At 69.9% G+C, this 84409-nt stretch carries 83 protein-coding genes (1 of these 83 only partly in view); 52 read left to right on the forward strand and 31 right to left on the reverse strand.

From position 1 onward, the window contains the following. From acnA to ACFV9C_RS21795, 4 genes are all read left to right on the forward strand, one after another. On the forward strand, nucleotides 1-1948 hold the 3' portion of the coding sequence (acnA, locus tag ACFV9C_RS21780; RefSeq protein WP_380196115.1) for an aconitate hydratase AcnA. It extends 827 nt beyond the left edge of the window; the window shows 1948 of its 2775 coding nt (coding positions 828-2775); its start codon lies beyond the left edge, outside the window; the stop codon is at nucleotides 1946-1948. A 16-nt stretch (nucleotides 1949-1964) separates the two neighbouring features. Further along, a complete protein-coding gene (locus tag ACFV9C_RS21785) occupies nucleotides 1965-2192 on the forward strand; it encodes a cold shock domain-containing protein (protein ID WP_380196117.1) in 228 nt (75 codons plus the stop codon). A 49-nt stretch (nucleotides 2193-2241) separates the two neighbouring features. Beyond that, nucleotides 2242-2799, forward strand: a complete 558-nt coding sequence (locus ACFV9C_RS21790; protein ID WP_380196118.1) for a HEAT repeat domain-containing protein — start codon at nucleotides 2242-2244, stop codon at nucleotides 2797-2799. A 94-nt stretch (nucleotides 2800-2893) separates the two neighbouring features. Further along, the gene (locus tag ACFV9C_RS21795; RefSeq protein ID WP_380196120.1) at nucleotides 2894-3352 is read left to right on the forward strand and encodes a GNAT family N-acetyltransferase; all 459 of its coding nucleotides are present in this window, start codon (nucleotides 2894-2896) and stop codon (nucleotides 3350-3352) included. Here ACFV9C_RS21795 and ACFV9C_RS21800 read toward each other — a convergent pair. After that, nucleotides 3329-3745 (reverse strand): HIT family protein, encoded by a 417-nt coding sequence (locus ACFV9C_RS21800; RefSeq protein ID WP_380196122.1) that lies wholly within the window; start codon nucleotides 3743-3745, stop codon nucleotides 3329-3331. The two genes, ACFV9C_RS21795 and ACFV9C_RS21800, sit on opposite strands and share 24 nt — an antisense overlap. Then, nucleotides 3745-5652: a Na+/H+ antiporter gene (locus ACFV9C_RS21805; protein ID WP_380196123.1), complete on the reverse strand. Its 1908-nt coding sequence runs from the start codon at nucleotides 5650-5652 to the stop codon at nucleotides 3745-3747. Before ACFV9C_RS21805 ends, ACFV9C_RS21800 begins: the two co-directional genes overlap by 1 nt. Nucleotides 5653-5797: 145 nt before the next feature. On the opposite strand from ACFV9C_RS21805, the gene ACFV9C_RS21810 reads away from it, so the two are divergent. Then, on the forward strand, nucleotides 5798-7309 hold the full coding sequence (locus tag ACFV9C_RS21810; RefSeq protein ID WP_380196125.1) for a CocE/NonD family hydrolase: 1512 nt from the start codon (nucleotides 5798-5800) through the stop codon (nucleotides 7307-7309). Here the strand turns inward: ACFV9C_RS21810 and ACFV9C_RS21815 are convergent. Together ACFV9C_RS21815 and ACFV9C_RS21820 are read right to left on the reverse strand one after the other, a co-directional pair. Continuing rightward, nucleotides 7306-7800: a DUF402 domain-containing protein gene (locus tag ACFV9C_RS21815; RefSeq protein ID WP_380196127.1), complete on the reverse strand. Its 495-nt coding sequence runs from the start codon at nucleotides 7798-7800 to the stop codon at nucleotides 7306-7308. The genes ACFV9C_RS21810 and ACFV9C_RS21815 overlap by 4 nt on opposite strands. 18 nt (nucleotides 7801-7818) lie before the next feature. Beyond that, entirely contained in the window at nucleotides 7819-8325 is a 507-nt protein-coding gene (locus ACFV9C_RS21820) for a DUF402 domain-containing protein (RefSeq protein WP_380196128.1), read from the reverse strand. 103 nt (nucleotides 8326-8428) lie between these two features. On the opposite strand from ACFV9C_RS21820, the gene dxs reads away from it, so the two are divergent. The 4 genes from dxs to ACFV9C_RS21840 all read left to right on the forward strand — a co-directional run bounded on the left by dxs (nucleotide 8429) and on the right by ACFV9C_RS21840 (nucleotide 14515). After that, the gene (gene dxs, locus ACFV9C_RS21825) at nucleotides 8429-10315 is read left to right on the forward strand and encodes a 1-deoxy-D-xylulose-5-phosphate synthase (protein ID WP_380196130.1); all 1887 of its coding nucleotides are present in this window, start codon (nucleotides 8429-8431) and stop codon (nucleotides 10313-10315) included. A gap of 9 nt (nucleotides 10316-10324) precedes the next feature. Beyond that, nucleotides 10325-11662: a hypothetical protein gene (locus tag ACFV9C_RS21830; protein ID WP_380196131.1), complete on the forward strand. Its 1338-nt coding sequence runs from the start codon at nucleotides 10325-10327 to the stop codon at nucleotides 11660-11662. Next, nucleotides 11659-12963, forward strand: coding sequence for a hypothetical protein (locus ACFV9C_RS21835; RefSeq protein WP_380196132.1), 1305 nt, complete (start codon nucleotides 11659-11661; stop codon nucleotides 12961-12963). Before ACFV9C_RS21830 ends, ACFV9C_RS21835 begins: the two co-directional genes overlap by 4 nt. A 70-nt stretch (nucleotides 12964-13033) precedes the next feature. Next, nucleotides 13034-14515 carry an amino acid permease gene (locus ACFV9C_RS21840; RefSeq protein ID WP_380196134.1) on the forward strand — a complete coding sequence of 494 codons (1482 nt, stop codon included), beginning with the start codon at nucleotides 13034-13036 and terminating at the stop codon, nucleotides 14513-14515. A gap of 57 nt (nucleotides 14516-14572) precedes the next feature. Here the strand turns inward: ACFV9C_RS21840 and ACFV9C_RS21845 are convergent, their stop codons facing one another. Further along, nucleotides 14573-16684: a 3-hydroxyacyl-CoA dehydrogenase NAD-binding domain-containing protein gene (locus ACFV9C_RS21845; protein WP_380196135.1), complete on the reverse strand. Its 2112-nt coding sequence runs from the start codon at nucleotides 16682-16684 to the stop codon at nucleotides 14573-14575. Next, nucleotides 16681-17880, reverse strand: coding sequence for a thiolase family protein (locus ACFV9C_RS21850; RefSeq protein WP_380196137.1), 1200 nt, complete (start codon nucleotides 17878-17880; stop codon nucleotides 16681-16683). Before ACFV9C_RS21850 ends, ACFV9C_RS21845 begins: the two co-directional genes overlap by 4 nt. A 169-nt stretch (nucleotides 17881-18049) precedes the next feature. Between ACFV9C_RS21850 and ACFV9C_RS21855 the strand changes: the two genes are divergently transcribed. The 6 genes from ACFV9C_RS21855 to ACFV9C_RS21880 all read left to right on the forward strand — a co-directional run bounded on the left by ACFV9C_RS21855 (nucleotide 18050) and on the right by ACFV9C_RS21880 (nucleotide 22278). Beyond that, on the forward strand, nucleotides 18050-18718 hold the full coding sequence (locus ACFV9C_RS21855; protein ID WP_380196139.1) for a hypothetical protein: 669 nt from the start codon (nucleotides 18050-18052) through the stop codon (nucleotides 18716-18718). Further along, complete coding sequence (locus ACFV9C_RS21860) at nucleotides 18715-19359, forward strand: dienelactone hydrolase family protein (RefSeq protein WP_380196141.1); 645 nt, start codon at nucleotides 18715-18717, stop codon at nucleotides 19357-19359. The genes ACFV9C_RS21855 and ACFV9C_RS21860 overlap by 4 nt, the downstream gene beginning before the upstream one ends. 2 nt (nucleotides 19360-19361) lie before the next feature. Beyond that, nucleotides 19362-19850: a glutathione peroxidase gene (locus ACFV9C_RS21865; protein WP_380196142.1), complete on the forward strand. Its 489-nt coding sequence runs from the start codon at nucleotides 19362-19364 to the stop codon at nucleotides 19848-19850. Between the two features lie 85 nt (nucleotides 19851-19935). Further along, nucleotides 19936-20526 (forward strand): winged helix-turn-helix domain-containing protein, encoded by a 591-nt coding sequence (locus tag ACFV9C_RS21870; RefSeq protein WP_380196144.1) that lies wholly within the window; start codon nucleotides 19936-19938, stop codon nucleotides 20524-20526. Next, entirely contained in the window at nucleotides 20523-21839 is a 1317-nt protein-coding gene (locus tag ACFV9C_RS21875; RefSeq protein WP_380196145.1) for an MFS transporter, read from the forward strand. Before ACFV9C_RS21870 ends, ACFV9C_RS21875 begins: the two co-directional genes overlap by 4 nt. Next, nucleotides 21778-22278, forward strand: a complete 501-nt coding sequence (locus tag ACFV9C_RS21880; RefSeq protein ID WP_380196146.1) for a VOC family protein — start codon at nucleotides 21778-21780, stop codon at nucleotides 22276-22278. The genes ACFV9C_RS21875 and ACFV9C_RS21880 overlap by 62 nt, the downstream gene beginning before the upstream one ends. Before the next feature lie 376 nt (nucleotides 22279-22654). On the opposite strand, the gene ACFV9C_RS21885 is transcribed toward ACFV9C_RS21880, so the two are convergent. Continuing rightward, nucleotides 22655-23914 (reverse strand): ribonuclease D, encoded by a 1260-nt coding sequence (locus tag ACFV9C_RS21885; RefSeq protein ID WP_380196148.1) that lies wholly within the window; start codon nucleotides 23912-23914, stop codon nucleotides 22655-22657. After that, a complete protein-coding gene (locus ACFV9C_RS21890; RefSeq protein WP_380196149.1) occupies nucleotides 23911-24513 on the reverse strand; it encodes a DUF3000 domain-containing protein in 603 nt (200 codons plus the stop codon). Before ACFV9C_RS21890 ends, ACFV9C_RS21885 begins: the two co-directional genes overlap by 4 nt. A 105-nt stretch (nucleotides 24514-24618) precedes the next feature. Here ACFV9C_RS21890 and hemE point away from each other — a divergent pair, with 105 nt between their 5' ends. Genes hemE through ACFV9C_RS21915 form a run of 5 tightly spaced genes read left to right on the forward strand, consistent with a single transcriptional unit; the run spans nucleotide 24619 to nucleotide 28602 of the window. Beyond that, complete coding sequence (gene hemE, locus ACFV9C_RS21895) at nucleotides 24619-25662, forward strand: uroporphyrinogen decarboxylase (protein ID WP_380196151.1); 1044 nt, start codon at nucleotides 24619-24621, stop codon at nucleotides 25660-25662. Next, nucleotides 25649-26146: a GNAT family N-acetyltransferase gene (locus ACFV9C_RS21900; RefSeq protein ID WP_380196153.1), complete on the forward strand. Its 498-nt coding sequence runs from the start codon at nucleotides 25649-25651 to the stop codon at nucleotides 26144-26146. Before hemE ends, ACFV9C_RS21900 begins: the two co-directional genes overlap by 14 nt. Continuing rightward, nucleotides 26143-27543, forward strand: a complete 1401-nt coding sequence (gene hemG, locus ACFV9C_RS21905; RefSeq protein ID WP_380196154.1) for a protoporphyrinogen oxidase — start codon at nucleotides 26143-26145, stop codon at nucleotides 27541-27543. The genes ACFV9C_RS21900 and hemG overlap by 4 nt, the downstream gene beginning before the upstream one ends. Next, nucleotides 27537-28235 carry a hydrogen peroxide-dependent heme synthase gene (gene hemQ / locus ACFV9C_RS21910; RefSeq protein WP_380196255.1) on the forward strand — a complete coding sequence of 233 codons (699 nt, stop codon included), beginning with the start codon at nucleotides 27537-27539 and terminating at the stop codon, nucleotides 28233-28235. The genes hemG and hemQ overlap by 7 nt, the downstream gene beginning before the upstream one ends. Next, a complete protein-coding gene (locus ACFV9C_RS21915) occupies nucleotides 28228-28602 on the forward strand; it encodes a VOC family protein (protein ID WP_380196156.1) in 375 nt (124 codons plus the stop codon). The genes hemQ and ACFV9C_RS21915 overlap by 8 nt, the downstream gene beginning before the upstream one ends. Here ACFV9C_RS21915 and ACFV9C_RS21920 read toward each other — a convergent pair. The 6 genes from ACFV9C_RS21920 to ACFV9C_RS21945 form a co-directional block, all read right to left on the reverse strand. Then, nucleotides 28599-28907, reverse strand: a complete 309-nt coding sequence (locus tag ACFV9C_RS21920) for a hypothetical protein (protein ID WP_380196157.1) — start codon at nucleotides 28905-28907, stop codon at nucleotides 28599-28601. The genes ACFV9C_RS21915 and ACFV9C_RS21920 overlap by 4 nt on opposite strands. An 11-nt stretch (nucleotides 28908-28918) precedes the next feature. After that, nucleotides 28919-29230, reverse strand: coding sequence for an AbrB/MazE/SpoVT family DNA-binding domain-containing protein (locus ACFV9C_RS21925; RefSeq protein ID WP_380196158.1), 312 nt, complete (start codon nucleotides 29228-29230; stop codon nucleotides 28919-28921). 38 nt (nucleotides 29231-29268) lie between these two features. Beyond that, nucleotides 29269-31305 (reverse strand): AAA family ATPase, encoded by a 2037-nt coding sequence (locus ACFV9C_RS21930; protein WP_380196160.1) that lies wholly within the window; start codon nucleotides 31303-31305, stop codon nucleotides 29269-29271. A 36-nt stretch (nucleotides 31306-31341) separates the two neighbouring features. Then, a complete protein-coding gene (gene msrB / locus ACFV9C_RS21935; RefSeq protein ID WP_380196162.1) occupies nucleotides 31342-31758 on the reverse strand; it encodes a peptide-methionine (R)-S-oxide reductase MsrB in 417 nt (138 codons plus the stop codon). A gap of 62 nt (nucleotides 31759-31820) precedes the next feature. Next, on the reverse strand, nucleotides 31821-34205 hold the full coding sequence (locus tag ACFV9C_RS21940) for a lamin tail domain-containing protein (RefSeq protein WP_380196164.1): 2385 nt from the start codon (nucleotides 34203-34205) through the stop codon (nucleotides 31821-31823). Between the two features lie 134 nt (nucleotides 34206-34339). Next, nucleotides 34340-35935, reverse strand: coding sequence for a M4 family metallopeptidase (locus ACFV9C_RS21945; RefSeq protein WP_380196166.1), 1596 nt, complete (start codon nucleotides 35933-35935; stop codon nucleotides 34340-34342). A 158-nt stretch (nucleotides 35936-36093) separates the two neighbouring features. Between ACFV9C_RS21945 and ACFV9C_RS21950 the strand changes: the two genes are divergently transcribed. Beyond that, nucleotides 36094-37182 (forward strand): DNA polymerase domain-containing protein, encoded by a 1089-nt coding sequence (locus ACFV9C_RS21950; RefSeq protein ID WP_380196168.1) that lies wholly within the window; start codon nucleotides 36094-36096, stop codon nucleotides 37180-37182. A gap of 63 nt (nucleotides 37183-37245) precedes the next feature. Further along, entirely contained in the window at nucleotides 37246-37719 is a 474-nt protein-coding gene (locus ACFV9C_RS21955) for a carboxymuconolactone decarboxylase family protein (protein ID WP_380196169.1), read from the forward strand. A gap of 276 nt (nucleotides 37720-37995) precedes the next feature. On the opposite strand, the gene ACFV9C_RS21960 is transcribed toward ACFV9C_RS21955, so the two are convergent. From ACFV9C_RS21960 to ACFV9C_RS21970, 3 genes are read right to left on the reverse strand one after another with little or no spacing between them, the layout of a single operon-like run. Beyond that, on the reverse strand, nucleotides 37996-38760 hold the full coding sequence (locus ACFV9C_RS21960; RefSeq protein WP_380196171.1) for an SDR family oxidoreductase: 765 nt from the start codon (nucleotides 38758-38760) through the stop codon (nucleotides 37996-37998). Nucleotides 38761-38820: 60 nt separating this feature from the next. Then, nucleotides 38821-40683, reverse strand: a complete 1863-nt coding sequence (locus ACFV9C_RS21965; protein ID WP_380196172.1) for a glycoside hydrolase family 15 protein — start codon at nucleotides 40681-40683, stop codon at nucleotides 38821-38823. Then, nucleotides 40592-41401 carry an SURF1 family protein gene (locus ACFV9C_RS21970; RefSeq protein ID WP_380196174.1) on the reverse strand — a complete coding sequence of 270 codons (810 nt, stop codon included), beginning with the start codon at nucleotides 41399-41401 and terminating at the stop codon, nucleotides 40592-40594. Before ACFV9C_RS21970 ends, ACFV9C_RS21965 begins: the two co-directional genes overlap by 92 nt. A gap of 57 nt (nucleotides 41402-41458) precedes the next feature. On the opposite strand from ACFV9C_RS21970, the gene moaA reads away from it, so the two are divergent. Beyond that, nucleotides 41459-42478: a GTP 3',8-cyclase MoaA gene (gene moaA, locus ACFV9C_RS21975; protein ID WP_380196176.1), complete on the forward strand. Its 1020-nt coding sequence runs from the start codon at nucleotides 41459-41461 to the stop codon at nucleotides 42476-42478. Nucleotides 42479-42538: 60 nt separating this feature from the next. On the opposite strand, the gene ACFV9C_RS21980 is transcribed toward moaA, so the two are convergent. Further along, complete coding sequence (locus ACFV9C_RS21980) at nucleotides 42539-42739, reverse strand: hypothetical protein (protein WP_380196178.1); 201 nt, start codon at nucleotides 42737-42739, stop codon at nucleotides 42539-42541. Between the two features lie 176 nt (nucleotides 42740-42915). Further along, nucleotides 42916-43275, reverse strand: coding sequence for a DUF3099 domain-containing protein (locus ACFV9C_RS21985; RefSeq protein WP_380196179.1), 360 nt, complete (start codon nucleotides 43273-43275; stop codon nucleotides 42916-42918). A gap of 74 nt (nucleotides 43276-43349) precedes the next feature. Between ACFV9C_RS21985 and ACFV9C_RS21990 the strand changes: the two genes are divergently transcribed. From ACFV9C_RS21990 to ACFV9C_RS22010, 5 genes are read left to right on the forward strand one after another with little or no spacing between them, the layout of a single operon-like run. Beyond that, nucleotides 43350-43562 carry a dodecin gene (locus ACFV9C_RS21990; RefSeq protein ID WP_380196181.1) on the forward strand — a complete coding sequence of 71 codons (213 nt, stop codon included), beginning with the start codon at nucleotides 43350-43352 and terminating at the stop codon, nucleotides 43560-43562. A gap of 60 nt (nucleotides 43563-43622) precedes the next feature. After that, complete coding sequence (gene fabG, locus ACFV9C_RS21995; RefSeq protein ID WP_380196182.1) at nucleotides 43623-44327, forward strand: 3-oxoacyl-[acyl-carrier-protein] reductase; 705 nt, start codon at nucleotides 43623-43625, stop codon at nucleotides 44325-44327. After that, nucleotides 44327-45097, forward strand: coding sequence for an enoyl-ACP reductase FabI (fabI, locus tag ACFV9C_RS22000; protein ID WP_380196184.1), 771 nt, complete (start codon nucleotides 44327-44329; stop codon nucleotides 45095-45097). Before fabG ends, fabI begins: the two co-directional genes overlap by 1 nt. A gap of 3 nt (nucleotides 45098-45100) precedes the next feature. Next, nucleotides 45101-46786, forward strand: coding sequence for a Mur ligase family protein (locus tag ACFV9C_RS22005; protein ID WP_380196185.1), 1686 nt, complete (start codon nucleotides 45101-45103; stop codon nucleotides 46784-46786). A 38-nt stretch (nucleotides 46787-46824) separates the two neighbouring features. Next, nucleotides 46825-47679, forward strand: coding sequence for a hypothetical protein (locus ACFV9C_RS22010; protein ID WP_380196187.1), 855 nt, complete (start codon nucleotides 46825-46827; stop codon nucleotides 47677-47679). On the opposite strand, the gene cphA is transcribed toward ACFV9C_RS22010, so the two are convergent. Together cphA and ACFV9C_RS22020 are read right to left on the reverse strand one after the other, a co-directional pair. After that, on the reverse strand, nucleotides 47680-50469 hold the full coding sequence (gene cphA, locus ACFV9C_RS22015) for a cyanophycin synthetase (protein ID WP_380196188.1): 2790 nt from the start codon (nucleotides 50467-50469) through the stop codon (nucleotides 47680-47682). Nucleotides 50470-50475: 6 nt separating this feature from the next. Further along, nucleotides 50476-51519, reverse strand: a complete 1044-nt coding sequence (locus ACFV9C_RS22020) for a cyanophycinase (RefSeq protein ID WP_380196190.1) — start codon at nucleotides 51517-51519, stop codon at nucleotides 50476-50478. A gap of 202 nt (nucleotides 51520-51721) precedes the next feature. Here ACFV9C_RS22020 and ACFV9C_RS22025 point away from each other — a divergent pair, with 202 nt between their 5' ends. Further along, on the forward strand, nucleotides 51722-52741 hold the full coding sequence (locus ACFV9C_RS22025; RefSeq protein ID WP_380196191.1) for a hypothetical protein: 1020 nt from the start codon (nucleotides 51722-51724) through the stop codon (nucleotides 52739-52741). 127 nt (nucleotides 52742-52868) lie between these two features. Here the strand turns inward: ACFV9C_RS22025 and ACFV9C_RS22030 are convergent, their stop codons facing one another. The 4 genes from ACFV9C_RS22030 to ACFV9C_RS22045 all read right to left on the reverse strand — a co-directional run bounded on the left by ACFV9C_RS22030 (nucleotide 52869) and on the right by ACFV9C_RS22045 (nucleotide 57187). After that, on the reverse strand, nucleotides 52869-54224 hold the full coding sequence (locus tag ACFV9C_RS22030; RefSeq protein ID WP_380196193.1) for a glycoside hydrolase family 16 protein: 1356 nt from the start codon (nucleotides 54222-54224) through the stop codon (nucleotides 52869-52871). Nucleotides 54225-54290: 66 nt separating this feature from the next. Then, entirely contained in the window at nucleotides 54291-55172 is an 882-nt protein-coding gene (locus ACFV9C_RS22035; protein ID WP_380196194.1) for a GNAT family N-acetyltransferase, read from the reverse strand. 10 nt (nucleotides 55173-55182) lie between these two features. Further along, complete coding sequence (gene serB / locus ACFV9C_RS22040) at nucleotides 55183-56400, reverse strand: phosphoserine phosphatase SerB (RefSeq protein ID WP_380196196.1); 1218 nt, start codon at nucleotides 56398-56400, stop codon at nucleotides 55183-55185. Nucleotides 56401-56452: 52 nt separating this feature from the next. Further along, nucleotides 56453-57187, reverse strand: coding sequence for a hypothetical protein (locus tag ACFV9C_RS22045; RefSeq protein ID WP_380196198.1), 735 nt, complete (start codon nucleotides 57185-57187; stop codon nucleotides 56453-56455). A gap of 61 nt (nucleotides 57188-57248) precedes the next feature. Here ACFV9C_RS22045 and ACFV9C_RS22050 point away from each other — a divergent pair, with 61 nt between their 5' ends. The 4 genes from ACFV9C_RS22050 (at nucleotide 57249) to ACFV9C_RS22065 (ending at nucleotide 60713) form a co-directional block, all read left to right on the forward strand. After that, the gene (locus ACFV9C_RS22050; protein WP_380196200.1) at nucleotides 57249-58031 is read left to right on the forward strand and encodes an ABC transporter ATP-binding protein; all 783 of its coding nucleotides are present in this window, start codon (nucleotides 57249-57251) and stop codon (nucleotides 58029-58031) included. Nucleotides 58032-58101: 70 nt separating this feature from the next. After that, nucleotides 58102-58608, forward strand: coding sequence for an NfeD family protein (locus ACFV9C_RS22055; RefSeq protein WP_380196201.1), 507 nt, complete (start codon nucleotides 58102-58104; stop codon nucleotides 58606-58608). Nucleotides 58609-58689: 81 nt separating this feature from the next. After that, nucleotides 58690-59859 (forward strand): SPFH domain-containing protein, encoded by a 1170-nt coding sequence (locus tag ACFV9C_RS22060; RefSeq protein ID WP_380196202.1) that lies wholly within the window; start codon nucleotides 58690-58692, stop codon nucleotides 59857-59859. A gap of 107 nt (nucleotides 59860-59966) precedes the next feature. After that, nucleotides 59967-60713 (forward strand): sulfite exporter TauE/SafE family protein, encoded by a 747-nt coding sequence (locus tag ACFV9C_RS22065; RefSeq protein ID WP_380196204.1) that lies wholly within the window; start codon nucleotides 59967-59969, stop codon nucleotides 60711-60713. Between the two features lie 28 nt (nucleotides 60714-60741). Here the strand turns inward: ACFV9C_RS22065 and ACFV9C_RS22070 are convergent, their stop codons facing one another. Then, on the reverse strand, nucleotides 60742-61392 hold the full coding sequence (locus ACFV9C_RS22070; protein ID WP_380196206.1) for a TetR/AcrR family transcriptional regulator: 651 nt from the start codon (nucleotides 61390-61392) through the stop codon (nucleotides 60742-60744). Nucleotides 61393-61442: 50 nt separating this feature from the next. On the opposite strand from ACFV9C_RS22070, the gene ACFV9C_RS22075 reads away from it, so the two are divergent. Together ACFV9C_RS22075 and ACFV9C_RS22080 are read left to right on the forward strand one after the other, a co-directional pair. Then, nucleotides 61443-62396, forward strand: a complete 954-nt coding sequence (locus tag ACFV9C_RS22075; protein WP_380196207.1) for a zinc-binding alcohol dehydrogenase family protein — start codon at nucleotides 61443-61445, stop codon at nucleotides 62394-62396. A 15-nt stretch (nucleotides 62397-62411) separates the two neighbouring features. Beyond that, nucleotides 62412-62846: an organic hydroperoxide resistance protein gene (locus ACFV9C_RS22080; protein WP_380196209.1), complete on the forward strand. Its 435-nt coding sequence runs from the start codon at nucleotides 62412-62414 to the stop codon at nucleotides 62844-62846. Here ACFV9C_RS22080 and ACFV9C_RS22085 read toward each other — a convergent pair. Together ACFV9C_RS22085 and ACFV9C_RS22090 are read right to left on the reverse strand one after the other, a co-directional pair. After that, a complete protein-coding gene (locus ACFV9C_RS22085; protein ID WP_380196211.1) occupies nucleotides 62833-63906 on the reverse strand; it encodes a flavin-containing monooxygenase in 1074 nt (357 codons plus the stop codon). The two genes, ACFV9C_RS22080 and ACFV9C_RS22085, sit on opposite strands and share 14 nt — an antisense overlap. A gap of 102 nt (nucleotides 63907-64008) precedes the next feature. Continuing rightward, entirely contained in the window at nucleotides 64009-65562 is a 1554-nt protein-coding gene (locus tag ACFV9C_RS22090; RefSeq protein WP_380196213.1) for a LuxR C-terminal-related transcriptional regulator, read from the reverse strand. Nucleotides 65563-65600: 38 nt separating this feature from the next. On the opposite strand from ACFV9C_RS22090, the gene ACFV9C_RS22095 reads away from it, so the two are divergent. From ACFV9C_RS22095 to ACFV9C_RS22135, 9 genes are read left to right on the forward strand one after another with little or no spacing between them, the layout of a single operon-like run. Then, a complete protein-coding gene (locus ACFV9C_RS22095) occupies nucleotides 65601-65894 on the forward strand; it encodes a GNAT family N-acetyltransferase (protein WP_380196214.1) in 294 nt (97 codons plus the stop codon). Then, nucleotides 65891-66418 (forward strand): YbaK/EbsC family protein, encoded by a 528-nt coding sequence (locus ACFV9C_RS22100; protein WP_380196216.1) that lies wholly within the window; start codon nucleotides 65891-65893, stop codon nucleotides 66416-66418. The genes ACFV9C_RS22095 and ACFV9C_RS22100 overlap by 4 nt, the downstream gene beginning before the upstream one ends. Before the next feature lies 1 nt (nucleotide 66419). Further along, nucleotides 66420-67871 (forward strand): cobyric acid synthase, encoded by a 1452-nt coding sequence (locus ACFV9C_RS22105; protein ID WP_380196217.1) that lies wholly within the window; start codon nucleotides 66420-66422, stop codon nucleotides 67869-67871. Next, nucleotides 67868-68431, forward strand: coding sequence for a DinB family protein (locus tag ACFV9C_RS22110; protein ID WP_380196218.1), 564 nt, complete (start codon nucleotides 67868-67870; stop codon nucleotides 68429-68431). The genes ACFV9C_RS22105 and ACFV9C_RS22110 overlap by 4 nt, the downstream gene beginning before the upstream one ends. After that, nucleotides 68424-69326: an RNA polymerase sigma factor SigJ gene (sigJ, locus tag ACFV9C_RS22115; RefSeq protein ID WP_380196219.1), complete on the forward strand. Its 903-nt coding sequence runs from the start codon at nucleotides 68424-68426 to the stop codon at nucleotides 69324-69326. The genes ACFV9C_RS22110 and sigJ overlap by 8 nt, the downstream gene beginning before the upstream one ends. A gap of 19 nt (nucleotides 69327-69345) precedes the next feature. Continuing rightward, a complete protein-coding gene (locus tag ACFV9C_RS22120; RefSeq protein ID WP_380196220.1) occupies nucleotides 69346-70059 on the forward strand; it encodes an SDR family oxidoreductase in 714 nt (237 codons plus the stop codon). After that, a complete protein-coding gene (locus ACFV9C_RS22125; protein WP_380196221.1) occupies nucleotides 70056-70445 on the forward strand; it encodes a hypothetical protein in 390 nt (129 codons plus the stop codon). The genes ACFV9C_RS22120 and ACFV9C_RS22125 overlap by 4 nt, the downstream gene beginning before the upstream one ends. Nucleotides 70446-70479: 34 nt before the next feature. Continuing rightward, nucleotides 70480-71601: a CaiB/BaiF CoA transferase family protein gene (locus ACFV9C_RS22130; RefSeq protein ID WP_380196222.1), complete on the forward strand. Its 1122-nt coding sequence runs from the start codon at nucleotides 70480-70482 to the stop codon at nucleotides 71599-71601. A gap of 12 nt (nucleotides 71602-71613) precedes the next feature. Further along, on the forward strand, nucleotides 71614-72756 hold the full coding sequence (locus ACFV9C_RS22135; RefSeq protein ID WP_380196223.1) for an acyl-CoA dehydrogenase family protein: 1143 nt from the start codon (nucleotides 71614-71616) through the stop codon (nucleotides 72754-72756). A gap of 177 nt (nucleotides 72757-72933) precedes the next feature. Here ACFV9C_RS22135 and ACFV9C_RS22140 read toward each other — a convergent pair whose 3' ends face one another. Together ACFV9C_RS22140 and ACFV9C_RS22145 are read right to left on the reverse strand one after the other, a co-directional pair. After that, nucleotides 72934-73659, reverse strand: a complete 726-nt coding sequence (locus tag ACFV9C_RS22140) for a GAF and ANTAR domain-containing protein (protein WP_380196224.1) — start codon at nucleotides 73657-73659, stop codon at nucleotides 72934-72936. After that, a complete protein-coding gene (locus tag ACFV9C_RS22145) occupies nucleotides 73656-74420 on the reverse strand; it encodes a GAF and ANTAR domain-containing protein (RefSeq protein ID WP_380196225.1) in 765 nt (254 codons plus the stop codon). Before ACFV9C_RS22145 ends, ACFV9C_RS22140 begins: the two co-directional genes overlap by 4 nt. A gap of 308 nt (nucleotides 74421-74728) precedes the next feature. Between ACFV9C_RS22145 and ACFV9C_RS22150 the strand changes: the two genes are divergently transcribed. Genes ACFV9C_RS22150 through ACFV9C_RS22160 form a run of 3 tightly spaced genes read left to right on the forward strand, consistent with a single transcriptional unit; the run spans nucleotide 74729 to nucleotide 76274 of the window. After that, entirely contained in the window at nucleotides 74729-75325 is a 597-nt protein-coding gene (locus ACFV9C_RS22150; protein ID WP_380196226.1) for a sulfite oxidase-like oxidoreductase, read from the forward strand. After that, nucleotides 75295-76023, forward strand: a complete 729-nt coding sequence (locus ACFV9C_RS22155; RefSeq protein ID WP_380196227.1) for a ferredoxin reductase — start codon at nucleotides 75295-75297, stop codon at nucleotides 76021-76023. Before ACFV9C_RS22150 ends, ACFV9C_RS22155 begins: the two co-directional genes overlap by 31 nt. Further along, nucleotides 76020-76274 carry a DUF6510 family protein gene (locus ACFV9C_RS22160; RefSeq protein ID WP_380196228.1) on the forward strand — a complete coding sequence of 85 codons (255 nt, stop codon included), beginning with the start codon at nucleotides 76020-76022 and terminating at the stop codon, nucleotides 76272-76274. Before ACFV9C_RS22155 ends, ACFV9C_RS22160 begins: the two co-directional genes overlap by 4 nt. On the opposite strand, the gene ACFV9C_RS22165 is transcribed toward ACFV9C_RS22160, so the two are convergent. Continuing rightward, nucleotides 76271-77002 carry a MerR family transcriptional regulator gene (locus tag ACFV9C_RS22165; RefSeq protein ID WP_380196230.1) on the reverse strand — a complete coding sequence of 244 codons (732 nt, stop codon included), beginning with the start codon at nucleotides 77000-77002 and terminating at the stop codon, nucleotides 76271-76273. The two genes, ACFV9C_RS22160 and ACFV9C_RS22165, sit on opposite strands and share 4 nt — an antisense overlap. 62 nt (nucleotides 77003-77064) lie before the next feature. Here ACFV9C_RS22165 and ACFV9C_RS22170 point away from each other — a divergent pair, with 62 nt between their 5' ends. The 5 genes from ACFV9C_RS22170 (at nucleotide 77065) to ACFV9C_RS22190 (ending at nucleotide 83747) form a co-directional block, all read left to right on the forward strand. Continuing rightward, nucleotides 77065-78282: an acetyl-CoA C-acetyltransferase gene (locus ACFV9C_RS22170; RefSeq protein WP_380196232.1), complete on the forward strand. Its 1218-nt coding sequence runs from the start codon at nucleotides 77065-77067 to the stop codon at nucleotides 78280-78282. Beyond that, entirely contained in the window at nucleotides 78279-80414 is a 2136-nt protein-coding gene (locus tag ACFV9C_RS22175) for a 3-hydroxyacyl-CoA dehydrogenase NAD-binding domain-containing protein (RefSeq protein WP_380196234.1), read from the forward strand. Before ACFV9C_RS22170 ends, ACFV9C_RS22175 begins: the two co-directional genes overlap by 4 nt. Before the next feature lie 209 nt (nucleotides 80415-80623). Then, nucleotides 80624-81907, forward strand: coding sequence for an ABC transporter substrate-binding protein (locus tag ACFV9C_RS22180; RefSeq protein WP_380196235.1), 1284 nt, complete (start codon nucleotides 80624-80626; stop codon nucleotides 81905-81907). Next, nucleotides 81904-82863, forward strand: coding sequence for a carbohydrate ABC transporter permease (locus tag ACFV9C_RS22185; RefSeq protein ID WP_380196237.1), 960 nt, complete (start codon nucleotides 81904-81906; stop codon nucleotides 82861-82863). Before ACFV9C_RS22180 ends, ACFV9C_RS22185 begins: the two co-directional genes overlap by 4 nt. Further along, nucleotides 82863-83747, forward strand: coding sequence for a carbohydrate ABC transporter permease (locus tag ACFV9C_RS22190; RefSeq protein ID WP_380196239.1), 885 nt, complete (start codon nucleotides 82863-82865; stop codon nucleotides 83745-83747). The genes ACFV9C_RS22185 and ACFV9C_RS22190 overlap by 1 nt, the downstream gene beginning before the upstream one ends. Nucleotides 83748-84409: the final 662 nt, after the last annotated feature.

Genomic DNA, 84409 nt, shown 5'->3' on the forward strand with positions numbered 1-84409 from the left:
CGTCGAGTTCTACGGCGACGGCGTCGCGGCGGTGCCGCTGGCGAACCGCGCCACCATCGGCAACATGAGCCCGGAGTTCGGCTCGACCTGCGCGATCTTCCCGATCGACGACGTGACGCTGGCCTACCTGCGGCTGACCGGCCGCTCCGACGACGACGTCGCGCTGGTCGAGGCGTACGCCAAGGAGCAGGGCCTCTGGCACAACCCGGCCGTCGAGCCGCGCTTCTCGGAGTACCTCGAGCTGGACCTGTCGACCGTCGTTCCGTCGATCGCCGGGCCGAAGCGGCCGCAGGACCGGATCGAGCTGAGCAAGGCCAAGGAGTCGTTCCGCGGCGTGCTGCCGGACTACGCGGCCGAGGAGAAGGACGTCGACCCGTCGGAGACCGGCAGCTTCCCGGCCAGCGACGCGCCGAACGGCCACGGCCACCCGGACGACAACCCGCACACCGTTGCCGCCGGCAAGGACCGGGTGTCGAAGAAGACCACGGTCAGCCTGAACGGCCAGGATGTCGAGCTCGACCACGGCCACGTCGTGATCGCCAGCATCACCTCCTGCACCAACACCTCGAACCCGTCGGTCATGCTGGCCGCCGCGCTGCTCGCGAAGAACGCCGTCGACAAGGGCCTCGCCTCGAAGCCGTGGGTGAAGACGTCGCTCGCGCCCGGGTCGAAGGTCGTCACCGACTACTACGAGAAGGCCGGCGTCACGCCGTACCTGGACAAGCTGGGATTCCAGCTGGTCGGCTACGGGTGTACGACCTGCATCGGCAACTCAGGCCCGCTGCCCGAGGCGGTGTCCGCCGGTGTGCAGGAGGCGGACCTCGCGGTCGTCAGCGTGCTGTCCGGCAACCGGAACTTCGAGGGCCGGATCAACCCGGACGTGAAGATGAACTACCTGGCGTCGCCGCCGCTGGTGATCGCGTACGCGCTGGCCGGCACCATGGACTTCGACTTCGAGAACGATGCCCTGGGCAAGGACACCGACGGGAACGACGTGTTCCTGAAGGACATCTGGCCGAGCGCGGACGAGGTCGAAGCGACGATCGCGAGCTCGATCAACAAGGAGATGTTCACGAAGGACTACGCGGACGTGTTCGCCGGTGACGAGCGCTGGCAGTCGCTGCCGACGCCCGAGGGCAAGACGTTCGCCTGGGACGCCGAGTCGACGTACGTCCGGAAGCCTCCGTACTTCGACGGGATGGCGAAGGACCCGTCGCCGGTCACCGACATCGCCGGGGCGCGCGTGCTGGCGAAGCTCGGCGACTCGGTCACCACCGACCACATCTCGCCGGCCGGTTCGATCAAGGCCGACAGCCCGGCCGGCAAGTACCTGGCCGAGCACGGGGTGGACCGGAAGGACTTCAACTCGTACGGTTCCCGCCGCGGCAACCACGAGGTGATGATCCGGGGTACGTTCGCGAACATCCGGCTCCGCAACCAGATCGCGCCGGGCACCGAGGGCGGCTTCACCCGCGACTTCACCAAGGCCGACGCGCCGGTGACGACGATCTACGATGCCGCCCAGGCGTACGCCGCGGAGAGCACCCCGCTGGTGATCCTGGCCGGCAAGGAGTACGGCTCCGGGTCGTCCCGTGACTGGGCCGCGAAGGGTACGGCGCTGCTCGGCGCGAAGGCCGTCATCACCGAGTCCTTCGAGCGCATCCACCGGTCGAACCTGATCGGCATGGGCGTCCTGCCGCTGCAGTACCCCGACGGCCAGAACGCGGAGTCCCTCGGCCTGACCGGCGAGGAGACGTTCGACATCACCGGCGTCACCGCGCTGAACGACGGCTCCGTCCCGCGGACGGTGCACGTCAAGGCGACGTCGCCCGACGGCGGCGTGCAGGAGTTCGACGCGGTGGTCCGGATCGACACGCCCGGTGAGGCGGACTACTACCGCAACGGCGGCATCCTGCAGTACGTCCTGCGGTCGCTGATCGCGGGCTGACGCGAGCCGGTCGACGATGAGCAGAAGCACAGGTGCGGACGACGCGGTCGTCCGCACCTGGTTCGAAGAGGAGGGCTGGGGCGTCCTCGACAGCCCCAGCACGCCAGGCGGCTGCTGGACGCACTACTCGGTCATCGAGGCCGAGGGGTACCGCACGCTGACCCCTGGAGCAACGGTCCAGCTTCGCTGGGAACACCCGGGGCAGGACGGCTACGACTACCGCGCCTGCTGGGTGAAGCCCTGAGCCGAAGGCGTTCCTCGCGATTGTCGGCGGGGCACGGTTTACTGGCGGGATGAGTGTGAGGGACTCCCCGCGCGACGTGGTGCGGGCTGCGTGCGCGCGGTACGGCGAGGACACCGTGATCGACTGGTGCGTCGCGTTCCTCAGCGGCCAGGTCGGCGGCGCGGAAGCGTACGGCGCCGCGCTGCCGAAGCTCGTGGCGATCACCGGCGCTGACAACCCGGGTGGGTGGAAACAGCCTGTCGATCCGGTCAACTACTACTGGATCCGGGTGTGGGCGGCTCGCGTGTTCCTGTATGTCTGGCGCGACGATCTCGTGGACGTACTGCGCCAAGCCGCTGGGGACCCGGCGTGGCGGGTGCAGGAGCACGTCGCGAAGATCACTGCGCAGCGGGAGCTCGGCCAACTCGTCGACGTACTGCTGCCGCTGCTCGACCACGAGCTGCCCCGGGTGCGGGCGGCCGCGGTGCGGGCGGTCGGGGCCGCGGGGGAGTACGAACACGCCGACGCGATCCGCCCGCTCGCGGACGACCCCGACCAGACCGTCCGCGCGGCCGTCGAACGTGCGCTCACCAAGCTGGAGGACCGCCTTGACCGACCCGTCCGCTGAACGTCGCCATCCCGCTGTCTCCGGTCCGCCCGCGACCGATCGGGCGAGCGGAGCGATCTCCGCCCGCCCGGCGACGCCGGCGGATGGTGCGGTTGTGGGGGAGATCCACGCTGCTTCGTGGGGCGCGGCGTACGGGCCGATGTTCTCCGCGGAGGTTGCCAGGGAAGGGGTCGAGAGTCGGCTGGGCAGGTGGCACGAGCGGCTGGCGGCCGGGAACGGGCTGGTGATGCTCGGGTTCGTCGACGACCGGCCGTTGGCGATGTCGTGGAGCCTGCCGTCGGAGACGCGCGAGGGCTTCGCGGAGATCTACAGCTTCTACACGCATCCCGACGGGTGGGGAAGTGGCGTCTCCGTCGCGCTGATGGAATCCACCCTCCAGCACCTGGATACCGACCGCGTGCATCTGTGGACACTGAGGGACACCCCGCAGTCCCGGCGGTTCTACACCAAGTGCGGCTTCACCGAGACCGGTGCCACCCAGACCAGAGACTTCGGCGACGGCAACCCGCTCCCGCAGGTGGAGTACGAGCTAATCCGCCAGCGCAGCGCGTAGCTTCCCGGCGTACTCTTCCGCCTCGGCCGTGTCGGCGTACTTCGTCCGCGGCCAGAAGAACCCGCGCAACCCGTCGCCCTTGGTCCGCGGTACGACGTGGACGTGCAGATGCGGCACGGACTGCGACACAACGTTGTTCACGGCAACGAACGAGCCCTGCGCGTCGAACGCCGTCCGCACCGCGGCCGCCACCGAGCGCGCCGCCCCGAACAGCGGCACGGTCAGCTCGTCCGGCAGCTCGACCAGCGTCGGCACGTGCTCCCGCGGCACGAGCAGCGTGTGCCCCTTGAACACCGGCCGTACGTCGAGGAAGCCCACGACCTCGGGGGTGTCGAGGACGATCTGCGCGGGCGTCGTCCCGGCAATGATTGAACAGAACAAGCAGTCAGCCACTAGCCCAGTTTCTCGTCCACGAAGCACCAGCGCCAAGTCTCGCCCGGTTCGAAGCTGCGCATCACCGGGTGCTCGGTCGCGTCGTGGTGCTTGCTGGCGTGTTTCATCACCGACGAGTCGCAGCAGCCGACGTGCCCGCAACCGAGGCACAGCCGCAGGTGCACCCACGAGCCGCCGGTTGCCAGGCACTCCTCGCAGCCGTCCGGTGTGTTCGGCGTGACCACCAGCGGGGCGTCCTCGAGGTGCGAACACGCCCCACCCGGCGGCACCTTCGGCCGCAGGTCCTCGGAGCGCCCGCCGACGTCGTCGTCCTCGTCGCGGTCCAGGATCGACTCCTCGATGTCGAGCACGCTCTGCGCCCGCTGCAGCACCTCGTCCGCGACCAGCCCGGCGTCGCGGACCTTCAGGATGTGCGACCGTTCCGCCTCCAGCATCGCGATCCGCAGCCGCCGGTACGCCTCGCTCGGCGTCTCGTACTCGCTCTCCGGCCGCCCGAGCCGTTCCCAGGCCGCCTGCGCCCGGGCCTCGCCCCGTTGTCGCAGTACGTCGAGTACGGCGGGCGGATCGGACGGCTGGGCGAGCTCGTCGAGCTTGGCGATCGCGGCGCGATGGGCTCCCTGCAGTACGGCGGCCTCCTGCAGCGCGTCCTCCGCCGGGTCCGGCCCGGGCAGGCGCAACCGGCGTACCAGCCAGGGGAGCGTCGAGCCCTGGACGAGCAGCGTGCCCGCGGTGACGGCGAGCGCGATGAACACGAGTACTTCGCGGTGCGGCGTCCGCGGGGGCAGCGTGAAGACCGCCGCGAGCGTGACCACACCGCGCATCCCGGCCCAGGACACCACGATCAGCGCGCGCCGGGACACCGGCCCGGGCCGCGACGGACCGAGGAACCGGCGGGACAGCAGCGTCGTCGGGATCACCCAGATCGGCCGCAGCAGCACGACCGCGAGGAACACTGCGACGGTCGTGGTCGCGATCAGCCAGGCCGGCAACGGGCTCGCAGTCAGGTCGTCGAGGATCCATCGGGTCTGCAGCCCGATCAGCAGGAAGACCGTGTTCTCCAGCAGGAACTGGAAAGTGCGCCAGTTGGTCCGTTCCGACATCCGCGACTTGGCCGACTGGATGATCGGCGCCTTGTGCCCCAGCAGCAGGCCGGTGACCACGACGGCCAGTACGCCGGAGGCGTGGATGTAGTGGTTCTCGGCCGCGATGTAGGCGACGAACGGCGCGGTCAGGCTGAGCGTGGTGTCCAGCACCGGATCGGTGAACCGCCGGCGGATCTTCGCCAGGACGAACGTGACCACGACGCCGACGAGTACGCCGCCACCCGCCGCGCGGAGGAAGTCCAGCCCGACGTGCCACACGGTGGGGGCGACGAGGGCGGCCCCGACCGCCGTACGGAGACAGACGAGCGCTGTCGCGTCGTTCAGCAGGCTCTCGCCCTCGAGGATCGTGACGATCCGGCGCGGCAGGCCGACGCGTTTGGCGATCGCGGTGGCGGCGACCGCGTCCGGCGGCGCGACCACCGCGCCGATCGCGAACGCGGCCCAGAACGGCAGCGGCTGCTGACCGATCGACGTCGCGACCCGGCCGAGCAGCCACCAGGTGACGACGCCGACGCCGAGCGCGGTGAACGCGACCAGGCCGACCGAGAGCAGCCCGATCGACCGCCGGTGCTTGGAGAAGTCGACCAGGCTGGTCTTGATCGCCGCGGAGTACAGCAGCGGCGGCAGGAAACCGACCAGGACGACCTCGGGCGCGAGTTCGACGCGCGGGATGAACGGCAGGTACGACGCTGCGATCCCGATGACCACCAGCAGCAGGGGAGCCGAGAGGCCGATCCGTCGCGCCAGCGCGGCCCCGGCCGCGACGACGGCGACGAGGGCCACGACCTCGATCGCGATATGCACGGGCACAGTGTCGCAGCGGAAACGCGGTTTCCACCCATCGGTTCGCCGAAGGCTGAGCCGGGGATCTGGGCCCGGGATCTGGTCATCGCGCGGCCGGTCCTCTAGCGTGTGCGAAGCGGGATCCGTTGATCACTGGGAGTGACTGATGGTGCGTCGTCGTGTGCTTGCCCTGGTCGGTGTGGTCGCTCTGCTGCTGTCGCCGGTGGTCCCGGCTGCGGCCGACAGTACGGTCACCAACGGCTGTGTCGACTCGGTGCCGGAGCCGGGTACGACGACGCCCGTGAAGATCTGCTACACGCTCTTCAGACCCGCGAACGCGACGAAGCAGCACACCGTGCCGCTGATCTTCCACAGCCACGGCTGGGGCGGCAGCCGGACCACGGACCCGGCCGCGTTCAAGGCGTGGCTGGACGCCGGGTTCGGCGTACTGAGCTTCGATCAGCGGAGCTTCGGGCAGAGCACCGGCGTCGCGCACGTGATGAGCCCGGACTACGAGGGCCGCGACGTGGTCAAGCTCGTCGACCTGGTCGCGGGGCTGGACTGGGTGACGAAGCAACGACCCGGTGACCCGCTGATCGGCGCGATCGGCGGATCGTACGGCGGCGGGTACCAGTTCGCGGGCGCGTTCACCGAGCTGCGGGAGCGTGGCGCGACCCGGTTCGACGCGCTGGCGCCGGAGATCACCTGGTGGGATCTCAAGCAGAGCCTCGCGCCGCAGGAGGCGGCCCGGACGCTGTGGCTGTCGATCCTGTTCGCGGGCGGCGGGACGCACCTGCCGCCGGCGGTGTCGAAGGCGTTCGTCGCCCTGATCGCGACCGGCGCCTGGCCGAGCGGGCAGGCGGGTCGGGACCTGGACGCGTTCTTCGCGCACAACGGCCCGGCGTGGCACGTGGCGCAGGGGCGCAGGCTCGACATCCCGGTGCTGTTCGGTCAGGGCATTTCCGACAACCTGTTCAACCTCAACCAGGGCCTGATGAACTTCGACCACGCGTTGACGGCGAAGGCCCGGGCGCGGTCGATCTTCGTCGGGTACAACGGCGGCCACACGCTGCCGGCCGTCGTACCGCCGGGCTACGCGACGCCCGGCGACCCGTGCTCGATCGCGCTCGGCTCACCGACCTTCTCCAGCCTGTCGATCCGGTTCATGCAGGAGAAGTTGCTGCACAAGAAGGAAGGGCTGACCGGCTTCGGTGCGTACCACCTGTCGACCGCCGATGGTCGTTGCCTCACGCAACGGAGCCTGACCTCGAACAAGCGCTTCCCGCTCGGCAAGATCGTCGTACCGACCGGTGTCGGGCTGCCCGTCAACCTGCCGATCGCGAAGGGCCCGATCACGATCGCCGGTACGCCGGCCGTGACCGCGAACGTCTACACGATCATCCCGCAGTCGGCGGCGTACTTCGCGCTCAGCGTCGGCACGAACCCGCTCACCGCGAAGGTCGTGCAGAACAACACGATGCCGCTCCGCGAACAGCGCGCGGCCCACGGTGTACGCCGTACCTTCGAGCTCCCGGCGATCGCCGTCGACGTTCCCAAAGGCCAGAACCTGTACCTGACCGTGGCCCCGATCGCCGACATGTACGCCGGCCAGCGCGGACCGCTCCCGGGCCTGATGATGCTCAAGAACGGCTCCCTGAGCGTGCACCAGGTGCGTTAGCGGATCTTGTCCAGGTGGGTCTTGTACACGGTCAGGAACGGCTCCTCGGTGGAGACGGCCTGGACGAGCCAGTCGCAGGTCCGCTGGGCGGTGGCGATCACGTCCGGCGGGTACGAGTACTTCACCTGGTGCTCGGCGAACTCGTCCTCGTCGTCGACGAAGACGGTCCCGTCGCGGCGCTTGATCACGTCCAGGTCGAGGTCGATCATCGTCACCACGTCGTCGGAGAACTCCACCGGCGTCGTGATGTCGGCGTAGATCTCGGTGTTCCGCGGGGCGTCGTTGAAGATCGCGGTGAACCACTTGTCCCGCGGGAACAGCTGCACGTGCGCCTGCTCCTGCGTCACCTCGGGCTCGGCCCCGCGTTGCGACACCGACCCGGCCGGCGCGCCCAGCCACACGCCGTACTCGTCCTCGCCGAGATACCGCATCCACTGGTGCCAGTGCAGCTTCTCGTCGTACTTGCGGTACACCACCCGGACATCGCGCATGACCCTCAACCTATCGGCTCAGGGCGTCAGCGAGCGGATCTGCTCCAGGTACGGCCTGTAGGCGGTCATGAACGGTTCCGTGGTGGTGATGGTGGCGGCCAGGCGGTCGCAGACGGCGCGGGCGGTGGCCACGACCTGGGGCGGGTAGTTGTAGCGGATCTGGTGCTCGTGGAACTCGTCCTCGTCCATCACCTTGACCGTGCCGTCGCGGAGCAGGCGGATGTCGAGGTCCAGGTCGACCGCGGTGACCGAGTCGACGCCGAACTCGGCCGGCATCGTGATGTCGCAGTAGATCGCCGTCTGGTGCGGTACGTCGTTGAACAGCGCGCTCCACCACTGCCCGCGCGGGAACAGCCGGACCCGGTGGTGGTCGATGGACTTCCAGCTGCCGTCGGCGCGCTGGCCCTGGCTGCCCGGGAGCGAACCGACCCACAGGCCGTGCTCGTCCTCGCCGAGCCGGATCGCCTCGACCAAGCGGTGCGGCTGCCCGTCGTACTTCCGGAACAGGGTCCTCACCATCTCCATAGCAGTCACCCTAAGTGAGACCCAGCACACCTTCGAACCAGCCACTCCTGGCCGACGTCTTGGAATGTGAGAGCATTCGAGGACTACCTGCGGGAGGAGCTCGATGCGCGTGCTGGAGACGGTAGAGGGTCCGGAAGACCTCAAGAAGCTGACGGATCAGCAGCTGACCGATCTGGCGACCGAGATCCGCGACGTGCTGGTCGACACGGTGACCCGCACCGGCGGCCACCTCGGCCCGAACCTCGGCATGGTCGAGATCACCCTGGCCATGCACCGGGTCTTCGATTCCCCGCGCGACCGCCTGGTGTTCGACATCGGCCACCAGGCGTACGTGCACAAGCTGGTCACCGGCCGGGCGAAGGACTTCGGCACGCTCCGTCAGGAGGGCGGCCTGTCCGGGTATCCGAGCCAGGCCGAGTCCGAGCACGACATCGTCGAGAACTGCCATGCCTCGACCGCCCTGTCGTACGCCGACGGCCTCGCGAAGGCGTACCGGCTGCGCGGCGAGAACCGGCACGTGGTCGCGGTGATCGGCGACGGCGCCCTGACCGGCGGCATGGCCTGGGAGGCGCTGAACAACATCGCCGCCGCCAAGGACCTGAACCTGGTCATCATCGTGAACGACAACGGCCGCTCGTACAGCCCGACCGTCGGCGGCCTCGCGACCCACTTGACGAGCCTGCGCACGAACCCGCGGTACGAGAAGATCCTCGACCTGGTCAAGAAGAACCTCGGCCGGACGCCGTACGTCGGCCCGCCGATGTACGAGGTGCTGCACGGGGTGAAGAAGGGCCTGAAGGACATGCTCGCCCCGCAGGGCATGTTCGAGGACCTCGGCCTCAAGTACGTCGGCCCGGTGGACGGCCACGACCGGCAGGCGCTCGAGGACGCGCTGAGGAACGCGAAGTCCTTCGGCGGCCCGGTGATCGTGCACGCGGTCACCAAGAAGGGCTTCGGCTACCCGGCCGCCGAGGAGGACGAGGAGGACAACCTGCACCAGGTCCGCCCGGCGAACAAGCCGCGCGGCTGGACCGACGTGTTCTCCGACGAGCTGGTGAAGATCGGCCACCGGCGTCCGGACGTGGTCGCGATCACCGCGGCGATGCTGCACCCGACCGGCCTGGCACCGTTCGCGGACGAGTTCCCGGGCCGGACGTTCGACGTCGGGATCGCCGAGCAGCACGCGGTGACCAGCGCCGCCGGTCTCGCGCTCGGCGGCCTGCACCCGGTCGTGTGCCTGTACTCGACGTTCCTCAACCGGGCCTTTGACCAGACCCTGATGGACGTCGCGCTGCACAAGTGCGGCGTCACGTTCATCCTCGACCGTGCCGGCGTCACCGGTGACGACGGCCCGACCCACAACGGCGTGTACGACATGTCGCTGCTGCAGCTCGTCCCGGGCCTGCGGCTGGCGGCGCCGCGGGACGGCAAGCGCCTCCAGGAGTTGCTGAACGAGGCGGTCGACGTGGACGACGCGCCGACCGCGCTGCGGTTCGCGAAGGGCGAGGTGTTCCCGGACATCGAGCAGATCGACCGCGTCGGGTCGGTCGACGTACTGAACCGCTCCGGTCAGGACGTCCTGCTGGTCGGGATCGGTGCGATGGCGGCGACCGCGATGGACGTCGCGCAGCGCCTCGAGGCGCACGGCTTCGGTGTCACCGTCGTCGACCCGCGCTGGGTGAAGCCGGTGCCGGCGGAGCTCGTCGAGCTGGCCGCGGACTTCCAGCTGGTCGTCACGATCGAGGACAACGGCCGGGCCGGCGGGGTCGGCGACATGATCGCGCAGGCGCTCCGGGACGGCGGCGTGCGGACACCGTTCCGCGACTTCGGCGTACCGCAGGTGTTCCTCGAGCACGCGAAGCGGGCCGCCGTACTGCAGGAGATCGGGCTGACCGGCCAGGAGGTCGCGCGGGAGATCACCGAGCAGCTCACGCAGCACGTCGACGCGTCCCTCGACGAGCCGGACCGGGCCGGCGGCCGGAACGCTTAGCCAGGCGCCATGTCTGACGGGGGAGGGCGACACAGCAGGCACGCCGCCGTCCGCCGGCGGTCCCGGGTCTGGCCGATCCTGCTGTCCCTTGCCCTGGTGGCGGCCGCCGTCGGCGGTGGGCTGTACCTGCACTACTCGAGTCAGAGCGCGGACGACGCCGTCGACGCCGGTCCGAGTACGCCGGCGATCGACCTGGCGGCCCGGTCCGCGGCCGTCAACCAGGTGCTGCAGCGGCGCGCGCAGGCGGTACTGACCGGGAACGAGCAGGAGTTCGTCGCGGACGTCGACCCCGCGGACACCAGGCTGGTCGCACGGCAGCACACGCTGTTCGCGAACCTTCGCCAGTTCGGTTTCGCCAAGCTCGCCTACCAGCAGCTCGCCCAGCAGTACGACGACGCGATCGCGCAGAAGTACGGCCCGTCGACGTACCTGGTCGCGGTTGCGATGGAGTACCAGCTCCGCGGCATCGACCTGGTGCCTGTGCGCGCGATGCTCGGGTACACGTTCAGCCGGCGGTCGAACGGCAACTGGATGATGGTGTCCGACTCCGACCTCGACAAGCGCCTGCCGCGGGGCTCGCACGATGAGGCCTGGGACTTCGGGCCGGTGCTGGTGAAGCGCGCGCCGCGGGTCCTCGTGGTCGTCGAGCAGGGCCAGGCCACGCTCGCGGACAAGTTCGTCGCGATGTCGCAGAACGCCGTCCAGGCGGTGTCGAAGAACTGGCCCGGCGGATGGAACGGCTCCGGCGTGGTGATCGCGCTCGACGACAAGGTCGTCCGCGGCGCCGACTACTCGCAGCCGAAGAACGCCGAGGACGCGCTCGCGATGGCGACCTTCGTGTACCGCACGCTGCCCGGCGAAGTCACCGGCGAGGGGGAGCGGACCGACTCGTACGTCGTGGTGAACCCGTACAACCGCACGAAGGTCGACGCGCGGACCCTGGCACACGAGTTCACCCACGTCGCGACCGCGCCGTACGGGCCGTACGCGCCGCGCTGGATGGTCGAGGGCGCCGCGACGTACGTCGAGTTCCTGCCCATGGCCGGGCAGAAGGACCTGGCGATCGCGCAGTACCGGCTGGACGTCCGGACGAAGTACCTCGCGAAGGCGACGGCGCTACCCGCGGACGCGACCTTCTTCGACCAGGCCGACAGCTCGTACCCGCTGTCCTGGCTGGCGCTCGACTACCTGTTCACGCGGTTCGGCGGGACCGAGGTGGGGACGCTGTACCGTGAGCTCGCCTCACTCGGCGTCACGCAGAAGGACCGCGACCGGATCATGCTCGAACACCTCGGAATGACGGAGGCCGGACTCTTCCGTGCCCTGAAAGCAGCCGCAGCAGCATGAGGCGGTGGCTGGGTCTGCTGCTGGCGGTGCTCCTGGTCTCCGGCGGCGTCGTCTACACCGTTGAAGAGCGCAATCAGGAGCTCCGGGCGCGTGCCGTCGCGCCGACCCCGGTGCAGACGACCGCGAAGCCGTCGCGGATCGCCGCGGCCGTCGCGGCCCGGCGGGTGGCGATCGACACGATCCTGGTACGCCGGGCCGGCGCCGTGCAGACCGGCAACGAGCAGCAGTTCCTGGCCGACGTGGATCCGCTGAACACGAAGCTGGTCGCCGCGCAGAAGATCCTGTTCGCGAACCTGATGGAGATCGGCTTCTCCGAGATCGGCTACAGCCAGGCCGAGGAACGCTTCGACCCCGCGCTGCTCAAGGCGCACGGCCGTACGACGTACCTGGTCCGCGTCCTGATGCGGTACCAGATCCGCAAGGTCGACTTCACGCCGGTGACCACCGAGCTCGGCTACACGTTCGTCGCCCGCGACGGCCACTGGCTGCTGACCGCGGACAACGAGCTCGACCCGGACCTCGGCCCGGGCGCGCACCGGGAGGCGTGGGACCTCGGCCGGATCGAGGTGCAGCGCGCGCCGCGAGTGATGGTGATCGTCGAGAAGGGCGACACCAAGCGCGGCCGGGCGATCGTCCGCGCCGCGAACGAGGGCCTCGCCGAGGTGACGGCGTACTGGCCGCTGAAGTGGAACGGCGCGGTGCTGGTGATCGCGCTGGACGAGACCGCCGTCCGCGACGCCCGGTTCGCCGACGAGGACATCGAGTCCGCGGCCAGTACCGGGTCGACGTTCTCCTCACTGCCCGGTCAGGACACGGCCGACGGTACGGTCGCCGGCGGGTACATCGTGATCAACCCGAACCAGCGCGACCAGGTCGACGAGATCCTGCTGTCGCACGAGATCACCCACGTGGTGACCGCGGCGCTCGGCGGCTACGAGCCGCTCTGGCTGGCCGAGGGCGCGGCGGAATACGTGTCCTGGCGGGGGATCGAGGCGATCAGCGGGCCGGGCGAGGTGGTCAAGTGGGAGCAGGAGGTCGTCGACACCGCCGTACCGCAGCTGTCCTCGCTGCCGGGTGACAGCGGCTTCTACCAGAACTCCGCGGACGTGTACGGCGTGAGCTGGCTGGCCGTGCGGTACCTCGTCCACCAGATCGGGCTGCAGAAGGTCGAGGAGCTGTACGAGGACATGGCGCGCAACGGTGTCGACCAGGCGTCCCGCGACCGGATCCTGCAGGACCGCACCGGGTTGACCGAGGCGACGCTGTGGACCGCACTGACAACATACCGGCCACAACGCTGAGTGGCGGTTTGACCTCATCCCGTCAGAGGGGGCAACCTCGAAGGGTTCCGTCCACTTCTAGGAGGCGCTGATGAGTCTTGTGCGGAAGAAGTCGATCGAGCAGTCGATCGCCGACACGGACGAGCCGGAGTACCAGCTCAAGAAACGCCTCACCGCGATCGACCTGACCGTCTTCGGGATCGGTGTCATCATCGGTGCCGGCATCTTCACCCTGACCGGGCGCGCCGCGAAGCTGTACGCCGGACCGGGGATCGCACTGTCCTTCGTGCTGGCCGCGGTCTGCTGCGCGCTGGCCGCGTTGTGCTACGCCGAGTTCTCGTCGACCGTGCCGGTGTCCGGTTCGGCGTACACGTTCTCGTACTTCTCGCTCGGCGAGATCTTCGCCTGGATCATCGGCTGGGACCTGCTGCTCGAGTTGATGCTCGGGGCAAGCGTCGTGTCGCAGGGCTGGTCGACGTACGCGAAACTGTTCCTGGACCAGATCGGGTTGGGCTGGCCGTCGTCGATCGGGCCGGACAGCCATGTGAACGTGCTCGCGATGATCCTGGTCCTGGTGCTGGCGACACTGGCGACCATCGGCATCAAGGAGTCGATGCGGGTCAACCTGGTGCTGGTCGCGATCAAGCTGTTCGTGGTGCTGTTCGTGATCGTCGCCGGCCTGTTCTACATCAAGAGCTCGAACCTGACGCCGTTCGTGCCGCCGAGCGTCCCGGCGCCGGGTGGCGGCGTGCACGTGACCACGCCGCTGTTCCAGGCGATCTTCGGGTTCACGCCGTCGACGTTCGGGATCATGGGCCTGGTGTCCGGCGCGTCGCTGGTGTTCTTCGCGTTCATCGGGTTCGACGTGGTCGCGACCACGGCCGAGGAGGCCAAGAACCCGCAGCGCGACCTGCCGCGCGGCATCATCGGCTCGCTGGCGATCTGCACGGTGCTGTATGTGCTGGTCTGCATCGTGATCACCGGCATGGTGAAGTACACCGACATCAACGGCGAGGCCGCGCTGGCGGAGGCGTTCAAGTCGGTCGGCCGGGGCGGCTTCGCGACGCTGATCTCGGCCGGTGCGGTCGCCGGTCTGACCACCGTCGTACTGACGCTGATGATCGGTGCGGCCCGCGTGGTGTTCGCGATGAGCCGCGACCACCTGATGCCGAAGCAGCTCGGCAAGACGCACCCGAAGTGGGGTACGCCGTACCGCCTGACGATCGGCATCGGCATCGTGGTGGCGATCATCGCCGGGGTCACGCCGATCGGAAAGCTCGAGGAGATGGTGAACATCGGCACGCTGGCCGCGTTCACGCTGGTCTCGATCGCGGTGCCGCTGCTGCGCCGCAGCCGGCCGGACATCAAGCGCTCGTTCACGGTGCCCGGCAACCCGGTGATCCCGATCGTGGCCGCGCTGATCTGCGTCTACCTGATGCTGAACCTGTCGATCGAGACCTGGATCCGGTTCGTGGTCTGGATGGCGATCGGGTTCGTGATCTACGCGCTGTACGGGTACCGCAAGAGCCGCGTCGGCATCGAGCAGAAAACCGGCGAGGTACAGAAGGCCTGACAGCTGCTGGGGGCCGGAGCGGGCTTCCGGCGCCGCACCGACCCCCAGCGGTCTCTGTCAGGCGAGGCTTGCCACGCCCTTCGGGAGGAAACGGGTCCCGTTGACCTTCTCGGCGATGCCGGTGCGGTCCAGGTACGGCGTGATGCCGCCCAGGTGGAACGGCCAGCCGGCGCCGAGCAGGAGGCACAGGTCGATGTCCTGCGCCTCGGCGACCACGCCCTCGTCGAGCATGATCTTGATCTCCTCGGCGAGGGCCGTGAGGACCCGGGTGCGGAGCTCGTCGGCGGTGGACGGCTTGTCGCCGACCGTGACCAGCGCCTCGACCTCCGGGTCGACGACCGGCTTGCCTTCCGGCCAGACGTAGAACGAACTCTTGCCGGCGGCAACGACCTTGGCGAGGTTCTCCGACACTGCGTACCGCTCCGGGTAGGCCCGGTTCATCGTCTCCGCGACGTGCAGCGCGACCGGCAGGCCGACCAGCTGCAGCAGGACGAACGGCGGCATCGGGAGGCCGAGCGCGGAGAGCGCCCGGTCGGCGTCGAGGATCGGCGTACCCTCGTCCACCGCCGCGCTGACCTCGCCGAGGAAGCGGGTCAGCAGCCGGTTCACCACGAACGCCGGCGCGTCCTTCACCAGCACGCAGGACTTCTTCAGCTTCTTGCCGACCGCGAACGCCGTCGCCAGCGAGGCGTCGTCGGTCTTGCCCGCGCGGATGATCTCCAGCAGCGGCAGCACCGCGACCGGGTTGAAGAAGTGGAACCCGACGACCCGCTCCGGGTGCTCCAGGTCCGCGGCCATGTCGGTCACCGACAACGACGACGTGTTGGTCGCCAGGATCGCGTCCGGCCGGACGATCTTCTCCAGGTCGGCGAAGATCGTCTTCTTCAGCTGCAGCTCCTCGAACACGGCCTCGATCACGAAGTCCGCGTCTGCGAAGACGCCCTTGTCCACCGACCCGGTGACGAGCGCCTTCAGCTGGTTCGCCTTGTCCGGGCGGATCCGGCCCTTCGCGAGCAGTTTGTCGATCTCACCGTGCACGTACCCGACGCCCCGGTCCACGCGCTCCTGGTCGAGATCCGTGAGTACGACGGGAACCTCGAGCCGGCGCGCGAACAGCAGCGCCAGTTGACCCGCCATCAGGCCCGCGCCGACAACGCCGACCTTGTTCACCGGCCGCGCCAGCGACTTGTCCGGCGCACCGGCCGGCCGCTTGGCGCGCTTGTTCACCAGGTCGAACGCGTACAGCCCGCTCCGGAGCTCCTCGCTCATGATGAGGTCCGCGAGCGCCTCGTCCTCGGCCGCGAACCCGCGGTCGCGGTCGTTGTCCTTGGCGGCGGCGATCAGGTCCAGCGCCCGGTACGGCGCCGGCGCCGCGCCGCTCACCTTGACGTCCGCAAAAGCCTTGCCCCGGGCAACGGCCGCGTCCCATGCCTCGCCGCGGTCGATCTCCGCCCGGTCGACCGTGAGCTGACCGGTCAGGACCTTCGAGGCCCACAGCAGCGACTGCTCGAGGAAGTCCGCCGACTCCAGCAGTACGTCGCCGATGCCGAGTTTCACGGCCTCCGGACCGCTGAGCATCTTGTTCTGGTTCAGGGCGTTCTCGACGACGACCTTGACCGCGTTGTCCGCGCCGATCAGGTTCGGCAGCAGGAAGTTGCCGCCCCAGCCCGGGAGCAGCCCGAGGAACACCTCGGGCGTCGACAGCATCCCGGCCGCGACCGAGACCGTCCGGTACGTCGCGTGCAGCGCGACCTCGAGCCCGCCGCCGAGCGCGACACCGTTCACGAACCCGAACGACGGCTTGCCGCCGTCCTGCAGCTTCCGCAGCACGCCGTGCCCGATCCGGCCGAGCGCCAGCGCCTGCTCCCGGTCGGTCAGCTTCGGTACGCCGGTCAGGTCCGCGCCCGCGGCCAGGATGAACGGCTTGCCGGTGACGCCGATCGCGACGATCTCGTCACGGGCCAGCGCCGCGTCGATCGCCGCGTTCAGCGAGCCGAGGCCCTTGGGGCCGAACGTGTTCGGCTTGGTGTGGTCGTGGCCGTTGTCCAGCGTGATGAGCGCCATCGTGCCGGCCTTGTTCGGGAGTACGACGTCCCGCGAGTGCGCCAGCGTGACAACCTCGTCGGTCGACAGTGCCGACGCAGAGTCGATCAGTTCCTGCAGGCTCATGCCTTGGCACCTTCCCAGTTCGGGTTCTCCCAGATGACGGTCCCGCCCATGCCGAGGCCGACGCACATCGTGGTGAGGCCGTAGCGGACCTCGGGGCGCTGCTCGAACTGCTTGGCCAGCTGGTTCATCAGCCGGACGCCGGACGACGCGAGCGGGTGCCCGAACGCGATCGCACCGCCGTACGGGTTCACCCGCGGGTCGTCGTCGGCGATGCCGTAGTGCTCCAGGAACGCCAGCACCTGCACGGCGAACGCCTCGTTCACCTCGAAGGCCTGGATGTCGTCGATGGTCAGCCCGGCGAGCCGGAGCGCCTTCTCGGTGGCCGGGATCGGGCCCTCGCCCATCACCTCCGGCTCGACACCGGCGAACGCGTACGACACCAGCTTCATCTTCGGGGTCAGCCCGAGCTCCTCGGCCGCCTCGGCGGACGTCAGCACGCAGGCGGTCGCGCCGTCGTTGATGCCGGCGGAGTTGCCCGCGGTCACCCGGCCGTGCGGGCGGAACGGCGTCTTCAGGCCGGCCAGGTCCTCGGCCGTGGTGCCCGGGCGCATCGGCTCGTCGGTGGTGGCGTAGCCCCAGCCCTGCTCCGCGGAGCGGGTCGCGATCGGTACCAGGTCCGGCTGGATCAGGTCGTTCGCGTAGGCCTTGGCCGCCTTCTCCTGGGACGCGACGGCGTACGCGTCGGCGCGCTCCTTGGTGATGCTCGGGTACCGGTCGTGCAGGTTCTCGGCGGTGGAGCCCATCACCAGCGCGGAGGTGTCGACGAGCTTCTCGCTGATGATCCGCGGATTCGGGTCCACGCCCTCGCCCATCGGGTGCCGGCCCATGTGCTCGACGCCGCCGGCCACGACCACGTCGTACGCACCGAACGCGATCCCGGCCGCGGTGGTGGTGACGGCGGTCATCGCGCCGGCGCACATCCGGTCGATGGCGTAGCCGGGCGTGGTGTTCGGCAGGCCGGCCAGCAGCGCGGCAGTCCGGCCGATGGTCAGGCCCTGGTCGCCGATCTGGGTGGTGGCCGCGATCGCGACCTCGTCCACGCGTTCCGGGGGGAGACCCGGGTTCCGCCGCAGCAGCTCCCGGATGCACTTGATCACCAGATCGTCGGCGCGGGTCTCGGAGTACTGGCCCTTGGCCTTGCCGAACGGGGTGCGAACGCCGTCGACGTACACGACGTCGCGGATCTCACGGGGCACGAGGGCCCTCCTCTGGGGGGTCGGGAAATCTACCCCGATGCTACCCATGAGTAACAGAACTGCCAAAGGCGGCGCGCATGTGGGTCCGCTCACAGGTGAGTTACCCGTGGCAATGCGGCGCGATTGGGCGCATGCTGGTGGTCAAGGTCCGCGTTACTGGAGTTGTTCCATGAACAATCTTGATCTGTCCGTGCCGGTCCTCAGCCGGGGGAAGCACCGCAGCCCGCGCAAGGGCGCGTGCTTCATGGAGTTCGCGTCGTACCTGGCCGGTGAGCCCTGGTCCGACCATCCCGCCTGCACCCACCCGCTGCTGGCCGGCGTCGCCCGTGACGTCAACGACTGCACCAGCGACTCGGGGCGGTCCCGGCTGGCGCCGCTGATCCCGTCCGTGATCGGGCTGACCCCCGACGACCCACACGTCGTACCGCGGGTCACCGCCCACTGCATCCGGCACGCGCTGCCGATCGTCTCGCAGGAGCGCCAGTACATCCTGGCCGTCGCGCTGCTGGTGGGGGAGCGGCAGCTCGCCGCGCTCGACGGGCGGCCGCCGGACGACATCGAGCCGGAGTCGGCCGAGATCCTGCAGGCCGTCCCGCAGGCGACCAAGTGGGCGCGGTCCTTCACCGCCCGCGCGCGCCGCGTGACACCGGACTTCGCCCGCCGTACGGCGCCCCGCGCGGTGTCCTGCGCGGTCGAGGGCATCTCGCAGGCGTGCGTGCCGAACCCGGACGACCGGCTGTACCAGCTGCTGCTGGACGCGATCGCCGAGACGAAGTCGTGGATGCCCGCACCCAAGCCGGTGCCGGTTGAACCGGAGGTCGTACCCTTCACGGTGTGACCTTGGAGATTCCGTTCCACGAGTGGGGGTCCGCGGGCAGTGACGCGCCCGGAGTCCTGCTGTTGCAGGAGATCTTCGGGGTCTCCGACTACATCAAGCAACGCGCCGCGGACCTGCACGCCCTCGGGTACTACGTGATCGCGCCGGAGATGTACTGGCGCCTCGACGACACCGAGCTGGACGAGTCCGCGCCGGACCTGATGCCGCGCGCGATGGGCATCGTCCAGCGGCTCGACTGGGACCAGGCCGTCGCCGACGCTGTCGCCTCTTTGGAGTACCTGAAGTCGCGCGGTAGCGGCACGGCCGTCGTCGGGTTCTGCTTCGGCGGGGGACTGGGCTTCAACGTGTCGGCCGTGTCCTCCCCGGATGTGCTGATCAGCTACTACGGTTCGGCCCTCCCGCGACTGCTCGACCTCCATCCCGACGCCCCGGCGCTGCACCACTTCGGCAACGAGGACACGTTCCTGGACGTGGACGCGATCGTGCCCGCGCTGACCGGTGCGGAGGTGCACCGGTACGACGGTGCCGGGCACGCGTTCGACAACCCGCTGCCGATGTTCCACAACGCCGACGCCTCCGCGCTCGCGTGGCGCCGTACCGAAGACTTTCTCGCCCGGCACTTACCGACAACTCGAGGATGAGCATGAGCCTGTACGACATTCCACTGACCACCCTGTCCGGCGCGCCGACCTCGCTCGGCGAGTACAAGGGCAAGGCCGTCCTGGTCGTGAACGTGGCGTCGAAGTGCGGCCTGACGCCGCAGTACGAGGGCCTGGAGAACCTGCAGAAGAAGTACGCGTCCCGCGGCTTCACCGTGCTCGGGGCGCCGTGCAACCAGTTCGGCGGCCAGGAGCCCGGGTCGGCCGACGAGATCGAGACGTTCTGCTCCACGACGTACGGCGTGACGTTCCCGATGCTGGACAAGCTCGAGGTGAACGGCGAAGGCCGGCACCCGCTGTACGCCGAGCTGACCCAGACCGCCGACGCCGACGGCGAGGCCGGCGACATCCAGTGGAACTTCGAGAAGTTCCTGCTCGCCACCGACGGCACCGTGGCGGCGCGCTTCCGCCCGCGGACGGAGCCGGAGTCGGACGAGGTCGTCGCCGCGATCGAGGCGCAGCTCTCCGCCTGACCGATCGCCCGTCACCTCTCGTGGTGGCGGGCGATTCTTCTGCCCGGCATTGCAACAACTCTTTCGAAAGAGTACTTTCGACGCCATGCCGACCCCGCATCGCCGCCTCAGCGACCCCCGTGAACTCAACGCCCTGGCTCATCCGGTGCGGATGGCGATCGTCGAGATCCTGTCGATCAGCGGACCGTTGACCGCGACCGAGCTCGCCGAGCGGCTGGACGAGACGCCGGCCAACTGCTCGTGGCACCTGCGCAAGCTGGCACAGCACGGATTCGTGGTGGAAGCCGAGGGCGGCAAGGGTCGGCAGCGGCCGTGGCAGGTGCCCGGGCTCGGGTTCCGCTGGGACGACGAGCACGGATCGGCGTCGCTCGAGGAGCGGCGGGCGGCACAGGCGCTCTCCGAGGTGACGATGGGCCGTGCGGTGGACCGGCTGCGGGAGTCCCAGCAGCGCCTGCCGGAGGAGCCGGAGGAATGGCGTGCGGCGCAGGCGAACACCGAGATGGTGGCCTGGCTGACGGCCGACGAGCTCAGGGAGATGAACGACGCGATCAGCGCTGTGCTCGACCGTCACGTGGAGCGGCTGACCGATCCGGCGCAGCGGCCGGCCGGTTCGCGGCTCTGCGAGTTCGTCTCCTGGGGCGTGCCGACGTACTTCCCGGGGGTCGATCCGGCATGAGGAAGCTGTTCGCGCAGCCCGGGTTCGGGCGGCTGTTCGGCGGTCTGAGTACGTCGATGCTCGGCGACTCCGTGATGCTGCTGGTGCTGAGCATGTGGGTGAAGACGCTCACCGGCTCGAACGCACAGGCCGGCCTCACGTTCTTCTTCATGGTGCTGCCCGCGCTCGGCGCGCCGCTGCTCGGCGTCTGGGTGGATCGCCTGCCGCGCAAGCGGATCCTCGTCTGGGGCAACTTCGCCAGCGCGGCCGCCGTACTCCCGCTGGTCCTCGTCCGGGACGCGGGCGACGTCTGGCTGATCTGGGTCGTCGCGTTCCTGTACGGCGTCTCGTTCGTCGTACTGCCCGCGGCCGTGAACGGGCTGCTCAAGGAGTTGCTGCCGGACGACCTGCTCGTCGACGCGAACTCCGGCCTCGCGACGATCAAGGAGGGCTACCGGTTGTTCGGGCCGCTCGTCGGCGCGGCGGTGTTCGCGTCCGCGGGCGGCTGGCTGGTCGCGGTGATCGACGCGATCACGTTCGCGATCGCCGGTCTGCTGATCGCGACGATCAAGGTCAGCGAGACGCCGGCCCCGGCGAAGAGCACGTTCCGGGAGGACCTGCTCGGCGGCGTCCGGTTCCTGGTCGCCGACCGGGTGCTTCGCAACGTACTCCTCGGGCTGGCGATCTCCATCCTGGTGATCGGGTTCTTCGAGTCGTCGATCTATGCACTGATGGACGCCTTCGGCAAACCGCCGACGTTCTCGGGCGTGTTCGTCACCTGTCAGGGCGTCGGTGCCGTGGTCGGCGGCCTGACCGCGAGTCGCGCCGTACGACGCCTGGGGGAGATCGCCACCTGCGTACTCGGACTCGTGACGCTGGCCGCGGCCACGATCGTGTGCGCCGCCGCCCCGACGATCGTCGTGGTGCTGGTGGGTGCCGCGATCTGCGGAGTCGGGCTGCCGTGGACGTTCGTGGCGCTCACGACGCTGATGCAGCGCCGTTCGCCGAGCCACCTGATCGGCCGCGTGTCGACCGCCGTCGAGGTGCTGATCTCCACGCCGCAGGCGATCTCGCTCGCCCTCGGCAGCCTGCTGGTCAGCCTGCTCAGCTACCGCCAGATCTTCGCGGTCATCGCGGCGGTGATCCTGGTCGGTGCGCTGCAGACGGTGCTCAGTCTGCGCGGCGAGATCCGCAAAGACCTGGCGAGTAGCGGTCAAGGCCTGCCCGCTTCGGTTCCTACGGTTGAAGACAACCGAACCGAAGGAGCAGCAGATGACAGTGCACCCGATCCCCGACGGGTATCACACGGTGACGCCGTGGATCATCGGCCGTGACACCGCCGGGTTGATGGACTTCCTCGCGGCCGCCTTCGACGCCGAGGACCTGGGCGGGCGCGTGGTCGACGAGCACGGGCGGATCGGGCACGCCGAGATGCGCATCGGCGACTCGGTCGTGATGATGTTCGACCGCCCGGCCGCGACCGACCAGCCGGAGTGGCCGGCGACCCCTGCGTTCCTCCGCCTGTACGTCCCCGACGTCCACACCACCCTCGAACAAGCAGTCACCGCCGGCGCCACGGTCGTCACCGAGCCGACCCACCTCTTCTGGGGCGACATCGTCGCCCGCGTCCACGACCCGCACGGCAACCTCTACTGGCTCCAAACCCGCATCGAGAACGTGACACCGGAGGAGATGACTCGTCGCCTGACCGACGAGAAGTTCCTCAAGGCAATGGAGTACGTCCAGAGCGCGATCTTCCGCCCCGGTGCCTAGCCGAGGGGCGTGGCTCGACTCCACGACCGCAGGATCCGCCGGGGACGAACTTCGCCACCGCACAAGACCCGCGGGCCCGCGCCGCCCGTCAACCCTCGCATCCTGCTGGACGAGAACAGGTCCCCGCCCCGAGTCCCGCTTCCCGCACAGCGCGCCCCCACGACAGCTTCCACACCCTGCGACAACTACACACCCCACGACCGTTTCCGGGACAGCTTCCACACTCCGCGCCAGCTTCCACACTCCGTGCCAGCTCCCACACCCCGCGCCAGGTTGCACCACCGGGGCAGCTTCCGGACCACGGCGGCAGCACGCCGCCGAAGGCGGCCGGAGAGGAACTGTCGCCGCGGAGCGGTGTCCTGTTGCGGGGTGGTGTTTAGTCGAGGGGTTTGGCGGGGGCTTCTGAGGTCATGGCGTCGGTGAGGACGGTGGCGGTGAGGGCTATTTGCCAGGGGCGGGCGTGGTGGTCGCGGAGGAAGGTGGTGACCACGTCGACGGTTACCTCGGCGGGTGGGGACCAGGCGAGGCGGCGGATGGTGTCGGGGGCCAGGAGGTTTTCGGTCGGGAGGCGGTGGGCCTCGGCGATCTCGGCGACCGCCGTACGGGCTGTCGAGAGGCGGGCGGCGGCGTCCGGGTCGCGGTCGGCCCAGGCGCGGGCCGGCGGGGGGCCGTCGTACCGAGGGCCTTGCTTCGGCAACTGGGACTCGGGGAGTTTGCGGGCGTGGTCGACCGCCTCCCACCAGGTGCGCATGTGCCGGTGCGCGCCGCGGCCCTTGAACGCGGTCAGCTTCTGCAGCGTGTCCCGGTCGGTCGGCATCGCGGACGCCGCCTCGACGATCGCGGCGTCCGGCAGGATCCGGCCGGGGGAGATGTCCGCGGACTCGGCGATCTGGTCGCGGGCCTCCCAGAGCGCCCGGACGACGGCCAGGCTGCGGCGGTTCCGGACCCGGTGCATGCCGGACGTACGGCGCCACGGGTCCGGCTTCGGCTCCCGCGGGGGAGCGTCCAGGATCGCGGTGAACTCCTGGTCGGCCCACTCCCACTTGCCGGCGCGGCGGAGTTCCTGCTCGATCGCGTTCCGCAGTTCGATCAGCATCTCGACGTCGAGCGCGGCGTACACCAGCCAGGGCGCCGGCAGCGGCCGGGTGGACCAGTCGGCGGCGGAGTGCTCCTTGCGCATCCGGTAGCCGAGTACTTCGCTCACGAGCGAGGCGAGCCCGACCTTCGGGTAGCCGAGCAGCCGGCCGGCCAGTTCGGTGTCGAAGACCTTCCGCGGCACCATCCCGACCTCGGCCAGGCAGGCCAGGTCCTGGTTGGCCGCGTGGATGATCCACTCGGCGTCGACGATCGCGTCCCCGAGCGCGGACAGGTCCCCGAACGGGATCGGGTCGACGAGCGCGGAGCCGGAGCCTTCGCGGCGCAGCTGGACCAGGTACGCGCGGTGCGAGTACCGGTAGCCGGACGCCCGTTCGGCGTCGACGGCGACCGGGCCGCTACCGGCCTGGAACGCCTCGACCGCCTCGGTCAGCGCCGGGCCGGTGTCGATCACCTCGGACAGCCCGTCCCTGAGCTCGAGCAGGGGCAGGTCGGCTGTCGGGTCCGCCGCGGTGGACGCCTGTTGGTCGGCTGGGCTCATCGGCCCCGCTGTCCACGCCGGGTCGGCATCGCGACCACCCCCGGCGGCACGGGCGGCAGGCCGGCCGCCGTACAGAGCACCTCGCCCCACGCCTCGGCGTGCCGGGTCACGTCGACCAGGCCGCCCGGCCCGGGCACGGGGCTCCACGACGCGCGGATCTCGATCTCCGCGGTCGCGTCGTCGTCGGCCATCCCGCCGAAGCTTTCCGAAACCACCCTGGTCACGGTACCGCTCGGTGCCAGGAAGTCGGCGCCGCGGTCCGCGAGCGCCTCCATCAGCCAGGTCCAGCCCACGCCGCCGAGCAGCGCGTCGGTCACCATCTCCGGTTCGACGGCGGCGCGCACGTACGCGACACAGCGGAAGGTCGACTGCCAGGCGTCGTTCCCCGCGGGATCGTAGAGGACGACCAGACGGCCGGTGGCGACATCGTCACCGTCGACCGTCACGTCCGCGCTGACCGCGGCCGCATGCGGTGCGATCCGCTGCGGTGCGGGCATCTCCTCGACGAAAACCTCGGGCCGGAACCGGGCACCTCGTAACTGCGAGACTGCCTCGGCGAACTCCGCGGGTGGCGCGTCGACCTGCTTGCGGGCACCCATATCGGCAGCCTACGACTGATTACTCACCGCCGCCTGCTTAGACGCGCCGGTAGCTGTGCGCGACCAGGCCGCCGAGCGCCGATGGCCGCGTGGGATCATCGGACCGTGGCCTCGACGTTACCTCCATCGCCGGATAGTTCCGCCTACCTGCTCGCTGCCCGGGGTGAGCGTCCGCCGCACACCCCGGTGTGGTTCATGCGCCAGGCAGGCCGCGCGCTACCGGAGTACCGCAAGGTCCGTGAGGGCACCACGATGCTCGAGGCGCTCACGCGGCCCGACCTTGTCGTCGAGATAACGCTGCAGCCGGTCCGCCGTTACGGCGTCGACGCGGCGGTCTTCTACTCCGACATCGTGGCCCCGCTGAAGTCGGCCGGTTTCGACGTCGACATCAAGCCGGGCGTCGGCCCGGTGGTGGCGGACCCGATCCGGGACGCCGAGGGCGTCGCACGGGTCCGGCCGGTCACTCCGGCGGATGTGCCGTACACCACAGAGGCCGTCCAGCAGTTGGTGTCGGAGCTCGGCGGTACGCCGCTGATCGGGTTCGCGGGCGCCCCGTTCACGGTGGCGTCGTACCTGGTCGAGGGCGGCCCGAGCAAGGACTTCGCGAAGACCAAGGCGATGATGCACCGCGACCCGGCGTTGTGGCACTCGCTGGCGGAGCGGCTCGCGGACGTCGCGATCGCGTACCTGGCGATCCAGGTCGAGGCGGGCGCGTCGGCGGTCCAGCTGTTCGACTCGTGGGCGGGCGGGCTGTCGCCGCGGGACTACGAGCGGTTCGTGCTGCCGCACACCGCGCGGGTGTTCGAGGCGATCAAGCAGTACGGCGTACCGCGGGTGCACTTCGGCGTGAACACGGGCGAGCTGCTCGGGCTGATGGGCGCGGCCGGCGCGGACGTGGTCGGCGTCGACTGGCGGGTCCCGCTGGACGAGGCGGTACGGCGGATCGGGCCGAAGCCGGTGCAGGGCAACCTCGATCCGGCGCTGCTGTTCGCCGGCTGGGAGGCGATCGAGCCGGAGCTGGACCGGATCCTTGCCGAGGGCAAGGCCGCGCCGGGGCACATCTTCAACCTCGGCCACGGGGTCCCGCCGAACGCGGATCCCGACGTGCTCGAGCGGATCACCAAGTACGTGCAGCATGTATCTGCCTGACCATCGGGTGACACTGGAGCCGCTGCGCGCCGATCACGCCGACGCGGTGCTGGCCTTCGAGCTGGAGAACCGGGCGTACTTCGCCTCCTGGATCTGGGACCGCGGCGACGAGTACTTCGCGGACTTCCCGGCCCGGCACGCGGCGCAGCTGGCCGAGCAGGAGGCGGGCGTCTGCCGCTTCCACGTGCTGGTCGACGAGGACGGCGGGGTGGTCGGCCGGGTGAACCTGATCGACCTGGTGGACGGAGCTGCCGAGCTGGGCTACCGGATCGCGGAGAAGCGGGCGGGCCAGGGGCTGGCGACGGCCGCCGTACGGGCGATCTTCGAGATGGCTCGCGGCTACGGGCTGACCTCGCTGCGGGCGGGTGCGTCGGACCGGAACCCGGCATCGCAGGCGGTGCTGACCCGGACCGGGTTCCGGCAGGTCGGGGTCTCGAGCACCGATCTCGGGCCGGGGAAGAAGTACGTCGTGGAGGCGCTGTGAAGCGGGTTGTGGTCGTCGGTGGCGGGATCAGCGGGCTGGCGGCGGCGCACGCGCTGGCGACCGGGCCGAACCCGCCGCAGGTCACGGTCCTCGAAGGGTCGCCGCGGCTCGGCGGCAAGCTGGCCGGTGCCGACGTCGAGGGCGTGCCGGTGGACCTCGGCGCCGAGTCGGTGCTGGCCCGCCGGCCCGAGGCGGTCGACCTGATCAAGGCGGTCGGGCTTGACCTGGTGCATCCGGCAACCACCTCCGCCGGGCTGTGGGTGGGTGACCGGATCCGGGCGATCCCGCCGACCGTGATGGGCGTCCCGGTGGATCCGTCCGCGACCACCGACGTACTCGGGGAAGCTGCCGCCGAGCAGGTCGCGCACGAGGCGGAGCTGGCCGCGCCCGCGCTGACCGAGGACGTGGCGATCGGGCGGTTCGTGGCCGAGCGGATGGGGTCCGCGGTCACCGACAAGCTGGTCGACCCGCTGCTCGGCGGGGTGTACGCCGGGAAGGCCGAGGAGATCTCGCTCGCCGCCGCCGTACCCGATCTGTACGCGAGGCTGCGGACTGCGCCGAGCCTGCTCGCCGCGACGGCCGAGCTGCGTGAGCTGGGCCAGAAGCGCGCCGGTCAGCCGGTGTTCGCGGGTGTTGCCGGTGGCATCAACCGGCTCGTCACCGCGCTGGAGCAGGACCTCGAGAAGCGCGGCGTTCAGCTCCGGACCAAGCTCGCCGTACGGCGGATCATGCGCACCGCCGAGGGGTTCGAGCTGGAGGCCGGGCCGGTGCCCGCGCCGACGTACCTGACCGCGGACGCGATCGTGGTCGCCGTACCCGCGACGCCGGCTGCGCGGATGCTGGCCGGGTTGGTGCCCGCGGCATCGACCGAGCTGGGCGCGATCGAGTACGCGAGTATGGCGATCGTCACGCTCGCGGTCCGGAAGGCCGACTGGCCCGCCGGGGCGACCGGTTCCGGGTTCCTGGTGCCGTCCGTCGAGGGGCGGACGATCAAGGCGGCGACGTACTCGCACGCGAAGTGGGCCTGGTCCGCGGAGGCCGGGGGAGACCTCGCCGTACTGCGGACCTCGGTCGGGCGGCTCGGTGAGGAATACGTACTGCAGCGCTCCGACGAGGAACTGGTCCAGCTCGCGGTCGCCGATCTGTCGAAGGCGATCGGCCTGGAGAGTGTTGTCGGATCGCTGGTGACCCGGTGGGGCGGCGGGCTTCCGCAGTACGCCGTCGGGCACCTGGACCGGGTCGACCGGGTCGAGGCCGCGGTGGCCGGCGTACCGGGGCTGGCCGTGTGTGGGGCGGCGTACCGGGGTGTCGGGATCGCCGCGTGTGTGGCATCGGGTGGCAAGGCGGCCACCCGGGTGCGGGAGCACCTGGACGCATTGGAGACAATGAGATCGTGACTGGTAAGCCGAAGGCCCGTGAGCTCAACAACGTCATCCGCTACACGCTGTGGTCGGTGTTCAAGGTGGAGACGCCGCTCGGCGACGTGGACCGGGACGAGCTGACCGCGGAGCTGACCGACCTGGTCGGGAAGCTGGCCGCGGACGACGTGGTGATCCGCGGGATCTACGACGTCGAGGGGTTCCGGGCGGACGCCGACTTCATGATCTGGTGGCACGCGCCAAGCTCGGACGCGCTGCAGCAGGCGTACCACGCGCTGCGCCGGTCGCGGCTGGGCCGGCACCTGGTCCCGGTCTGGTCGCAGTTCGCGCTGCACCGGCCGGCCGAGTTCAACAAGAGCCACATCCCGGCGTTCCTGGCCGACGAGGAGCCGCGGCCGTACGTCTGCGTGTACCCGTTCGTCCGGTCCTACGAGTGGTACCTGTTGCCGGACGAGGAGCGCCGGGCGATGCTCGCCGAGCACGGCAAGATGGCCCGCGGCTTCCCCGACGTCCGGGCGAACACCGTGGCGGCGTTCGCGCTCGGGGACTACGAGTGGATGCTGGCCTTCGAGGCGGACGAGCTGCACCGGATCGTCGACCTGATGCGTGAGCTGCGCGCGGCGACGGCGCGGCGGCACACCCGCGAGGAGGTCCCGTTCTACACGGGCAAGCGGACCGAGGTCGCCGACCTGATCGCGAACCTTGTCTAAGGCGTTCCCGGTCCTGTACGTGACCGACGTACGCCGGGCGGTCGAGTTCTACACGCTGCTCGGGTACGAGCCGACGTACCAGTTCCCGCTCGAGGGCGACCCGCACTACGTCGGCCTCGAGCGCGGCGACTCCTCGCTCGGGCTGTCCGACGCCAACTGGCCGGAGGCCCAGCTCGGCATCACCGTCGGCGCGGCGCCCCGCTTCGAGCTGTTCGTGTACGTCGACGACGTCGAAGCCGAGGTAGAACGCTTCCGCGCAGCCGGCCACCCCGTCCTCCAGGAGCCGGCCACCATGCCCTGGGGCGAACGCCAGGCCTACCTCGCCGACCCCGAAGGCAACCCGGTAGCACTCGCGACCCCCGTCTAGGGCCTGTCGTACACGTCGTGAGTGCCGATCCGGCGCCAGACGAGGATCGTCTCGCCGTCATCGGTGCGGTCGAGATGAAACGTGGCGCGCCCATCGGGACCAGTGAAGCTCCACGTGATGGAGTAGATGCCGCCTGCCAATTGGTGGACCCGGAGGCGCTTGGGCCACGGTGGCGCGCCGGTGAAGCTGCCGGCGGCAATCGCGGGGAGGAAGTGTTCTCCCAGGATCTTCAGGAACATCTGCCGGTGATCGCCGGGGAGCCGGGCGAGGTCACGATCGAACGTGCTCGCGGTGCGGTACTTCATCGGCCGGACGCCTACTCGTCCGCGGCGGCGTCGATGTGCTCGAGATGGGCCAGGAACCCCTCGGCCGTGTCGAAGGTCGTCGCGTGGCCGGCGGCCAACTCGGTGTCGGCCTCACGTTCCTTCGCCTGCCACTGTTCGGACCAGAACCACGCCTGCTCGGCCGGTACGGCGACGTGCGGCAGCAGGACGATCTCGCCGTCACGGACGACGATCTCCACCTGGGCACCGGGCTTGTCGAGCCCGAACCGCCGACGGAGCTGCGCCGGAATCGTGATCGTTCCGTTCTTCGGTTGCACCGCAGCGAATCCGATGTGCGTATCCATGAATCCAGGATACCTGGAATCCCGGAATCCTGGTCGGGTCAGGTGCCGGGCTTTTGGAGGAGGTAGTCTTCGGCGCGCATTGAGGTTGGGGGGCGGACGTCGGACGGGATCAGTTCGCGGAGGTCGCGTTCGGTGAGTTTGTCCGGGTCGCTGGCGGACAGGCGGGTTGCCTGGTTGGAGACCGCCTCCTCGAGGACGTTCCGGATGAAACGGCCGTTGCCGAAGCTGTGTCCGCGTGGTGCCGGCGGGATCACGGTGCGGACCTTGTCGAGCACTTCCTCGCCGTAGATCATGCCCTTCTGGCGGGCCTGGAGCTCGAAGATCTGCACCAGCTGGTCGGTGTCGTACTCGCTGAACGACAGCAGCTTCGGGAACCGGGACTGCAGACCGGTGTTCGACTCCATGAAGCGCTGCATCTCCCGGTGGTACCCGGCGACGATCACGATGCAGTCGTTGCGGTGGTCCTCCATCATCTTCAGGATCGTCGCGACCGCTTCCAGGCCGTAGTCGCCGGGCGTGTTCTCCGGCGTCAGGCTGTATGCCTCGTCGATGAACAGCACGCCGCCGAGCGCCTCGCGGAACTTGGCCGCGGTCATCGGCGCGGTCGAACCGAGCCCGGCGCCGACCAGGTCGGAGCGGTCGACCTCGACCACGTGGCCCTTCTCCAGGACGCCGAGCTGGTGGTAGATCCGGCTGAGCAGCCGGGCGATCGTCGTCTTCGCCGTACCTGGCTTGCCGACGAAGACCATGTGCCGGGCCCGCTCGTGGCTGGGCAGGCCGAGCTCGGTACGGCGCAGGTTGGTCTTCACCTCGGCGACCATCCGGCGTACGGCGTCCTTCACCGACTCCAGGCCGATCAGCGAGTCGAGCTCGGCGAGCGGGTTGTCGCTCAGGTCGACCGGCTTCGGCGGCAACGGCTCGTCGTCGAGGCTGCTGCCGGTGGTCTTCTGCTCGTTCTCGGACTCCTTGACGCTGCTCCACGCGGCCGCGAGGGAGTCGTCCTGCTGGGCCGCGGCGGCGGTCTCCAAAGCGCTCCAGCGCTCCCGGTCGAGCATCCGGAACAGCGTGGTCAGGTCGGGGATCTCCGGCTCCGGCCACGGCTGCTTGGTGAGTACGCCGGACAGGTGGACGCCGACCCGCGCCGCGGCGGCGCCCCACGAGCGAGCCAGCGGCGACTGCCCGTTGCGGATCGCGCGGGACATCCACTGGTTCACGTGGCCGTGCCAGGTCTGCAGGTTGAACCGCGGGCGGAGGTCTTCGAGCGCGTGGTGGACGTCGACGGCGGCGTCGCCGAGGATGTTCGCCACCGGCTGCGGGACGCCGCGCAGCCCGGCGGCCAGGATCAGCTCGGACAGCACCTGGGCGAAGTCGCCCGCGTACTCGTCCGGGATCGCCATCAGCATCCGGGCGTGCGTGTCGCGGATCGCGTTCAGCGAGTACTTGAGCGCGGCGGTCGGGCCGGCCAGCTCGGGGAGCCGGGCGCGCTCGTCGGGCTTCAGGGCGTCCGTACGCCAGTACTTCGCGATCTCGTCGTACTCGCCGGTGATGTGCAGGTGGAAGGCGTCGCGGTCCTTCACCACCCGCTCGAACGCGGCGGCCAGCGCCTCGGCGCGGGCCGCCAGCGGGGGCGCGTCGACGAACAGCCGGACGACGTCGCGGGACACCAGCAGCGCGTGCTTGCGGCCGAGCTCGCGGAAGCCGCGGGCGCCGGCGATCGCCTGCAGGTGCCAGTCGGTGGGTGCCGCGTAGATCACGTGACCATTGCCGCCGAGCCGGGACGACGGCCGGTAGAAGTCGTGCGTGAGCTCGGTGGACAGGTCGGCGTACTCGCCGTGCAGGACCGGGATCCACCCGCTCAGCAGCGGCGCCACCTGGTGGGTGAACCAGACCGCGGCCGGCGTCCCCTTCACGAAGTCCGGGAACGCCTCCGGCCGCAGCGGCCGCAACGCCTCCGGATCGTCCGCCCAGAGCTTCAGCTGGGCCCGGACGCGTTCCGTCCACGCCGACGGAACCTCCCACGGCTCGGCCGCGGAGAGCACATCCAGGACCCGCGGTGTACGGACGTCGTCAGCCACCAATTTCCTTCCCCAGGAACACCAGTTGGGGTCAATCTACAGCGGGTCGAGGGTGAGGCTGATGCTGTTGATGCAGTAGCGGAGGTCGGTAGGGGTGCCGTAGCCCTCACCTTCGAAGACATGGCCCAGATGCGAGCCGCAGTTCGCGCAGCGGACCTCGACGCGCTTCATGCCGAGGGTGGAGTCCTCGATGTACTCGACCCGGTCCTCGGCGAGCGGGGCGAAGAAGGACGGCCAGCCGCAGTGCGAGTCGAACTTGGTCTCGCTGCGGAACAGCTCGGCGTCGCAGGCGCGGCACTTGTACACCCCGACCGTCTTGGTATCGGTGTACTCACCGACGAACGGCCGCTCGGTGCCGGCCTGGCGCAGGACGTGGAACTCGGCGGGGGAGAGCTGCACCTTCCACTCCGCGTCGGACTTCTGGACGGCGTACTGCTTGGTGTCATCTGTCACCACACCAGTATCGGCCGCCCGGACGGGAAAACCCCGTCCGGGCGACCGACGTAACACTGCGGTTAGCGCACCCAGGACGGGAGCGGCGTCAGCTTCACCACCTGCGGGTCGTGGTCGGAGATCTGGTCCGGGAACTCCGCGTTCATGTGCACGACGTCGTACTGCGCGGTCGGCCGCAGGTTCTGCGACACCAGGATCTGGTCCAGGATCTGGCTGTTGCCCTCGAACACGTAGCTGTACCGCTCCTTCAGCGGCAGCGTCCGCGGCAGGTCGACCAGCGAGGTCTTGCCCGAGCCGACCAGGATGTCCGCGGTCTGCGACCAGTCGAAGTCGTTCAGGTCACCGAGGACGACGACGTTCGCGCCCTTGTCCTTCGCCAGGATCTGGTCCACGAACCCGCGGACCGCGGCGGCCTGCTCGTGCCGCTTCGGGGCGCTGGACTGCACCGGCGGCTGGAACCGGCCCCACAGCGGGTCGTCGCCGCCCTTGGAGCTGAAGTGGTTCACGACCACGAACACGGTCTGCCCGTGCCACTTGAACTCGCCCGCCAGCGGCACCCGGGTGGAGGCCCAGGCCGGGTTGGCCGGGTCGACGCGGCCCGGCGACGAGCTGAGGTGCGGCCGTCCGGCGTGGTCGGTGACGATCGTGGTCGCGGTGGTCGAGCCGCCGCCCGGCGTGTCGACGAAGGTCAGCGGCTTGTCGGTCCGGTACATGAACGCGACCCGAATGTTGCCGCCCGGCTCGCCGCCCTCGGCGTTGTTCACCGGGTCGATCTGCTTCCAGGCGTACTTCGGTCCGCCCGCCTTCAGGATCGCCGCGGTCAGCAGGTTCAGCGTCTTGTCCGCGGCCGTCGTACCGGAGTTGACCGCGCCGTCGTTGTCCTGGACCTCCTCGAGGCCGAGGATGTCGGGCGAGGCGAGATTGTGGACGACGGCCTGCGCGAGCCCGTCGAACTTGGCGTCACCGTCGGACGGGTCCAGGTTCTCCACGTTGAACGTCGCCACCGACAGCTGGGTCGGCCCCGAGGCCTTGGTGACCTCGCGCTTGACGCCGCCGTCGATCACGGTCGGCGTGGTGGTCGGCAGGAACTTGAAGTTGCCGAACGAGTAGTCGACGACACCGGCCACGGTGCCGGCCAGCTTGTCGCCGGTCTTCGCGTCCGGGATCGGCGTGAGGACGTCGTCGAGGAGGATCCGCTCCGGGTTCGAGTCGGTCTTCTGCAGCAGGATGCCGCCGCGGACGGTACGGACCCCGGACCCGGCCGGTACGACGGACAGCTCGCGGAACGAGCTGGTCGGACCGGTGACCTCCGGCTGATTGATGCCGATCCACATGCCCTCGAGCGACTCCCAGAAGTCGAGCCCGTCGTTGGCCGGGTCGAACGCGGTGCTGGTCTTCTCGACGTCACCGGTGGAGTCGTCGTCGATCACGGTCGACGGCGGCACCCGCCCGCCCGGGCCGACGATCGTCGGAGCCGGTACGGCGGCCGTGCCGGTGACGGTGATCTTGGCGTTGGTCAGCTCGGTCGTGGTCAGGTTCGTCGTACCGCCGGAGCCGCCCGGGCGGAACTCGGCGACCGTGCCCTCGACGTTCAGCGCGTCACCGACCGAGACCGTCGGCGCGGAGCTGGTGAAGACGAAGATGCCCTCGCTGGTGGCCGGGTTGTCGTCCGGCTGGGTGTCCTGGAACCAGAACCCGTTGCTGCTCTTCGCGGTCACCACACCGGTGACGTTGCCGACCCGCTTGCCCTCCAGCGGTGAGCGGTGCGCGGCGCCCTGGATGTCGTGGATCTTCGCGTCCACCGGCGGCTCGGCCGGCCCGCCGGTCAGCGTGCCCGGCGACGGGTTGCCCGCGACGAAGTCCGCGCTGTTGTTGTCGGTGTCCTGCTTCGGGTTCGAGCGGGCCGCGGAGGTCGTGTTCGACAGGCCCGGCGCGGGTGCCGTCTCGGAGTCGTTCGCCGTACCGAAGCCGACGTAGTCGCGGACCGCCGGGTCGGCGTGGCACGCGGAGCCGCAGGCGAGCGCGGTCTGGCTGGTGACCAGCGCGACCTTGCCGGCGGTGGCCGACATCGGGATCGTGCCGGTCACGTCCGGTGTCGGCATCGGCTGGCCGTTGGCGCCGCCGCCTTCCTGGACCAGGTACGCCGCGCCCGGCGCGATGCTGCCGGTCAGCTTCGTCACCTGCCACGACGTACCGGCCGCGGACGCGTACTGGATCGACCAGCCGCTCACGTCGACCGGGGCGGAGCTGTTGTTGGTCAGCTCAACGAAGTCGTTGGTGTACGGCGCACCGCTGTTGCCGCCACCGCCGTACACCTCGGTGATGACCACATCGGTGGAGGCGGCGTCGGCGGGCCGGGCGATCAAGGTCGCGGCACCGGCCACGGCGAGACTCGAGACGACCACGAGAGCGCCGATGCGGCGCCGTGGTCCGTTCAGGGCAGACATGGCCGGATTCTCACATTGCTCTCAGGTCCTTCCAAGGTCCAACACATGAACACCGGGTGCGCTGCGGAAAAGCAGGGGTGATCATTCGCCGGTCCTGTCCGCCCCAGTGGGACAGGACCGGCGAAATCGGGTGATCAGCTGACGCTGACGGCGGTCCAGGCGGCGGCCACCGCGGCCTTCTCCGCGCTGTTCGCGCCGTACAGGTCGGAGGCCGCGTTCAGCGTCGCGGTCCGGGCCTGCGCGTACGTCGTACCGCTGGTCATGTAGGTGGTGAGTGCGCGGAACCAGATCTTGCCGAGCTTGTCGTGCCCGATGCCGGTGAGCGTCGAGCCGTCGCAGGTCGGCGAGTTGTGCGGCAGCCCGCCGATCGTCTTCGCGCCCGAGCCCTCGGCGAGCAGGTACGCGAAGTGGTTGGCGATCCCGGACGAGTAGTGCACGTCCAGGTTGCCCACGCTCGACGAGTAGCAGTCCGGCGACTTGCCGTCCTTGCTCGGTTTGTCCATGAACCGCAATGCGGGGCGGTCCTTCATGATCTTCTCGCCGATGTAGTAGTCGCCCGGGTCGGACGGGTTGTTGGCGTAGAACTCGACCATCGTGCCGAGGATGTCGCTGGTGGCCTCGTTCAGGCCGCCGGACTCACCGGAGTACGTGAGGTTCGCGGTGTGCTCGGTGACGCCGTGGGACATCTCGTGGCCGGCCACGTCCAGCGAGACGAGCGGGCCGGCGGCAACGTTGTCGCCGTCTCCGTACGTCATCTGCTTGCCGTCCCAGAACGCGTTCACGTAGTTCGAGCCGTAGTGCACACGGCTCGGAACGCCCTTGCCGTCGCCGAAGATCCCGTTCCGGCCCTGGACGTTCTTGTAGTAGTCGTACGTCGTCGCGGCGCCGTACGACGCGTCGACGGCCGCACTCGCCCGGTCGGCGTTCGTGCCGTTGCCCCAGTGGTTGTCCGCGTCGGTGAACTTCGTCGGCACCGGGCAGCCCAGCTGGAACAGCTGGCAGAGGATGGAGTCGGTCTTGTTGTTCGCGTCGCCGGTCCAGCCGCCGCCGCGGGTCGCGTCGGTCAGCGTGTACCCACCGGTCGCCGTACTCGTCTCCAGCGGCACTGTCCCGGAGTACAGGCTCTTGCCGTCGCCGGTGGCCGTCTCGATGTGCTGCTCGCTGATCAGCTTCGCGCCGGTCAGGGCGTCGACCGTGGTGGTGATGCGGCTCGGCGTACCGTCCTTCTGCGTGCCGACCGTGGTGACCAGGTAGGCCAGTCGCGGCGCGCCCTTGCGGGCCTCGATGATCAGGCTGGGCTTGCCCTCGGCCTTGAGGCCCCTGGTCAGGGCCTTCGCGGTCGCGGTGGCGACGCTGAGTTTCGGCGTACGGCCGATGTTCGCGCTCTTCGTGAGGGTCAGGCTGGCGCTCTTGAAGGCGCCGTCCTTGGTCTCGTGGACGACGACGTCGCCGCCGAGGACCGGGAGGCCGCCGATCGTACGGTCCATCCGGACATGGCTGCTGCCGTCCTTGTCGACGATCACGTCCTTGACCACGAACGCGTCGGCGGTGGTGGCCCGCAGTGCGGCCAGGTTGCTGCCGATCGCCTCCTTGGCCTTCGCGACGGCCGCGGCGGGGGTGGGGACAGGGCTTGCCGTCGGTGCACCGGTGGCAGTAGATGCGCTGGTCAGTCCGAGGGCGGTGGTGGTCGCCACTGCAGTCGCAGCGGCGAACAGGGCGGATCTGTTCATCCTCGCGCTCCTTGTCAGGTGTCCCGGGGGCCTCACGCCCCAGGAACGAGGTGCTGGAACGTTACCGCCCAGTCACCTACGGTGGCCAGGGGTCGAGAAAAGTTGCCTTTCCCGTGCGGTCCACGGAATTTGTCCGGCCAGGGCGATAGCGTCTGGCCATGGCGAAGAGCACGGCGGTGATGCTCACCGTGGGAGAGCGCGAGGTCCGGGTCTCCAGTCCGGAGCGGGTGGTCTACGAGGCGACCGACTGGGCGCCGGAGGTCACGAAGCTGCAGGTCTGCGAGTACTTCGTCGCCGTGGCGCCGGCCTTCATGCACGCCTCGGGGGACCGGCCGGTCGCGCTGGAGCGCTGGCCCGGCGGGTGGCGCGAGGGGATGACGCTGTCGGTGGACTCGATCGGTCGGCAGACCGGCGACGGGTTCTACTCGAAGCGGCTGCCGAAGGGCGCTCCGGACTGGCTGGAGACCTGCCGGGTGCTGACGCCGAACGGCCGCCCGATCGACGAGCTGTGCCTCTCGGAGCCGGCCGCCGCGATCTGGGCGGCACAGATGGGCACGCTGACCTTCCACCCGTGGGCGGTCCGGAAGACCGACCTCGATCAGCCGGACGAGCTGCGCATCGACCTCGACCCGCAGCCGGGGGCGACCTTCGCCGACGCCCGGCGGGTGGCGGACGTGGCCCGGGAGCTGCTCGAGGAGCTGGGACTCCGCGGGTACGCGAAGACCAGTGGCAACCGGGGGATCCACATCTACGTGCGGATCCGGCCCGAGTGGTCGTTCGACGAGGTCCGGCACGCCGCGATCGGGCTCGGCCGCGAGTTGGAGCGCCGCGACGACGGCGTCACCACCGCCTGGTGGAAGGAGGAGCGCGGCGACGCCTCGATCTTCCTGGACTTCAACCAGAACCTCCGCGACCGCACGGTCGCCGGCGCCTGGTCGCTCCGGCCGCGGCCCGGGGCGCCGGTCAGTACGCCGATGTCGTGGGAACGGCTCGCCGACGTCGACGACCCGCGGGCGTTCAACCTGCACACGGTGCCGGAGTACCTCGCCGACGGTGACCCGTGGGCCGACATGGACGACACGGCGTACGCGCTCGACCCGCTGCTGCGGTTGTGGGAGGAGCTGCCCGGCGGCGAGCTGAACTTCCCGCCCGACTACCCGAAGATGCCGGGCGAGCCGCCGCGGGTGCAGCCGAGCAAGAAGGTCGCCGAGCACTGGGACGAGCAGGGCAACAGAATCCCGGACTGACACTTCCCGCGGCTGTCTCGTCGGGTGGGTATCAACCTGCTCATTCGCAAGGAGACACCTGTTATGAACGCTCGTCTGGACCTGTTCGCCAACCCCGTGCTGGGCAAGTTCATCAAGCACCTGAACACCGCGGCCCGGGGTGCGATGGACGCCGGTGTGCCGCTGTCCACGCTCGAGCTGCTCGAGCTGCGGGTCAGCCAGATCAACGGCTGCTCGGTCTGCGTGGACATGCACTCGAAGGACGCCGCGCACCACGGCGAGACCGCGGTCCGGATCAACCTGGTCGCGGTCTGGCGTGAGGCCACGGTCTACACCGAGGAGGAACGCGCCGCGCTGGCGCTCGCCGAGGCCGGCACCCGGATCGCCGACGCCGCCGGGGGAGTCCCCGACGACGTGTGGCAGAACGCGGCGAAGTACTACACCGAGGAACAGCTCGGCGCCCTGGTCGCCGCCATCGCCGGCATCAACACCTGGAACCGGATCAACATCATCACCCAGCAACCCGCCGGCGACTACGTCCCCGGCCAGTGGGGCTAACCCGCCCCGCCCCACCCGCCCCACCTTCGCCACGCCGTTTGAGTGGTGAACCACTGAAACGGTCCGTTCGCCGCTCGGTGGCGGTGGGTGAAGGGGCCGTTTGAGTGGTGAACCACTGAAACGGTGCGTTCGCCGCTTGGAGGGGGCGTTTTGGGTGGTGAACCGCTGGGACGGTCCCTTCGCCGCTCGGAGGCGGTGGGTGAAGGGGTCGTTTGAGGGGTGAACCACTGAAACGGTGCTGGGGTGGCCGGGGTCAGGGTCCGGGGGTGGTGGGGATCACATGGTGCGGAGGGCTCCGCCGTCGATGGGGATGATGGCGCCGGTGAGGTAGGAGGCGGCGGGGGAGAGGACGAAGGCGGCGACCCGGCCGAACTCGTCGGGCGTGCCGTAGCGGCGCAGCGGGATGGTCTTCTCCGACGCGCGGCGGGCCGCCTCCGGGTCGCCGGACCTGCCGTCCAGCTCCTTCAGCCGGTCGGTGGAGATCCGGCCCGGCATCAGGCCGTTCACCCGGATGCCGTTCGGCCCGAGCTCGTCGGCGAGCGTCTTCGCGACCATCGCCAGCCCGGGGCGGAGACCGTTCGAGATCGCCAGCCCGTTGATCGGGGACTTCACCGACGACGACAGTACGAACGCGATCGACGTACCCTCCGCCCCGGCCCGCGCGACCGCCCGGGCGATCCGCAGGCCGCCGAGGAACACGCTGTCGAACGCGGCCCGCCAGTCCTCCTCGGCGCTGTCCAGCGCGGTCCCGGCGCGCGGGCCGCCGACGCTGATCAGCGCGCCGTGCAGCTCGCCCCACTTGGCGATCGCGGTCGCGGCCAGCCGCTCCGCGCTCTCCGGGTCGGCGTTGTCGACCGGGATCCCGACGACGTTCGCCCCCAGCCCTGACAGTTCTGTGGCGGCCCGGGAGATCGACTCCTCGTTCCGGCTGGAGATCACCAGCCGGGCGCCTTCGGCGGCAAGGGCTTTCGCGGTGGCGAAGCCGAGCCCGGCGCTGGCGCCGGTGACGATGTAGGTGCGATCGCGCAGTCCGAGGTCCACACCACCATCCTGCCGCACCGCACCCCGGCGCGCACCTCGACGGTGGCCGACGGCAAGAAACTAGTACGCCGACCTGCGCAGCGGGGACTCGGCCGTGGTCAGGTGCCACGCGGTGTTCACCAGGCCGAGGTGCGAGAACGCCTGCGGGAAGTTGCCGAGCATCCGCCCGGAGCTCACGTCGTACTCCTCCGCGAGCAGGCCGACGTCGTTGCGCAGGGCAACCAGCTTCTCGTACAGGTCGCGGGCCTCGCCGACCCGGCCGACCATCGCCAGCGCGTCGGCCAGCCAGAACGAGCAGATCAGGAACGTGCCCTCGTCGCCGCTCAGCCCGTCGTCGGTGTGCTCGGTCAGGTACCGCCGGACGAACCCGTCCGCGGTCAGTTCGCGCTGTACGGCGTCCACCGTGCCGACCACCCGCGGATCGTCGGCCGGCAGGAACCCGACCTGCGGGATCAGCAGTACGGCGGCGTCGAGCGCCTTGCTGCCGTACGCCTGCGTGAACGTGTTCCGGTCCGGGTCGTACGCCTGCGCGCAGACCGCCTTGTGGATCTCGTCCGCGCGTGCCCGCCACTCCTTGGCCGGCCCGCTCAGCCCGAACCGCTCAACCGCCCGCGCCGCCCGGTCGAACGCGACCCAGGCCATCACCTTCGAGTACGTGAAGTGCTGCCGCCCGCCGCGGACCTCCCAGATCCCTTCGTCGGGCTGGTTCCACACGTCGTCCAGGTGCCGCATCAGCCCGCGCTGCACCTGCCAGGCCTCCTCGATCGCGCCGATCTGGTGTTCGCGGGCGAGCGCGAGTACGTCCATCACCTCGCCGAACACGTCGATCTGCAGCTGCTCTGCCGCCGCGTTCCCGATCCGCACCGGTGCCGACCCGGCGAACCCGGGCAGCCAGCCGGCCTCGAACTCGGTGAGCCGGCGTTCACCGGTCACGCCGTACATGATCTGCACGTCCTGCGGGGAGCCGGCGATCGCGCGGAGCAGCCAGTTCCGCCAGGCCTCGGCCTCGTCGGTGTACCCGGCGCGGAGCATCGCGGACAGCGTCATCGTTGCGTCGCGCAACCAGCAGTACCGGTAGTCCCAGTTCCGGGAGCCGCCGAGTGTCTCGGGCAGCGAGGTGGTCGGGGCCGCGACGATCCCGCCGGACGGCGCGTACGTCAGCGCCTTCAGCGTCAGGATCGACCGCGTCACCTCCTCGCTGAGCTCCGTGGTGCTGGTGCTGCGGCCGATCCAGTCGGTCCAGAAGTCCTCGGTCGGCTTCAGCGAGGCGATCGCGTCGGTGGCCCGCGGCACCGGGTGGTGCGACGGGTGCCAGGTCAGCAAGAACCAGGCCCGGTCGCCCTTGCCGATGCGGAAATCGCCGTACGTCGTGAGGTCGCGGCCGTACTGGTGGACGTCGGAGCGCAGCGAGACCGCGTCCGGTCCGGCGATCGCGTCGATCTGCCCGTCGGACCGGCGTACCCACGGGACGACGTGACCGTAGTCGAACCGCAGCTTCAGCTCGGACCGCATCTCGACCGTGCCCTGCACGCCCTCGACGATCCGGACCACGTCCGGCGCCGCGTCCCGGGGCGGCATGAAGTCGATCACCCGCACCGTCCCGGTCGGCGTCGACCACTCGGTCTCCAGGACCAGTGTGTCGCCGCGGTAGTGCCGGCTGCTGACCGCGTCCGCATCCCGCGGTGCGATCCGCCAGTGACCGTTGTCGTCGGTGCCGAGCAACGCCGCGAAGCAGGCGGGGGAGTCGAACCGCGGGAAGCACAGCCAGTCGATCGAGCCCTGCTTCGACACCAGTGCGGCGGTCTGCAGGTCACCGATCAGCGCATAGTCCTCAATCCGGCGCTCCGGCGTGGGCCGCGGGCTGCTCGACGTCCTCGGAGCTGTCTGCGGACCCGTCTCCCGTGTCGTCCCGCGACTTGCCACTGCGGCCTCCCGTTTTCGTGAAGTAGACCAGCCCACCGATCGCCAGCAGTGCGAAGAAGAACCACTGCAACGCGTAGAAGAAGTGTGGACCGTCGTCGATCTCGGGGCCGGGGAACCCGCCGAACGCCGGGTCGTTGGCCGGGTCCTGCTTGGTGATCTGGACGTAGCCGTCGTACAGGTTCAGCCCGAGGACCTTCGCGAAGTCGGGACCGTTGATCAGCCGCGCCGTCCCGTCGTCCGGCGTGCCGCCGGTGGTGTGGCCGCCGCGTTCGCTGCGCTGCAGGCGTCCGGTGACGGTCACCTCGCCGCTCGGTACGGCGGGGACGTTCAGCGGCATCAGCTCCGAGCTCTGCCGGGCGATGAAGCCGCGGTCGACCAGCACCGCCTTCCCGTCGGGCAGCATCAGCGGCGTGACGATCTCGAAGCCGGGCTTGTCCTCGACGTTGCGGTACTTGAGGATCACCTGCTTCGACGCGTCGTAGTGCCCGCTGACGATCGCGGTGCGCCAGGCGTGCTGGTCGCCGACGACGCCCTGCGGGCCGACGATCTGGTCCAGGGGCGCGGGCTGGGCGGCCAGGTTCGACCTGGTCACCTCGTTGCGCGCCTTGCGTTCGTCGAGCCGGTGCAGCTGCCAGCGGCCGAGTGCGACGCACACGGCGGCCAGCACCAGAACTCCCAGCGCGGCAGTGATCCAGCGGATGTTCATCACACGACCCACGTCTCGAACTTAAGCCATCCCCTGAAATGCCCGACGCCCGGCACGTACGCTGGGGGGATGACGGCGATCCGGGAAGCGACTCAACTCGGCCTGGCGGACCGCTACGGCCGGGTCGCGACGGACCTGCGGGTCTCGCTCACCGACCGCTGCAACCTCCGCTGTACGTACTGCATGCCAGAGGAAGGCCTGGACTGGCTCGGCAAGCCCGAGCTGCTCACCGACGATGAGATCGTCCGCCTGGTCTCGGTCGCGGTTACCCAGCTCGGCGTACACGAGATCCGCTTCACCGGCGGCGAACCGCTGCTGCGCCGCGGTCTGGTCGGCATCGTCGCCCGTACGGCGGAACTCGCGCCACGCCCGGAGATCTCGCTGACCACGAACGGGATCGGGCTGGCCCGCCAGGCGCAGGCACTGAAGGATGCCGGTCTGGACCGGGTGAACGTCAGCCTCGACACCGTGAACGCCGACACCTTCAAGCAGCTCACCAGGCGGGACCGGCTCAAGGACGTGATCGCCGGACTCGAGGCCGCGCACGACGCCGGCCTCACGCCGGTGAAGGTGAACGCCGTCCTGATGCGCGGCCTCAACGACACCGAAGCGCCGCAACTGCTGGAGTTCTGCCTCGAACGCGGGTACGAACTACGGTTCATCGAGCAGATGCCGCTGGATGCCCAGCACGGCTGGGACCGGGCGACGATGGTGACCGCGGACGACATTCTCGCGATGCTCACCGACCGGTTCCACCTGACCCCGGACGACGCGTCGAAGCGCGGCAGCGCGCCGGCCGAGTCGTTCCTGGTCGACGGCGGGCCGCGGACGGTCGGCATCATCGCGTCGGTGACGCGGCCGTTCTGCGGGGACTGCGACCGGGTCCGGCTGACCGCCGACGGTCAGATCCGCGACTGCCTGTTCGCGCGCACCGAGTCCGATCTGCGGTCCGCGCTGCGCGCCGGTGCCGACGATGCGGAACTGGCCGACCGCTGGCGGCGCGCGATGGCCCGCAAACTGCCGGGCCACGGCATCAACGACCCGAGCTTCCTGCAACCGGCCCGGCCGATGTCCGCGATCGGCGGTTGACCGGCCTAATCCGGAAATGTGCTTTTTCGGTATGTCCCGGGCGTGTGCGCTCGACATTCCTTAGCCGAATGGCTCGACCTCGCGCAGGAATGACCGCCGGTCCAGGAAGTCCGAGAGGCTCTCCTTGTGTTCGTCGCAGGCGAGCCACGTCTTCCGCCGGTCCGGCGTGTGGATCTTCGGGTTGTTCCAGCGCAACGCCCAGGTGGCGGTGTTGCCGCAGCCCCTGGCGGAGCAGGTGGTCGGTGCCGCTTGTTCAGTCACATTCGGAGTATTCCTGATGTCTCAATAATCAATAGTGGCAAAAATGAAGCGACGTCGGACAGCCACGGGGGGAGCCGTCCGACGCCGCATCAAGTCCCTGAATTCCACTGCTGAACTTCAAGGCACGCGGGAGATTCTGACACGAATCAGTCCAAGTTTTCCAGTCCCGGCCCAGATCACTTTTCGGTGTCGGTTCCAGGGTCCTGAACCGGCTCCTCATCGGCCCGTACGACGGTCGTCCGGCCGTCCCCGATCGCGGTCCGGCCGGGGGCGATGAACGGGCTCGCGCCGCCCTGGGTCGCGGACCGGTGCGCGTTCGCCAGCACGACCGCGAAGTACGGCAGTGCGATCGCGCCGACCACGAAGGCCCAGCGCCACGGCGACGGGGTGACCACCGCGAGGACGAAGCACACCACCCGGATCGACATCATCCAGGCGTACCGCACGATCCGGCTGTCCAGATCCTCCGACCGGCCCGGCTGCGCACTGGTCACCGAGATGACCGCCGCGCCGCTCCGCTCATGGCGTCTCGACATCTATCCTCCTCACCAGGAACAACGGTACGCCGCGCTGTCCGCCCAAGCGCAGCCAGGCTGGAGAGAGGCATCTAATGACCGATCGCACGTACCGCGTCACCGAGATCGTCGGCACCTCGAAAGAGGGCCTGAACCAGGCGATCACCAACGGGATCGCCCGCGCCGGGGAGACCCTTCGGCACCTCGACTGGTTCGAGGTGACCGATATCCGCGGGCACATCGAAGACAACCAGATCGACCACTACCAGGTGACGATGAAGGTCGGTTTCCGGCTCGAAGACTCCTGAGATCTGCGCACCGGCCCGAGTGGGATAGCGTTCCTCCGACCGACGACGTGAGGAGGGCTTGTGGGCAGGTCTGTGCTGGTGACCGGAGGCAACCGGGGTATCGGTCTGGCGATCGCTACCGCGTTCAAGGAGGCCGGCGACCAGGTCGCCGTGACCTACAACTCGAGCCCGCCGCCGGAGGGTTTCCTCGGCGTGCAGTGCGACATCACCGACCAGGCGCAGGTCGACGCCGCGTTCGACACGATCGCGGAGCAGCACGGCCCGGTCGAGGTGCTGGTGGCGAACGCCGGCATCACCCGCGACACGCTGCTGCTGCGGATGTCCGACGAGGACTGGGACCAGGTCGTGCAGACCAACCTGACCGGCTCGTTCCGGGTCGCGCGCCGGGCCGCGAAGGGCATGCTGCGGCTGCGCAAGGGCCGGATCGTGTTCATCTCCTCGGTGGTCGGCATGCTCGGCTCGCCCGGTCAGGTGAACTACGCGGCCAGCAAGTCCGGCCTGATCGGGATGGCCCGGTCGATCGCCCGCGAGCTCGGCAGCCGCGGCATCACCGCGAACGTGGTCGCGCCCGGGTTCGTCGAGACCGACATGACCGCGGTCCTGCCGGAGGAGACGCAGAAGCAGTACCTGAGCCAGATCCCGCTCGGGCGTTTCGGCCTGACCTCGGAGATCGCGAACGCGGTCCGCTGGCTGTCCTCGGAGGAGGCCGGGTACATCACCGGTGCGGTGATCCCGGTCGACGGCGGCATCGGGATGGGCAACTGATGGGCATCCTCGACGGCAAGCGGATCCTGGTCGCCGGCGTCACCCTCGACTCCTCGATCGGCTTCGCCACGGCCAAGGTCGCGCAGGAGCAGGGCGCCACCGTGCTGATCTCGAACTTCGGCCGCGCGCTGAGCATCACCAAGCGGATCGCGAAGCGGCTGCCGGTCGAGCCGCCGGTGCTGGAGCTGGACGTCACGAACGCCGAGCACCTGGCTGCGTTGCCCGATGCGGTCCGCGAGCATGTCGACGGGCTGGACGGCGTCGTGCACTCGATCGCGTACGGGAACCCGGAGACGATCCTCGGCGGCAAGTTCCTGGACGGTCCGTGGGAGGACGTGGCGCAGGCCGTCCACGTCTCGGCGTACAGCCTGAAGGCGCTTGCGGTCACCTGCGCGCCGCTGATGAGCCGCGGCAGCAGCGTGGTCGGGATGACCTTCGACGCGACCGTGGCCTGGCCTGGGTACGACTGGATGGGGGTCGCGAAGGCGGCGCTCGAGTCCACCAGCCGGTACCTGGCGCGCGACCTGGGTGCCAAGGGCATCCGCTGCAACCTGGTGTCGGCGGGTCCGCTGAAGACGCTGGCCGCGAAGGCGATCCCGGGCTTCGAGAAGTTCGAGGAGCCTTGGCTGGACCGTGCCCCGCTCGGCTGGGACCCGTCCGACCTGGAGCCGACCGGGCGCACCATTGTCGGCCTGCTCAGTGACTTCTTCCCCTCGACGACCGGTGAGATCGTGCACGTCGACGGCGGGTACCACGCGATGGGAGCGTGATAGGTGTCCACATCATTGGTGGAGCTCCGCGTCCTGGACGGGGCCAACCTGTACTTCAGCCGCGCCGCGGTCAAGCTGACGCTGGACCTGACCTCACTGGTCGACGCGCCCGCGCCGGCCGCGAAGGCGTACGCGCAGGCGATCGGCCTCGGCGCCACCCGTCCGGGCCGGATCGGCTCCGGCTTCCGGCAGCGGTTCGCGATCCGCGTCGTCGGTCACGTCGTACGGCGGATCGCGCGCACCGCGGGCATCGGCCGGATCGGGGTCCGGGTGCGCCCGGAGTCCGACGTACGGCGGCTCGTGGTGGCGTTCCCGTGGGCGCACGAGGGACGGGCGCGGGCGCTCGGCGCGGCGATCGTCGAGGTCCTCGACGCCTTCGGGGCCGATGACCTGGGCGACCTGATCACGGCCGTCGGTGAGCGGGTGCGGGACGAGCCGCCGGGCAACCCGCCGCCGACGCTGCGGCCGAAGGTGCCGGTGGTCGCGGTGACCGGGACGAACGGCAAGACCACGACGTCGCGGATGATCGCGCACATCGGCCGCGCCGCCGACCTGCACGTCGGCTGGTGCAGTACCGACGGCGTGTACTTCGACGGCGAGCTGATCAAGTACGGCGACTTCTCCGGCCCGAGCGGTGCGGCCCAGGTGCTGTCCCGGCCGGGGATCCAGCTGGCCGTGGTCGAGACCGCGCGCGGCGGGATCCTGCGCCGCGGCGTCGGCGTCGCGTACAACGACGTCTCGGTGGTCACCAACGTCACCGCGGATCATCTTGGGCTGGGCGGCATCGACACCATCGACCAGCTCGCGGAGGTGAAGGCCGTGATCACGCAGATCACCCGGCCGCGCGGCTGGTGCGTGGTGAACGGCGACGACCCGCGGACGTTCGCGATGCGGCTCGGCTCGCCGGCCAAGTGCTGGGTGTTCTCCCGCGACCCCGACTCGCCGTCGATCCGGACGGTGCTGGACGAGGGCGGCCGGGCGACGACCGTGCTGGACGGTTTCGTGACCGTGCTGGAGAACGCCCGCGACCCGGAGCCACTCCTCAAGGTGGTCGACGTACCGATGACGCTGTCCGGGCTGTCGCACTACAACGTGGAGAACACGCTGGCCGCGGCGTCGGCGGCGCTCGGGCTCGGGCTGCCTCGGGCGGCGGTGATCGAGGGCCTGAGCACGTTCGCGCCGAGCGAGAACAACCCCGGCCGGATGAACATGTACTCGCTGCGCGACTTCACCGTGGTGATCGACCTGGCGCACAACGAGGCCGGCCTGGAGGCGCTGATCGAGATCATGAACGGCGTCAAGCCCGAGGGTGGCCGGCTGATGCTGGCGCTCGGCTCGCCGGGGGACCGGGCCGACGACATGGTCGCGGCGCTCGGCGCGATGGGCGCCCGGGCGACCGACCGGGTCGCGATCGGCCACAAGAGCGACTACCTGCGCGGACGGCCGCCGGCGGAGCTCGAGGCGGTGTTCCGGGCCGGGGCCGCGTCGGTCGGCGTGGAGGACGTGCCGGCGTTCCCGACCGAGCTGGCGGCGGCGCAGGCGCTGGTCGCCGAGGCGCGGGCGGGCGATGTGGTGGCGGTCATGTCTCTGCAGGATCGGGCGAGTCTTGACGCCTGGTTGCGGTCCGAGGGAGCTACTGTCGACACACCGGAGACTTTGAAGAGCAAGGTCGAGAGAGCCCAGCACTGAGCCCCTTCCGCCCGGGTTGGGGCTGGAACGGGGTTGTGATGCGCTACCTGTGGTCGATCCCGGCCGCGGTGGTCGCCTGGTTCGTGGGCGGCTTCTCCGCGACGTACCTGAAGGGACTCCCGGAGGGTACGACGTACTTCGTGCCGCCGCGGATCGACCTGCTGGTCCTCGGCGGCCTCACCGGCGGCGTGCTCGCGGGGCTGCTGATCGGGCGGATCCGGATCGCCGTACCGGTGGTGCTGGTGGTCGCCGCGGGCCTGTGGTGGGCGACCGGGACGCCGTTCGGCGAGCTGAAGCTGCTGATCACGTTGCTGGCGGCAACCGCCGTCGGCGCGTTCTTCGGCGCGCTCGGCACCCGGAGCTCGGTGGTCGCGGCGTTCGCGCTGGCGTTGCCGGTCGCGTGGACCGCGATGCGTCCGGCCGAGCAGCTGACCGACTGGCGCTGGCTGTGGCAGCTGAACGGCGCGCTCGTCGGCGCCGGGCTCGCACTGTTGCTCTACATCGCCTGCTGGAAGCGCGGCTGGCGGTCCGTCGGCGCGTGGATCCCGCTGACCGGGTTCTACCTGGTCTGCTTCGCCGTCGTCGAGGCGGTGCGGCTGGTCAGCGCGTCCACCGGTAAGCCGATGGACGCCGTCGGCAACGCCTCGACCGACGCGTTCTTCCAGGCGTTCGAGCCGCTGCTGCGGACGTACTGGCCGTGGATGGTGGTCGGCGTACTGCTGGCGATCCCGATGGTCACGCTCAAACTACGCGCCCTGCCGCCGGCACCGCCGGCCCCGGACCCGTACGCCGACAAGTCGAACGACGCCGTACTGTCCGACGACCTCGACTGGATCGACCAGGTGGAGCCGCGCCGCCGGCTGCTGCCGAAGCGGCAGCAACCGGCGTCCTGATCAGCTCATCGCGTCCTCGGCGATCTCCTCGTCCGGCTGGACGAAGTCCGGGTCGCCGCCCTCGTCGCCCGAGCGGGCGCCGGCCTGGGCCAGGTGCGAGACCGACTCGAGTTCCGCCAGCACGGACTGGTGCTGGTCGACGCACAGGACCACGAGGTCGCCCGGGTTCGACAGGTCGAGCGCGTAGCGGACCGCGTCGAGCTCGTCGAGTACGACGTCCACCCGCCGGCAGCGGGCGCCGCTGTCCATCGCGGCCCGTACGCCCGCCGTGACCAGGTCCGCCGACTCGCCGCGCTTGCGCCCGCGCAACCGGGCGTCCTCACGGACCACGACCACGTCGAAGTGCTGCGCCGCGACCTCACCGAGCTCGCGGAGGTCGTCGTCGCGCCGGTCGCCCGCGGTCGCGATGACGCCGATCCGCGAGGGCCGGCCGAGCTCCGACGACGCGTTCAGGCTCTCGCCGAGCCGGTCCACGAAGTCGCCGAGCATCCGCATCGCCGGCGCGTTGTGGCAGTAGTCGACGATCACGCTCCGCCCGTCGACGTCGATCTCGTTCAGCCGACCGGGGGAGAGGTAGTACGACGTGCTGAACGTCCGCAGGCCCTGCCGGATGTCGTGCAGCGGCGCGCCGGCCGCGAACGCCGCGGCGGCCGCCGCCATCGCGTTCTGCACGTTCATCATCGCCCGCCCGCCGAACGTTGCCGGCAGCAAGTGCGTCCAGGCGAGCTGCATCGACCGGCGGCCGTGCTTCACCACGATCATGTCGCCGAGGTCTGAGCGCTCCAGGACCACGGCCCGCCCGCCGCGCCGGCAGTGCCCCTCGATGTAGTCGCGGACCTCGCTGCCCGGCTCGGACATGCTGAACCAGACGACCTGCCCCGAGCACTTGCGGCGCATCTTCCGGACCAGCGGGTCGTCGGCGTTCAGTACGGCGTACCCGGTCCGTGGCACCGCCTCGACCAGCACCGACTTCACGTCGGCGAGCTGCTCCAGCGTCTCGATGCCGCGCATGCCGAGGTGGTCCGGCTGCACGTTCAGCACGACGGCCACGTCGTTCCGCTCGTACCCGAGCCCCTCGCGCAGGATCCCGCCGCGGGCCACCTCGAACACCGCGAAGTCGACCCGCGGGTTCTGCAGCACCATCCGCGCGGACTTCGGGCCGGACGCGTCCTGCCGGATCACCAGCCGCTCGTCGATCACGATGCCGTCGGTGGACGTCATCCCGACCTTGCGGCCGAGGCCCTTGAAGACGTGGCTGATCATCCGCGCGGTCGTCGTCTTGCCGTTCGTCCCGGTCACCGCGACGATCGGGATCCGGCTGGTCGCGCCGGGCGGGAACAGCATGTCCACCACGGGCTTCGCGATGTACTGCGGCTCGCCGATCGTCGGGTTGGTGTGCATCCGGAACCCGGGTGCCGCGTTCACCTCGCAGATCGCGCCGCCGGTCTCGCGCACCGGCTGGGTGATGTCCGGGCAGATGAAGTCGATGCCGGCGATGTCCAGCCCGATCATCCGGGCCGCCTCCTCGGCGATCTCGACGTTCTCCGGGTGCGCCTCCCAGGTCCGGTCGATCGAGATCCCGCCGGTGGACATGTTGCCGGTGAGCGTCAGCTTCACCATCACGTCCTCGGGTGGTACGTCGTCCAGCTCGAAGCCCTGGTCGCGGACCAGTTGCCGGGCCGCCGCGTTCACCGTGATCCGGGTGAGGATCTTCTCGTGGCCGACGCCGCGGCGTGGGTCGGCGTTGGTGATGTCAACGAGTTCGGCGACCGTGTGGACGCCGTCGCCGACCACGTGCGCGGGCACGCGTTCGGCGATCGCCTCCATCCGGCCGTTGATGATCAGGCACCGGTAGTCCTTGCCGGTGACGAAGTTCTCCACGATCACGAAGCCGCGCCGGGACTGCTCGGCCGCGATCGGGAACGCGTCGCGAAGCGCGTCGGCGTCCTGCAGGTTCAGGCAGACGCCGCGGCCGTGGTTGCCGTCCAGCGGCTTGCAGACGACCGGGTACCCGATCTTGTGCGCGACGGCGACCGCCTCGTCGACGGTCCGGACCGACTCAGACCGCGGCACCGGCAGGCCGGCGGACGCGAGCAGCCGGGTGGTCAGGTCCTTGTCGCTCGCGACGTCGACCGCGATCGACCCGGTCTCGGACGTCATCGTGGCCCGGATCCGCTTCGCGTGCACGCCCTGCCCGAGCTGCACCAGACTGGCCTTGTTCAGCCGGATCCACGGGATGTCCCGGGACACGGCCTCGTCCACGATCGCCTGCGTGGACGGGCCGAACGCGGTCCGCTCCGCCTGCTTGATGAACTTCTCGAGCTCCTGGGTGAAGTCGAACGCCGGGTCCGGCTCGACCAAGTTGTTCACGAACCGTACGGCGAGTTCGCCCGCGGCCAGCCCGACCGCCTCGTCGGCGTACGCGTAGGTGATGTTGTAGACGCCCGGCGACCCCTTCACCTGCCGGGTCTTGCCGCGGCGCATGTCGTGACCGGCCTCCTGCTGCAGCTGGAGCGACACGTGCTCGGCGATGTGCCCGAGCCAGGTGCCTTCGTACAGCCGCTCGATGAACCCGCCGCGGCGGCCGCGCGAGCAGTGGTGCTGGTCGAGGCGCGGGAGGTCGGCGAGCAGCCGCTCGGTGAAGCCGGGGATGGTGTTCGAGGGGAACTTCTCCAGCGAGCCGAGGTCGACGACCAGGTGGATCGCGGGGTCGTAGCTCCAGACGTTCGGGCCGCGGTAGACGCGGGTCTCGATGATCTTCAGGTCAGGCGAGGGTGTTGCATCGGTCATGGGGCGTCACTGTTCTGGTTGCGTGCGGTCGGGGAGCTCTGGGTCGGCGCCGGCCTTGATCGGCTCGGTCGCCTCCGGTCTGGACTCCCCGGCGGCAGCGGCCTTGGTACGGCGTCCCGCCCGCCGCTTGCGTTCCGCGTAGTACCGCGGCGACACGCCCTCCGCGGCGATCTCCTTGGCCAGCTTGCGCAGATCTGCCTCGGCCGCAGCCATCTCCGCGATCTCCGCGGCCGGCGGCTGCGGGCCGTACGACAGCAGCACCCGGTGCTCCAGGTCGAACGTCGCGGTCGCGGGCAGCACGTGCAGCACGACACCGGACGCGAGGATCGGCTCGGAGCGCTTCGCGTTGTGCGCGTTCGAGGTGATCCGGGTGCCGTCGAAGATCGTCACCGCGCCCCGGCCGACGACCTCCAGGTGGGTGCCGCGGACGACCGCAGCGGTGTCCTCGTCGACGCCGATCCCGAGCAGGCCGGGGGACTGCGCGACCAGCGACAGCAGCCGGCCGTACCGGTTCCGCTGGGCGAAGTGCTGGTCGACGATCGCGCCCTGCACCAGACCGAGCCCGCCGGCCAGCTGGCTCATCCGCTGCCGCGGGGTGGCGCCGGAACGCCCGAACGCGATCATGTGCTCGGCCAGGATGCTCGCGCCCGCCGACGTACCGCCGACCGCCGCACCGCGCGCGTGCGCGGCCGTCACGGCGCGGCCGAACGCCGTACCGGTGACGACACCCGCGAGCTTGAGCTGGTTGCCGCCGGTCATGAAGATCCCGGTGGCGTCGTTCAGCGGCGCGATGAAGGCCGGGTCGTCGGCGTCCTCCCGGTTCTCCGGGCGGACGCCGACCACGCTCTCGGCACCCAGGGCGGCGAAGAGCGCGCGGTACACGTCGATCACGTCGGGCCCCAGCGCGGACGCCGTGGGCACCACGACGATCCGCGCCTTCGACCCACCTGCCGCCTCGACGAACTCCTGCAGCACCGTCCGCTTCTTCAGCTTGTCCTCGGCACCACCGATGGCGAACAGGGCACCCGGCCCACCCTGCAGTTCAGACATAAGCGGAAGCCTAAGCCCTCGCGCCCCTTCCCCTCGCGCACCGCCGTCCGCACCGACTCTCCCCGACTTTGAGAAGCCACCGACCATTCTTCGCGTCGATTCGTGGTCGGTGGCTTCTCAAAGTCGCATCGCTGCTGCGGAGTTGTCCACAGGGAGGCGGGGACGGGGCGCGGGGCTGCGGGTTGTGGCAGATGCTGGGGGGATGGATCGATTGGCTGACGATGTCCGTCTTCGGGTGCTGGAGCTCGTTCGGACGCCGCGGGACCGGCAGGTCTTGCTCGCCGCCGGATTGCGGGACGCCGACCTGCGGCGACTTCTCCGCCGGCGGGTGCTGCAGCACCACCATGGCCATTACATCGACGGTCGGCTGGACGAGGGTCTGGCGCGCATCGCCTGCGCGCAGGCCTCGCACCCCGGCTCGGTTGTGAGTCACTTCAGCGCGGTCCGCCTGGCAGGTCTGCGCAGCTGGACGGACAGCCGGCGTCCGGCAGCGCCGCCCACAAGTGCCACGTGGTTGACAAGGCCGGCCGCGACCAGGCGGAACCAGCGCCGTGCGGACATCGTCGTACGGCGGGCGGCCCTGGAACCGGTCGATGTGTCCCGGCAGCTGTGGTTGCCGGTCACGAGTCCCGCGAGAAGTGTGGTGGATCTGGCCCGCGCCTTGCCGTTCCGCGAGGCGATCGTGACGGTGGACCACGCGCTGCGCAGCGGGGTTTCGCTCGACGATCTCGAAGGTGCCATGGAGCGGCAGTTCCAGTGGCCGGGCATCCGCCGGGCGCGGACCACGATCGGCTTCGGCGACCCGAGGGCGGAGTCGGTGCTTGAGTCGATCGCCCGATCGGTCTTCGCTGTTGCCGGCTTGCCCGGGCCGATCCTCCAGGCACAGTTCTGGGACGGCTACGCGTGGATGCCGGAACGCGTCGACTTCTGGTGGCCGGAGTTCCGGACCATCGGTGAGGCGGACGGTCTCGCGAAGTACGACAGCGAGAGCCCGGCGGAACGGCGCCGTCAGCTGCGGCGCAGCTACCGGCGTGACCAGCGGCTGAGCGACCGGGCCGTCGAACTCGTGCACTTCGGCTGGGAAGACGTCCTCGATCCGCGTTCGGACGTGATCGCCCGTCTCCGGGCCGCGTTCGCAAGGGGCCGATCCCGCCCCGGCGACCCGCCGATCTGGCGGTCGGCCGACCCGCACGACCCCACCCACGACCTCCACGCCGCCTGACACCCGACCCCGATGTCCACTTTGAGAAGCCACCGACCGTTCTCAGGGCTCGACGGTGGTTGGTGGCTTCTCAAAGTTGGGATGCGCCGGGCGTGCGGCGGAGGGTAGTGGGTAGTGGGTTAGTGGGTTAGTGAGCGAACGTGAACCAGTTCAGGTTGACGAAGTCGGCCGGCTGGCCGCTGGTGAAGGTGACGTAGACGTCGTGGACGCCGGTGACCGCGGACATGTTCGCGGGGACGGTGCGCCAGGACTGCCAGCCGCCGGTGTTGGCGATGGCGAAGCTGCCGATCGGTGGGTTCGACCTACTGTCGAGCCGTACTTCGACCAGCCCGCTCACCCCGCCCGCCGCACCCGAAGCGACCCGGGCGACGAACTGGGTCGCCGGTGTGCTGCCGAAGTCGATGCCTCGGTACAAAGCCCAGTCACCGTTGCCGACCTGCATCAGGTTCTGGCCACCGCCTGTGTCGGTCGTGGTCTCCAGGCCGGTTCCCGACTGCTGGCTGTACGACTCCGCCTGCAGCGTGCTGTACGCCGACGAGCTCGGCGGCGGGGGAGTCGTCGTGCCGCCGCCCTTCGTCGACACCGCGACGTAGTCGACGACCATCGGCTTGTCCGGGACCGTCGACGCGCGCGGCGTCGGGCCGTTCAGCGCGTCCGGGAACGCGCCGCCGATCGCGAGGTTCAGCAGCACGAAGTACCCGGCGTGCGAGGTCATGTTCGCCCAGGTGTCGGCCGGGAACTGGCTCTGGCTGAGCGAGTGGAACTGCTGCCCGTCGACGTACCACCTGAGCTGGTTCGGTGAGACGGAGGTGTCCCACTCGAAGCGGTACGTGTGGAAGGCGGACTGGCAGGTCGATCCGGGACACGCACGGTTCGCGCCGAGGCCGGTGGTCTCGTTGCAGGCGCCACCCGGGTTCACGCCGCAGTGCAGCACGCCCCAGACCGAGTTGATCCCGTTGACGTTCTCCATGATGTCGAACTCGCCGATGCCCGGCCAGTTCCAGTAGTTCCCGCGGTACGGCGAGCCGAGCGCCCAGAACGCCGGCCAGTACCCGAGCGCGGCGTCGCCGGTGACGTTCGGCATCTGGATCCGGCTCTCGATCGCCAGCACCCCGCCGGCCGGCGGTTTGAAGTCGGCGCGCTGGGACTCGATCCGGGCCGACGTCCAGTTGCCGGCCGCGTCCCGGCGCGGGGTGATCCTCAGGTTCCCGGTGCCGTCGAGGGACAGGTTGTCCGGGCTGTTCGTGTAGTTCTGGATCTCGCCGGTACCCCAGTTCCCGGGGCCGCCCGGGTAGCCGTGGCCGGTGTCGACGATCCAGTTCGTGCTCGACGGCAGGCTGCCGTTCGGGCCGTTGAAGTCGTCGCTCCACATCGTCGACCAGCCGGCGGGCGGCGTCGGTACGTCGGCCTGGGCGGCGACGCCGAGCGTGGCGACGGCGAGCAGTGGGGCGATCAGGGCGAGTGCGAGGGGGCGGATCCGCATGTCGACCTCCAGGGGCGGTGGATGAGGCCAATGTGAGCGCTCTCATGCCACGCTGTCAACAGCTCGTCACAGCTCCGTGCGGTAGACCGTCGTACTGCGCCGGACCGACATGCCGAGGCGCTGGTACATCGCGAGCGCGCCGGTGCCGGAGTGCGTCCAGAGCGTCAGCGTCCGCCGCCCGCGGCGCCCGGCCTCCTGCGCGGCGACGGTCAGCAGCGTGCGGGCGATGCCGCGGCCGCGGAAGTCTTTCCGGACGGCGACCTGGTCGACGTACCCGTCGGGGGAGTCCGGGAGTTCGAGGCCGATCACCACGCCGACGATCTCGTCACCGGCCACCGCGACCGGCGACAGCGCGGGGTCGAAGCTCGGGCGCTCGATGCTGGTCCCGGCCCACTCCTCGTACCCGTGCCGGCGCGGCTGCCACTCGTCGAACGCGTCCTGCACGACCTGGTGCGCCACCCGCTCGTCACCCGGCGCGAACGGGCGGACCGTCACGCCGTGCGGGATCGTCGGCGCCTCGCCGTCGACCGGCCGCTCGAGCAACCAGTTGGTGGCGAGTACGTCGTACCCGCGCGCCCGGAGCAACGCCGTACCGGCCTCGTCCGCGTCGTCGACCGTCTGCGCGAGCCAGTCGCTCTCGTGCTCCCGGGCGCGCGCCTCGGCCCAGTCGAGCAGCTCGGTGCCGAGACCGCGGCCGGCGTACGACGGGTGTACGTCGATCTGCGAGCGCCGGCCGCCGTGCACCCAGGCCCAGGCGACGATTTCGCCGTCGGGCGTCTCGACCACGCGGGTGTCGAGGTCGAGCGTGATCAGCGGGCGCCGCAGGTCCGCGGCGACAGCGTCGGCCGCCGACTCCACCTGCCCGTGCCAGGCCCGCTCGTTGGCGGCGATGACGGCGTGGATCGCGGGCGCGTCGTCGAGCGTCGCGGGTCGGGTGCTGAACTCCATACCCCGGATCTTAGGCAGGGTTGTCGGCGTCGGCGTTCTCGACTTCCTCGCGGGTGATGCCGAGGAGGTAGAGGATCGTGTCCAGGTACGGGACGCTCAGGTGGGTGTCGGCGGCGGCGCGGACCACAGGCTTGGCGTTGAACGCGACGCCGAGGCCGGCGGCGGCGAGCATGTCGAGATCGTTGGCCCCGTCACCGATCGCGACGGTCTGGCTGAGCGGCGTACCGGAGCGGGCCGCGAACTCGCGCAGGGCGGTCGCCTTGCCCGGCCGGTCGACGATCTCGCCGACCACGCGGCCGGTGAGCTTGCCGTCGGCAATCTCCAGTTCGTTGGCCTTCGCGTAGTCGATGCCGAGCTCGGCCGCGAGCTGGTCGGTGATCTGGCTGAACCCGCCGCTGACGATCGCGAACTGGTAGCCGAGTCGCTTCAGCGTCCGGACCAGGGTGCGGGCGCCGGGCGCGAGCTCGATCGCGGCGTACACCTCGTCGAGGGCCGAGACCGGAAGGCCTTCGAGGGCCGCGACCCGGTGCGTGAGCGACTCCGCGAAGTCGAGTTCGCCGCGCATCGCCTGCTCGGTGACGGCAGCGACCTCGTCCAGGCGGCCGGCGTGGGCGGCGAGCATCTCGATCACCTCGCCCTGGATCAGCGTGGAGTCGACGTCCATCACGATCAGCCGCTTCGCCCGCCGGTACAGGCCGCCGTCCTGGACGGCGATGTCGAGGCCCTGGCGGACACCCTCCAGTGCGAGGACGGTGCGCAGGGCCTCGGGTTCGACGCCGGAGACGGCGATCTCCATCGCGGTCACCGGGTAGCGCGCCATGCGGCTGATCCGGTCGATGTTCGCGCCGGTGTCGGCGATCCGTCCGGCCACCGCGGCGAGCCCGGAGGCGGACAGCGGGTGGCCGATCACGGTCACCTGGCTGCGGCCCTTGCGGCGCGGCTCGTTGTCGCCGACACCCTTCTTCACCGAGATGTCGACGTCGAGGACGTTCGCGAGTGCCTTCAGTTCTTCCTTCAGGTCCTTGTGGTCGCGCGGCGCGGACAGCAGTACGCCGAGCACCAGACGGCCGCGCAGGACGACCTGCTCGGCGTCGATCACCTCGAGCCCACGGGTCGCCAGGGTGGACAGCACCGCGGACGTCAGCCCCGGCCGGTCGGTCCCCGTCAATGTCACCAGCAACGTCGGCCGCTCGGCCGCTGCCGTCTCCATCTCACCCAGTCCTGTCATCTCGCCGCAAACCTACCCAAACCAGATGACAGTCAGATGTCCGGTCCAGATCTCAGTCACGAACGGGTGGGGCGCAGGCTGCTACCAGTGCGCGGCGGGCGGCGGTGGCCAGTTCCAGGAGGGCTCGGCGGCGGGCGTCGGCCTCGGCGCCGGTTACTGCCGCACCGTCGTCCTCGAGCGCAGCGTCTGCGATGGCCAGACATCTGCGGGCCGTTGCCGCGGCCTTCACCGCGCGGGGTTCGTACCCCGGCGCCAGCTCGTCGCCGGTGCCGCGGCCGATCTTCCGGATGTCGATCAGCGCGTCCGCCACCTCCGGCTTCCACCTCGCGACCTCGAGCGCGGCCAGCGAGTCCGCGGCATCGATCAGCGCCATCCGCAGCCCCCGGTCCGCCTCGCCGAGATCGGCGGGCACCGGCGGCGCGGCCGGCAGCACCGCCCACTGCACGGCCGGTCCGACGTACGCCGGCACCAGCCCGATCTCCGGCCCGGTGAGTACGACGGCCTCCCCGGTCTCCAGCGCCGCCTCGTTGAACGCGGGCGGACCGGCCAGCCCGATCGGGTCGCCCGGCACCGGCAACGCGAGATGCGCCTGCGTCGTACCGGCGGCCCGCAACAGGTTGAGCGCCACCGGCAACGTGGCCGGCTCCGGGTGCCCGGCGAGGCCCGCGACGTGGTGACCGACGTCGTCGCCGAGGATCTTGTGCGCGGCGGTGTCGGGATCGCAGGCGCCGGTCAGCATCGCGTTCGTCCAGACGGTGAACCGGACCGAGGCGGAGGTCGTCAGCACGCCGTAAGTCTCGCACCACCCACCAGCGGGCCGAAAACGGCGACCCCTTAGGTTTTGGTGCATGACTGCAGTGGTGGAGCTGGCCGGGGTGTCGGTCGTTCGTGGGGACGCGCGTCTGCTCGACGGGATCGACTGGACGATCGACGAGGCCGACCGGTGGGTGGTGATCGGGCCGAACGGCGCCGGCAAGACCACGCTGCTGCAGATCCTGGCCGCCCAGGTGCACCCGACGTCCGGTGTGGCCGGGCTGCTCGGCGAGGTGCTCGGCGCGGTCGACGTGTTCGAGCTGCGGCCGCGGATCGGGCTGACCAGCGCCGCGCTCGCGGACCGGCTGCCGAAGAGCGAGCGGGTGTCCGACGTGGTGGTTTCCGCGTCGTACGCCGTCCTCGGCCGCTGGATCGAGGAGTACGACGAGCTCGACCACGAGCGCGCCACCGCGTTGCTCGCCGAGCTCGGCATCGCGCACCTGGCGGACCGCACGTTCGGCACGCTGTCCGAGGGCGAGCGCAAGCGCGTGCAGATCGCCCGCGCGCTGATGACCGACCCCGAGCTGATGCTGATGGACGAGCCCGCGGCGGGCCTGGACCTTACGGGTCGCGAACAGCTGGTCCGTTCGCTGAGCTCGATCGCGACGGCCGCCGGTGCGCCCGCGATGGTGCTGGTCACCCACCACGTCGAGGAGATCCCGCCGGGCTTCACGCACGCGCTGCTGCTCAAGCAGGGCAGGATCGTCGCGGCCGGCCCGATGGACCAGGCGCTGACCGCGGAGAACCTCAGCGACACCTTCGACCTGGCCCTCACTCTCAAGCAGGAGGACGGCCGGTACACGGCCCGCGCGCTCTGACACGGATCCGGCAGCGCGTGTGACGCGTCGAACCCCTGCCGGAAACCCCCGACCTGGATAGGCTTGGGAAATGATGGATTGGCTGCGGGACAACATGTGGGCGGCGTGGCTGACGATCGCCGCCGTCCTCGGCCTGGCGGAGCTGGCTTCGCTCGATTTCACGTTGCTGATGCTGGCCGCCGGCGCGCTCACCGCGGCGGGGGTGGCCGCGTTCTTTCCGGGGCTGCTCTGGCTGCAGATCGTCATCGGGCTGATCACCGCGGGCGCGATGCTCGGCGCGATCCGGCCGATGATCGTCCGCAAGATCCATCACGGGCAGGAGCTGAAGACCGGTTCGGCGCACGTCATCGGCCGCACCGGGACGGTGGTGAAGGAGATCCATCCCGACGGCGGCGGCTCGATCCGGCTCGGCGGCGAGCTGTGGACGGCGCGCCCGTACGACGAGATCTCGACGATCGCCCCCGGTACCCGCGTCGAGGTGATGTCCATCGACGGCGCGACCGCGGTCGTGTACCCGGTCAGCGATCCGTTGCCGCAGATGGAGACCCCGAAACCCCAGGACCCGCCGCAGTCCTGAGCGTCGGGTGGTCCCCTACTCGCAGTAGTGTCGGAGGTAGGGCGGCAGACTGCCCGTCCGAGTGTTCGAGTGGAGGGTCGAGTGACCGCGTTCCTCATAGTCCTGGCACTGGTCGCCCTGGTGGTGATCGTGACCTTGGTGAAATCCGTCCGGGTGGTGCAGCAGCAGACCGTCGGCATCGTCGAACGGTTCGGTAAGTTCAAGACCGGGCTGCAGCCGGGCCTGAACCTGCTGACCCCGTTCGTCGACAAGGTCCGCTACACCATCGACATGCGCGAGCAGGTGGTCGCGTTCCCGCCGCAGGGCGTCATCACCGAGGACAACCTGATGGTGTCGATCGACTCCGTCATCTACTTCCAGGTCAACGACCCGGTGCGGGCGACGTACGAGATCTCCAACTACATCCAGGCGATCGAGCAGCTGACCATGACCACGCTGCGGAACATCATCGGTGGCATGGACCTGGAGCAGACGCTGACCTCCCGCGAGGAGATCAACGAGAAGCTCCGGTACGTGCTCGACGAGGCGACCGGCAAGTGGGGCATCCGGGTGAACCGGGTCGAGCTGCGGTCGATCGACCCGCCGCCCTCGATCCAGGACTCGATGGAGAAGCAGATGCGCGCGGACCGGGACAAGCGCGCCGCGATCCTCACCGCGGAAGGTATGCGGCAGTCCGCGGTACTGTCCGCCGAGGGTCAGAAGCAGTCCGCGATCCTCACCGCCGAAGGTGACAAGCAGTCCCGCATCCTCCGCGCCGAGGCCGAGCGGCAGGCCCGGATCCTGAAGGCACAGGGTGAGGCGCAGGCCATCACCACGGTCTTCAACGCGATCCACGCCGGCAAGCCGGACCAGGGTCTGCTCGCGTACCAGTACCTGCAGATGCTGCCGTCGATCGCCCAGGGCGACGCGAACAAGCTCTGGATCGTGCCGAGTGAGATCGGCGACGCGCTCAAGGGTCTCGGCTCCGCGGTCGGCCAGGTGGCCGGGATCGCGAAGCAGGCCGAGGGCGACTGGCACGCGCCCGAGCTGTCGAACGGCGAGGTGCCGGAGCTCGACTCCGCCGCGGCGCCGGCCGCAGTGGCGGAGGCCGACAACGCGGTCCGCGAAGCGATCGCGGCCGCCGAGTCCGCGGCCGTGAGCACCCGCAGCCAGGCCGCGCCGACGATGCCGGCGGTCCCGCCGCCGGCGCCGTCCCAGCAGCCCCCGGCCCCCGCCCAGGAGCCCCCGGCGCAAGAACCCCCGCAGCGCTGACAACACCCACCAGAACCCTCCCGGACGCTCGTCCGGGAGGGTTCTTGCCTGTTCAACCGCCGGACAGATCTGCGGGTGCCGGAACAGGTGCGTAAAGTCTCTGAGCGATGACATGGTTCGAGGCGGTGTTCGTCCTGCTGGCCGGGATGGGCGCGGGAACGATCAACGCTGTGGTGGGGTCGGGCACGCTGCTCACGTTCCCCGCCCTGCTGGCCGTCGGTATTCCTCCGGTGCTGGCGAACGTCAGCAACACGGTCGGCCTGGCGCCGGGTGCCGCGGCCGGCGCGATCGGATACCGCCGGGAGCTCGAAGGGCAGCGCGGCCGGATGCTGCGCCTGGTGCCCGCCTCGGTGCTCGGCGGCATCCTCGGGGGAGTGCTGCTGCTCACCACGCCGGACTCCGCGTTCCACGCCGTCGTACCGGTGCTGATCCTGCTCGGCTGTCTGCTGGTCGCGTTCCAGCCGTGGCTGTCGAAGTGGATCAGCGCGCCGTCGCACCTGCACCGCGGCGCCTGGTGGGTGATCCCGGCCGTCTTCGCGACCGGTGTCTACGGCGGGTACTTCGGCGCCGCGCAAGGCGTGCTGCTGATGGCGATCCTCGGCCTCGGCCTGGACTCGAACCTGCAGCGGATGAACGGGTTGAAGAACGTGCTGGCGACCGCCGTGAACACCGTGGCCGCGATCCTGTTCGTGGTCGTCCACGACATCGACTGGCTGGTCGCGGTGCTGATCGCCGTCGGTTCGACGATCGGTGGTTTCCTCGGCGCCCGCTACGGCCGCCGGCTGCCGCCGATCGCGCTCCGGGCGCTGATCGTCTGCATCGGTGCGGTGGCTATCGTCACGATGGTGTTCTGAAGAAAGGAAAGAACAGGAGGGGAGGGGGTCACGATGGTGTTCTGAGGGTCAGCCCGGCGAGCAGCAGGTCGAGCCCATAGTCGAACTGCTCGTCGCCGCCCGTCGTCCGGGCCAGCTCCGGCGCCAGCTCGACGACCGACGGGAACTCGCGCGCCGACAGCGACTCCATCGACGCCCGCAACCGCCGCCACGCTTCCGGGTCCCGGCGTTCGGCGGCCATCTGGATCTCCCACGACGTCGACCCGAGCACGTACGTGAACAGGGTCGTGTGCGTCCGTGCGGCCGTCTCCGGGTCGAACCCGGCGGCCCGCAGTACGCCGAGCAGCCCCTCGGCGACCCGCGCCGTCTCGTGCCCGCTCAACGGCCGGCCCGCAAGTAGTTGCGCCAGGCAAGGATGCTGCAGCATCAGCAGCCGCAACGACCGGCACACCGACCGGACTTGGTCCGGCCACGGCACATCAGCCGGTACGGCGGGGAGCAACGACATCAGGTGATCGCGGACGGCGTCGTACAGCTCGTCCTTGTTCCGGAAGTAGGTGTAGAGCGCCATCGGGCCGACGCCCAGCTCGGCGGCGACCCCGCGCAGGCTGAACGCGTCCGCGCCCTTGGCCTCCATCAGCTCGAGCGCCGTCCGCACGATCAGCTCCGCGCTCAGCGTGTTCCGCGGCGTCCGCGCCATGTGACCCAGCTCCCTTCGAACTTCCTAACGTACAGTGTATAGTACGGTGTATGCGAGCCATTCAGATCACCGAGTTCGGCGGACCCGAGGTCCTGAAGATCAGCGAGGTCCCGGCGCCGGTCGCCGGCGACGGCCAGGTGCTGATCACGGTCGACCGCGCGGGCATCAACTACGCGGACACCCACCAGGTCGAGAACAGCTATCTCTCGAAGACGGAGCTTCCGCTGATCCCCGGCGGCGAGGTCGTCGGTCACACCGCGGACGGCCGGCGCGTGGTCGCGCTGGTCGGTTCCGGCGGGTACGCCGAGCAGACCGTGGCGCACGCGCCGTACGCGTGGGACGTGCCGGAGGGTGTCACCGACGGCCAGGCGCTCTCGCTCGTGCTGCAAGGGACGACCGCGTGGCATCTGCTGAAGACCTCCACGCACCTGCAGCCGGGGGAGTCCGTCCTCGTGCACGCCGGTGCGGGCGGTGTCGGCTCGCTCGCCGTGCAGCTCGCGAAGCTCTGGGGCGCCGGGCGCGTGATCGCGACCGCTTCGAGCGAGGAGAAGCGCCGGCAGGTCCTCGAGCTCGGCGCGGACGCCGCGATCGACGGTACGCCGGAAGGCCTGAAGGACCGGATCCTCGAGGCGAACGGCGGCAAGCCGGTCGACATCGTGCTCGAGATGGTCGGTGGCCCGACGTTCGACGAGTCGTTCGCCGCGCTGGCCCGGTTCGGCCGGCTGGTGACGTTCGGTGCGGCGTCCCGGCAGCAGGCCGCGCCCATCGACCCGAGCCGGTTGATGAAGGGCTCGAAGACAGTCGCCGGCTTCTGGCTGGCCGACTGCTTCGCGAACCCGCGGCTGCTCGGCGATCCGCTGGCCGAACTGTTCGGCCTGACCGCCGAAGGCACACTGACCCCGATCGTCGGCGGCGAGTACGCGCTGTCCGAGGTCGCCACCGCCCACGAAGACATGCGTGCCCGCCGTACCGTGGGCAAGCTCCTGCTCGACCCCACTCGCTGAAGGAGAAACCCAGCTATGACGATCGCTGTTGAGAAGGTTCTGTACACCGCCAAGGCCACTGCGGACGGCGGCCGGGACGGCAAGGTCGGGACCGACGACGGCAAGCTCGCCGTCACCGTCGCGCCGCCGGTCGAGATGGGCGGCAACGGCAACGGCACCAACCCGGAGCAGCTGTTCGCGGCCGGGTACGCGGCGTGCTTCCACAGCGCGCTGAAGGTGGTCGCCCGCCGCAGCCGTCAGGACGTCGAGGGCTCGACCGTCACCGCCGAGGTCGGCATCGGCCCGATCAACGGCGGCGCCGGGTACGGCCTCGAGGTCGCGCTCGTCGTGAGCCTGCCGGGCATCGAGGACCGAGCCGCCGCGGAGGAGCTGGTGGCGCAGGCGCACCAGGTCTGCCCGTACTCGAACGCCACCCGCGGCAACATCAAGGTCGACCTCAAGGTCGCGTGACTCCCGCCGGGACCGCCGCGTTCCGGCGGTCCCGGAGGTGCCGGATCAGGTACCGGGCGTCCCGGTCCAGCCCCTGGATCGTCGCCGAGGCGACTGCGAACTGGAACTCCGCTCCGAGGTACATCAGCCGCGGATCGTCGTCCGAGATCCCGCGCGTGTGCGGTCCGTCGGGCAGGTCCAGCCAGCTGTGGTCCGGCCCGGACCCGGTGCACCAGACGACCGTCCGTACGTCGCTCAGCACCTCGCCGTCCGCGGTCACCGGGTAGCCGTCGCGCACCGACTCGATCCGCCCGTGCCGTACGACGCCGGCCGCCTCCACCTGCTCGATCTTGTTCCGCACCAGGTTGACCCCGTGGCCCCGCATCGAGGCCATCACCTTGCGGCCCATCGGCGTACGGCGGGTCAGTACGTGCTTGAACGCGAACATCACCAACGGCGTCGTGAGATGTCCGACGCGGGTGTCGATGTCGACCGGGACCTGCCCGGGGTGCCGGCCGGCGAGCCGGGTCGGATGCGTCTTGACCGCCTCCAGCGCAATGTCGGTGCCGGAGTTGGCCGCACCAACGACCAGCACCTCGCCGTCCGCGAACTGCTCGGGATTGCGGTACTCCAGCGAGTGCAGCTGGCGGATCGCCGGATCGAGCTCGGCCGCGAACGCCGGCCGTTGCGGTACGACGTGCCACCCGGAGGCGACGACCACCCGGTCGGCGAAGTACTCGCCGGAGTCGGTGTCCACCAGGAAGCCCTGGGCGTCGCGGGACACCCGCGTCACCTGGACACCGGTCTGCACAGGCAGCTCGAAGTGCGCGGCGTACCGCTCGAGGTAGTCGGCCATCTCGTCGCGGGTCGGGCAGTCCTTCACCGGGATCCGCAGGCCGGGCAGGCTCGCGTACCGCGGCCGGCTGAACAGCCGGAGTGCGTCGTACCGGCGTCGCCACGAGTCGCCGATCCGGGCGTCGGCCTCGAGGATCACGAAGCTCTCGCTCAGCCGGCGCAGGTAGTAGCCCATCACCAGACCGGCCTGACCACCGCCGATCACCACAGTCCCGAACCTGTCCATCACAGCCCCCTCAGTACGTCGCTTGTCCAGCAACGTAGGACTGTGGACCCGGCTGCCACATCGCCCGACCACGCCATCACCGCCGCGGCGGCATGGTCATTTCTACCCAGACACCAGTCCGTGCGAGTAGGCGTACGCCGTCGCGGCGGCGCGGCTGGACACCCCGAGCTTGCCGAAGATGTTCGAGACGTGCCGGGCGACGGTCCGCTCGCTGAGGAACAGCTGCTCGGCGACGCCGCGGTTGGTGGCGCCGGTGGCGAGCAACCGCAGTACCTCCAGCTCCCGCGGACTGAGCCCGCCGGCCCGGCCGCCGGGGTCGAGCGCGGCCAGGTCGGCCACCGCGCCGAGCCGCTCGAACACCGCGCGGGCGCCGTCGATCTCCATCTGCGCGGCATCGCCGTCACCCAGCGCCCGGCAGGCGCGAGCCACCAGGAGTCGCGTACGGGCGGCTTCGTACGGCGTGTCCAGCTGCTGCCACAGCGACCAGGCACGCCGCAGCGGCGGGATCGCCTCGCGCAGGTCGCCGCACGCGATCCGGACCGCGCCCTCGGCGTACGCCGCCACGGCCTGCAGGTACGGCAAGTCCACGCCGGCGAGCGTCGCCAGCTCGGTGGCGGCCGTCCGCGCGGTGTCGTAGTCGCCGGCGTCGATCGCGAGGTCGACCCGAGCGGCCAGCAGGTCCGGGAGGTTCTGCGATTTCTCGGCCAAGGCGCGCTCCAGCCCGGCAAGCGCGGCGGCCTGATTGCCCTGCGCCGCCCGGAGTCTGGCGAATCCGGGCTGGACCTCGGCCCCGTGAGCGGCTGCCTGCTGATAGGCCTGCTCGGCGGCGGCGTACCGACCGCGCTGGCGCTCCACCTCGGCCAGCCGGTACCAGGCGTCGCCCCCCGCTTGGGTCTCGGCCAACCGGCGGCAGGCGTCCTCGGCAGCATCGGCCGCCTCGGCCCACGCGCCGCGCAGCTGGAGGATCTCCGCCCGGTGCACCAGGCATGCGCCGCGGTACGGCACGAGACCGGACTGCGCGTCACACCAACCGGTCAGCGCCCGGGTCCACTCCTGCGCGCGGCGGATGTCGTACATCTGCATGCTGATGTCGACGACCGCGCAGTACGCGAGTCCGGAGACCTCGGGGCCGATCCGGCCGCCGGTCACGTGCACCATCGCCTCGTCGAGGGCGGCGAGCGCCTCGGCTCCGCGGGCCATCATCATCAGGCAGCGGCCGCGGCCGAGCGTGGCGAGGACCAGCAGTTCGGCGTCGGCGGTCAGCCCGGACGACTGCTCGAACATCGGCAGCGCGGTCGCCGCGTCGCCGGCCATCATCAGCGCGGCGGCGTCGGCCTGCAGCCGCATCGCGGCGAACTCGGCGCTGTCGTCGGCTACCTGCCGCTCGATCCGCGCCCGCCAGCCGGCCGCGTGCGCGACCTCGCCGCGGTTCTGCAGATGGAAGCCCAGCCAGAACGCGGTCCGCGCCGCGCGCCTGCGGTCACCGGCTGCCAGGTGACCTTCGTACGCGCGTTCCCGGCACTGCGCGACCTCGTCGTCGCGTCCGAGGACGAACGCGGCGACCGCGAGCCGGTCGAGGTCCGCAGGCGGCAATGGGGCGTGCCGGTCGGCCGCCGTCAGCTCGGCGTACTCGGTAGGCCAGTCGTGCTGCTCCATCGTCTGTTCAATCTACCGGCCTGACTAGAGTGGCGGGCATGGAGAACGAGATCAGCGTGGTCGACGCCAAGGAGCGGTCCAGGTACGAGGCGGTCGGCCCGGACGGCAACCTGATGGGGTTCGTCGACTACAAGCTGTACCCCGGGGCGATCACCTTCCTGCACGCCGAGACGCTGCCCGAGTTCCGCGGCCGCGGGGTGGCCGGACGGATCGCCACCAGGTCGCTGGAGGACGCGCGGGCGCTCGGGCTGCAGGTCAGGCCGGCCTGCCCGTTCTACCAGGACTTCCTCGCGGAGCACACCGAGTACGCCGACCTGGTGAAGAGCGCATGACCGGCCCGGTGATGGGCAAGCTCGAGTGGCAGCCCGCGGCCGACGTCCCGGAGTTGCTCGCGGCCCCGGTCCGCGCGGCGCTCGGTGACGTTGCGGCGTACGCCGTCGCGATCGATCCCGGCCTGGCGGACACGGCCGCGTTCTGCGCGGAGTACGACGTACCGATGGCAGCCTCGGCGAACTGCGTCATCGTCCACGGCAAGCGGGCCGGCGAGTCGACGTACGCCGCCGTGATGGTGCTCGCGACGCACCGGGCGGACGTGAACGGCGTGATCCGCAAGCACCTCGGCGTGCGGAAGATCTCGTTCGCCGCCCAGGACGACGCGGTCGGCTCGACCGGCATGGAGTACGGCGGGATCACGCCGATCGGACTGCCCGCGGACTGGCCGGTCCTGGTCGACGAGGCGGTCGCGAACGCCGGGCCGGTCGTGATCGGCAGCGGCGTACGCGCCTCCAAACTGCTGCTCGACGGCGCCGACCTCGCGAAACTTCCGACCGCCGTCGTGCTGCAGCTCGCCGGCTGACATGGGTTCGCTGCTGATCGCCGGTACGACGTCCGACGCCGGCAAGACGACCGTTGTCACCGGGCTGTGCCGCTGGCTGGCGCGGCAGGGTGTGCGGGTGGCGCCGTACAAGGCGCAGAACATGTCGAACAACTCGATGGTCTGCGCCGACGGCACCGAGATCGGCCGCGCACAGTGGATCCAGGCCGTTGCCGCCGGCGCCGAGCCCGAGGCCGCGATGAACCCGGTGCTGCTCAAACCGGGCAGCGACCGGCGCAGCCACGTCGTGCTGATGGGGGAGCCGTGGGGCGAGCTGTCCGCGCGCGGCTTCCTGACCGAACGCGCGGAGCTCGCGAAGGCGGCGTTCGCGGCGTACGACGACCTGGCGTCCCGGTACGACGTGGTGATCAGCGAGGGCGCGGGCAGCCCGACCGAGATCAACCTGCGGCAGTCGGACTACGTGAACATGGGCCTCGCGCAGCACACCCGCGCGCCGGTGGTCGTGGTCGGCGACATCGACCGCGGGGGAGTGTTCGCCTCGATGTTCGGGACCGTCGCGCTGCTCGACGCGGCGGATCAGGCGTTGATCGGCGGGTTCCTGGTGAACAAGTTCCGCGGTGACGTGTCGTTGCTGCGGCCGGGGATCGACATGCTCGCCTCGGTGACCGGCCGGCCGACGTACGGCGTGCTGCCGTGGCTGCCGGAGCTGTGGCTGGACTCGGAGGACGCGCTCGACATTCCGGTGCGGCGTACGTCGTCGGGCGAGCTGCTGACGATCGCGGTCGTGCGGTTCCCGCGGATCAGCAACTTCACGGACCTGGACGCGCTGGCGGCCGAGCCGACCATCAGCGTCTTCTTCACCACCAGCCCGGCCGAGGTCCGCGACGCCGACCTGGTAGTCCTCCCCGGCTCCCGCGCCACCGTCGCCGACCTGGCGTGGCTCCGCACCACCGGCCTGGCCGAAGCTCTCCAGGCCAGAGTCGCCAACCGCCTTCCAGTGCTGGGAATATGCGGCGGGTACCAAATGCTCGGATCATTCGTCTCCGATCCACACGCGGTGGAGACAGGCGGTGATCACGCTGGACTGGGGTTGTTGCCAGTAGCAACCACCTTCGCCCGGGAGAAGGTGCTCGCGCGCCCGACGCGGACGGCGTACGAGATCCACCACGGGATCGTCGAGGTGACCGGTGATGCTCGTGAGTTCCCCGGGGGCTGCCGTTCGGGGAACGTGTGGGGGACGATCTGGCACGGGCTGCTGGACGCCGACGCGGCGCGGCACGCGTTCCTCACCGAGGTCGCCGAGCTGACCGGCAAGCCGGCGCCCGACGGCACCGTCTCCTTCGCGGGTCTCCGCGAAGACAGGCTGGACCGGTTGGCCGACATGATCGACGAGTACGCCGACACCGCCGCGCTCCTGCACCTCATCGAGCACGGCGCCCCGCCGGTCCCGTTCGTACCCCCAGGAGCCCCGTGAAGACCGTACTGCAGGACTACCTCCAGGCGACCCGCGCGCTGATGCTCGCCAAGCTCGACGGCCTGAGCGAGTACGACCGCCGCCGCCCGCTGGTCCCGTCCGGTACGAACCTGCTCGGGCTGGTGAAGCACCTGACCGGTATCGAGTACGTCTACCTCGGCACCAGCGTCGGCCGGCCGCCGCGCGAACAGCTGCCGTGGGAGGCGGACGGCTCGGTCTGGGACGGCGCCGACATGTGGGCGAGGCCGGACGAGTCGACGGAGTACCTGACCGGGCTGTACCGCGAGGCCTGCGCGCACTCCGACCGCTCGATCGCCGAGCTCGACCTCGAGCACCCGGCCGAAGTACCGCACTGGGCCGAGGGACAGCGCGGTACGACGTTCGGGGCGCTGCTGGTGCGGGTGGTCGACGAGACCGCGCACCATGCCGGGCACGCGGACATCCTCCGGGAGCTGATCGACGGGCAGGGCGGCAAGGACGCGGACATGCTCGACGAAGCGGGCTGGTCGGACTTCTACACCACGATTCAGCGGGCGGCGGAAACCTTCCGGCATGGATGATTTCGAGCGGCTGCGGGGCCGGCTGTTCGGGATCGCGTACCGGATGACCGGGACCGCGACCGACGCGGAGGAGATCGTCCAGGACGCGTGGCTGCGCTGGCAGGACGTCGACCGTACGACGGTCCGCGACCCGGACGGGTACCTCGCCAAGACGGTCACGAACCTCTCGATCAAGCAGCTCACCTCGGCCCGGGCACGTCGCGAGACGTACGTCGGCCAGTGGCTGCCGGAGCCCGTACTGACCGGGCAGTTCGACGCGCTCGGACCGTTGGAGGTCGTCGCGGAGCGGGAGTCGGTGTCGTTCGCGTTGCTGCTGATGCTCGAGCGGCTGACGCCTGCCGAGCGGGCGGCGTACGTGCTGCACGAGGCTTTCGCGTACGGGTACCGCGACGTGGCGGAGCTGATCGGTACGTCGGAGGCGAACGCGCGGCAGTTGGCGTCGCGGGCCGGGAAGAAGCTGGCGGCCGAGTCGCGGCGCGAGCAGCCGGTGGACCGCGCCGGCTGGCGGAAGCTGGTGGAGCGGTTCATCGCGGCGGCCCGGTTGGGCGAGCTCGAGGAGCTGGAGCAACTGCTGGCGGCGGACGTGGTGTCGCGGGCCGACAGCGGCGGCCAGGTGTCCGCGGCCCGCAACGTCGTCACCGGCCGGAGCAAGGTCGCCCGCTACCTGTCCGGTGCGGTACGGCGGTTCGGCGGCGACGTCCAGGCGTACCTGACCGAGGCGAACGGCGGCCCGGCACTGGTGGCCGCCGGCCCGGACGGCGTGGTCGCGATCGCGTTCATCGCCGTCGGCGCGGATGGGGTGACGCACGTGGAGTTCGTGATGAATCCGGACAAGTTGGCGTTCGCGACCGGGCAGCTGTCACAGATCGGAGGGCTGTCGGGTCTGACTTGGTGACGGAAAGGACACCAAGCGAATGACCTCGATACTCGTCACCGGCGGCACCGGCACGCTCGGTCGGCCGACTGTCGCCCGGCTCCAGGGACACCAGGTGCGCGTGCTGAGCCGGAAGCCCGGGCCCGATCGGGTCGTCGGCGACCTCACCACGGGCCAAGGTCTGGCTCTCGACGGGTTCGACATCGTCGTCCACCTGGCCACCAGTCAGGGCAAGCGGGACGTCGAGCAGACCCGGAACCTGCTCGCGGCCGCCTCCGGCGTACGCCACCTGATCGTGATGTCGATCGCGGGGATCGACCGCATCCCACTGCCGTACTACCGGTACAAGCTCGAGGCCGAACGCCTGGTCGCCGAGTCCGGCGTGCCGTACACGGTGCTGCGCGCGACCCAGTTCCACAACCTCGTCGACAAGGTCCTCAGCGCCCAGCGGTTCCTCCCCGCCGTCCTCGCGCCCTCCGTCACGCTGCAGCCGATCGCGGTCGAGGAGGTCGCGGCCCGGCTGGCCGAACTGGTGGAACAGCCGCCGCTGAACGGTCGCGCTCCGGACATCGGCGGTCCGGAACGGCGCACGGTCGTCGAGTTGGCGCGGTTGTGGAAGGACGCGCGGTCCGTACGGCGCGCGGTGCTGCCGGTGCGGGTGCCGGGGAAGACGTTCGGGGCGTTCGCGGCCGGTGACGCGACGGTGGACGGGCCGGAGTACGGGAAGATCACGTTCGCGGAGTTCCTGCGATGAGGACGTACGTGCGCGTGGTGCTGATAGTGTTCGCGGTGCTCGAGCTGATCCTCGGGCTCTGGCTGACGTTCCTGCCGAAGACGTTCTACGACCACGTGCCGACGGTCGACTGGGATCCGCCGTACAACGATCACCTGTTCCATGACTTCGGCGGCGCGACGCTCGGGATCGGGATCGTGCTGACCGCGGCGGCGATCCGGTTCGACCGCTGGCTGGTGGCTGTCGCGTTGCTCGCGTACCTGGCGTTCGCGGTCCCGCACCTGGCCTTTCACCTCGGTCATCTCAACGGCGACGAGCCCGGTTGGTCGGTCGTGCTCGGCGTCGGCGTGGGGCTGATGGCGCTGGTTCCGCTGAGTGCGCTGGCGGGCGTGCGCAAGGTCACTTGACGACCGTGACAGTGGAACTGTCACAATGGCCGGTATGGGTCCACTCGAGGGCGTGAAGGTGGTCGAGCTGGCCGGGATCGGCCCCGCGCCGTTCGCGTGCATGCTGCTCGCCGAGCTCGGTGCCGACGTACTGCGGATCGACCGTCCCGGCGGCGGGCTCTCGATGGGACCGCCGGAGCTGGACCTGGTGAACCGCGGCCGCCGGAGCGCCGCACTGGACCTGAAACAGCCGGCCGCTGTGGACGTCGTACGCCGGCTGGTCGCGCAGGCCGACGTACTCGTCGAAGGGTTCCGGCCTGGGGTCGCCGAGCGGCTCGGGCTCGGGCCGGAGGACTGTCACGCGCTGAATCCGCGGCTGGTGTACGGGCGGATGACCGGGTGGGGGCAGGACGGGCCGCTGGCGCAGACGGCGGGGCACGATATCGACTACCTGGCCGTGGCGGGTGCGCTGCACCTGATCGGCCGCGCGGGCGGACCGCCGCAGGTGCCGGCCAACCTGCTCGGCGACTTCGCGGGCGGCTCGCTGTACCTGGTGATCGGCGTCCTCGCGGCGCTGCACGAGGCGCAGCGCAGCGGGCAGGGGCAGGTCGTGGACGCGGCGATCGTCGACGGGTCGGCGCATCTGACCACGATGCTGCTCGGCGCACTCGCGGCCGGGTCGTGGCGGCAGGAGCGCGGCACGAATCTGCTCGACACCGGCGCGCCGTTCTACGACGTGTACGAGACCGCGGACGGGAAGCATGTGGCGGTCGGGGCGCTCGAGCCACAGTTCTACGCCGAGCTGATCGACAAGCTCGGGCTCGATGCGCCGGACCGGAACGATCCGGCGCAGTGGCCGGAGCTGCGGAAGGCGCTGACCGAGAAGTTCCGCGAACGGACGCAGGCGGAGTGGACCGCGGTCTTCGACGGCTCGGACGCCTGCGTCGCGCCGGTGCTGCCGATGGCCGCGGACCATCCGCATCTTGTTGCCCGCGGCACCTTTGTGGAGGTGGACGGGGTGCGGCAGGCGGCCCCCGCACCGCGGTTCGACCGTACGCCGACCAGCCTGGACCGGCCGCCCGCACGGCCGGGGGAGCACACCCGGGAGGCGCTCGCCGACTGGGGTATCGGCGATATCGACGGCTTGCTCGAGTCGGGCGCAGCCGTACAACTCTGAGAGGAACCGCCCGTGGAACGTCAGCTCTTCGACGCCGATCAGGATGCCTTCCGGGACACCGTCCGGGCGTTCTGCGACAAGGAGATCGTCCCGCACCACGACGCGTGGGAGGAGGCCGGCATTGTTCCGCGCGCGCTGTGGGAGGCCGCGGGGGCGGCGGGGCTGCTCGGGTTCATGATGCCGGAGGAGTACGGCGGCGGCGGAGCGCGAGACTTCCGGTTCAACGCCGTACTGATCGAGGAGCTCACCCGAGTGCGGGCGAGTGGGGTCGGGTTCACGATCCACACCGACATCAATTCGGCGTACCTGCTGGACTACGCGACCGACGAACAGAAGAAGCGCTGGCTGCCCGCGTTCTGCTCGGGGGAGACGATCACGGCGATCGCGATGACCGAGCCCGGCGCGGGGAGTGACCTGCAGGGGATCCAGACCACCGCGCGGCGCGATGGTGACCACTACGTCCTCAACGGCCAGAAGACCTTCATTTCCAACGGAATCTTGGCCGACCTGGTGATCGTCGTCGCCAAGACCGACCCGTCGGCGGGTGCCCAAGGCATCTCCCTGATCGTGGTCGAACGGGGAATGCCCGGATTCGAACGCGGCCGCAACCTCGACAAGATCGGACTCAAGGCCCAGGACACCGCCGAACTCTTCTTCGACGACGTCCGGGTGCCGGTGAAGAACCTGCTCGGCGAGGAGGGCAAGGGCTTCGTCTACCTGATGGAGAAGCTGCCCCAGGAGCGGTTGACGATCGCGGTGGTCGCGGCGGCTGCCTGCGAGAACATGCTGGCGGACACCCTCACCTACGTGAAGGACCGCAAGGCGTTCGGCCGGCCCATCGGCTCCTTCCAGAACAGCCGCTTCGTCCTAGCCGAACTAGCTACCGAAACCCAGATCGCCAGAGTCTTCGTGGACCGCTGCATCCAGGAACTGAACGCGGGCACCCTGACCGTCGCCGAAGCCGCGATGGCCAAGTGGTGGACCACCGAACTCCAGAAAAAGGTCGTGGACCGCTGCCTCCAACTCCACGGCGGCTACGGCTTCATGACCGAGTACCCCATCGCCAAGGCCTACCTGGACACCCGAATCCAAACCATCTACGGCGGCACCACCGAAATCATGAAGGAAATCATCGGCAGAACCATGGGCATCTGAAGAAGACGGGTCCCGTCGTGGTGTGCGACGGGACCCGGGTGCCTTCGTGCCGCGGTCACCCCTCCCTGCGGTCGCGGCGCGTCCGGGCCGGGGGCTGGGGCTTGTTGGACAGGCCAACACAGAGTAGCTACGGAGCGCGCTTTCCGGGAAGGGATACGGGCGCTTGAAGCGGTCGACTCAATCGGCTGTCGGGGTGGGTAACGTGAGGCGGCCGTGGACGACGTCGGCGGCGACCTCGGTCAGGCGGCGGTTGGTGGAGCGGGCGTAGGTGCGCAGTACGGCGAACGCCTGGTCGGTGCCGATCGACAAGCTGTGGCTGAGGTATCCCTTCGCCTGCTCGATCAGGATTCGGCTGTTCAGCGCGTTCTGCAGCTGCTCCGTGACGACCTCCTGGCGGGCCAAAGCCCGCTGGTGCAGGATCCCGATCGTCGCCGCGTCCGCCAGCGCCTGCCCGAGTACGACGGTCTCCGTGGAGAGCGGGCCGAGCTCCTCGCTGAAGAGGTTGACCGCGCCGAGTGTCGTGTCCCGCAGCCGCATCGGCAACGCCTGGACCGACAGGTACCCCGCCTCCACGGCCGCGACCGCGAAGCTCTGCCACGGACTCCCGCCGTCGCGCAGATCGGCGTACTGCACCGGACGCCCGGTCGTGAACGCGTCGAGGCACGGTCCTTCGAGGTTCTGCAGCTGGACGAGCTCGACCAGCCGGGCCTGTTCGCTGGAGGCCGCGACCAGGTTCAGCGCGCCGTGGTGGTCGACGAGCAGGATGCCGCAGGCGGCCACGTCCAGCAGCTCGGTGCAGCGGGCGGTCAACCGGTCGAGGAACTCGATGATGTCGAAGTCGGCGACGAGCGTGTCGGACAACTCGATGAAGACTTCCCGCACCCTCCGGTCAGATGTGCTCATGAGTCATCCTCCTGCTCCAACTCGTCATGGTGGGAGCGCGTCTCCTTCGGGTCGGCCTCGAGGCGCAGGCGGCCGGCCATCACGTCGGCGGCGACCATCTGCAGGGACTGTCCGGTGCTGTACGCGTACGCGCGCAGCCGGGCGAGGGCATCGGTGACGCTGACGACGAGCTGGGCGGCAACCGCTCCGGCGGCCTGGTGGACCTCCGCGCGCCGGGCCGAGAAGGCGGCCTCGACCTGCTGGTCGGTGTCGGTCGCGATCCCGCTGCGGTTGTCGAGCGCCAGCACCAGGAGCGCGTCGGCGTACACCAGCGCGTCCTCCAGCAGCTCCGCGGGCAGTGGACCGCGATCGCGGCGGTAGACGGTCAGTACGCCGACCTGCGCCGCGCCGAAGCCGACCGGGAACGCGAACGCGGCGCCGATCCCGCGCTCGGTGGCGCCGGCCGCGAACGCGGGCCAGCGGCGGCCGGCCCCGATGCCGGACAGGTCCGATTCGAGGATCGGCGCACCGCTCGTGACGGCTTCGCCGCTCGGGCCTTCGCCGAGCGTGAACTGCAGCTCGTCCAGTTCGGTCGCGGCGGCACCACTGGAGAACAGAGGTTCCCAGACGCCGCCGCCCGGCGTCATCGCGAACCCGGCACCCGCCGCGGACAACCCGGACGCGCAGGCATCGACCGCGTGCTGCAGCGACGGCGGCGTGCCGTCACCGTGCGCGGTAGCTCTGATCGCCCCCCACACTCTGGCGCTCCGGTCCAGATCCACGCATCCCGTCCACGTTCGTGCCGCCGCTCGGCGAATACTCCACTCTAGCGGCCTCGGGAGGGTTGTCAGGCTCATCGGGACACGTGCTTCGGACTCTTGTGCGGCGGCCGGATTCGGTGCCACCGCCGCACCGGTACCCGCTTCGGTGATCCTCACTCGTCCACCGGCGGACGAGCGCCGTACCATTCGCACATCAGAGCTTCCTCGGGGCAGGTGGCAGCAACGGGAGCTACCGAGGTCCGGGGCAGCGAGAGCTAGCAGTCTAGACCTGCGTACAGGGAGTTATCGCACACCGAGGGAGGGTCGCCATGGGGATCGTTTCCCCGGGGTTCACCGGACGGCGGCGGGGTGGCTCGGAGCTGCCGCCGGGGCAGTACCTGACACACGAGTTCCCGGTGCTGTCGGCCGGGCCGACGCCGCACGTCCTGCCCGAGCACTGGGAGTTCACGGTCACCACCGAGACCGGCGAGAAGTACAAGTGGGACTGGGCGGCGCTGATGGCGCTGCCGTCCGAGGAGATCACCAAGGACATCCACTGCGTGACCCGCTGGTCGAAGCTGAAGACGAGCTGGCAGGGCGTCTCGCTCGACACGCTGCTCGCCGACGTCGAGACCGGCGCGGACTTCGCGATGGCGCACAGCTACGGCGGCTACACGACCAACGTGCCGCTCGACGACCTGCTCGACGGGCAGTCCTGGATCGCCTACGAGTACGACGGTGAGCCGCTGGACCCCGAGCACGGTGGACCGGCCCGGCTGCTCGTCCCGCACCTGTACTTCTGGAAGAGCGCCAAATGGGTCCGCGGCCTGGTGCTGTCCGACACCGAGGACCTCGGCTTCTGGGAGACCGCCGGCTACCACGAGTACGGAGACCCATGGAAAGAACAGCGATACGCCGGCGACTGACGTGGCAGGTCGCCACGGTCACCGACGTACGGCGGGAGACCGAGACGGCGCGCACCATCGTCCTGGAGGTCCCGGACTGGCCCGGTCATCTCGCGGGCCAGCACCTCGACGTACGGCTGACCGCTGACGACGGGTACCACGCGTCCCGGTCGTACTCGATCGCGTCCGCGTGGACCGAGGGCACGATCGAGCTGACCGTGGAACAGGTCCCGGACGGCGAGGTGTCGCCGTACCTGGTCGACGTGCTGAAGCCCGGGGACCCGCTGGAGATCCGCGGGCCGGTCGGCGGCTGGTTCGTGTGGAAGCCCGGGCAGGACGGCCCGGTGCAGCTGATCGGCGGCGGATCCGGGGTCGTGCCGTTGCGGTCGATGCTGCAGGCGGCTGCCGGTCCGTCGACCCCGATGCGGCTGCTGTACTCCGTTCGCCGCCCGGAGTCGGTGATCTACGTCCGCGACCTGAAGGAACTGGCCGCGGCGGACGACGTCGACGTACATCTCGTCTACACGCGCGAGGCGCCGGCGGGGGAGTCGCGGGTGGGCCGGATCGACGCAGACGTGCTGGAGCGGTACGCGTTCGGCCCCGAGGCCGGCGCGACGACGTACGTGTGTGGCCCGACGCCGTTCGTGGAGGCGGTCGCGGACCTGCTGGTGGCGGCCGGCCACGACCCGGCCCGTGTCAGAACGGAGCGCTTCGGATGAACCATCTTGATGGCAACGCGCTGGCGGGATCGCTGAGCGAACTGTTCGCCGTGGACCTCACCGCCGCCATCGGCCAGTGCGACGGCTGCGGGCAGACCAACGTGTTCGCCGAGGCCCGCGTGTACGTCAACGCCCCCGGCACTGTGGCCCGCTGCCCGGGGTGCGACGCCGTCCTGCTCCGCGTGGTCACCACCCCGAACGACACCTACCTGGACCTACGAGGGCTGACATACCTGCGCATCCCCAACTAGCGCGGCTTGTTCTGCGTACGGCGGATCGTGTCGCGCTGGGTCTCGCCGACGGCACGTTCGTACGCGAGTACGAGGCCCTGGATCGTCACGGGCTTGAAGCGTTCGACGAGCTGCTGGATGTGTTCGGGCGGGCCGCCGGAGTCGCGGTAGTGCGGCCAGACCTTGGTGCGGAACACCTCGGTGAGTTCCTCGGCGATCGCGCGGCCGTGCTCGGTGAAGATCCGGCCGGCGTCCAGGACCGCCTCGACCGGGAGGTCCAGGTCGAGCAGTTCGACGCCGAGGCTGAGGTGCGCGGTCGCCACCTGGAACACGTCCTCGTCCGGCGTCGGCTCGACGACTCCGAGCGCGACCAGCATCTCGATGTCGTCGTCGCTCAGCTCCCGGCCGGTACGCCGTACCAGGGCCGCCCGGTCGAGGGTCTCGGGGAGGTCGCGCATCCATGGCGTCAGCAGCGTCCGGTGCAGCGCGATGTCCTGCGGGGTGGCGTCGGCCGGGATCCGGTCCAGGTACCCCTCGATCGCCTGCAGCGTGAACCCGTGCGCCTGCAGCTCCCGCACCAGGTCGAGCCGGGCGATGTGCTCGGCTCCGTAGTACCCCACGCGGCCCCGGCGGATCGGCGGCGGGATCAGGCCCCGGCCCGCGTAGAACCGCAACGTTCGCACTGTCATCCCGACACGCGCCGACAGTTCGTCCACCGTCAACGTCGCGTCCCCCGCCACCTCGGACATGGCGGAGATCATAACGGTCCGCACTTGACCATCATGACAGTACAACTGTCACAATCGGCCTCATGAGTGACGCCTTCCTGTACGACGCGATCCGCACACCGCGCGGCAAGGGGAAATCGGCCGGCGCGCTGCACGAGGTCAAGCCGATCCAGCTGATCACCGGCCTGCTGGACGAGCTGCGGACCCGGCACCCCGACCTCGATCCGGCCGCCATCGACGACGTCGTCCTCGGTGTGGTGACGCCGATCGGCGACCAGGGCATGGACATCGCCCGGACCGCCGTACTGATGGCGGGCTACCCCGAGACCACCGGCGGCGTACAGCTGAACCGGTTCTGCGCGTCCGGGCTGGAGGCTGTCAACCAGGCTGCGCAGCGGGTCCGCTCCGGCTGGGAGGACTTCATCCTGGCCGGCGGCGTCGAGTCGATGTCGCGGGTGAAGATGGGCTCCGACGGCGGCGCCTGGGCGATGGACCCGGAGACCGCGCTGCAGACCGGGTTCATCCCGCAGGGCATCAGCGCGGACCTGATCGCGACCATCGACGGGTTCTCCCGGACCGACGTCGACGCCTACGCCGCCGAGTCGCACGCCCGCGCCGCGAAGGCCTGGGCGAACGGGTACTTCGCGCGTTCCGTCGTACCGGTGGTGGACCGGAACGGGTTGCGGATCCTCGACCACGACCAGCTGGTCCGGCCGGGGACCTCGGTGGAGACGCTGGCCGGGCTGCCGCTGTCGTTCGCGGCGATCGGGGAGCACGGCGGGTTCGACTCGGTGGCGCTGGAGAAGTACCTGACCGTCGAGCGGATCGAGCACGTGCACCACGCGGGCAACTCGTCCGGGATCGTGGACGGCGCCGCGCTGGTCGCGATCGGCAACGAGAAGGCTGGCGAGGCGCTCGGGCAGGCGCCACGCGGCCGGGTGGTGTCGGTCGGCGTCAGCGGCGCGGACCCGACGATCATGCTGACCGGCCCCGCACCGGCGGCCCGGAAGGCGCTGGCCCGCGCCGGGCTGGACGTGTCGGACATCGACCTGTTCGAGATGAACGAGGCGTTCGCGGCGGCGGTCATGCACTTCATGAAGGACCTCGGCGTACCGCACGAGAAGGTGAACGTGAACGGCGGCGCGATCGCCCTCGGGCACCCGCTCGGTGCCACCGGAGCGATGCTGATCGGAACCCTGCTGGACGAGCTGGAGCGCCGCGAGCTCCGGTACGGACTGGCCACCCTGTGCGTCGGCGGCGGGATGGGCGTCGCGACGATCATCGAAAGGCTTGCCGCATGATCGAGTGGAAGAACGACGCGGGCGTGGTCACGCTGACGCTGAACGATCCCGATGCGTCGGCGAACACGATGAACGACGCGTACGTCGCCGCGATGGGCCGGACCGTCGAACGCCTGGTGGCCGAGAAGGCGCTGCTCAAGGGCGTGATCGTGACGTCGGCGAAGTCCACCTTCTTCGCCGGCGGGAACCTGCGGCAGCTGTCGCAGATCCAGCCGTCGGACGCCGCGCAGGTGTTCTCGACGATCGAACTCGTGAAGCAGCAGCTGCGGTCGCTGGAGACCCTGGGCGTACCGGTGGTTGCCGCGATCAACGGTTCGGCGCTCGGCGGCGGACTGGAGATCGCGCTCGCCTGCCACCACCGGATCGTTGCCGACGACAACCGCATCGAGCTCGGCGTACCGGAGGTGACGCTCGGCCTGCTGCCCGGCGGCGGGGGAGTGACCCGGACCGTGCGGATGCTCGGCCTGCAGGACGCGCTGATGAAGGTGCTGCTGCAGGGCCAGCGGATGAAGCCCGCGCACGCGCAGTCGGTCGGCATCGTCGACGAGGTCGTTCCTGCCGACGAGCTGCTGGACGCGGCCCGGCGGTGGATCACGTCGTACGACGGCGACGCCAAGCAGCCGTGGGACCGCGACGGCTACAAGATCCCGGGCGGTACGCCGGCCTCGCCGAAGCTGGCCGCGTTCCTGCCGGCGTTCCCGGCGAACCTGCGCAAGCAGCTCAAGGGCGCGCCGTACCCGGCGCCGCGGGCGATCATGAGCGCCGCGGTCGAGGGCAGCCAGGTCGACTTCGAGACGGCCTCCCGGATCGAGTCCCGGTACTTCGTGTCGCTCGCCACCGGGCAGGTCGCGAAGAACATGATCCAGGCGTTCTTCTTCGACCTGCAGTCGATCAACGCGGGCGGTTCGCGGCCGGACGGCGTACCGGCGTACCGGGCGCGCAAGGTGGGCGTGCTGGGTGCCGGGATGATGGGCGCCGGAATCGCCTATGTGTGCGCCAAGGCCGGTATCGAGGTTGTGCTCAAAGATGTTTCGTTGGAGGCGGCCGCGCGCGGAAAGGAATACTCCGAGAAACTGCTCGCGAAGCAGGTCGCAAAGGGCCGTTCGACCGCTGCCGACGCGGAGACGTTCCTCAGCCGGATCACGCCGACGGGCGACCCGAACGATCTCGCCGGCTGCGATCTGGTGATCGAGGCGGTCTTCGAGGATGGCGGGCTGAAGCAGAAGGTGTTCGCCGAGATCGCCGGCGTGGTCGAGCCGGACGCGCTGCTCTGCTCGAACACGTCGACGCTGCCGATCACCGCGCTCGCGGACGGGATCGACCGGCCGGACGACTTCATCGGCATGCACTTCTTCTCGCCGGTGGACCGGATGCCGCTGGTCGAGCTGATCGCCGGCGCCAAGACGTCGGACCGGGCGATCGCGCAGGCCTACGACGTCGTACGGCAGATCAAGAAGACGCCGATCGTGGTCAACGACAGCCGCGGGTTCTTCACGTCGCGGGTGTTCGGCACGCTGGTGATGGAAGGCGCGGCGATGGTGGCCGAGGGCGTCGACCCGGTGATGATCGAACGGGCCGCGACCCAGGCCGGCTTCCCCGCGCCGCCTTTGGCGATGCTGGACGAGGTCACGCTCACGCTGCCGCAGAAGATCCGCGACGCCGCCCGGGCGGCCGGCGACAGCGCCGGGGCGTTCGACGAGCATCCGGGGATGGCGGTCGCCGATCGGCTCGTCAACGAGTTCGGCCGCCGCGGGAAGGCCGCGGGAGCCGGGTTCTACGACTACCCGGCGGACGGGCCGAAGCGCTTGTGGCCGGGGCTGTGGGAACACTTCCCGGCCGGGGCAGAGGGACCGCTGATCGACCTCCAGGAGCGGATGCTGTTCGCGATGGCGCTGGAGACCGTGAAGTGCCTGGACGAGGGCGTGCTGCGGTCGGTTCCGGACGCCAACATCGGGTCGATCTTCGGCATCGGGTTCCCGCCGCTGCACGGCGGGGCGTTGCAGTACGTGAACGCGTACGGACTCAGCGCATTCACTGAGCGGGCGCGCGTGCTGGCAGCGACGTACGGCGAACGCTTCGAGCCGCCGGCGCTGCTGGTCCGCAAGGCTGCGGCGGGGGAACTGTTCGGCTGATCACGACCCGGTACCAACTACACACGATCAAACAAAGAACAGCGCGTCCGGTCTTGCGCCGGGCGCGCCTTTGAGACATTGTGCTGGCACTTCTACAACGATTGACTTGCAGTACCGTGTGCCAGAACTCGGAGATGCTTAACGCCGTTAAGTACCTCGGAACCGTGCGTCGTACCCCTGCGACGTTCCCTCTCGGGAAGGTGGAATTCATGCCTGCTCATGTTCCGAACGCCGGACTGTCCCGGCGCGATCTGCTGAAGCGGACCGGCGGACTCGCCGCGCTCGCCGCGTTCACCGCGGCCTGCGGCGGCAATACCGGCCGACCGTCGTCCGGTGGGGGTGGTGGTGGATCCAAAGCCAGCCTCTCGCAGTGGTACCACCAGTACGGCGAGGCCGGCACCCAGCAGGCAGCCCTGAAGTACGCGAAGGCCTACACCGACGCGAACGTCACCGTGCAGTGGACCCCGGGCGACTACGGCAGCAAGCTCGCATCGGGCCTGCTGTCGAACAAGGGCCCTGACGTCTTCGAGAGCCAGTTGAACATCAGCATGGTGAAGAGCAACCAGGTGGTCGCGCTCGACGACATCATCGCCGACGTCAAGGACGACTTCCTCCCCGGCGACCTGGCCACGAACACCGTGGACGGCAAGATCTACGGCATCCGGATGATCATCGACCCGCAGGTCATCTACTACCGCAAGTCCCTGCTGGACAAAGCCGGCATCAAGCCGCCGGAGACCATCGACGACCTGATCGCGGCGTCCAAGGCACTCACCACCAACAAGATGAAGGGCATGTTCGTCGGCAACGACGGCGGCCTCGCGCTCGGCTCGCCGGCGCTCTGGGCGGCCGGTGGCGACCGGCTCACCAAGGACCACAAGCCGGGCTTCTCCGGCGACGGCCCCGCGAAGATGTTCGGCAAGCTGCACGAGCTCTACGCCAGCAAGAGCATCCTGCTCGGCTCGCCGACCGACTGGACCGACCCGAGCGCGATCACCCAGGGCCTGTGCGCGATGCAGTGGATCGGCATGTGGGCGGTGCCGGGCATGCAGAAGGCGCTCGGCGACGACCTCGGCGTGATCCCGTTCCCGGCCCTCGACGCGTCGAACAAGCCGGCTGTGTACTCCGGCGGCTGGACCCAGTTCGTGTCCGCGAAGAGCGCGAACGTGGACGCGGCGAAGAAGTTCGTGAAGTGGCTGTGGATCGACCAGGCCGCGGACCAGGAGGACTGGTCGCTGAGCTACGGCTTCCACATCCCGCCGCGGAAGAGCGTCGCGGCCAAGGCGGCCAAGCTGCAGAGCGGCGTCGCGGCCGACACGGTGAAGCTGACCCAGGACTACGGTCACACCGACGACCCGGCCTGGACCCCGAAGATGGGTACGGCGTTCGGCGACATGCTGACCAACATCATCAAGAAGGGAGCCGACCCAGCCGCCGAGATCACCAAGGCGGAGAAGACCGTCAACGACGAACTGCAGCGGTTGTTCGGATGAGCTCAACTGTCAAGACACGCACGGACCCCGCGGCAGCTGGTGAGCGGCGGGGTGCACGGCGACGACAGAAGGGGATCAAAGGGAACGCCCTGTGGTTCTGGGTGTTCGTCGGCCCGTTCGTGCTCGGGCTGCTGATCTTCTCGTACCTGCCGATCATCTGGAGCCTGGTCCTCAGCTTCTTCGAGGCGTACAACACGGCGACGCCGTCGAAGTTCGTCGGGCTCCGCAACTACATCGACATGCTCACCGACCAGAACTTCCTGTCCAGCCTGGGCACGTTCACGATCTTCGCGGTGTTCATCGTGCCGCTGACGTTCGTGCTCTCGCTGGCACTGGCGCTGCTGGTCAACCAGGTGAAGATCGCGCGGGCGTTCTTCCGGTCGGTGTTCTTCCTGCCGACCGCCTGCTCGTACGTCGTCGCGTCGCTGATCTGGCGGCTGTCGATCTTCAACGGCGTCCGGTTCGGTCTCGCGAACACGGTCCTCGGCTGGTTCGGCATCGACAACATCGCCTGGCTCTCGACGGTCTCGCCGCCGTGGTACTGGCTGCCGCTGGTGACGGTCCGGTTGTGGCTGCAGCTCGGGTTCTACATGATCCTGTTCATCGCCGGCCTGCAACGGATCTCGCCGACGCTGTACGAGGCGGCGTACGTCGACGGGGCGAAGCCCGGGTGGCAGATCTTCCGGTACATCACGCTGCCGCAACTGCGGGCGACATCGGTCGCCGTACTGATCCTGAACCTGATCGCGGCGTACCAGGCCTTCGACGAGTTCTACAACCTGATCGGCAACGTGAACTACGCGCGGCCGCCGCTGGTCTACCTGTACGGCATCTCGCTCGGCTCGATCCAGGACCTCGGGCACGGCTCGGCCGGCGCCCTGATCCTGGCCGTCATCATCATGCTCGTGACACTCCTGCAGAGCCGGATCTTCGGCTTCGGAAAGGCGGGCGACTGATGGCCGACGCCGAACGTACGACCGGTACGCCGAAGCCGATCGGCTTCACCCAGACCCCGCTCGGCCGGGTCGGGACCGGGCTGCGCTGGATCGCGCTGTTCATCGCGGTGGTGCTGTTCCTGCTGCCGTTCTACCTGATCCTGCGCAACGCGCTGTCCACCGAGGCCGACATCACGGCGCCTACCTGGACACTGTTCCCGTCGCATCTGCAGTGGGGCAACATCAGCGAGCTGTTCAACGACACGACCGTGCCGATGGCGCGGGCGTTGTACAACTCGGCCGTCGTGGGTGTGCTCGGCACGGCGGGACAGTTGCTGCTGGCATCGATGGCCGGATACGGGTTGGCGCGCATTCCCTACCGGCACGCGGACAAGATCTTCTACGCGATCGTGGCGACGCTGATGATCCCGGGCGCCGTCACGTTCATCCCGTCGTTCATCGTGGTGTCGTCACTCGGGTGGGTGTCGTCGCTGCGGGGTCTGATCATTCCTACGCTGTTCAGTGGGTTCGCCGCGTTCCTGTTCCGGCAGTACTTCCTCGGGTTCCCACGGGAGCTGGAGGAGGCGGCGCGGGTCGACGGGGCCGGGTACTTCGGGGTGTTCTGGCGGATCGTCGTACCGAACTCCCTGCCGTTCTTCGCGGCGCTGGCGGCGATCACGTTCATCGGCAACTGGAACTCGTTCCTGTGGCCGCTCGTGATCGGCCAGGACTCGTCGTCGTGGACCATCCAGGTCGCGATGTCGACGTTCATCACCGCCCAGACGATCAACATCCACGAACTCTTCATGGCGGTCGCGGTGTCGATCCTCCCGCTGGTCCTCATCTTCGCCTTCCTCCAGCGCTACCTCATCCAAGGCGTCACCCAGTCCGGCATCAAAGACTGACCCACTCCGGCGGGGAGCCCCCAGACTCCCCGCCCCCGCCCCAAACGTCCCCGCTCCGCGGCGACTGCTTGCTGGCGCGTGGCGCTCGTGGGCGGGTGTATTGGGCGACGTGCACGCCCGTGCGGTTCGGGTGAGCGAAGCACAGCGGTCACCACCTCGCGGCGGCTGACCGGTCGGCGCCTCCGGCGCGCGGGTGGTCCTGCCGGCCGGGTGCATCCGGCGACGTGCATGCCCGTGGGATGGCGTACGCACGAGGACGTGTCCGCGAGGTGGAGTGGTTCGCCGGGGTTGCTGTGGGGTAAAGCGGGACGGTTCACCGCTTCACGGCGGCCGACCAGTTGGCGCCTCCGGCGCGCGCGGGTAGTGCTGCCGCGTGGATGTATCCGGCGGCGTGCAGGCCTGTGCGGTTCCGGCGGGTGGAGTGCACGGTCGCCGATTCGCGGCGGCTGTTTGTTGGCGCCTGCGGCGCGCGCGGGACGCGGTGCTGGGTGGGTTGTACATGGCGACGTACGCGTTGCGAGACGGCGTACGTGTGGGACACGTCTGTGTGAGGGAACGCGCGCACGAGTGTGCGTCTGAGGTGGAGCGGCTCGGCAGGCCCCTCGTTCCGCACCGGGACTGACCACAGGCAATGGGTGCGCGGAACAAGCAATTGCTTGTTC

The sequence above is a fragment of the Kribbella sp. NPDC059898 genome, assembly GCF_042730855.1.
GTDB lineage: Bacteria > Actinomycetota > Actinomycetes > Propionibacteriales > Kribbellaceae > Kribbella.

What these genes read in the sequence shown, in the direction of transcription:
- ACFV9C_RS21785 (WP_380196117.1), top strand. Translation starts at nt 1,965, where the DNA reads ATGAGCAGAAGCACAGGTGCGGACGACGCGGTCGTCCGCACCTGGTTC.
- ACFV9C_RS21790 (WP_380196118.1), top strand. Translation starts at nt 2,242, where the DNA reads ATGAGTGTGAGGGACTCCCCGCGCGACGTGGTGCGGGCTGCGTGCGCG.
- ACFV9C_RS21810 (WP_380196125.1), top strand. Translation starts at nt 5,798, where the DNA reads ATGGTGCGTCGTCGTGTGCTTGCCCTGGTCGGTGTGGTCGCTCTGCTG.
- ACFV9C_RS21815 (WP_380196127.1), bottom strand. Translation starts at nt 7,800, where the DNA reads ATGCGCGATGTCCGGGTGGTGTACCGCAAGTACGACGAGAAGCTGCAC.
- ACFV9C_RS21820 (WP_380196128.1), bottom strand. Translation starts at nt 8,325, where the DNA reads ATGGAGATGGTGAGGACCCTGTTCCGGAAGTACGACGGGCAGCCGCAC.
- dxs (WP_380196130.1), top strand. Translation starts at nt 8,429, where the DNA reads ATGCGCGTGCTGGAGACGGTAGAGGGTCCGGAAGACCTCAAGAAGCTG.
- ACFV9C_RS21830 (WP_380196131.1), top strand. Translation starts at nt 10,325, where the DNA reads ATGTCTGACGGGGGAGGGCGACACAGCAGGCACGCCGCCGTCCGCCGG.
- ACFV9C_RS21835 (WP_380196132.1), top strand. Translation starts at nt 11,659, where the DNA reads ATGAGGCGGTGGCTGGGTCTGCTGCTGGCGGTGCTCCTGGTCTCCGGC.
- ACFV9C_RS21840 (WP_380196134.1), top strand. Translation starts at nt 13,034, where the DNA reads ATGAGTCTTGTGCGGAAGAAGTCGATCGAGCAGTCGATCGCCGACACG.
- ACFV9C_RS21845 (WP_380196135.1), bottom strand. Translation starts at nt 16,684, where the DNA reads ATGAGCCTGCAGGAACTGATCGACTCTGCGTCGGCACTGTCGACCGAC.
- ACFV9C_RS21855 (WP_380196139.1), top strand. Translation starts at nt 18,050, where the DNA reads ATGAACAATCTTGATCTGTCCGTGCCGGTCCTCAGCCGGGGGAAGCAC.
- ACFV9C_RS21865 (WP_380196142.1), top strand. Translation starts at nt 19,362, where the DNA reads ATGAGCCTGTACGACATTCCACTGACCACCCTGTCCGGCGCGCCGACC.
- ACFV9C_RS21870 (WP_380196144.1), top strand. Translation starts at nt 19,936, where the DNA reads ATGCCGACCCCGCATCGCCGCCTCAGCGACCCCCGTGAACTCAACGCC.
- ACFV9C_RS21875 (WP_380196145.1), top strand. Translation starts at nt 20,523, where the DNA reads ATGAGGAAGCTGTTCGCGCAGCCCGGGTTCGGGCGGCTGTTCGGCGGT.
- ACFV9C_RS21880 (WP_380196146.1), top strand. Translation starts at nt 21,778, where the DNA reads ATGACAGTGCACCCGATCCCCGACGGGTATCACACGGTGACGCCGTGG.
- ACFV9C_RS21885 (WP_380196148.1), bottom strand. Translation starts at nt 23,914, where the DNA reads ATGAGCCCAGCCGACCAACAGGCGTCCACCGCGGCGGACCCGACAGCC.
- ACFV9C_RS21890 (WP_380196149.1), bottom strand. Translation starts at nt 24,513, where the DNA reads ATGGGTGCCCGCAAGCAGGTCGACGCGCCACCCGCGGAGTTCGCCGAG.
- ACFV9C_RS21900 (WP_380196153.1), top strand. Translation starts at nt 25,649, where the DNA reads ATGTATCTGCCTGACCATCGGGTGACACTGGAGCCGCTGCGCGCCGAT.
- ACFV9C_RS21920 (WP_380196157.1), bottom strand. Translation starts at nt 28,907, where the DNA reads ATGAAGTACCGCACCGCGAGCACGTTCGATCGTGACCTCGCCCGGCTC.
- ACFV9C_RS21925 (WP_380196158.1), bottom strand. Translation starts at nt 29,230, where the DNA reads ATGGATACGCACATCGGATTCGCTGCGGTGCAACCGAAGAACGGAACG.
- ACFV9C_RS21940 (WP_380196164.1), bottom strand. Translation starts at nt 34,205, where the DNA reads ATGTCTGCCCTGAACGGACCACGGCGCCGCATCGGCGCTCTCGTGGTC.
- ACFV9C_RS21945 (WP_380196166.1), bottom strand. Translation starts at nt 35,935, where the DNA reads ATGAACAGATCCGCCCTGTTCGCCGCTGCGACTGCAGTGGCGACCACC.
- ACFV9C_RS21950 (WP_380196168.1), top strand. Translation starts at nt 36,094, where the DNA reads ATGGCGAAGAGCACGGCGGTGATGCTCACCGTGGGAGAGCGCGAGGTC.
- ACFV9C_RS21955 (WP_380196169.1), top strand. Translation starts at nt 37,246, where the DNA reads ATGAACGCTCGTCTGGACCTGTTCGCCAACCCCGTGCTGGGCAAGTTC.
- moaA (WP_380196176.1), top strand. Translation starts at nt 41,459, where the DNA reads ATGACGGCGATCCGGGAAGCGACTCAACTCGGCCTGGCGGACCGCTAC.
- ACFV9C_RS21985 (WP_380196179.1), bottom strand. Translation starts at nt 43,275, where the DNA reads ATGTCGAGACGCCATGAGCGGAGCGGCGCGGCGGTCATCTCGGTGACC.
- ACFV9C_RS21990 (WP_380196181.1), top strand. Translation starts at nt 43,350, where the DNA reads ATGACCGATCGCACGTACCGCGTCACCGAGATCGTCGGCACCTCGAAA.
- fabI (WP_380196184.1), top strand. Translation starts at nt 44,327, where the DNA reads ATGGGCATCCTCGACGGCAAGCGGATCCTGGTCGCCGGCGTCACCCTC.
- ACFV9C_RS22010 (WP_380196187.1), top strand. Translation starts at nt 46,825, where the DNA reads ATGCGCTACCTGTGGTCGATCCCGGCCGCGGTGGTCGCCTGGTTCGTG.
- cphA (WP_380196188.1), bottom strand. Translation starts at nt 50,469, where the DNA reads ATGACCGATGCAACACCCTCGCCTGACCTGAAGATCATCGAGACCCGC.
- ACFV9C_RS22020 (WP_380196190.1), bottom strand. Translation starts at nt 51,519, where the DNA reads ATGTCTGAACTGCAGGGTGGGCCGGGTGCCCTGTTCGCCATCGGTGGT.
- ACFV9C_RS22025 (WP_380196191.1), top strand. Translation starts at nt 51,722, where the DNA reads ATGGATCGATTGGCTGACGATGTCCGTCTTCGGGTGCTGGAGCTCGTT.
- ACFV9C_RS22030 (WP_380196193.1), bottom strand. Translation starts at nt 54,224, where the DNA reads ATGCGGATCCGCCCCCTCGCACTCGCCCTGATCGCCCCACTGCTCGCC.
- ACFV9C_RS22035 (WP_380196194.1), bottom strand. Translation starts at nt 55,172, where the DNA reads ATGGAGTTCAGCACCCGACCCGCGACGCTCGACGACGCGCCCGCGATC.
- serB (WP_380196196.1), bottom strand. Translation starts at nt 56,400, where the DNA reads ATGACAGGACTGGGTGAGATGGAGACGGCAGCGGCCGAGCGGCCGACG.
- ACFV9C_RS22050 (WP_380196200.1), top strand. Translation starts at nt 57,249, where the DNA reads ATGACTGCAGTGGTGGAGCTGGCCGGGGTGTCGGTCGTTCGTGGGGAC.
- ACFV9C_RS22055 (WP_380196201.1), top strand. Translation starts at nt 58,102, where the DNA reads ATGATGGATTGGCTGCGGGACAACATGTGGGCGGCGTGGCTGACGATC.
- ACFV9C_RS22065 (WP_380196204.1), top strand. Translation starts at nt 59,967, where the DNA reads ATGACATGGTTCGAGGCGGTGTTCGTCCTGCTGGCCGGGATGGGCGCG.
- ACFV9C_RS22070 (WP_380196206.1), bottom strand. Translation starts at nt 61,392, where the DNA reads ATGGCGCGGACGCCGCGGAACACGCTGAGCGCGGAGCTGATCGTGCGG.
- ACFV9C_RS22075 (WP_380196207.1), top strand. Translation starts at nt 61,443, where the DNA reads ATGCGAGCCATTCAGATCACCGAGTTCGGCGGACCCGAGGTCCTGAAG.
- ACFV9C_RS22080 (WP_380196209.1), top strand. Translation starts at nt 62,412, where the DNA reads ATGACGATCGCTGTTGAGAAGGTTCTGTACACCGCCAAGGCCACTGCG.
- ACFV9C_RS22085 (WP_380196211.1), bottom strand. Translation starts at nt 63,906, where the DNA reads ATGGACAGGTTCGGGACTGTGGTGATCGGCGGTGGTCAGGCCGGTCTG.
- ACFV9C_RS22090 (WP_380196213.1), bottom strand. Translation starts at nt 65,562, where the DNA reads ATGGAGCAGCACGACTGGCCTACCGAGTACGCCGAGCTGACGGCGGCC.
- ACFV9C_RS22095 (WP_380196214.1), top strand. Translation starts at nt 65,601, where the DNA reads ATGGAGAACGAGATCAGCGTGGTCGACGCCAAGGAGCGGTCCAGGTAC.
- ACFV9C_RS22100 (WP_380196216.1), top strand. Translation starts at nt 65,891, where the DNA reads ATGACCGGCCCGGTGATGGGCAAGCTCGAGTGGCAGCCCGCGGCCGAC.
- ACFV9C_RS22105 (WP_380196217.1), top strand. Translation starts at nt 66,420, where the DNA reads ATGGGTTCGCTGCTGATCGCCGGTACGACGTCCGACGCCGGCAAGACG.
- sigJ (WP_380196219.1), top strand. Translation starts at nt 68,424, where the DNA reads ATGGATGATTTCGAGCGGCTGCGGGGCCGGCTGTTCGGGATCGCGTAC.
- ACFV9C_RS22120 (WP_380196220.1), top strand. Translation starts at nt 69,346, where the DNA reads ATGACCTCGATACTCGTCACCGGCGGCACCGGCACGCTCGGTCGGCCG.
- ACFV9C_RS22125 (WP_380196221.1), top strand. Translation starts at nt 70,056, where the DNA reads ATGAGGACGTACGTGCGCGTGGTGCTGATAGTGTTCGCGGTGCTCGAG.
- ACFV9C_RS22130 (WP_380196222.1), top strand. Translation starts at nt 70,480, where the DNA reads ATGGGTCCACTCGAGGGCGTGAAGGTGGTCGAGCTGGCCGGGATCGGC.
- ACFV9C_RS22140 (WP_380196224.1), bottom strand. Translation starts at nt 73,659, where the DNA reads ATGAGCACATCTGACCGGAGGGTGCGGGAAGTCTTCATCGAGTTGTCC.
- ACFV9C_RS22150 (WP_380196226.1), top strand. Translation starts at nt 74,729, where the DNA reads ATGGGGATCGTTTCCCCGGGGTTCACCGGACGGCGGCGGGGTGGCTCG.
- ACFV9C_RS22155 (WP_380196227.1), top strand. Translation starts at nt 75,295, where the DNA reads ATGGAAAGAACAGCGATACGCCGGCGACTGACGTGGCAGGTCGCCACG.
- ACFV9C_RS22160 (WP_380196228.1), top strand. Translation starts at nt 76,020, where the DNA reads ATGAACCATCTTGATGGCAACGCGCTGGCGGGATCGCTGAGCGAACTG.
- ACFV9C_RS22165 (WP_380196230.1), bottom strand. Translation starts at nt 77,002, where the DNA reads ATGTCCGAGGTGGCGGGGGACGCGACGTTGACGGTGGACGAACTGTCG.
- ACFV9C_RS22170 (WP_380196232.1), top strand. Translation starts at nt 77,065, where the DNA reads ATGAGTGACGCCTTCCTGTACGACGCGATCCGCACACCGCGCGGCAAG.
- ACFV9C_RS22175 (WP_380196234.1), top strand. Translation starts at nt 78,279, where the DNA reads ATGATCGAGTGGAAGAACGACGCGGGCGTGGTCACGCTGACGCTGAAC.
- ACFV9C_RS22180 (WP_380196235.1), top strand. Translation starts at nt 80,624, where the DNA reads ATGCCTGCTCATGTTCCGAACGCCGGACTGTCCCGGCGCGATCTGCTG.
- ACFV9C_RS22185 (WP_380196237.1), top strand. Translation starts at nt 81,904, where the DNA reads ATGAGCTCAACTGTCAAGACACGCACGGACCCCGCGGCAGCTGGTGAG.
- ACFV9C_RS22190 (WP_380196239.1), top strand. Translation starts at nt 82,863, where the DNA reads ATGGCCGACGCCGAACGTACGACCGGTACGCCGAAGCCGATCGGCTTC.